This window comes from Streptomyces sp. NBC_01635 (genome assembly GCF_045209715.1).
GTDB classification, from domain to species: Bacteria; Actinomycetota; Actinomycetes; order Streptomycetales; family Streptomycetaceae; genus Streptomyces; species Streptomyces hirsutus.
In genome coordinates, this window is the sequence record NZ_CP109277.1 from 1,025,732 (window position 1) to 1,138,285 (window position 112,554).

The following is a 112,554-nucleotide window of genomic DNA, read 5'->3' on the forward strand; positions in this document are numbered from 1 at the left end:
CGATGACCGGGACGGGCAGCGCCGCCGCCAGCGCTCTGCGCAGGTGGCGGCGCGGGGGTCTGGTAACGGTCAACCACGGCTCTTCGGCAGCGGGTCTGTTCTCGGGCACCTGCGTTCTCCCCCTGATACCTGCGTTCTCCCCGTGTGGCCGGGCCAGGATCGTCGGTGACGGTGATGTACCCCAAATGGCCTCTCAGGGAACGCCGGTTGAAGGTTCAGGGCATGGGTAGCCGGTCCGGGTCACGTCCGGGGAGGTGGTGTACCGGTTCCCCCCTGATCCGGGCGTTTGCCCGTGCGCCGGAATGAGGGCCCGGATTCAGAACAGGGAGTCCCAGAGGGCCGCTTCCGGATCGGGTTCTTCTGGGTGAAGCATGCAGCGTCTGCAGCGCAGAAGTCCTGGTTCGTTGGTGCCGGAGGCGGCGTTCATCCATGGCAGGGCCTCCATGGCGTGTGCGCGCTCGTCGTCGGCGAGGGCGTCGACGGTCCGGCGGAGCTCCACGGGTGCTGATTGCTCGGTGAGGCAGAGCCAGCCGACCGCCGCCGCCAGGCGGGCTTCGGGGGCTTCCGTCCCGTCGTGCCACCGTTCACGCAGCCACGTGACGGTCGGCGGGTGCGGGTGGGCCCGGGTGATCTCGGCGGTGGCCAGGAGCAGGGCGGCGCGGACCATGGCGTCGCCTTCGGCGGCGAATCTGTTGGCCAAGGCGGTCCGGATGATGTGGCCGGGGTCGGCTGCGGTCGCCAGGACGTAGGCGGCGGCAACGCGGACGGTGGGGTCGGAGTCTCCGAGAAGGGGCAGGAGTGCGGAGGCGTCTGTGGTGATCGCAGCTCGGGCGGCAGCCACCGACCAGCCGGCCGGGTAGCCGGTCACCTCGTAGCCGTAGCCGTCGTGGGTGTCGGGGGCATGGCGTCGGGGGTCGTTGCGATGGAGGAGAAGTTCTTCGCGGGAGGCGACGCCGTGGTGCCGGGCACGGGCGGGGCCGGAGAGTACAGCGAGAACGGCGGCGCGGTGTGAGTGATGGACGTCGATGGCCAGGGGGATGAGGAACGGCACGGCGAGGGCGGCAGCGGCTCGGCTGTCATTGGCGCACAGGCCCGACAGCACACCCGTCGTGTCCACGCCCGGTTCGCCGTCAGCACGCAGGAGATGAAAGGCCTTTCGGGCGTCGTGCCCATGAGGGAAGTTCCCCCACGGGACGGAATCGAGGTCCAAGCCCTGCCGGAGTTCGGGCAGGATGCCGGCCACCACCGCCCGCACGTCGAACGGGCCGCCCGAGAACAAGGCCAGGTCTGCCCCGTCCGCCACTTCCCGGCACATCGCGAACGTCGGATCGGTCCGCCAGTCCTTCACACCACACCCCCACCTTTGAACCCCGGAACTCGATCATGACGGGACCCAGCGGCCCACCGGAAACCACTCCCCGGATGAACCAGCCGCTCACACGGGGCCAACCATCGTGTACAGGGACCAACCGGAATACTCAAGGGCCAACTTCGATGCTCAGCCTCAGGCGGGGAACGTCATGGGTACGGGGTGCGGTGGCGGGCCGTGTCACAGCAACGCAGCGATGCCCTCCCGGTTCTCTGGCAGCCCGGCCGCGCGGAACCACAACCAGTTGCCGCTGATGCTGCCCGTGGCCTCGTCGGTGTCCACGAACGCCCGCAGCAGGGCGCGTTGGGCGGAGGTGAGCGAGTGGGTCGGGTTGTAGCCGGCGGGGAAGGCCCTGAACAGGATCGGCCCGCGTTCGTTGTCGACGATGGACCTGTGGCCGGCGGCCACCATGGCGGTGGCCACCGGTGCCACCTCCTCGAACGATGCGGCCAGATCGAGCGCGGAACGCAGCACGGTGAACCGGAACCACCCGTCGACCCCACACAGCGGCTCGGGGAACCATCCGTCTGTCGTGCGGGGGTCCCGCAGCGCGTCGAGGAGCACGGCGAGAGCGCGGGGCCGATCGACTCGGACGGGACCGAGCGCAGCGCAGACCCGCACGGCCGGGTCGGAGTCGGCGAGCAGGTCGGAGGTGTCCATCCCCCAAAGACTCAGCGCCCGCGCCACGGCGGCTCGCTCCCGCCGGCCCGTCATGCTGCCCAGCCGGGCCCGCAGCAGCGCGGCGGCGCGCGGTACGCGGTCACCAAGGGCCGGGGCGGAAAGGAGCGGCATTGCGGCGCCGAGCGCGGTCTCACAGACGTGGGGGTCGGAGGAGGAGAGGAACGGCTCGACGGCGTCGTACAGGGCGGGCCGGATGTCCCGGCACGCTTGCAGTGCGGCAAGCTCGTCGGGGTCGCGCTCGCCTCGCGAGTCCTCGTGCCAGGGCTGCCACTCCCAGTTGGCTCGGTCCCGCGCCGGATCCTCCCCGTAGGCAGCTGACTCAGCCACCTGGCCCAGCCAGCCGAGCAGAGCGGCCCGCAAGCTGCGCGGCGGCCCGTCGTCCCACGGGAAGTGTCCCTCGTACTCGGCGAGGCCCATGGGATGGTCGAGGATCGCGGCGACGAACAGCGCCGCGGGCGCGGTGACCGTGTACAGCGAGCCCTGATGCAGCACACCCATGTCCAATGCGGCCAACGCCTCGGACCGCACCTCGGCATCCTCGTCCACGAGGGAGCACAGGGAGACTGGTATGTCCTCACCGGAGCCGTAGGCGTGCCGGTGAGAAGCCCAGTCCGTCTCCAACAGCAGTTCTTGAGCCACTGCCGACAACCCGCTCAGGATCCGCGCCATGCGGGCACTCTCGCTGTCCGTCATGCACGCACTCTGCCAGCACCCACCGACAACGCCCCCTCTCGGAAGCTCACTGGACAGAACCAGCGCTCTGCCACAGTGGGCCATCTATCGCTCCCAGGGGCCGACTGGCCCTTGAAGAAGAGTCCGCCGCTCAGATTCTGGCACTGCCCCGCTGGTGACCGAGTACGGCTGGTGGGTTTTGGAAGTCGTCAGCTCTACCTGGAACACGGTGGCCATGAAACTGAGCACCGCAGACATCTCGCGCCCGGGGGCTCGGCCTCGACCCTGCGGAGGCAGACCATCGTGCCCTCTACGTGGCACTCACGCGTGCGCGCCTCAACACGCCGGCCCTCACATGAAGCGCTCCCGAACAGCGCCGGAGCCCCGTGTCGGCTTGCCCGGCGGGGCGTCGTCGTATCAGATCCCCGTCCACGCAGGACTCCCACCGGAGCAAGCCGACGTGGGTCCTCACCTGTCACGAGCGATCACGGGCGGGTCACCAACCCCGCGGACGTACTCACGCCACAGGGCTCTGGCCTGGACTTACGCGCTCACCCTGGATCAACTGGGCACCCGTGGACAGCTTCTACGACATGTGCCATGTGGTACCGGCACGCGCCGTAGGCGCATCCCCTTGAGCGCCGTCCTTCCCGCCGCACCACAGGGCCCCAAGCACGCGAAGATGTCTCGCCGTCCCCCATCGGTTGTAGCCGGGCCCGGAGTTCTCGCCCTCGCCGGTGGATGCGAGAAGCCAAGATCCGGACCATTGATGGGCCAACGAAGCCACATCAGGAGCAACTTACGGCATCGACACAGGCCAGAGACACGCAAGCGCCGCGCTACCAGCAAACGAAGAACCTGCTGGGAGCACTCCGCCACGACACCCCCTCCCAGGAGCAGGGCCAAGAGCGCTCACCCCTACGGCCACTCACGCCTTGTCGAATTCCCACAAGCCGACAGGCCGAGTACTGAGTTCCCGCACCGGAGTGTGACTCAGCCACCCGCCAGGTCAGCATCCGTGCGGTGGTCACCCAAGCGGCGATGACCACTACACCGCCGCGAAGGTACGAGACGAACCTCCGCCGACATCTGATGACTCATCAGTAGGGTTAGCAAGAGTCCTGCCACAGCTCCCCACAGACGGACACACCGTGGAATCGCCTGGCCCCGCGCATAGGACCTGCAGCACGTCCAGCCGCCCTCTCGCACGCGTTGGAGGGACGGGAGACAAAACACGACGGCGAGTCGCCCGCCCGTCACCAACCAATCAGCCGTTTCCGCAGGTCAACGTACCCTTCCGCGCGGCTTCAGCGGCACCGGCGGCAGCTCGGGGGCCGGCAGCGGAGCCCCGTCGTACCCCTTCACCTCCCCGAACCGTGTGCCCTCCATCCAGTCCCGGCGGGCCTGTTCGATCTCCTCCTGGGTCCGGCCGATCCAGTTCCAGAACATGATCAGCTCTTCCTCGAACGGCTCGCCGCCCAGGAGCATCACGGACGCGTCGGACTCGGCGCGCAGCGGGAGTTCGTCGCGGCCGCAGCCGAGGTAGAGCATCGAGCCCGGGAGCACCGGCACGCCGTCCACGTGGACCTCGCCGGACATCGCGAGGACCGCGTACTCGAAGTCGCGCTCCAGGGGCAGGCGGACGTCCGCGCCGTCGGACAGGGACAGGTCGGCACCGACGATCGGGGTGTACGCCGTGCCGGGCGAGGTGGCGCCGTCGAGGCTGCCGAGGATGAGTGTGGCGTCGACGCCCTGCGCCGTGACGACCGGGAGGTCGGCGTGGTGCTCGAAGTGGGGGTCGGTGTGGCGGCGTCCGTCCGGGAGGGCGACCCAGAGCTGGGCGCCGTGCAGGAAGCGGGCGTGCGAGCGGGGGCTCTCCTCGGAGTGGCTGATCGCCCGGCCCGAGGTCATCAAGCCCAGTTCGCGCGGGCGGATCATCTGGAGGCTGCCCGTGGAGTCGCGGTGCAGGACCTCGCCCTGGTGCAGCCAGCTCACCGTCTGCAGACCCATGTGCGGGTGCGGTGCCACCTGCATGCCGGGCTCGTCGGCGATGTCGTCGGGACCGTAGTGGTCGACGAAGCACCAAGCGCCGACCATGCGCCGACCCAGGTTCGGCAGCAGCCGCCGGACCTCGCTGGACTCTCCGAGCTTGACCTTCCGGGGACTGAGAAGTTCACGTACCGGCTCTGCCACCACGAAGCCGCGCCCACCGCACAGGGACGGCACGGCCTCCCGCTCAAGATTGCTCATGCCGCACAACTTAGCCCCGCGGGGCAACGCGCCCATCAGGCGCCGCGCCACGCGGGAGGCGACGGGAGGTGACGGGAGGTGACGGGAGGCGTTGCAGCAGTAAGGAGGACGACGAATTCAGTAGCCATGGCTATAGTCGCCATGTACTGTATCGGCTCATGAGTTCGGTACATTCGGCGCCCGAAGGCGCGACGCCCGGGTTCCTGGTCTGGCGCCTGTCCATGAAGTGGTGCGTCGCGGTCGACCGCGCGGTGGCCCCGCTGGGGCTGACCCACGCGCAGTACTCGCTGGTCGCTTCGCTGTACGGGATGGGACGTGCCGGAGAACGGCCCAGCCAGCGCCAGCTCGCCGACCACACGGGACTCGAAGCACTCTACGTGTCGAAGCTCGCCCGCGCCCTGGAAGCCGCCGGCCTCCTCGAACGCACCCGGGACCCGCGCGACCCGCGCGCCATGCAACTGGCGCTCACGGAGCGGGGTACCGAGGTCGCCCGCCGGGCGATCGACGTCGTTCACGTGCTCCTTGAGCAGTTGCTGGAGCCCCTCGACGGCCCGCGCACCCGCGCGTTCACCCGCGACCTGACGACCCTCCTCGGCACGCCCCTCGCCGCGTCGGCGAACACCGCCGGCGACCATGCCGACGCTCACGAAACGGAGCAGTCATGACCACCACCGCACCCCCGGTCGACGGCCGCGCCATCGGCCTCGCCCACTACGCGAGCCGCGCCGTCCTGGAGAGCGTGCTGGCCCGCCACGGCATCTCCTTCCAGCAGTCGGTGACGCTCCGGCTCGTCGCCGTGGCCGAGGGTCCGGTCAACCGCGCCCGTCTGGCCGGGGACGTCGTCGGCGCCCTGAAGACCGGCCGCCCGGAGGCGGACGGCGTGGTCGACGGGCTGATCACCGCGGGGCTGCTGACCCCGGACGAGCATTCCCTGGTGCGGCTCACGGACGCCGGGAGGAAGCTGCACGACACGACGTCCGCCGAGACCAAGGCAATGGCCGCCAGGATCTACGCCGGCATTCCCTCCGATGAACTCGTGGTCGCCGGACGGGTACTGGCGCTCGTCACCGAGCGGGCCGATCGGGAGCTGGCCGCAGCGGCAGCCACCCCGAACCAGTAGTGGAATATTCAAGCAACCCCGTCCGTTGTCGGCATCGAAGGAGGTCACGAGTGGACACCACGTACTACTACGACCACGGAACCCCGGCCGAGCGCTGGGAGCGTGCCGGGCTGTTCTTCGACGCCAAGGACTACGCCGCCGCGGCGCGTGTCCTGGGCGGGCTGGTCGAGGAGGTGCCGGAGCAGACCGGGCCGCGGCTGCTGCTGGCGCGTTCCTACTACCACTCGGCCCAACTGCGTCGCGCCGAGGCAGAGTTGCGCGTCATCGTGGAACGCGACCCGGTGGAGCACTACGCCCGGCTGATGCTCGGCCGCACCCTGGAGCGGCAGGGGCGGAGCGAGGAGGCGAAGTCCCACCTGCGGATCGCCGCCGCGCTGGCGGGCGACTTCGACGGCGGCGTCGACCGCGAGCTCGACCCCGTGTAGGCGGCGAGCCTTGGCTTGGCCCGACCCTGCGCGGTGATGTCACGCGCGCCGGTGCCCGGTTCTCCCCGAGAGGGAGGCCGGGCACCGGCGCGCGTGCGGTTCGATCCCGTGCGGTTCGATCCCGTGCGGTTCGATCCGGGGGTGCGCTCCGGGGGTGCGCTCCGGCTACGGCGTCCGCACCGCCCCGGCCGGTTCGCCGCCCTCGGCTCCCCCGACTTCCCCGGTTCCCCCGCCTCCTCCGTTCTTCCGGCCCCGCCGGTGTGCGATCTCCCCGAGGACGATGTCGACGGCGAGGAAGGCGGCCAGCGGGATGCCGAGGAGCGGAACGAAGTAGCCGAGTACGGCGATCACCGCCAGCAGCGGGACGAGGATGTACGGCGGGACCTGCTGCCAGGCGCCGCGTGGGATCGGCCGGCCGAAGGACGAGCCCCGGCCGCGCTGCCACCACATGCGGTAGCCCCACAGGATCAGCAGGACCAGGGAGGCCGCGAGCAGCATCAGCGCGATCTGGTTGGGCAGGCCGAAGAGGCTGCCGGTGTGCAGGTCGATGCCCCAGCGGCTGAGTTTGGCGAGCACCGGGTAGTCGGCCCACCGCACGACGTCGGTGACCTGGCCGGTGGCCGGTTCGACGGCGACGGCGTCCTGCTTCTCGGGCCAGCTGCGCTGGATCTGCTTCACGACATACGCGGAGGCCGCGTCGGCGGGCGGGACGATCTCCACCGGGTTGTCGAGCCGCTCGGCCCGCGCCGCCGCGAGGACCCGGTCGAGACCGACCCCGTGCGCCGCGTCGCCCCCGGCGCCGCCGGCCGTCCCGTGCTCCGCGTGTTCGCCGCCCGCCGCGGCCGACACCGCGGGCGTCTCCTGGCCGAGCGAGGCGCGCAGGTCGGCGATGTTGGCGCCGGTGTACGTGGACCAGGTCAGCCCGGTCGCGGAGAGGAAGACAAAGCCGACCGCGGCCCAGGCGCCGATGCCGCCGTGCAGACCCAGGGTGCGCCGTCGGCCGCTGGTGCCGCGGATTTTCCGCAGGGCGCGGCGGCGGGAGAACCAGAGCACCAGGCCGCCGCCGGCGATCACCCACAGCCAGCTGGCCGCGAACTCGCTGTAGAGGCGGCCCGTCTCGCCGAGGTGCAGGTCGCGGTGGAACTCGTCGATCCAGGTGCGCAGCGGCAGCGCGCCGCTGGAACCGTACTGCTCCAGCGCACCGCGCACCTCCCCGGTGTACGGGTCGACGAACACGGCGAGGGTGTGGTTCGGGTCCACGTCCGCCACGCCGGACAGCATCACCCTGGTCGTCGCGCCCGCCTCGGGCGAGGGGCGTATCGCGGACACCGTGCCTTCGGGGTGGGCCTTGCGGGCGGCGGCGACCTGTTCGGAGAGGGGCAGTTCACGGTCGCCGACGGAGACGGTCAGCTCATGGTCGTAGACGATCTTCTCGGCCTGGAAGGAAGCGGCGTACAGCAGGCCGGTGAGGGCGGCGACGAGCAGGAACGGGGCCACCACCACGCCCGCGTAGAAGTGCAGGCGCAGGATCAGGGGGCGCAGGGTGCTCCAGCCGGATCTCTGCCGTGCGGGGGTGGGGGGTCGGGTGGCCTCGTCCGCGCTGGTCGAGGGGGCGGTGGTCATCGGTGGGCTTCTCCCGAGGGCGTCTTGGCGGCCGTGGTGCTGCTCCAGTGGTCGGGGCGGCGGGGCGCCGAGTTCCCGGGACGCCCGTGTGAGCTGCGTCACCCATGACGGCGGCGGTCCGCCGGGCGCATGGCATCCTGACGCGATGGGAACTCCGAACGATCGTGCACCCCTGGCCGAGCAGGTCGAGCAACTCCTCTCCGGTGACGGGCCGTTGCCCATCGTCGCGGCCGGGGACCCGGTGCTGCGGCAGGCGTCCGACCCCTTCGACGGCCAGTTGGAGCCCGCGCTGCTGGCCCGGTTCGTCGAGGCGCTGCGGGTCACCATGCACGCCGCGCCGGGGGTCGGGCTGGCAGCGCCGCAGGTCGGGGTGGGACTGCGGATCGCGGTGATCGAGGATCCGGCGCCCGTCACGGAGGAGGTGGCGGTGGCGCGCGGGCGGGTGCGGCAGCCGTTCCGGGTGCTGGTCAATCCGGTCTGCGCGCCGGTCGGCGGCGGGCGGGCGGCGTTCTTCGAGGGGTGCCTGAGCGTCCCCGGGTACCAGGCGGTGGTGGCGCGGCACGCCGAGGTGCGGCTGACCGGGCAGGACGAGCACGGGCGGGCGGTGGACGAGGTGTTCGGCGGCTGGCCCGCCCGGATCGTGCAGCACGAGACGGACCACCTCGACGGCACGCTCTACCTCGACCGGGCGGAACCTCGCTCGCTGTCGTCCCATCAGGCGGTGGCGGAGCACTGGGCACAGCCGACCCCGGAGGAGGCAGCGCGGGCGCTGGGCTTCGAACTGCCGTGACCGGGCACGGGCGGGGCGGAGGAAACCCCCGTCCCGCCCGCCCCTCCGGGCCCTCAGGCGTCCCGGTACGCCTCCAGCAGCCGGAGCCACACCTCGCTGATCGTCGGGTACGACGGGACCGCGTGCCACAGGCGGGCGACCGGCACCTGGGCGGCCACCGCGACGGTGGCCGAGTGGAGGAGTTCGCCCACGCCGGGGCCGACGAAGGTGACGCCGCGCAGGGTCTCGCTCTCGAGGTCGACGACCATACGGGCGCGGCCCGTGTAGCCCTCGCCGTACAGTCCGGCGCCGGCGACCGAGGCCAGGTCGACGTCGACGGCGCGGACGCGGTGCCCCGCTTCCTCCGCCTCGGCCAGGGAGAGGCCCACTGCGGCCGCCTCCGGATCGGTGAACACGACCTGGGGGACGGCGTCGTGGTCGGCGGTGGCGGCGTGCGCGCCCCAGGCCCGGTCGGCCACCGGCTCCCCCGCGGCCCTGGCGGCGATGGCCGCGCCGGCGATACGGGCCTGGTACTTGCCCTGATGGGTGAGCAGGGCACGCTTGTTGACGTCGCCGACCGCGTAGAGCCAGTCCTGGCCGGTCACCTGGAGGCTGTCGTTCACGGTGAGCCAGGAGCCGGGTTCCAGACCGACGGTCTCCAGGCCGATGTCGTCGGTGCGCGGGGCCCGGCCGGTGGCGAAGAGGATCTCGTCGGCCTCGATCCGCTCGCCCGTGTCGGTGACGACCACGACGACACCGTTCTCCCTGGTCACCGAGGTGGCGGAGGTGCCGGTACGGATGTCCGCGCCGGCCTCGGTGAGCGCCTCGGCGACCAGTTCCCCGGCGAAGGGCTCCATGCGTGCCAGCAGGCCCTTGCCCCGTACCAGCAGCGTGATCCGGGAGCCGAGTCCCTGCCACGCCGTGGCCATCTCGGTGGCGACGACACCGCCGCCGACCACGATCAGCCTGCCGGGCACGGCCTGAGCGCTGGTGGCCTCCCTGCTGGTCCACGGCGCGACCTCGTCGAGTCCGGGCAGGCCGGGCAGCAGTGCGCGGCTGCCGGTGCAGACGGCGACGGCGTGCCGGGCGGTGAGGACGCGCCGCGTTCCGTCGGGGGCGGTGACGGTCACCTCGCGCGGGCCGGTGAGCCGGCCGACGCCGCGGTGGAGGTCGACGCCGACGGACTCGAGCCACTGGACCTGGCCGTCGTCCTTCCACTGGGAGGTGTACTCGTTGCGGCGGGCCAGGACCGCGTCCGCGTCGAGCGGCCCCTGCACCGACGCGCTCAAGCCGGGGAGGCGGCGGGCGTCGGCCCGGGCGAGGACGGGCCGCAGCAGGGCTTTGCTGGGCATGCACGCCCAGTAGGAGCACTCGCCGCCCACGAGTTCGCTCTCCACGATCGCGGTGGAGAGTCCCGCCGCTCGGGTGCGGTCGGCGACGTTCTCCCCGACGGGCCCGGCGCCGAGTACGACGACGTCGTAGCCGAGGGCTTCCGATTCCGGCGATTCCGCTTGCGTCTGCGTCATGACGCCAGTCTGGTGGGTGGTGTGCGTGGTGGCCACATGGGTAGGGGCGCGGAATACGTGACCGGCCGGCCGTGGTTGTACCCACGGCTCGCCCCGCTATCAGGAAGAGAGACAGAGACGATGAGCAGCACTGTGGAGCTCACCAAGGAGAACTTCGACCAGTTGGTCACGGAGAACGAGTTCGTTCTGATCGACTTCTGGGCGTCCTGGTGCGGGCCGTGCCGTCAGTTCGCGCCGGTGTACGACAAGGCGGCGGCGGAGAACCCGGACCTGGTGTTCGGCAAGGTGGACACGGAGGCGCAGCCGGAGCTGGCCGCGGCCTTCAACATCCAGTCGATCCCGACGCTGATGATCGTCCGCGATCAGGTGGCCGTGTTCGCGCAGCCGGGCGCGCTGCCCGAGGCCGCGCTGGCGGACGTCATCGGGCAGGCCCGGAAGCTGGACATGGACGAGGTCCGCAAGTCCATCGCCGAGCAGCAGGCGGCGCAGGGCGACGGCAAGGCGGACGCCCAGAGCCGGGGTGAGTGATCGCCCCGGCTCCGGCTGTCCTTACGCGTACCAAATGGTTGACCACGCAACATCCTAGTCACGCAGCATAGAAGCGCGGGGCGTGCCGTACCGGTGCCTCGGCGCCCTCCCTCCGGCGTGATCCGGCTCCCCCGTCATCCGACGATGGGATCGCGTGCCGCATGTCCGCCCGCCCCGCACCACCCGGCGGCGACCCGCGTCGGCCCGCGTCAGCCGGATTCGCGCCGGATCACCGACGCGCCCAGCACCTTGTGCGCCTCGGGAGCGGCGGCCGGGTCGCGCACCGCGCGGTCGACGAGTGCGGCGAGCTCGGTGCCGGACGGCAGGTCGAGGTGGACAGTGGTCAGCCGGGGCCGTAGCAGCCGGCCCAGCATGAGGTTGTCGGCGCCGACCACGGCCGTCTCCTCGGGGACGCGGACGCCGGCGTCCTGCAGCGCCCGCATCAGCAGCATCGCGTACTCGTCGTTGTACGTGAACACGGCGTCGAGGCCGAGGTCGCGCCATCGGGCGGCGAGCCGCGCGGCGGCGCCCTCGTCGTGGGCGAGGGCCAGTTCGGTGACGGTGGCGCCGGTGCCGCGCAGGGCCGCACGCACTCCCGCGAGGCGGGGCGCGGAGAACGCCTCCAGACCGGACTCGCGCGGAACGACGACACCGATACGGCGCCGTCCCTGGTCGAACAGGTGCGCGCCGGCGCTGTGGCCGACGACGTCGTGGTCCATGAGCAGGGCGTGCGCGCCCTCGACGGTTTCCGGGCCGAGGGTGACCACGGCACGCGCGCCGGAGCGTTTGAGCACGGCGACGCCCCGGGGGCCGAGTCCCGAGCCGGGCACCAGCACGGCCACGGGACGCAGCTCGGCCCAGGCGCGGGCGGCCTCGTCGTCGTGCACGCCGACGGTGCCGTACTGCACGACGGTGTAGTCGAGGCGACCGAGAGCCACCTGGAGATCGTTGATGAACTGGCTGTAGACCGGGCCGACCGGGAAGGCGGGGGCGGGCATCAGCACCATGCGGCTGTGCCCGGCGCGTAAGCTGCGCGCCGCCGCGTGCGGCACGTACCCGAGTTCTCTGGCGGCCTCGCGGACACGGCGGCGGGTGGGCTCGCTGATCCGGACGGCGTCGGCATTGTTCAGGACGTAGGAGACGGTCGCGCGCGAGACGCCGGCCAGGCGGGCCACGTCGGCGCTCGTGGGCACCGCCCCCGCGGACAGGGGGTTCGTGGGCGCACGGGGCGGGGGCACGGATTGCGGGGGAACGGCACCTTGGGGCGCGGGGCGCGTCGGTGCGGTGGCTGCGGGGGCGGACGGGTTCGGTATCTGCACCATGACTGAGGCATCTTTGCAGAAGCACGAACGGGCCTGTTGTCCGGGGGAGTTGAGAGCGCGGGGTCCCGCTTCCGCCCCAGTTCAGGACGGTCCTGAGGGTCGCGGGCCGGGAGGGGAACCGTGTCCTCGGCGGTCAGGGTGCGGGAACCGCGGGTCCCGTCACGCGGTCGATGAGGTCCACCCACGCGGATTCGAGTCGCGACAGCGGCATTGCGCACTGCCGGGTCAGGTGGTGCACCAGCGCGGGGTCGAGCGGCGCCATCAGGGTGTGGGCGAGGAGCTCGCAGTCCGCCTCCGGGACGACCTCGCGCAGCAGCAGCGTCACGTGGTGGTGCCGTACCCGGCGGGGCGGGTTGGTGAAGCGGCGGTCGGCGCAGGGTTCGGCGGCGAGCTGGAGATCCAGTTCGTCGACGGTGCGGCGCAGCATGACGACGCCGAAGGCCCGCAGCCGCTCCACGGGCGGCGCGCCCGGTCCCAGCGGCGGGGGGCCGGAGAGGAAGGCGGCCTGGAACTTCTTCTCGGAGTGGTCGAGCAGTGCCGTCAGCAGTCCGGTGCGGTCGCCGAAGCGCCGGAAGACCGTCCCCTTGCCCACCTGGGCCGCCGCGGCGACCGCCTCCATGGTCAGACCGTCCGCGCCGCGCTCCGCCACCAGCAGGGCGGCCGCCTCCAGCAGGCGTGCGCGGTTGCGCGCGGCGTCGGCCCGCAGGCAGGGCTCATCGATCTCGACACCGAGTTGCGGCAACTCCAGCGGCTCGAGGGGCTGCTGGGGCGTCGGGGCGGGCGGCGGGACGGCGGACATGAAGCCAGCGTAAAGCATCGGGAAGAAACTGGACCGCGGTCCGGTTGGGATGCTAGAAACGTAACCGGACCCCGGTCCGGATTGTTGCGGCAATGTTTCGCCGCGCCGTCCCCTTGACTTTCCACCCCCCTCAGGAGTTCTCATGTCTGTTCGCGTTCTCGCCCTCGTCGGGAGCCTTCGCGCCGGTTCGCACAACCGTCAGCTCGCGGAAGCCGCGGTCAAGCTCGCTCCCGAGGGCTCCGAGGTCGTGGTCTACGAGGGCCTCGCGGAGATCCCGTTCTACAACGAGGACATCGACGTCGAGGGCACCGTGCCGGCCGCCGCCGGCCGGCTGCGCGAGGCCGTGTCCGGCGCCGACGCCCTGCTGCTCTTCTCGCCCGAGTACAACGGCACGACTCCGGCCGTGCTGAAGAACGCCATCGACTGGCTGTCCCGCCCGTTCGGCGCCGCCGCCCTCGGCGACAAGCCCGTCGCCGTGATCGGCACCGCTTACGGCCAGTACGGCGGCGTCTGGGCGCAGGACGAGGCCCGCAAGGCCCTCGGTATCGCGGGCGGCAAGGTGATCGAGGACATCAAGCTCTCCATCCCCGGCTCCGTGACCCGCTTCGCCGAGCTCCACCCCGCCGACGACACCGAGGTCGCGGAGCAGCTGACCGAGGTCATCGCCCGCCTGAAGGGCCACGCCGCCGCGCCGGCCGCTGCCTGACGCCTTCGGCGCCAGGAGCGCCCGATCCGTGGCCCGGGGGGCCGGAGCCGTACCGACGACGGCTCCGGCCCCTTGGCCGTGGGGGCGGGCGGGTGTGGTCCCGGGAGGGAGAGCCGGCCCGGCGGCTCTCCCTCCCGGCCTCGGCTCAGACCCCCGCCCCGGCCCGTTCCTCGTGGTGGATCGGCGTCCGTACGCCGGTCAGCGGCGCGCCCGTGCCGCCCCGCAGGGTCGCGACGATCTCCGCCGCGATGGACAGGGCGGTCTCCTCCGGCGTGCGCGCCCCGAGGTCCAGCCCGATCGGCGACCTGAGCCGGGCCAGCTCCCGCTCGCCCACGCCCGCCTCGCGCAGCCGCCGCTGCCGGTCGGCGTGGGTACGGCGTGATCCCATCGCCCCGACGAACGCCACCGGCATCGCCAGCGCCTCCGTCAGCAGGGGGACGTCGAACTTGGCGTCGTGGGTGAGGACGCACAGCACCGTGCGCCCGTCGGTGGCCGCGGTCCGCAGGTAGCGGTGCGGCCAGTCGACCACGATCTCGTCCGCCCCCGGGAACCGGGCCCGGGTGGCGAACACCGGCCGGGCGTCGCAGACGGTCACGTGGTAGCCGAGGAACTTGCCGGCCCGTACCAGAGCCGCGGCGAAGTCGACCGCGCCGAAGACGATCATGCGGGGCGGCGGCTGCGACGTCTCCACGAACAGGGTCACCCCGCCGGGGCAGCGCGATCCGTCCGCCGAGACGCCCACGGTGCCGGTGCGGCCGCCGTCCAGCAGGGCCCGTGCCTCGGCCGCCGCCGTCCGGTCCAGCTCGGGACGGCCGGCGAGGTGGCCCTCGTACGACCCGTCGGGGCGGACCAGGAGCGCCCCGCCGAGCGTCTCGGCCGGGCCCCGGACGATCCGGGCGAGCGCCACCGGCTCACCGCGGACCACCGCGGACAGGGCCGCCCGCAGCACCTCGCGGGCAGGGGCGTGCGCGCCGACCGGGGTGACCCTGATGTCGATGATCCCGCCGCAGGTCAGACCGACCGCGAAGGCGTCCTCGTCGCTGTATCCGAACCGCTGGACCCGCGTTCCGCCGTCGGCGAGCGCCTCGAGGCACAGTTCGTGGACCGCGCCCTCGACGCAGCCGCCCGAGACCGAGCCGATCACCGTGCCCTCGCGGTCGACGGCGAGGGCGGCGCCGGGACCGCGCGGCGCGCTGCCGCTGACGGACACCACGGTGGCGACGGCGAACTCCCGGCCCTCGGTGAGCCATTGGTGCAGCTCACCGGCGATGTCAAACACGCGGTCCGCCCGCGGTGAGGACCCGGTCCGGCCGGATGGGAAGGTTCCGGTGCCGCACACCGGTCGCGTGCCAGACCGCGTTGGCTATGGCCGCCGCGGCCCCCACGATGCCGACCTCGCCGATGCCCTTGATGCCGACCGGGTCGTCGGGGTCCGGGTCGTCGACCCAGTCCGCCTCGACGACCGGTACGTCGGCGTTCGTGGCGATGTGGTAGCCCGCGAGGTCGCCGCCGTAGTGGCCGCCCGAGACCCGGTCGCGGATCCCTTCCTCGTGCAGGGCCATGGAGATGCCCCAGACCATCCCGCCGACGAGCTGGCCGCGCGCGGTGAGCGGGTTGACGATCCGGCCCGCGGCGAACACGCCGAGCATGCGGCGCACCCGCACCTCGCCGGTGGCGACGTCCACGGCGACCTCCGCGAACTGCGCCCCGAAGGAGTGCCGTTCCTTCTGCGCCAGGGCTCCGAGGGCCGCGGTGGTGTCGGAGCGTACAGTGACGCCCTCGGCCGGAATGCCGGCCTCCCCCGCCAGGCGTTCGCGCAGTTCGTCGGCCGCGACGGTGATCGCCCAGGCCCAGGAGCGGGTGCCGGTGGAACCGCCGGCGATCATCGCGGGGCCGAAGTCGCTGTCGCCGATCCGCATCCGGATCCGCGCGGGCGCCACCCGGAGCGCGTCGGCGGCGACCAGGGTGAGCGCGGTACGGGCCCCGGTGCCGATGTCGGCCGCCGCGATCCGCACGGTGAAGGTGCCGTCCGCCTCCGCCGTCACCGCGGCCGTGGAGGGACCGGCTCCCGCGGGGAAGGACGCGGCGGCCGTGCCCGTGCCGATCAGCAGGTCGCCCTCCCGGCGCAGGCCGGGGCGCGGGTCGCGGCCGGCCCAGCCGAAGCGCCGGGCACCCTCCCGGAAGCAGGCGGCGAGCTGGTGTCCGCTGAACGGCATCCCGGAGACCGGGCCCCGTTCGGGTTCGTTGCGCAGGCGCAGTTCGATCGGGTCGACGCCGCACCGCTCGGCGAGTTCGTCGAGCGCCGCCTCCAGGGCGAACGCGCCCGGGGCCTCGCCCGGCGCGCGCATCCAGGTCGGCGACGGCACGTCGAGCCGCACCGCCTCGTTCGCGGTGCGGTGGGCGGGGGCGTCGTACATCACCCGGGCCACTCCGGCGCTGGGCTCGACGAAGTCCCAGACCGTCGAGGTCTGGCTGAGCGAGCGGTGTTCCAGGGCGCGCAGCCGCCCGTCGGCGTCGGCCCCGAGCCTGATGCGCTGGGCGGTGGGGCTGCGGTAGCCGGTGAGCGAGAACATCTGGCGGCGGGTCAGGACCACGCGGACCGGGCGCCGCAGCGCGGTCGCCGCCATGACGGCGGACACCTGGTGGGCGCGCAGGCCCTTGCTGCCGAAGCCGCCGCCGACGTGTTCGGAGCGCACCCGCACGGCGGACGCGTCGAGGGAGAACATCCGGGAGAGTTCGTCGGCGACCCAGGTGGTGCCCTGGTTGGAGTCGACGACGTCGAGCCGCCCGCCGTCCCACCGGGCGGTCGCCGCGTGCGGCTCCATCATGGCGTGGTGCTCTTCGGGGGTGGTGTACTCGACGTCCACGACGTGGGCGGAGGCGGCGAGTTCGGCGTCCAGGTCGCCCTTCTCGGTCACTGCGGGCATGTGCCCGTCCAGGGCGAACGCGTCGGGGCGGTCGCCCCTGAACTCGATGTCGTGCGGCTCCTGTTCGTAGGTCACGACAAGGGCTTCGGCCGCCTCGCGGGCCTGCTCGGAGCTCTCGGCGACGACGAGCGCGACGGGCCATCCCGCGTGCGGGACGCGGTCGTTCTGGAAAACGGCGGCGGTCGGGTCCGGCGGGGTGCCCAGCATGCCGATGTAGTCGAGGTGGAGGCGCGGGGCGTTCCCGTGGTGCAGCACGGTGAGGACGCCCGGCATGGCCAGGACGGGACCGGCCTCGACGGTGTCGATCCGGCCGCGGGCGACGGTGGACAGCACCAGCCAGCCGTGGGCGAGGTCGGCGAAGGGGATCTCCCCCGCGTACCGGGCGGCTCCGGTCACCTTGTCGCGGCCCTCCACGCGCGTGTGCGCGGTGCCGACGGCGCCGGTCACGGTCGTGGTGACGGCCGTGGTGGCATGGGCGGGGCCGGCCTCCGTGCCGGTCGTGGTGACGGTCATCGGGCGGCCTCCTCGGCGAGTTCGGACAGGACGGCCACCATGAGGTTGCGCATGAGGGTCACCTTGTACGCGTTGCCGGGCAGCGGCCGGGCGGCGGCCAGTTCGGCGTCGGCGGCCGCGGCGAAGTAGTCGGCGGATGCCGGGGCCCCGTTGAGGACGCGTTCGGCGGCGTGCGCCCGCCAGGGCCGGGACGCGACGGCGCCGAGGGCGAGCCGCGCCTCGCGTACGACGCCGTTGCTGACGTCGAGGGCGGCGGCGACCGAGCCGATCGCGAAGGCGTACGAGGCGCGTTCGCGCACCTTGCGGTAGCGGGAGCGGGCGGCCGACGGCACGGGGGGCAGCGTGATGCCGGTGACGAGCGCGCCCCGGGGCAGCACGGTCTCCCGGTGGGGGGTGTCACCGACGGGCAGATAGAAGTCGGCGAAGGCCGACTCGCCCGGACCTTCGGCTGTCTGATAGGAGACGACGGCGTCGAACGCGGTCAGTGCCACCCCCATGTCGGAGGGGTGGACGGCGACGCAGTGCTCAGTGGCTCCCAGGACGGCGTGGTTGTGGTGCTCGCCCTCGACGGCGGGGCAACCGCTGCCGGGGAGCCGCTTGTTGCAGGGCTTGGTCACGTCGGCGAAGTAGCCGCAGCGGGTGCGCTGGAGCAGGTTCCCGCCCACGGTGGCCATGTTGCGCAGCTGCCCGGAGGCTCCGGCGAGCACCGCCTCGGTCAGCGCCGGGTAGCGGCGGCGGACCTCGGGGTGGGCGGCGAGGTCGCTGTTGGTGACGGTGGCGCCGATGCGCAGCCCTCCGTCATCGGTCGGCTCGATCCGGTCCAGCGGGAGCCGGCGTACGTCGACGAGTCGCGCGGGGCGTTCGACGCCGGTCCTCATCAGGTCGACGAGGTTGGTTCCGCCGCCGAGGTAGCGGGCGTCGGGGTCGGCGTCGAGCAGGGCGACCGCGCCCGGGACGTCGTCGGCGCGCCGGTAGTCGAACTCCCTCATGCGGCGGCCTCCTCGGTGGCCTCGGTGCGTTCGGCGGCGGCGCGGGCGACGGCCTCGACGATCGAGACGTAGGCGCCACAGCGGCACAGGTTGCCGCTCATCCGTTCGCGGATTTCCCGCGGGGTCAGCGGAGGCGGTCCCGCTTCGGGCCGCACGTCGTCGGTGACCGCGCTGGGCCAGCCCGCGGCGTGCTCCTCGATGACGGCGACCGCGGAACAGATCTGACCGGGCGTGCAGTAGCCGCACTGGAAGCCGTCCAGGTCGAGGAAGGCCTGCTGCACGGGGTGCAGTCGCTCCCCCTCGGCGAGGCCTTCCACGGTGGTGATCTCCCGGTCCTCCGCCGCCACGGCCAGTTGCAGGCAGGACACGGTGCGGCGGCCGTCCACCAGGACGGTGCAGGCACCGCACTGCCCCTGGTCGCAGCCCTTCTTGGTGCCGGTCAGATCGAGGCGCTCGCGCAGGGCGTCGAGCAGGCTGGTGCGGTGATCGACGGACAGCGTGTGCTTCTCGCCGTTGATGTTCAGGGTGACGCTGCTGGACGTCGGGGGAACCATGAGCAGCCTTCCTTCGCGGATCCGTGCAGGCCGGACGGGCCCTCGGGGGCGGACGAATGGGAAACGGTCAGAGGGGCGACGGGTGGAAGCTCGTCAACGGGCCGGGGGCACCGGCGTCGGCCACTCGCGGGCACGGGCACGCCCGCCCCTCCCGCGCCGTCCGGGGCCACCGCTACGATGCACCGAAGCGGACGGTTGTCCGTTACCGGGGTAATTTAGTGGACAGCTGTCCGCTTAACAAGAACGGGTTTCGGCCATGCCCGGGAGGAGGACGGACGAGTGGGTCGGGACGTGGAGCGGGACACGGGCCGGGAGGCGGGCGGCGAGGACACGCCGCGGGGCAAGGACACGCCCCCGCGCACCCAGGCGCCCCTGCGGTCGGACGCGCAGCGCAACCGCGAGCGCATTCTGGAGGTCGCGCTGGCCGAGTTGACCCGGTCGGCCGACACTCCGCTGAGCGTGATCGCCAAGAAGGCGGGCGTCGGCCAGGGCACGCTCTACCGGAACTTCCCCTGCCGGGAGGACCTCGTCCTGGAGATCTACCGGCACGAGATGCGCCAGGTGGCCGACAGCGCGGCGCGGCTGCTGGAGACCCGGGAGCCCGACCGCGCCCTGCGTGAATGGATGGACCGGCTCGCTCTGTTCGCGATGACCAAGGCCGGACTGGCCGACGCCATCAGGCAGGCGACCGGCGCACCGGGCAGCCCGGCGAAGCCGGGGCCCAACCCCGTGATCGAGGCGGCCGAACTCCTGCTGCGTGCCTGCGAGGAGGCCGGAACCATCCGTCCCGGGGTGACCTCGGACGACATGATTCTCGCGATCGGCGGCCTGTGGCAGCTCGACCCCACCGGGGACTGGCGGACCAGGGCCACCCGACTGCTGGACATCGTCATGGACGGGCTGCGCGCGGGAGCGCCCGGACGGTAGCCGGGACCCGGCGGCGGGGCGCCCGAGCGGCGGCGGGGAACCTGGTGGCGCGGCGGGCGCGAGGCCCCCGCGAGGGGTGCCGCTCTCAGGCGACGGCCGTCGGCGCCAGCTCCCGCAGTTCCCGCAGCGCGGCCTCGACCGCCGGTCGGGCGTGGCCGCCCCCTCGGGTGCAGGTCAGCAGTTTGCGGTGCGGGTTGCCGGTGCAGCGTACGCGGGTGATCGGCAGGTGCGGGGTCAGCTGGGCCAGCCGCGGGATCAGGGCGACGCCGAGCCCGTGCGCGACGAGATGGGCGGTGACGTTCCAGTCGAGGGCGTGGTGGACGACGTCCGGGGTGAATCCGGCGGCGCCGCAGGCCGACATCACATGGGGCCGGCAGGGGCTCTCCGGCACCGGCGCGATCCACGATTCGCGCGCCGCCTCCTCCAGGCCGGCCCGCTCGCGGCCGGCCAGCGGATGCCCTTCGGGGACCACGAGGTCGAACGGGTCGTCCAGCAGCGGCTGTTGGTCGAAGCGTGCGTCGCTCAGCGGCGGGTTGAGCGGCGTCGCCTCGACGATCGCCAGATCGGTGGCCCCCTCGAAGAGCAGGTCGAAGCTCTTCGACACCTCCGTCTCCAGGATCCGCACCGTCAGCCTGGGATGACGGGCGCCCAGCCGGGCGGCCATGGGGGCCAGCAGGACCGAGATCGCCACCGGGAAGCCGGTGACCCGCAGCAGCCCGGTGGGGGCGCCGTGGTCGGCCCGCAGATCCAGTTCGGCCTGTTCCCAGCGGGTCTCGATGGCGTCGGCGTGCGCGAGCAGGCTCTCGGCGGCCGGGGAGAGCCGTACGCCGCGCCCCTGCGGTTCCAGCAGGTCGACGCCCAGGTCTCGGGCGAGCTGGCGGATCTGCTGGGAGGCGGCGGACGGGGTGAAGTGCAGGGCGCGGGCCGCCGCGGTGACCGTGCCGTAGTGGGCGACCGCCCTGAGGACGTGCAGCCGACGCAGGTCAATCATGTAGTCCACGCTTCACGGTGGGGTCCATAAAGCCAACCTGGACGTGTACGGAAGGTGCGACGCACCCTGGTCGTGTGACGACGGCCGCCCGTGCCATGGCGTACCGGGAGCCGAACTTCGAGGAGCCGAGGAGCCACCATGACCAGCGCGCACGCAATCACCGGCACGGCCGGCGCCGTCTGCCCGTACTGCGGATGGCCGGACGACGCCGAGCCGTTCCAGCTGGTGTCGCGGCACAGCACCGCCGCGGGCAGCACGGTGTGGACCCGTTGCGGGTGCGGCTCGCTCCAGGTCCGTGCCGTCGACGGCCGCGGCGCGCGCGTCGTCACCCGTAGCAGGCCGCCCGCCGGGGTTCCGCCCACCCGTGCGTGCGGGACACGCGGCTGAGCGGGCCGAACGGGCCGGGGGCGGCCGTTGACAGGCCGCTCGCACCGGCTGTACTGATCGAGCGGACGGGGCGGCAGGCGACCGGGGCGGTCCGGGAGAACGAGCGGAAGGCGAGCGGAGGACGTGGACGTGCAGAGACATCCCCTGTCCGGGGTCACGGTGGTCAGCCTGGAGCAGGCCGTGGCCGCGCCGTACGCCACCCGGCAGCTCGCCGACCTCGGAGCCCGTGTGATCAAGGTGGAGCGGCCGGGCGAGGGCGACTTCGCCCGCCGCTACGACACGACCGTCCACGGCCACTCCAGCTACTTCGTGTGGCTCAACCGGTCCAAGGAGTCCCTCACTCTGAACCTCAAGGATCCGCGGGGACGCGAGATCCTGCACCGACTCCTCGCCGGAGCCGATGTGTTCGTGCAGAACCTGGCACCGGGTGCGGCCGGCCGGCTCGGCCTGGGCACCGACGACCTCGCCCGGCGTCACCCCCGACTGATTCCGTGCACCGTCTCCGGCTACGGCACGAGCGGCCCCTGGGCCGACCGCAAGGCCTACGACCTGCTGGTGCAGTGCCAGACGGGCCTGGTCTCCCTGACCGGAACGCCGGAGGGGACCGCCCGCACCGGCGTCTCGGTGGCCGACATCGCCGCCGGGATGTACGCGTACAGCGGGGTCCTCACCGCTCTCTACACCCGGGCGACCGCCGGCACCGTCCACCCCGTGGAGGTGTCGCTGTTCGAGGCCCTGGCCGAGTGGATGGGCCAGCCCGCCTACTACACCCGTTACGGCGGCAGCCAGCCCCCGCGCCTGGGCACGCGGCACGCCACCATCGCCCCGTACGGCACGTACCGGACCGCGGACGGCCGCGAGGTGCTGTTCTCCATCCAGAACGAGCGCGAGTGGACGGCCCTGTGCACCGAGTTCCTGGGCCGCCCCGAGCTGACCGACGATCCGCGCTTCGCGACCGGTTCCGCGCGCGTGACGCACCGCGAGGAACTCGATGCCGTGATCGCCGAGCGCTTCGCCCGCTCCGACGCCGACGAGCTCCTCGAGGACCTGGAGGCGGCCGGCATCGCCTGCGCGGGGGTCAACGACGTCGCCGCCTTCCTCGGCCATCCGGTCCTCGCCGCCCGCGACCGCTGGCGCGAGGTGGCGGTCCCCGGCGCGACGGTGGAGGCCCTGCTCCCCCCGGCCGACCTCGCGGGCCTCCCGCCCCGCATGGACCCGGTGCCCGCCGTCGGCGAGCACACCGAGTCCATTCTCGGCGCCCTCGGCCACTCCCCCGCCGACATCGCGGCCCTGCGTGCGGACGCCGTCGTCTGAACGGACCTCGGAGCGACTGCCGGGGGCCGGTCCGGCCCCCGGCAGTCGCTCAAACGGATCAGACCGCGCCGGGGACTTCCTCGGTGACGCCGTTGAGCGGGGAGTCCGGGTCGGTTCCATAGGGGCGGGTGATGACTTCCAGACCGTGTCCGGCCGGATCGGTGAAGTACACGCCGTGGCCGCCGTCGTGGCGGTTGACGCGGCGCGGGTGGCGGCCGTGCGGATCGGCCTGAATGGGGATCCCGGCCTCCACGAGCCGGTCGAGGATGGGGGCGAACTCGTCCTCGGAGACGAGGAACGCGTAGTGCTGTACCGGGATGTCGGCGTCGATGGTCGCGAAGTCCAGGGTGACGCCGTTGGCCGTCGTCACGGGAAGGAAGAGTCCGGCCGGTTCGCCGGCCTCGAGCCCCAGGATCCGGGCGAGGAAACGGGCGGACTTCTCCCGGTCACGGGTGAGAACGATGGTGTGGTTGAACTCGACTGACACGGTTCAATGCCTCCACGGGCATCCGCGGCGCCTCCATGCCTCACCCAGCCGATGACCGGCACGCGATGCCGCACGGCGATGGTAGACAACCGCGTCGGTGGCCGTCGGGTCCAGGCGCAGCTTGGCGAAGGCCAGGTAGTCGATGTGGTAGTTCACCGCGAAGCGGGTCAGATCACGGCAGGACTCGAGCGGGCGCAGCCGCTCCACGATCTCCCCGACGCCGGGCAGTGCCGAGTCCGACGGGTCCCGCAGCAAGGGTTCGCACAGGGCGACGAGGACGAGGAAGTACTTCGATGTCGGGTCCAACGCGAAGGGATGGATGGTCTGTTCGCCGATGCCGTGCGCGGACCGCTCACCGAGGTAGGCGTGCTGAGGGGCGAACACCTTGAAGGCTGCCGTACCGGTGAGGGCGGGGAGCACCACACGGGAGAACTCGAAGGGCACGGGCGCTCCGAGCCGGCCCGGAGCCACGGTGATGTACTCCCCGGCGCCCTCCAGGTTCTCCACCACATAGGACACGCTGCGGCTGAAGTTGGACAGCCGCCAGTAGTCGCCCGCCGCCTCCAACTGCCCGGCGCGACGGGAGATTCCGGGATCGGCCAGCGTGATGGACGCTCCCCCGGCGACGGCCGGCCCGCGCCCGAAGTCGACGACGTCGCCCGGCCCCAGGTGCAGCAGCGCGGGCTTGCCCGCCCCTCCCCCTGTGCGCGTCCCGGTCTCCGCACGCGTACCGCTCTCCGGCGGCCGCACGGGATCCGGCAACTGGACGATGATCGTTTCCACGGTCGTTCCCCCGATCCGTCGCCAGAATTGTAGGGGTGGGTTCCGCTTACGAGCAGTCGGCGCGAGCGGTCAGAACCAGGTGTCCGGCCGTGTGTCCCGGCCGTCCTGCGGGGAGCACGGGTCCGACCCCTTCGCCGTGGCCGCCGAGCGGCAGGTCGGCGAGGAGGCCTCCGTTCGCCGAGCGGCCGTTCACTGTCGCCGGGGATGCCCACGCCCCGCCCCCGTGGGCTCCTCCGACCCGGTGCCGGGTTCCGCGTTCCTCGGGGACTCCGCCGTCGTCGTGGTCTCCCCGGCCGCCTCGGCCTCCCCGGTGGTTGCGGTCGCCTCCGCGGCCTCGTCGACACGGTCGGCCACCCGGCCCAGGAAGCCACGCACCTCGGCGGAGGGCAGGGTGAGCGCGGACCCGCGCGGGCGTTCGAAGCTGTGCACCGCTGCCTCGACGAGGGCCCGGAAGTCGGTTTCGGCGACGGCGACCGCCCGCGCCGCCCGCCGCTTGGGGAACCACCGGCCCGTGCGGCAGAACATCAGGGAGCGGCAGCCGTTGAGTACCCGGTTGTCCGCCAGATGGTCTTCGCCGTCGGCATGCTCGCGGACGGAGGCACGCAACGCGACGAGCAGTGCGGCGCGTTGCGGTTCGGCGATCACCGCCCGCGTCGGCCTGCCGAACAGTGAACGCCCCGCGTGGAAGGCGATGGAGCGGTCGATGACGTACCAGAAGGGCGCGGACTCCCCCGGGTCGAGACTCACCTTCTCCGGCAGCGCCGCACCGGTGTTGAGGTCCAGCAGATAGCCGGCCTCCCCCGACGGGCGAGCGGTGAAGTCGGCCCCGTAGACGACCAGTTCCAGACCGGCCGCCGGACACGGCAGCGCGGGATGGGCGAGCGCGTCGGCCAGCTCGTGCAGCGCCCGGCCGGGCAGTGCCGGGTCCACCACGACCGTGACGTCGACGTCGCTGCGCCCGTGCCGGTAGTCCCCCAGCGCGACGGATCCGACCGCGAGGACGCTCACCAGGTGAGGGCCGCAGACGGTGCGGGTGCGACGGAGCAGCTCGCGCAGATAGGGGCGCAGCTCTGCGGGCAGGGGCTGCGGGGCGGAGGGAGAGGAAGCAGCGGGAGGACCTGGGGTACGCGCCATACGGCCAGTGTCGCGCGGGGCGGCGCGTCCTGGCCCCGCGTCGACGAGACGACCGGCACCGTCACTCCGCCCACAGGTCGCCGCTGTCGCACACGTGTGCGTTCATGTTGCGTTCCATCATCCGCAGGGCGGCATCCGCCAGGTCGGCGTGCATATGGGCGACGGCGTCACGCGGGACCACCACGTCGAGGTGGCGGATGTGGGCGTCCAGCGCGGAGTACAGCACACACTGCTCCGTCACCTGGCCGCACAGGACGAGCCGGTCGAGGCCCTGCTCGTGGAGGAGGTAGTGCAGCGGTGTCTCGAAGAAGATCGAGTGGCGGGCCTTGACCACGAAGAGTGAGGAGTCGGTCGGCCGCAGTGGTTCGACGAGGTGCGCATGGGGCCCTGCGAGCGCCTTGTCGAGCAGCTCGCCGTGGTGCGACCGCCACTCTCCGAAGTTGTCGTTGACGTAGATCACCGGGACGTCCCGCTGCCGCGCCCGGTCCAGCAGGCCCGAGACGACCGGTACGACCGACTCCGCGGACGGCATCAGCAGCTCGGCGTCCGGGTGGTCGTAGGTGTTGATCATGTCGATGACGATCAGTGCGGTATCGCCCATGCCACCGGTTCTCCCTTGGCCACCCCCACTCGAACGGGATCCGACGGCAGGGCCCGGCCGTCCCTGCCGGACCCCACCGGCCCCCGGGGTACCCACCCGTGCCGTTTTCACGCACCGACACCCGTTCTCCGGGCGCCGGTGGCTCATCAGGGCCGTCCGGCCCTAGCCCCGCCGGGATCGGCCCCCGACCATGGACTGATGTTCCAGAGCGATGGTTTCCGTGCACTCGAGCGCCAGGAGTGCCTGCGCCTGCTGGCCAAGGCGCCGGTCGGTCGCGTCGTGTACACCCGGCAGGCGCTGCCCGCCGTCCTGCCCGTCAATTTCTCCCTGGACACCGACTCCTCCGTGCTGCTGTGCACCTCGCGGGACTCCGACCTGGTGCGTGCGATCGACGGGGTCGTGGTGGCCTTCGAGGCCGACGAATTCCATGCCGAGCACCGGGCCGGATGGAGCGTGGTGGTCACGGGCCGGGCCGCGGTGGTGACCGATCCCGCCGAGCACGAGCGGCTGCTGCGGACCGGCCCCGATTCCTGGATGCCGATGCGGGACGGGGTGTTCGTACGGATCGAGGCCGGGATGGTCTCGGGCAGGGAACTCGCGGGTGCGCGCGTGCACGGCACAGCGTGACCCTTCCACCGCACGGCCCTTCCACCGCGTGCGCCCGGTGCGCCACGACCGCCGTCCGCCGTCCGCCGTCCGCCGTCCGCCGGGAACCGTACGACGCCCTTGCCCGGCAAGGCAGTTGATCACGGTCCCGGTGGCATCCCGTACGGTACGGCCTGTGACCGAGTACAGCACTGATGAAGCCCCCGGCCGCCTCGGCCCCACCGCCACCACGGAGGCCGTACCCGGCGAGGTGGGCCGGGTACGCACGGAATACTCGCCCGAACACGACGGTGACCCCGACCCGGGGGAAATAGTCTGGACCTGGGTGCCCTACGAGGAGAACGACGGCCGGGGCAAGGACCGTCCGGTACTCGTGGTCGCGCGGGAGCCGGCCGGGACCTTCCTCGCGGTGCAGCTGTCGAGCAAGCAGCGCAACGGGGACCGGGACTGGGTGCCGATCGGGAGCGGGCCGTGGGACCGCTCGGGCCGCGATTCGTGGGTCGCCGTCGACCGGGTGCTGCGGCTGCACGAGGACGGCATGCGCCGCGAGGCGTGCGCCCTGGACCGGATGCGGTTCAATCTGGTGCGTCACCGGCTGCGCGAGCGGTACGGCTGGAACTGACCCTCACCCGATCGGCTGCCTGGTCCCTCAAGAGGCCGGCGCCAGGTCTGCGAAGGTCCGCTCGAACGCCGTGCGGACCTCGCTTCCGCGTGTCCGGTCCAGAATCCCGAACACCACGTGCTCGAACGCTCCGGCGAACCGTCCGCCCGGCTCCAGCAGCGCCCGGAACGCGGCCGCCACCTGTGTGGGGTCGTTCCGGAAGATCCCGCAGCCCCAGGCGCCCAGCACCAGCCGCCGGTAGCCGTGGGCGACGGCGGTCTCCAGCACCCGCTCCGCCCTGACCGCCAGGGCGCGGGGCAGCTCGGTCGCGCGCTCCGGTGCGGTCCGCGGGATCACGCCGGCGTTCGGCGCGGCCGAGGTGAGGAAGCCGACGGGGAACGGCGCGTCGAGGACGCCTGCCGCGATCATCGCGGAAGACGGGCACGGCGGGCGAGTGGATCGCACGATCGGTGTAGAACGGGTCGCGGTGCGTCCGGTCTCCCGCGCGATGCCGCGCAGACGCGCGCTCACGCCGCGACCCCCGTACGCGCCGTGACCGCGCGCCCCGCGATCGCCCCCGTGGTCTTCGCCGACAGGTCGCCCGATCTTTCCCCCGTCGTGCTCATGGAAGCATCGTGAGCGATGCTGAGGAAACGACGCAACGGAGTTTTCCCCCCGCGGAAGGCCCGGGAAGTGAGGGAAAAGCCCTCGGAAACGGGCGGGGAGGAGAGATCACCGGCCCGGAGCGCCCGCCAGGCGCCCTTGTGCCGGACGTCGTGAGGGTTTTGGCTGGACGAGTTGATGCCTGCCCGGCAAAAGACCCCGGGTCGGCGACATGGTGGTATCTCAGGAGGATTCCTACATGTCCGATTCGGCAAGTGGCTGTATCGAGCCACGCCCCGCCGTCACCGAAGCCGAGGCGGAGGCCCTCGTACGGGGCATCTGCTTCAAGACCGGACCACCGCGCCGCCTCGGTGTGGAGGTGGAATGGCTGGTCCACGAGCTGCGGGCCCCGCAGCTCCCCGTGACATCCGAACGACTCGAAGCGGCTTACGTCGCTCTGCGGACCGTGCCCCTGAACTCGGCGCTCACCGTCGAACCCGGAGGCCAGCTGGAGCTCAGCTCGCAGCCCGCCGCCTCCCTCATGGAGTGCGTCGGCACCGTCCGCGCCGACCTCGACGCCGTCCGCGCGGTACTCCGCGAAGACGGTCTCGGCCTCGTCGGCCTCGGCCACGACCCCTGGCACACGCCGCGCCGGTTCCTGCGCGAACCGCGCTACGACGCCATGGAGGCCTGTCTCGACCGCACCGGCCCCGCCGGCCGCGCCATGATGTGCACCTCGGCCTCCGTGCAGGTGTGCCTGGACGCCGGGTACGAGGAGCCCGGCACCCTCGGTCATGTGCGGCGCTGGTGGCTGGCGCACCAGCTGGGCGCGGTGCTGGTGGCCGCGTTCGCCAACTCCCCGCTGGCCGGGCACCGGCCCACCGGCTGGCTGTCCACCCGGCAGCTGCGCTGGGCCCAGATCGGCACCGGCCGCGCGGGCGGCCCCGTGCTGGACACCGATCCGCGCGGCGCCTGGACCCGGCACGTCCTGGACGCGCCGGTGATGTGCATACGGCAGGACAGCGGGCCGTGGGACGTGCCGGACGGGCTGACCTTCCGCGAGTGGGCCAGGTCCGGTGTGCCGAGGGCACCCACCCGGGAGGACCTCGACTACCACGTCACGACGCTGTTCCCACCGGTCAGGCCGCGCGGCCATCTGGAGCTGCGGATGATCGACGCGCAGCCCGGTGACCACGGCTGGATCGTGCCGCTGGCCGTGGCGACGGCACTGTTCGACGATCCGGAGGCCTCCGAGACGGCCTACCGCGCCGTGAAGCCGCTGGCCGAACGGACCCATGGCATGCCCGCGCCGCACAACCCGCTGTGGCGGGACGCGGCCCGTGGCGGCCTGGCCGACCCGGAGCTGCGCGAGGTGGCGGCCCTCTGCTTCTCGGCGGCGCTGCGGGCCCTGCCCGGACTCGGTGCCACGACCGAGGTCGTGGACGCGGTGGCGGCGTACCAGGACCGCTATGTCGCCCGCGGCCGCTGCCCGGCCGACGACCTGCTCGACGCCCGGCGCGCCGGAGCCGACGGCGCACCGGGCACCCGCCCCGCCGGCGCGTCCGGCACGCACCCCCACAGCGCTCCCGGCGCTCCCGGCACGCACGCGCGCGGAGCGCATCCGCACGGGAAGGACACCTCCTCATGACCGACCCCGCCCTCGACGCCGAAGCCCTGCGCGAGCGCGCGGTCGCCTCGCTGATCACCGCGCGCGACCGGACCACCCTGCTGACCAGCTGCGTCGACGGGCCCGATCTCACCGCGCAGCACTCGCCGCTGATGTCGCCGCTGGTGTGGGACCTCGCCCACATAGGCAACCAGGAGGAACAGTGGCTGCTGCGGGCCGTCGGCGGGCAGGAGGCGATACGGCCCGAGATCGACAGCGTCTACGACGCCTTCGAGCACCCGCGTGCCGAGCGGCCGAAGCTGCCGCTGCTGCCTCCCGAGGAGGCTCGCCGCTACGCCTCGGACGTGCGCGGCCGGGCACTGGAGGTGCTCGAGGGCACCGCGTTCCACGGCGAGCGGCTGACCGAGGCGGGGTTCGCCTTCGGGATGGTCGCGCAGCACGAACAGCAGCACGACGAGACGATGCTGATCACCCATCAGCTGCGCAGCGGCCCGCAGGCCCTGACGGCCCCGGACCCGCAGCCGGTGCCCTTGTTCACCGGCCCGTCCGAAGTGCTCGTCCCGGGCGGCCCGTTCACCATGGGTACCTCGGACGAGCCGTGGGCGCTGGACAACGAACGTCCGGCGCACCGGCGCGAGGTGGCGCCGTTCCACATCGACACGACACCGGTGACGAACGCGGCGTACCAGGCGTTCATCGAGGACGGCGGCTACGACGAGCCGCGCTGGTGGACCGCGGAGGGCTGGGCCCACATCCGCCGCAACTCCGTCACCGCCCCGCTCTTCTGGCGCCGGGACGGCGGGCGGTGGCTGCGGCGCCGCTTCGGCGCGACCGAGGCCGTGCCGCCCGACGAGCCGGTGCTGCACGTGTGCTGGTACGAGGCGGACGCGTACGCCCGCTGGGCCGGGCGCCGGCTGCCCACCGAGGCCGAGTGGGAGAAGGCCGCCCGGCACGACCCGGCCGGCGACCGCTCGGCGCGCTATCCCTGGGGCGACGCCGATCCCGGCCCGGAGCACGCCAACCTCGGCCAGCGCCACCTGCGGCCCGCGCCCGCGGGAAGCTATCCGGACGGCGAGTCGCCGCTCGGGGTGCGCCAGTTGATCGGCGACGTGTGGGAGTGGACGTCCAGCGACTTCCTGCCCTACCCGGGGTTCAGGGCGTTCCCGTACAAGGAGTACTCGGAGGTGTTCTTCGGGACCGGGTACAAGGTGCTGCGCGGCGGTTCGTTCGCGGTGGACGCGGTGGCCTGCCGGGGCACGTTCCGCAACTGGGACCATCCGGTCCGGCGGCAGATCTTCTCCGGGTTCCGCACGGCCCGCTCGGAGAGCCTCTGATGTGCCGTCACATCGCCTACGTGGGGCCCGAGGAGTCGCTCGGCCGGCTCCTCGTGGACCCGCCGCACGGGCTGTACCGCCAGTCGTGGGCGCCCCGGCACCAGCGCTACGGGACCGTCAACGCCGACGGTTTCGGGGTGGGCTGGTACGCGCCTGGGGACCCGGTGCCGGCCCGGTACCGCAGGGCGGGGCCGATCTGGGGAGATCCGTCGTTCGCCGATCTGGCCCGGGTCGTCCGCACCCCGGCGCTGCTCGCGGCCGTCCGGGACGCGACCCTGGCGGGGGCGGACGGCGAGGCCGCGGCGGCGCCGTTCGCCGCGGGAGCCTGGCTGTTCAGCCACAACGGGGCCGTGCGGGGCTGGCCGGGCACGCTCGCGCCGCTCGTGACGAGCCTGCCGCCCGAGGACGTGCTGTCGCTCGAGGCCCGCAGCGACTCGGCGTTCGTGTGGGCCCTGGTGCTCGCCAGACTGCGGGCCGGGGACGAGGAGGGGCAGGCGCTGGCCGACACCGTGCTGGAGGTCGCCGCGGCGGCCCCCGCGTCCCGGCTCAACCTGGTGCTCACCCAGGGCGACACGATCACCGCGACCGCGTGGGGCGACACGCTGTGGTACCTCGTCCGGCCGGGCGGCGGCACCGTCGTGGCCTCCGAGCCGTACGACGACGATCCGCACTGGCGCGAGGTCCCCGACCGCACCCTGCTGGCCGCGAGCCGCACGGACGTGCTGCTCACCCCGCTCAAGGAGCCGGGCGACGCCCTGGCGGGCACCGCCGCACCGGCACCGCACACACCGGAACCACCGAAGGAGCCCCGCACGTGAGTCCGTTCCGTCTCACCCGCACCCTGCCCGAGGACGCCACCGACTCCGCCCTGCGCGCCGATGTCCTCCAGGGCCTGACCGGCAACCCCAGGACGCTGCCGCCGAAGTGGTTCTACGACGCGCGGGGCAGTGAGCTGTTCGAGGAGATCACCGGGCTGCCCGAGTACTACCCGACGCGTGCCGAGCGCGAGATCCTGCTCGCCCGCTCCAGGGAGATCGCCGAGGCGTCCGGTGCCCGTACCCTCATCGAACTGGGCTCCGGCTCCTCGGAGAAGACCCGTCATCTGCTCGACGCCCTGACCGGGCTGCACACGTATGTCCCCGTCGACGTCAGCGAGAGCGCCCTGACCCTGGCGGGCCGGGCACTCGCCGCCGAGCGGCCGGGGCTGAACGTGCACGCCCTGGTCGACGACTTCACCGACCACATGACGCTGCCCGGCACCCCGGGACCGCGTCTGGTGGCGTTCCTCGGCGGCACGATCGGCAATCTGCTGCCCGCCGAGCGGACCGCCTTCCTGGCCTCCGTACGGGCGATGCTCGCCCCCGGGGACGCGCTGCTCCTCGGCACGGACCTGGTCAAGGACGAGAAGGTGCTGGTCCGGGCGTACGACGACGCGGCCGGGGTGACGGCCGCGTTCAACAAGAACGTCCTGACCGTCATCAACCGGGAGCTGGGCGCCGACTTCGATCCGGCCGCCTTCGACCATGTGGCCGTGTGGGACGCCGAACACGAGTGGATCGAGATGCGCCTGCGCTCGCGCGACCGGCAGACGGTGAAGATCCCGGCGCTCAATCTCGCCGTCGACTTCGGCGCGGGCGAGGACCTGCGCACCGAGGTCTCGGCGAAGTTCCGCAAGGAGCGCGTACGGGAGGAACTGGACGCCGCCGGGCTGGAGTCGGCCCGGTGGTGGACGGACGAGAAGGGACGGTTCGCGCTGTCGCTGAGCGTGGCGCGCTGACGGGACGGGCCGCGGCGAGGGCCCGGGGTCACCGGGTCCCTCGCCTCACCGGGGCCTTCCCGGACACGGTTCGCCGTCCCACGAGCAGGGCCGGGACCCGGCGCCACAACGGTGCCGGACCGCACGGCGGGCGGCGGCACCGGCCGGTTCAGCCGGCGCTGCCGCCCCGCGCCGCAGTCCTTCGGCGAGCGACGCCTTGTCGAAGTCGCCTGCCGCGAGCCGGGCCGTGAGGGCGGGTGCCGCGGTGCGCCGGTCCGCGAGGTCCCGTGCCACCCGACGGAGGCAGCGGTCCCCGTCGGCGCACGGGCCGCACGGACCCCGGAACGCTACGGACCCTGAACGGCCGGCCCGGACGGTGCGCGGGCCGTGGGCGCCGGACCCGGGCGCGGGGCCCGACATCTCGCGCTCGGCCACCACTTGGGGCACGGTGGAGTGACGTGCGACACAGGAGGCGGCCCTCGTACCGGTGGGAGCCGCCGGCGAGAGGAGCACCCTCATGTCCAACCACACCTACCGGGTCACGGAGATCGTCGGCACGTCACCCGACAGCGTGGAACAGGCCGTCCGCAACGGCGTCGAGCGCGCCTCGCAGACCCTGCGCAATCTGGACTGGTTCGAGGTGACCCAGGTGCGCGGCCAGCTCGAGGAGGGCCGCATCGCGCACTGGCAGGTGGGCCTGAAGGTCGGGTTCCGCCTGGACGAGCCGACCTGAGCCGTGTGGAAATCCACAACCCGTCCACAACGCCGCCAGGAGTTCACCCGCCCGCCCACGGAGGCGGCCGCGAGCGGCCGGGCGCGTTCACGGCACGGGAGCCGTGCACACCCGGAGGGGAGCGGGAGGGGCGGACGTCAGGTCCGCCCCTCCCGCTGCTGTGCCGCCTTCAGCTCCCCCGACGGGACCGCCCAGCGCGCGTGCACCACGGTGAACCCCGCCCGCCGGGCGTCCGCGCAGACCAGTTCGTCGTCGTCCACGAGTACCCGGATCTCCCGGGTGCGGGCGAGACGGCGCAGGATCGCGAGCTTGGTGTACCGGGCGGGCCTCCGGTCGGCGTCGCCCCGCATGTGCAACGGCCCTTCGGGCAGCCCCTGGGCGGCCAGCCAGTCCAGCGTGTCGCGCCGGCAGCGCTCGGGGCGTCCGGTGAGGTAGACGATCCCGCACTCCCGCGCACTCTCGTGCACCAGCGCGATGCCCTCCGCGAGGGGCCCGTCCGCGGGCGCGGCGGCGAAGAAGGCGTCCCAGTCGCGCGGCCTGCGCTCCAGGTACCGCTGCCGGTGCGCGGTGTCGGCGAGGGTGTTGTCCAGGTCGAACACGGCGAGCGGGCGCTTGTCACGGTTGGTCACGCCGCCCAGCCTAGGCCCGAGGTCGGTTCCATCGGTCACCGAGGAGAGCCTCCGCCGTCCCGTGCGGAAGACGTCCCGCGGCAACCCCCGGCACCGCCGCGCGGGGCGGACGGCCACCGCGCCCCCGCGGGTCCCGGTCACCGTCGACGGTGTGCGCCACCCGACTCCCGCAGCATCCGGTCGGATGCGTACGAGCCCGGGCTGCCACGCCCGGAGAGCCGGAGAACCGCGTGCGGACGGTGTACGAACGGCTGCCGGTCACCGGGTTCACGGGGACGCGGTCGGACACCGCGTCCCCGCACACCCCTCCCGTCCACTGCCCCGCGGCGCGCACTCCGCGCCTGGCCCAGGGCAGGGCCGAGGCCGCGGCCGGTTCCCTGAGGCCGGCCCTTGCCGGCCGGGAGGACGAGGGTCTCGAGCGGTGCCGGCTGCTCGGCGCCCACGTGGAGGTGGCCCTCGCCCTGGGACGGCTCGACGAGGCGCGCACGGCGGCCGGGGAGCTCACCGCCCTGGCCGGACAGTGGCAGCGCCGGTGCGGCTCGGAGTCCACCGACTGCACCCGGGGAACCTGTTCCGCCTCAACCACAACATCGCGCCGGGAGGAATCGCCGGGCCCGGCAGGTGTTGAACCTCGTATGAGCACTGTGATCGCCTCGGCCCGCTTCTCCGTCCTCGACCGCTCGCGGATTGAGACACTTGGACAACACATCCCCGTGACCAGCCATGATGACTGTCTGTGCATCTGGACATGAGGAAGGCCCCTGGTCATCAGAGACCAGGGGCCCATGTTGAGAGGGGAGAGCCGGCTACTCCAGAGCCTCCAGCCGCTCCCCTCGGCACTCTGCGACGTCTACCGCGGCCCGAGTGGACTGCACCATGTAGGCAAGAGCCCTGATGAGTTCATACCTACTGGCCCTTTCCTGAGTAACCAGAGCCAGGGCCTTGTCAGCATCCTTCCTGGCCACACTCAGCACGTGCTCTTCCCTGTCCTCTGCCAGAGCGGACATGAGCCCCCCTGGCTGGTAGTAGCCAGTCCTGCCCGACTCATCAGCCGGCATGCGTTGTAGCTGCACTGCCTCACCCCTGCCTGGTGACACCCGCCTTTGTAGCTCACTCTGTAGCAAGCTATTCGCGGATAGCGAGCATAGCGCGGGTGCGGCAGATAGTGCAGTAGCCGAGCATGATCCGCATGGATGCAGCACAACCACCGTGGCGACGCGTCGCCACTGCACTTGAGCAGCGGATAACAGACGGCACCTACGCCCCAGGGTCACGCCTCCCCGGTACCGTGCCCCTGAGTGTTGAGTTCGGGGTGGCACCTTCGACCGTGGCCAAGGCTGTGGCAGACCTCAAACGGCGTGGCCTGGTTACCGCCTCCCCAGGTTGGGGAACGTTTGTCGTCTGACGTTTACCCTTTAGGCTTGACGCCTTTGCCCCTTTGCCTTGGTGTCTGGCCGGCTATGTTTATGACAGTGCCAGGCACCAGTGCATTTGGTGCCTGTTATCCCTGTCTGTTTCATGTGCCATCTGTTTACATCATGCCGGCATTGTCTGTGCTCCTGCGCTTATTCCTGTGCGCACACCCCCGGGGTAATGGGTATAACGCCAACAAGGGAACCCGCCGGGAGGCCTGCTCTTCGATCGTGTACGGGTAATGAATGTTTGTGATCTTGTGGATTGAAACGCCAAAAAGGGCCCCCAGCGTTAGCCAGGGGCCCCATAAACGTCAGTGTTCCCAGTTGTTGCCGTAGCCGTCTGCCTTGGCAATGAAATACCGGGGCTTGGGATTGTCGTTGAACTCCTCCACAACAGGAGGATTGGGGTCCGACTCAATAAGGCCGGACACCTTAACCGGGATCTGTCCATAATCCAGTTCCTGGGAAGCCTCCCAAGTCAGTAGCCCATCCTCATTAAGCTCCCAGCATTCCAGCCGGTCACCCTGGGAATGACCATGCCGCGGGTGGACATCCATACCGCCGGCGGTCACGCAGTAACTGAACAGGCCGGCATGCTTCTCCAGAGTCTCCCTGGCAGCCATGGCAGCCTTATATGCCTTCTCCCACGCATCCCTAGCCTGTGCTGCCTTGGCCGCTTCCTTACGGCCCATGGGAACAAGCTCTTCCTTAACCCCATCATCAAACGCCTTACGGGCCCTGGCCACAAGGAACTCAAGAGCCGACACAGTGCGGTCATACTCTTCAGTCTTAGCCTTGACCGCGCCAAGGAACTTGCCCTTATCGGGAAGTGCCTTACCTTCCTTGACAGCCTGAATCTCAAGGGCCTTTAGGTCTGCCTTGGCATCTTCAAGGGCCGGCGTAGAATAACGGGCCTTGACCTCTCCCACCTGGGAGACGTCCCGAGTTCGGTACCGCGCATTCTCCTGCTTATACGTGGACAGCTTCGCCTTGGCATCCTCGTACTCCTTGCGGAGTGCCTTTACCTTGGTCGACAGAGGAAGGTCACGGGGAGGTTCAACAATGTAATCAGCCATTAGTGCTCCAATATGTCGTAATGTCGTTTCGTTCCCTCAAACAAAGGACCCCATCTGCCATAGTGCAGATGGGGAATACCAGATAACCAGCAAATGACAGGGGCTCCATTAATCGCCCCTGGCTTTGAATTGTCCAGCCTTACAGGCGTCATAGAACTCATGGGGTGTCATGTCATTGAGTTCTGCATGAGTGTCTGTCGTCTGGGTCCCATCGGAAGTAAGGGCGTCATTCATGGTGGATTCCTCCTAGGCAGTCAGCATCTTGATATAGCGAGCACCGGTCCTGTCAGAGACTCCTAGAGCCTTGGCAATGGCAGGGCCCGTAACGAGCTGTCCTGTCACATCGAGATTCTGGGCAGCCTCTCGAATGGCTGCCAGGGAAGGCTTGGAACGGCCCTTAGAAGGCTTGTCGGGGCGCAGCATGGGAGCAGGGGCCTTGGGCTCTTCCCTGGCATTCTCAGGCTCTTCTGTGGCTTCCGTTCCCGTTTCCTTATCTGTGACACCGACAGCAGGAGTCTTAGGTGTCACGGCCAGATGCAAAAGGTGTGCCGCACTGACAGCAGGTACGGCGGACACAGCGGCAATTAGCCATGGCCCCGAGGTGACATAGCCGGCCGCAAGGAGGTGGCTCACAATCTGAGCACCCATGGCAAACCCGAGTGCCATTCCTGCTCCCAGGATCGATGACAGCCAACCTCGGTCACCCTTCCTCCGAGAAGTGGCCACTGTGGCAGCGCATACGGCATACAAGGAGAGCACCAGAGGCGCAAGGTACTGGAATCCCTCCCCATAACCAGCCGTCTCGGCGAGAGAAACCTCGGACGGTGAACTCATCAGGAGAGCCCCTAGGAGTACCAGGGGCCTACCTGCCGAGGAAGCGAGACGTGCATACCAAGGTGCCTTTGAAGTCGTGTTCATATTGTCGTGTGTCCTAACGTCTAGTCGTTGTAGGCGGCCCTAATGACCGCTCTGAGGGCAGGGTCCTTGATCTCAGACAGCAGGGACCGGAGCGGGATGTTTAGCACCTTGGCCATAGTGATCTGGTGCTTCAGACCAGGATTACGGTTGCCCTTATTGGTGTTGAACCACTTCTCCGGGGTTCCTTCATAGACGTCACAAGCCTCTGCCAGTTGTCGGTAGGTAACGCCCTTGACTTCCCTCAGGAGGCCCCATGTCCGGCGGTCCCATACGGAGATCTTTGCCATTCCAGATCACTTCCTTAGTGAGTGTCGTGTAGGTAATTGTGGGGTTGGTAGGCATAAGAAAAGGCCCCGGTCTCTACGCCACACGACGAAACGAAGAGACCAGGGCCAGACTGCCCAGAGACCAGCACCGGGCAAGGGGGGAAGGAACCGAGACTACGAACCAGGGGGAGACCGAAGAGAGGAAGTGTATTTACTCGCTCACTTTTCCCTTCTACCTATGACGTCGGTGTCTCTCGGACTAGGTTTGTGACGTCACCAAAGGCAAAGAGAGTGTAAAGCCTACAAAGCCCCTGGTCAGAGCATTGGTTGACCCGTCCCACCATGACGGGTCAGGGCCGGCACAGAGGGCCTAGGAACCCCCACCACACCCCAGAGGACAGGGCGTAGCTCCCAGAGCTTCCTACGGCCATACAGAGACTTCCGCGGCCCCTACAGAACCAGGGCCGGACCACTCGACACAGAGACCAGAGAACATCCATAACCCATGGAAGCTCTGTACGGCCCCTGGAAGGCCGTACAGCCATAGCCCTAGGCAAGGAGTCCAGGAAGACTCTCAGAGGCCGCTACGGAGCCGTACAGGGGCTCTGCCGGGGGCGGGACAATGTATGTCGTCACTTCCGTTCCTCACAGCCATTAAATGGCTGGTCTCGTTGCTAGCCCCTTGAAGGGCTAGCTGACTCGACACTCCCTCTCTCCGTTCGGTCGTTGCCTTGGCTGTCTCAGATCCCAAAAGATCGAAGACAGACCTACTCAGTTAGATGATCTTGTAATGACTATGGCCAAGGAACCATCGAGACTCCTTGGCCAACTGATCATGCTCTTACTAACCCTGGTAAATACTCCTAGTCTCTTAAGGAGACTAGGAGGTAGTTAATAGAGTAGTTCGTCTATCATCAGTGATAGACCCCCCTATCATCAGTGATAGACCCTAGTCCTGGTTCGGGACGGCTCCGATGCGCCAGATGTCAGAGGTACCAGGGCGTGCCACGGCTTTACGGATAAGGTCCTTCTCCTTGAGTTCGGCCATGGCTCGGTTAGCCGTGGGAGTCGACATGCCAAGACGTTTGGCAGTGTTGCCTATGGCCTCAGAGTAGCCATGGGAGTTCTTCCCACACTTCTGAGATACGCCTACGGCAAAGTGGACTGTGGAGGCTTTCACGCCGGCCTCAGCAACAATGTAAAGCCATTCAGTGTATCTGTGGTTCGTCATGTCAACCCATGCCGCTTTACGGCGCTCTTCCTCCCTGACAGCCTTGGCCACCTTTTCCGCGGCCTCCCGCTTCTCTCGGTCGATATCCCAGGGGCTCTTTGAACCCCATACGTCATCTACTGCCGTGTCATTACTCATCTGCTTAGTGGTCATACTTCTCTCCCATCTTCACTGCCATCTTGTCCAATTCGCCTACCATTGCCTCTGCCATGGCGTCGTGAATCATGTCTTCAGCCTCGGAGTGGTCCACCTTGTAGAGACCAGCGACAAACCATGCAGCCGCGGTCATATCCATTGCGCCATGCCATACCATTGAGCCGACACGTTCAATGGCAAGTGCCTTCTCTGCCTTTGTCACTGTCCTGTCCTCTCCAGACATGAGAAAGGGCCCGCAACGTGTTGTCACGGGCCCTACTGGTGTTCTTATTCGGTTGTCAGTTGCCGAGTTCGGACAACATTCTCTCTGCCACTATGTCTGTCAGATACTGCGTGGCGTAGTCAACGCCGAAAGCCCCCGCTGAAGTCTGGGAGTAGATCTGTGCCGCAGTGTCCAGTGTCACCGTTCCACCCCTGACCTGTTCGGCCAAGGCGTAGATCAGCTCTGACAGCACCTCTGCCCAAGCATCCTGCCACTCCTCATTCCGCTCTGCGTCGTTCTCCCACTTGTCCCCGAATGCGTTGGCGTGGTCATCCATGTGCCCGGTGTCGAGGACGCAAGGGATCCGGTGTCTTCCGATGGCCGGCCCGGACTCCCAACCAGGCTGACGTGCACCACAGGCGTTCTTCGGCATAGACTGTCATCTCCTTCACAGGAGACAGAGGGGCGTTCTGTTTGGCGACGGGCGCCCCTCTGCCTGTTCAACAACGGTGGGTTGCTGGTTATTCCCTGATGGTCTCTCAGAGACCGAGGCGCTTCTTACGCTCGGGCCACGTCTCAGGTTCCGGGGTGATCTTGAACGTCCCCCGTCCGACGTGGACCTTGTAGCCAGACTTGATCAGTTGCTTCCTCTGGCCTTCTAGATCCAAGCTCCCCCACAGCTCTAGGAACGTCTGCCCTGTGTCCTTCTCAGACCAGTGACCCTCTACTGTCGGCTCTGCTGCCAACTCCGCTTCTCGTGTCCGCAGAGCATGCATGCGGTCCTTGTACTCCTTGGGGTTGTCATCGAACTCCCCCTCTACGTACAGGTTCCGCAGTCGAGAGATGCGCTTGCGCACTTCCTCAAGTTCCCTGGTGTTGTCCGTACCAGGGACCCACGCCTTCTCGGTCACCTTCTCGTGTCCGTACCGCTGTAGGAACTCAATCTCGATGAACTCTTCCACTTCCTCAGCACGCACAGAGCCGGTGCACTCCGCTTCCTTGGGCCAAGCACCACAGACGTAATACCGGTAGGTGGCGTTCTTCTTCTTGGCCACCTTGTGCCGGGCCTTACTGCCACAGGTGAGGCAGTACACCAGACCGTAGAGGGGTGCCGTGCCGTTGACACGTCGTTGTGTCGTCTGCTGCCTGGCCTCAATGGCAGTCTGTAGGGACTGCCACTCTTCCTCTGTGAAGATGGGGTCTGCCAACTGGATTGGCTGTTCCTGACTGTCATACAGAACCTTGCCCTGATACTTCTTGCGCCCGAGTAGGGCAGGGTCCATCAGGAGATCCTTGACAGAGGAGACACCCCACTTCTCGGGCACGCCCTCTACCGTGCCGCGGCGACTGGAGACAGGCTTACCCTTACGGACCCGTGCCCTGTCCCTGGCAGTCAACTCCCCATGGGCGTTGAGGTGCTTGGCCACGCCTAGGAAAGACTGGCCGGCAATGATCTGTCGCCGCATCTCATGCAAGACCTTGACCATGTCAGGGTCCTGCTCCAAGTACGTGGCTGTCTTGCCATCGACGTACCGCTTGACAGGAACATAGCCAAACGGGGGAACGCCACCGGGCCACCGTGTGGTGTACCTACGTCGTTCGTGACTGTCCTTTGTCCTGGCCTTGATCCGGTCCAACTCCATAGCCGGACCAAGTCCCTTGGCATGGAGCAGGAGCCGCCCGGTACGGGAGTACATCTGTTCGTTGAACCCTGGGTCATCCAAGACAAGAACACTCTTGTTGTGCTCGATAGCCCAGAAAACGAACCTGAGGAAGTGGATGTCATCACGGGACAGTCGGTCCTGTGTCGACACCCAAAGCTCATCCCACTTGGACAGGTTCTCGTCTACCAGCCAGGGCCCGAGGCTCTTCCTCTGGAAGGGGTCAACGTCACCGGACACTGACAGGTCGACCGCGGTACCAACAACCGTGACGCCTTCTGTCTTGGCTAGCCGGCTCAACTTCTCGTGCTGGCTCTCGATGGACTCTGAGCGCTCTCCCTTGTCATCTGAGATGCGCTCAACCAACAGCACCCGTCGCACCGTTCGTACCCCCCTGGTTCGGGGAGACCCCCTGTCTCCCTGGTTCCAAGGTACCGGATGGTTGTCAATCAGTCATCATCCGCTCCCGCACCCGTGAGGGGCACAGCGGTCCCGAGGCGCTGCGCGACACCGTGCGCCTGGCGCGGGAGCTGGAGGAGCTCGGCTACCACCGCTTCTGGGTCTCGGAGCACCACGGCGTGCCCGGAGTCGCCGGCTCCGCGCCGACCGTACTGGCCGCCGCCGTCGCCGCGGCGACCCGGACGATCCGCGTCGGCACCGGCGGGGTCATGCTGCCCAATCATCAACCGCTCGTCGTGGCCGAGCAGTTCGGGGTGCTGGAGTCGCTTTTCCCCGGGCGCGTCGATATGGGCCTGGGCCGCTCCGTCGGCTTCACCGACGGGGTGCGCAAGGCGCTGGGACACGGCAAGGACGACGCCGAGGACTTCGGCGCCCAGATCGACGAGCTGCTCGGCTGGTTCCGCGGCACCTCCCCCACCGGAGTGCACGCCCGGCCGGCCGAGGGCCTGGCCGTGCCGCCGTTCGTGCTGGCCATGGGCGAGGGGGCGACGATCGCCGCCCGCGCGGGCCTGCCCATGGTCATCGGCGACCTTCGCGGCCGGGACCGGATGCGGCGCGGCATCGACCGCTACCGGGAGCACTTCCGCCCATCCGTCTGGGCGAGCGAGCCGTACGTGGTGATCTCCGGGACGGTCGCTGTGGCGGACACGCCCGAAGAGGCCCGCCGGCTGCTGATCCCGGAGGCCTGGTCGATGGCGCATTCCCGGACCCGCGGCACCTTCCCGCCGCTGCCGCCCGCCGAGCGCGTCGAGTCGTTCACCATGACGGCCAGGGAACGCGACCTGTACGAGTCCGGGCTCGGCGGCCATATCGCCGGCACCGAGGAACAGGTGGCCGGCGAGCTGGAAAGGGTGCTGAAGGAGACGGACGCCCAGGAGGTCCTCGTCACCACCAGCACCCACGACCGTACGGCCCTGCTGGACTCCTACCGGCGGCTCGCCGCCCTGACCGGCCTCGCCGGGCCCACGGATCCCGCGGACACGGGGGACGACGGCGCGGCGCGCCGGTGAGCGGACCCACCGGCGCGCACGCTGCGCCCTCCGTTCATGTGCGGCCCCGGCGTGGAACGTCGCGGCCCCGTCCGGCGGCGTCGTCCCGCCGCAGGGTGGCGTCCGGAACGCCCTCGCTCTCGATGCGCTCCTTGCGGACGCGGCCCCGTACGGTCTCGTTCTCGGTGCGTTCCTCCATGGTCAGCCGCACCCGCTCGACGGGTACCGCCCTGGTCTCCACGACGGGCCGCTCCTCATGCAGGATGACCTCGTAGTCGGCCTCGCCTATCTCGGCGCCGGACAGGGCGGCCTCGCGTTCGGCCTCCGTGATCGGCTCACGCACCACGCGTACCTCCTCATGGCGCACGGGCACGGTCTGTTCGACGTCCTCCGTCACGACGTACTTGTGAAGCTTGGCCCGTCCGGTCTCGCGCCGCTCGACGCGAACATGCATCTCCTCCTCCATGCGCGTCATGGACTCGGCGCCCTGCCCTGCCCGCACGCCGGCCACGCCGGCGGTCCCGGCGACACCCGTGGGGCCGGTCCTGCCGGTCCGCTCGGAGGTCGCCGGCGTTCCCGTGGTGGCTGCCGACGCCGTCCCCGCGGTGGTGGTCGTCCTGGTCGCCGCCCGGTCCTTGCCCGAGGTACGGGCCGTACCGGCGGCGCCTGCCGCCCCGCCCCGACCCGTCGCGCCCACTGCGCCCGCCGCACCGGCGGCACCGGCGGCACCGGCTGTTCCGGCCTTACCCATGCCCGGGCGCTTGTCGGTCCGGCCCTCGCCCGTTTTCTTGGTGTCGTCGCGCAGCACGCCGCCCCAGTCGATGCCGTAGTAGTCGTACAGCCGGTGTTCCTCCGCCTCCGACAGGTGGCCCTGCGAGTCGACGTCGACGTCGGGTGCGCCCTTGATCTTGTCCTTGGGGTACGGGACTTCGAGGTGATCCTCCACCAGCTCGGCGTCGCGGATGGGAATGAACGACTCGCTGGTGCCGAACATGCCCGTCTTGACGCTCACCCACTCGGGGCGGCCGCTCATGTCGTCGAAGAAGACGTGCTTGGCCTCACCGATCTTGTTGCCCTCGCCGTCGTAGACGGGGTGATCCAGGAGGATCCTGACCTCATCGCGGGTGATCATCTGGCCTCACCCTCCTTTCAGGTATCACTCCCGTCCGGATGTCCTCCCCAGCGCGGTAAAAACTTCACATAAGGTACAAAGCGCGCTTAATTTTTGACAGCGCTCACTTCCGGTGATCGCGACTGGAGGTCCTCGACCGGGCAACGTGCCTGATGTCCGACCCCGCGCCCGGTCCGCCGACCCGCCTGCCGACCTGCCCGAGGGCCGGCCCCATGACCGGCTCGATGGTCCCGCCCCGGACCACTGTGCGGTTGCGCGGCGGCGGCCAGGGCGCGGCGGTCCGGGTGGCTGCCCGGCGGGATGGCGGCCCGCACCCCGACCTCGGCGACCAGGCCCCGGGCCGAGACCACCCGCCACAGGGACGCGAACAGGGTGTCGTCCCCGACGAAGGCCGGGGCGGTGGCGGGGGTTCCGCTCGCGTCGCGGTAGTGGATGCGGACCGGCTGCACCGGGACCCCGGCGTCGATCGCCGCCTGGAAGGCCGCCCGGCGGAAGGAGCCCTGTCCTCGGCCGCACCAGGTGCTGCCCTCGGGGAAGACCGCGACGGCCGAGCCCTCGTCGAGGGCCGCGGCGACTCGGGCGACCGTGCCCGGAAGAGCGCGCAGCCGGTCGCGGTCGATGAACAGAACCCCGCTGCGCGCGACCAGCGGCCCCGCCAGCGGCCACTGCCGTATCTCGGCCTTGGCCAGCATGCGGGCCGGACGGACCGCGCTCAGCAGCGGGATGTCCAGCCAGGAGATGTGGTTGGCGACGAGCAGCAGCCCGCCGGTGGGCGCGGCGGCCCCGGTGATACGGACCCGGACCCCGGCGGCCCGTACGATCCACCGGCACCACCGGCCCACAAGGCCCGCCGGGATCCGCCGCCCGACGGGCAGCAGCAGCACCCCGGCGAGCACCAGGCCGACGACCGCGGTCAGCCGCAGCACCGCCCCCGGTACGGCCCGCGTGGTTCCCGTCGGCACCACGCAGCCGCTCGGGGTACAGGGCGCGCCCGGCAGCCAGACGCTCATTTCGCCGGTACGAGGGAGAGGAAGTGCCGCAGATAACGCTGGTTGACCCGGCTCATCGGCAGCAGCACGTACAGGTCGGCGACCCCGAAGTCCGCGTCGTGCGCGGGCTCGCCGCAGACCCAGGCGCCGAGCCGGAGGTAGCCGCGCAGCAGGGCGGGCAGCTCGGTGCGGGCGGCGGGCGCCGCGGTCGTCGGCCGCCACGGGTGCAGGGGGCGTACGCGGTAATCCTCGGGGGCCAGGTGCTTGCCCTGGACCCGGTCCCAGGTGGCGGCGGCGAGCGCGCCCCCGTCGGCGAGCGGGACGGAGCAGCAGCCGGCCAGCCACTCGTGGCCCCGGTCGATCATGTAGCGGGCGATACCGGCCCAGATGAGACCTATGACCGCGCCGTCGCGGTGGCCGGGGTGCACGCAGGAGCGGCCGACCTCGACGAGACCCGGCCGGATCGGGTCGAGGGCGGCGATGTCGAACTCGCTCTCCGCGTACAGGCGGCCGGCGACCGCGGCGCGCTCGGGCGGCAGCAGCCGGTAGGTGCCGACGACCTGGCCGCTCACTTCCTCGCGCACGAGCAGGTGGTCGCAGTAGGCGTCGAAGGGGTCGACGTCCAGGCCCGGCTGGGGGGTGGTCAGCAGGGCGCCCAGCTCGCCGGCGAAGACGTCGTGCCGCAGCCGCTGGGCGGCACGCACGTCGTCCTCGTCGCGGGCGAGGGTGACGGTGTAGCGGGTGGGCGCCGCGGGCTTGGCGGGGTGGTCTGCGGTCAGGACGGTCATGGCTCTCTCCTGGTCACGTGCCGGAGCGGGGAAGGCGGGGACTCCCCTTGTTTCTGCCGATGCCGGTTGGCGTGTGCGTGACCTGAGCCGGGAGTGCGGATGTGGGGATGCTGAATGCCTGGCGTCGCCCGCGCGGCGGCGGGCGTGTCCCGGACAGCAGACGGGACCGGGGATGAGCACCACTCCCGGTCCCGCCCGTCCGCCCCCTGGCGAACGTTTCCCTGCTGCCTGCCCGGCGGTTACCGGCCGGCTCCCTTGGCCGTGGCGCGCAGCCACTCCTTGTTCATCGCGGTGATGGAGAACAGCGGGATGCCCTTGGGGCAGGCGGTGGCGCATTCTCCGGCGAGAGTGCAGCCGCCGAAGCCCTCGTCGTCCATCTGCGCCACCATGTCGAGCACCCGGGTCTCGCGCTCGGGCGCGCCCTGCGGCAGCACGTTGAGGTGGTTGATCTTCGCCGAGGTGAAGAGCATCGCGGCGCCGTTCGGGCAGGCCGCGACGCAGGCGCCGCAGCCGATGCACTCGGCGTGCTCGAAGGCGAGGTCCGCGTCCGGCTTCGGAACGGGCGTGGCGTGCGCCTCGGGCGCGGAGCCGGTGGGGACGCTGACGTAGCCGCCGGCCTGGATGATCCGGTCGAAGGCCGTCCGGTCGACGACGAGGTCCTTCACCACCGGGAAGGCCGCCGCCCGCCACGGTTCGACGTCGATGGTGTCGCCGTCCTCGAAGGACCGCATGTGCAGCTGGCAGGTGGTGGTGCGCTCGGGGCCGTGGGCGTCGCCGTTGATGACCAGCGAGCAGGCGCCGCAGATGCCCTCGCGGCAGTCGTGGTCGAAGGCGACCGGGTCCTCGCCCTCGAGGGTGAGTTCCTCGTTGAGGGTGTCGAGCATCTCCAGGAAGGACATGTCGGGTGAGATGCCGTCCACTTCGTACGTGGACATGGCGCCGTCGGCGTCGGCGTTCTTCTGCCGCCAGACGCGCAGGGTGAGCTTCATGCGTAGCTCCGCTGAGTGGGGTGGACGTACTCGAAGGCGAGGTCTTCCTTGTGCAGGACGGGAGCGTCGCCCGTGCCGGTGAACTCCCAGGCGGCGGCGTAGGTGAACTCCTCGTCCCGGCGGGCGGCCTCGCCGTCGGGGCTCTGGGACTCCTCGCGGAAGTGGCCGCCGCAGGATTCGGCGCGGTGCAGGGCGTCGAGGCACATCAACTCGGCGAGCTCGAGGTAGTCGACGATGCGGTTGGCCCGCTCCAGGGACTGGTTGAACTCCTCGCCGGTGCCGGGCACCTTGATCCTCCTCCAGAACTCCTCGCGGATCTGGGGGATGCGCTCCAGTGCCTTGCGCAGGCCCGATTCGGTGCGGGCCATGCCGCAGAACTCCCACATGAGTTCGCCGAGTTCGCGGTGGAAGGAGTCGGGGGTGCGGTCGCCGTCGACGGAGAGGAGCAGGTTCAGCCGGTCCTCGGTCTCGGCCAGGACCTCCTGCACCGCCGGGTGGTCGCCGTCCACCTCGTCCTTGTGCGGGTTGCGCGCCAGGTAGTCGTTGATGGTGGCCGGGAGGACGAAGTAGCCGTCGGCCAGGCCCTGCATCAGCGCGGAGGCGCCGAGCCGGTTGGCGCCGTGGTCGGAGAAGTTGGCCTCGCCGATGGCGAACAGGCCGGGGACAGTGGTCTGCAGGTCGTAGTCGACCCACAGGCCGCCCATCGTGTAGTGCACGGCGGGGTAGATCCGCATCGGCACCCGGTAGGGGTCCTCGTCGGTGATCCGCTGGTACATGTCGAAGAGGTTGCCGTACTTGGCCTCGACCGCCTTGCGTCCCAGGCGCTCGATGGCGTCGGCGAAGTCCAGGTAGACGCCCTGGCCGCCGGGGCCGACGCCCCTGCCCTCGTCGCAGACGTTCTTGGCTGCGCGGGAGGCGATGTCGCGGGGCACCAGGTTGCCGAAGGACGGGTAGATGCGCTCCAGGTAGTAGTCGCGCTCGTCCTCGGGGATCCTGTTCGGCGGGCGGTCGTCGCCCTTGGCCCTGGGCACCCAGATGCGGCCGTCGTTGCGCAGCGACTCGCTCATCAGCGTCAGCTTGGACTGGTGGTCGCCGGTGCGCGGGATGCAGGTGGGGTGGATCTGGGTGAAGCAGGGGTTGGCGAAGTACGCGCCGCGCCGGTGCGCCCGCCAGATCGCGGTCGCGTTGGAGTTCATGGCGTTGGTGGAGAGGTAGAAGACGTTGCCGTAGCCGCCGGTGGCGAGGACGACGGCGTCCGCGAAGTAGGTGTCGATCCTCCCGGTGATCAGGTCCCGGGCGACGATCCCGCGGGCCCGGCCGTCGACGATGATCAGGTCGAGCATCTCGGTGCGCGCGTGCATCTCGACGTTGCCGGCGGCGATCTGCCTCGAGAGCGCCTGGTAGGCGCCGAGGAGGAGCTGCTGGCCCGTCTGGCCTCGGGCGTAGAACGTGCGGGAGACCTGGACGCCGCCGAAGGAACGGGTGTCGAGCAGACCGCCGTACTCACGGGCGAACGGCACGCCCTGGGCGACGCACTGGTCGATGATCTCGACGGAGATCTGCGCGAGTCGGTGCACGTTGGACTCGCGGGCGCGGAAGTCGCCGCCCTTGACGGTGTCGTAGAAGAGGCGGTGCACGGAGTCGCCGTCGTTGCGGTAGTTCTTCGCCGCGTTGATGCCGCCCTGGGCGGCGATCGAATGGGCGCGGCGCGGGGAGTCCGTGTAGCAGAACTGGACGACCTTGTAGCCCTGTTCGGCGAGCGTGGCACCGGCGGAGCCACCGGCCAGACCGGTACCGACGACGATGACGGTCTGCTTGCGCCGGTTGGCGGGGTTGACCAGCTTGGCCTCGAAGCGGCGCTTGTCCCAGCGCTCCTCGATCGGCCCGGACGGGGCCTTGGCGTCGACGACCGGCTCACCGGTCGCGTACTCGGCAAAGGTACTCATATCAGCTCACCACTCCGGTCATGACGCCCACGGGGACGGCGAGGAAGCCGATCGTGAGCAGCAGCGCGAGGACGTTCGCCAGGCCCTTCAGGGCGCGGTCGCGGGTGCGGCTGCCGACGCCGAGGGTCTGGGCGGCGCTCCAGAAGCCGTGCCGGATGTGCAGGCCGACGGCGAGCACCGCGACGATGTAGATGACGTTGCCGTACCAGGTGGAGAAGGTGTCCACGACGTTCTGGTAGGGCTTGCCCTCCTCGAAGCCGCCGGAGTGCACGTGGCCGGTGGTCAGGTCGAGGATGTGCCAGACGATGAACAGGGCGAGGATGATCCCGCCCCAGCGCATGGTGCGTGTGGCGTAACTGGCCCGGGCCTTCTTGTGGACGTACTTGCTGGGGCGCGCCTTGATGTCGCGGCGGCTGAGCTGGTACGCGGAGACGGCGTGCGCGACGACCGCGACGACGAGCACGACGCGGACCACCCACAGGGCCCACTCGTAGTGCAGGAGGGGCTCGCCCATGGTGCGCAGCCAGTGCGCGTACTCGTTGAACTCGGGCGCGCCGAAGTAGATCTTCAGGTTGCCGAGCATGTGGGCGACCAGGTAGAGCAGCATGATCAGGCCGCTGACGGCCATCACTGTCTTCTTGCCGACGGTCGAGTCCCACACGGTGCGTGCCATGGACGGCCGTCGGTCCGTCCGCGTTGCCAGAGCCATGTCACAGAACGCTAGGGCCAAAGGTCCCCATCGGTCCAAGACATGGAATGCCTCGTTTCCATAGGCCCCACCTATGGCAGCACTATGCTGGGCCCATGCAGTTCCAGCAGCTCCAGTACTTCGTGGCGGTCGCCGAGACCCGGCACTTCACCCGGGCCGCGGAGCTGGTCCATGTCGCGCAGCCGTCCCTCTCCCAGCAGATCAAGGCGCTGGAGCGGGAACTGGGGGCGGATCTCTTCCTGCGGGCGCGCGGCAACATCACGCTGACCGACGCGGGCGAGGCACTGCTGCCGCTGGCCCGGCGCATCCTGGCCGACGCGGACACGGCCCGGCACGAGGTGCAGGAGCTGGCGCAGCTGCGCAGCGGCCGGATCAGGCTGGGGGCGACCCCGAGCCTGTGCACCGGACTGCTGCCGGACGTGCTGCGCGCCTTCCACGACCGCTATCCGGGCGTCCGGCTGCTGATCGAGGAGGGCGGTTCCCACGACCTGGTGCGCGAGCTGGCCCGCGGCGCCCTGGACCTGGCCCTGGTCGTGCTGCCCCTGCCGACCCCCTCCCCGGCGCTCACCACGGTGGAGCTGCTGCGCGAGGACCTGGTGGTGGTCTCCTCCCCTGATGCCCCCAGGCCCGGCCGGGGCCGGCGCACCGTGCGCGTCGCCGATCTCGAGGGCGAGCGCCTGGTGATGTTCCGGCACGGCTACGACCTGCGGGAGCTGACGGTGGCCGCGTGCCGTGCGGAGGGCTTCGAGCCGGACTTCGCGGTGGAGGGCGGGGAGATGGACGCCGTGCTGGGCTTCGTCCGGGCGGGCCTGGGCGTCGCCGTCGTACCCCGGATGGTCGCCGCGCGGTCCGGCCAGGGCCTGCGGGTCACCCCTTTGGCCCGCCCCGGCCTCGACCGCACCATCGCCCTGGCCCACCGCAGCGACGTGGCTCCGCCTCGGGCGGCCCGGGAGCTCCAGCGGATGCTCCTGGAGCGGTGACCGGGCGCCGGGCGGCCGACACCGCCCGGGCCGGCGGGCCGTCGCGGCGCCCGCGAGCCGGCCCCGCCCGGCCGACGGAGTCACCCCGTCGCGTCCACCAGAGCCAGTTCGTGCAGCCGCTCCGGGGGGCCGGGGCGGGCGTAGTACCAGCCCTGGGCGGTGTCGCAGCCGAGTATGCGCAGCTGTTCGGCCTGGGCCCCTGTCTCGACGCCCTCCACCGTCACGGCGAGGTCGAGGCTGTGGGCCAGGGAGACGATCCCCTCGACGATCTTGAGGTCGACCGGGTCCGCGGGGAACTGCTGCATGCTCTGAGTGAAGGAGCGGTCCAGCTTGAGGACGCTCACCGGGAGGCGGCGCAGGTTGGCGAGGTTGGAGTAGCCGGTGCCGAAGTCGTCCAGGGCGATGTCCACGCCCATCTCCGCGAGCCGGCGCAGCGGCTTCAGCAGGTCGTCGTCCGCGCCGATGAGCGCCGACTCGGTCACCTCCAGGCACAGCGCGTCCGGCTCGACGCCGGTGCGCTCCAGGATGTCGACGGTGTCCTGGACCAGGCCGGGGTGGGTGAGCTGACAGGGCGAGAGGTTCACGTTGATGCGCAGCGGGCCGGGCGCGTCCGCCCCGCCGCGCCGCTCCTGCCAGGTGCGGGCCTGGCGCACGGACTGCTCGAGCACCCAGCGGCCCAACGGGACGATCAGCCCGGTGTGCTCGGCGAGCGGGATGAACCGGTCCGGCGACAGCACCCCGTGCTGCGGGTGCAGCCAGCGCACCAGCGCCTCGGCACCCCGGACGCTGCCGTCGCCGAGGTGGACCAGCGGCTGGTACTCGATGAAGAACTCGCCCCGCTCCAGCGCCGCGGGCAGCGCCGTGGTGAGGCCGTGCCGGGTGATGGCGCGGGCATCGGCCTCCGGGTCGGCGAGCTCGAAACGGTTGCCGCCGGCCGACTTGGCCCGGTACATGGTGATGTCGGCGCTGCGCAGCACCTCTGCCGGGCTGCGCTCCCCGGCCGGTCCCTCGACCACTCCGATGCTGCCGCGCACGGTCAGGTCCCGGCCGTCGACGCCGATGGGGGCGAGCAGTGCGTTCATGATGCGGGTGGCGAGTTCGTCGACCGTGTGCTGGGTGTCCGGACCCGTGGTCAGCGCCACGAACTCGTCGCCGCCCAGCCGGGCGACCATCTCGCCGGGCGCCGTGGCGCAGGACTGGAGCCGGTCGGCCACCTCGACGAGCAGCCGGTCGCCGGCCGCGTGCCCGAGACTGTCGTTGACGGTCTTGAAGCCGTCCAGGTCGAGGTAGCACAGGCCGAAGCGCTGTCCCTCGCCGGCACTCAGCGCCTTCTCCAGCCGTTCGAAGAAGAACGCGCGGTTGGGCAGACCGGTCAGGGCGTCGTGGGTGGCCTCGTAGCGCAGCCGGAGGTTGAGCAGCCGCCGCTCGGTGGTGTCCTCCATGAGCGCGAGCTGGTACTGCGGTTCGCCGTCGGCGTCGCGCAGCAGGGACACCGTGAGATTGGTCCACAGGACCGTTCCGTCGGGCCGGTAGAAGGCCTTCTCGAGGTGGTAGTGCTCGCGTTCGCCGCGTACCAGCTCGTCGTAGAGAACCCAGGTCTGCGGGGCGTCGTCGGGATGCGTCCACTCCCGGACGCTGCGGCTGCGCAGGCTCTGCTCGGACAGGCCGAACATGCGCAGCAGGGCGGCGTTGACCTGGAGGACGTTTCCCTTGAGGTCGGCGATGCCGATGCCTATGGCGGCGCCCTCGAAGACCGCGCGGAACCTTGCCTCGGTGGCGTGCAGGGCCTGTGCCACCACGCCCTGGGCCCGGAGCGCGGCCTGGGCGATGGCCTCCTGCTCGGCCAGCGTCCGTTCGCGCAGCGCCTGCGCGTATCCGGCGGCCATGGCGTGCTGCAGCCTGGCGCTGCGTGCCCTCAGGTCCTCGCCGTCGCCGTCCCCGCCGCAGTACAGGACGAGGTAGGCGTCCACGCAGTCCAGGGTCCGGCTGAGCGCCTCCGGGTCGGTGCAGTGCGCCTCCACCAGGGCGGCGCCGACCGCCTTGCCGGTGCCCGGGTCGAACGCCCTCGTCCGCAGCGCCTCGCTCAACCTCCTGGCCAGCGGGACCAGTTGTTTCTCGAACTCCGGCCGCGTCGACGAGGTCGAGGTCACCGGGAAGACCGCCCGGCCCCAGATCGTCGCGAACCGGCGCAGTCTGTCCTCCGGCCCGTCCGGCTCCGCGCTCACGCTGTACGCCCCACGCCAGCGTAGGCGGAGAAGGCGTAGGGATCCTCGCCCTCCGGTGCGGTGTCCGGCCGCCACTTCGGCATCGGCACCAGTCCGGGTTCCACCATGTCGTACCCCTCGAAGAACCGCGCGATCTCGTCGCGCGAGCGCATGATCAACGGGTTGCGGATGTTCTTGTACACGTCCACCGCGCCACCGGCCCGCTCCGGCGGCAACGGAATTCCCTCGTACGAGGCATGGGTGAGGATCAGCATACTGCCGGGCGCGAGCGCGTCACGCAGCTCGGCCACCGCCGCGTACGGATCGTCCGCGTCCTCCACGAAGTGGAGGACGGCGACGAGCAGCAGCGCCACCGGCCGATCCAGGTCGATCAGGCGCCCCACCTCGTGACTTCCCAGAATTTCCCGGGGCTTTCGGAGATCGGCGGCGACAACGGCCGCGTCCTCGCTGCCCTCGAGGACGGCCTGGCTGTGCGCGACGGCCACCGGGTCGTGGTCGACGTAGACCACCCGCGCGCCGGGAACGGCCGCCTGCGCCACCTCGTGCACATTGCCGAACGTCGGAATGCCGGAGCCGACGTCCAGGAACTGGGTGACTCCCGCACCGGCCGCGAACCGCACCGCCCTGCGCAGGAACGCCCTGTTCGCCTGCATGATCTTGGGCAGTCCCGGCATGAACTCCATGGCCTTACGGGCCGCTTCCCGGTCGACCTCGAAGTTGTGCGAACCGCCCAGGTAGTAGTCGTACATCCGGGAAACGCTGGGCACCGTGATGTCGATGCTCCGGGGGGCCCAGGCGGGACGCTCCATCTATCTCTCCACAGCGTAGGCGATCCGGTGTCCGAGCCGAGGCTACTGATCGCTCGCCAAGGGAGCGACCCCAAACGGAAATTGACCGTCCGTTCCCGGTCACTGCCTACGGCATGTGCCGAATTGGCAACCCTGCGCACACCACGAAAGGCATGTGCGGCATTTCGGAGAGTTCCGGCACGCGGAGAGTTCCGGCACGCGGAGAAGCCGGGCGTACGAAATGGCGTGACGCACGGAGAAACGGGCGGGCGGCGCAGAAAAGGCGAAGAACGCCGGAAATTCACCGAGTTCCGGCGAATCACAGCAAAACGGTCCGCCTCTCCGCGGGAAGCGGAGAGGCGGACCGGGGTCGGCGGTGCCGGAGGGAAACGACACCCCGGGGAGGTTGCGCTACTTCTCCGGCGCGCCGACCGGCTCTCCGTTCGGCCGCATCGCGTACCACGTCCCGCCGACGCCCTGGCCGTTGGTGTCACCGGCGGCCTTGTCACCCGCGAAGGTGTAGATCGGCCAGCAGCCGATCGTCTGCTGCTCGGCCTTGTTGTCGGGGCGGGTGAAGGTCATGTAGTTCTTCTTCTTGATGCCCTTGGTGTCGTTGATGTCGACCGGCGCCACCGCCGGCCACTTCTCCAGGCAGGCACCGGTACAGGCGGAGACCGGCTTCGGCCAGGCCTCGTCCTTCATGAAGCGGTAGACCGTCCTGCCGTCCTTGTCGACGACGATCTCGCCGAGCTCGGGATCCTTGCGGGTGGACAGGCCGGGCTGCTCGCCGGCCTCCTGCGCCTTCTTGCCCTCGGGGGTCAGCGCGAACCACTTGCCGCCCACACCCTGACCCTTGACGTCCCCCGCGTTGACGTCCTTGACGTAGTGGTAGGCGGGCCAACCGTCGACGGTGAGCTGCTTGGTGCCGTCGGCCCGGGCGACCTCGCCGAGCAGGGACTCGTCGATGCCCTCGCCGGCCGCGGCGTCGTCGGCGAGTACCGGCGGCCAGGTCTCCGCACAGTCACCGTCGCAGTTGGACTTGGGAGGCTCGGCGGTGTCCTGGTCGAAGCGGTAGAGCGTGAGGCCGAGTTCGTCCGTCACCAGCTTGCCGAGTTTGGCGTTGGTGGCGGCGGTCAGCTTGCCCGCGCCGCCGGCCGGGCTCGTGGAGGCCCCCGCGCCGGCTCCGGTGTCGATGCCTCCGAGGTCTCCGGGCACGGCCGAGGCGCCCACGTTCTGACTGCTGGCCGGTGGCGGGGTGTCCTGACCGCACGCCGTCGTCAGCGTCAGCACCGCCGCGGCGCTCACCACCAGTGAGGCGGTCCGCCAGGAGGTCTTCATCTCAACTCCAGATCATCGCAAGGGGGTTGCAGCGCCCTGCTGCGCCGCCGCTCGACATGGAGTACGCACGAAGACACCTGCTGTGTTCAACGCGGGCCGATTTTTCTTCCGGAGTCCATGATTCCTCCCCTTCTCACCCCGTCCGCCCCGCCACATCGCACCTCCACTCGCACTCCCCCAACGGGTGATCAGCGCCGGATCAAACGGGAGTTGCCGGATTTACCTCCATCGGGGCATTCACCCGGCACTCGCACGCATTCCGGCGCAACGCGGCTCATGATCTTCGTCGTGCAAGGACTCGTACCGACCCGATCCGCCTTCGCCGCCCGTGTGTTGGCGACGGCGACGCTGGCCTGGGCGCTCGTCGGCGCGCCGGACGCGGCGCTGGCCGACGCCTGCGCCTACGCCTCGACCGGCCCGGGGGGAACGGAGGCGGTGGCGATCGTCGGAGGCATGACCTGGCCGCTCCCGCCGCCCTGTTCACCCCCCACGCCCACGCCTACACCCACGCCAACGCCCACACCGACCCCGCCACCTCCACCGCCTGCGCCCGAACCCACTCCGACCCCGCCACCCCCCGCTCCCCCAGCGCCGAAGCCCACCCCCACCACCGCAAAGCCCGAACCGCCCCCGCCCCCGCCTCCGCCCCCACGCCGGGCCCGCCCGGCACCACCTCCCCCCGCCCCGGCCCCCACGCCCCCTCCACCACCGCGCCCCACACCCACGCCCACACCGTCGGCCGCCCCCTCTCCCACCCCGCGCCCGTCCCTGACGCCCGTGCACTACCCCCGGTATCGCGCGGCGCCCCCGGTCAAGCGGCCGTCCGGCGGCGCCACGTCCCCGCTCACCTTCGTCCTGCTCATCGCCATGCCCGCGATCGTCGCCGTCGCCGCGCTCCGGCCCCGCTGAGCCCTGGCCCGTCCGTCCCCGCCGAACCCGACAACCCACCGTGGAGGCACCTCTTGCCGGAATGGCTTGTTCTCACGCTCGCGATGCTGGCCGTCTGCGTCGTGGTGGTCATCATCACCCTCGTACGTCACCGTGCGGCCCCCGACGACGAGGACCCCAGCGAGACCCCGGACGTCATCGAGTACATGACGATGTGGATCGGCGTGGTGTACGCCATCGTCCTGGGCCTGGCCATCGCCGGGGTCTGGGAGGGGCGCAGCGCCGCCCAGGACCATGTGCGGGCGGAAGCGGTCGCGCTGCACGAGGTCTCGGAGCGGGTACGGATCTATCCGACCGACATCCGTGAACGCATTCGGGACGATGTCAACGCCTATGTCGGACACGTCGTGACCACCGAGTGGCGCGCCATGGCCGACGACGGCCAGGTCACCGAGCGCGGCACGGAGTTGCTCGACCGGGTCCGCCGGGACGTCACCGACTACGAACCGGCGACGGATTTCGAGGCCCAGGCCTATCAGCCGCTCGTCGACCAGGTGTCCGCCGCCGACCAGGCACGCGCGGCCCGTGCGGAGTCGACCGGGGAGACCATGCCGGGCGTGGTGTGGTTCGGGCTGATCGGCGGCGCGGTCGTCACCATCGGGATGATCTTCGCGCTGCAGATCCGGCGTACCCGGCGTGAGCTGATCCTCGCCGGACTGTTCTCGGCGCTGATCGCCTTCCTGCTCTTCCTGATCTGGGATTTCGACGCGCCGTTCAGCCGTGGGCTCGCCGCGTCGGCCGATCCGTTCCGCCTCCTGTTCCCCGGCATCGGGAGCTGACCGGGCCCGCACCACGGTTCCGGTCCCGGGGACGTGCGCCACGCCGTGCGCGTCCCCCTCCCGCAGGACCGGAGTCCCCCGTACGGCCCACGGGAGTGACCCGTTCGCGCGACTGCGATCGCGCCGCCCGGTGCGACTTTCTAGCGTTTCGGACATCGGGAACGCATTCCTGACGCGAGCGGAACAGATCCGCCGCTGTTCCTCGGGACCGGAGGACTCGCCATGCACGCGATACGCGTCGCTTCCGCCGCGCTCCTGGGCGTCGGCGCCCTCGCCCTCGCCGCCGCACCGGGTGCCGTCGCCGTGGACGGCGATGTCACGCCGTTAGGTTTCGGTCTCCGGCCCGCCCTCGTCGAGCCCGGCGACCGGATCACTCTGCACGTGGACCGGACCGGCGGCGAGTGCGAGGGGCGCGCGACGGTCTCCTCACAGGTCCTCGACACGGTGACCATTCCGAAGAATCGCTCGGAGGCGACGGCGGAGGTGTACCGGGATGCCAGGCCCGGCGCCGTCCACCAGGTGGCCTTCACCTGTGACGGGGTCACCGGCACCACGAGTCTGACCATCGCCGGTGGCCGCCCCGCGCCGCTCCCCTCCCCGCTGCCCGCGGAATCCGGGAGTGCGGCCCGGCATCCGAGGGGTGTGCACGCCGGGGAGGGCGGCAGCCTGGCCGGCCTCGACCTCGGTGGGATCGGACTCGGCGCCGCACTCCTCACGGGTTCGGTGGGCGCCGCGTACCGCTTCACCCGCCGCGACGGTGCGCGGGACGGCGCATGACGGCATCGCGGAACGTCAGGGCGGCCCGTCGGTTCGTCGACAGGGCCGCGGGTCCGGAGGGCAGCAGGAGCACATGGCTGCACCCTGGGTCCGGTCGGGGATCCGGGGCGCGGCCTCCGGTCACACATGCGAAAAGGCCGCTGCGGAAAATGGCTTCAGAGCTGCTTCTCGGCACGACGGCGCATCCAGAAAACACTGCCCGCCACGACCGCGGAGGTCACCAGTCCGCCCCCGATGGCCATGTCGGTCGGGGTAGCCCCGTCGGTGCTGCTGCCGCCGAGGCCGCCGCGGACCCCGCCGAGAACGGTGAAGGCGGCCGGCCGGGTCAGGCTCCGGCCGGAGCAGTGCACCGTGATGTCGTACGAGCCGGCGCGGGCGTCGTTGTAGATGGGGGCGGTGCCCTTCGCGGTGTCGCCGGAGCCGTGGCCGGACGTCAGGTTGGTCCTGGGGAAGGCGTTGGACGTGGCGTGGCCACCGTTGGGGCAGCCGTTGGCGGTGATGGCCAGCTGGCCGCCGCGGGCGATGACGCTGGGCAGGGCGACGATGTTGGACGGGCTGGAGCCCTGGCCGCCGTCCGCGACGGCGGCCGGGGCGGCGAGCCCGAGGACGGCGACCGCGGCACCGGCGGACGCCAGGGCACGTGACTTGCGCATGTGATCCTCCGCGGAAGACGCCCCGGGTCCGGTCCCCGGTCGATCGGCGAGAAAGCGCCTCCCCAGCAAGACCCTCAGTTGCCGTGCCCCTGCGCGCATTTCGGCGATGGTCCGTCCCGGTGAGGCGGCGGCCCTCCCGGATCCGTGCTTTCGGATATCACCGCAGGTCACGAACCGTCAGAGGATCTTCGTTCGGCGGCACCCCGGATGGCTTACCGATCACCGCCCGGCCACCCGTTCGCCCTTGTCCCGTCGCCGGTTGCGTGCGCCGCGTTTAGCGTTTCTGCCATGCGCGAGTGACACGGCGACGGCCGTGTCGAGAGGGGAAGGCGAATGTCTGCTTTCGAACCGGACGAATTCGAAGAGGAGGCGCGGCGGAAGAGGCGTGCTCCGTGGGGCGTGATAGCGCTGGTTCTGCTCACCGGCCTCGCGCTCATCCGGAATGGTTCGGGGGAGTTCGACGAGGGGCCGCCGCAGCCCGCCGTGGCCGCCGCGGACAGCAGGGTGCCCGGTGCCGCGACGGTACGACCGCTGCCGTACTCGATTCCGGGCCGGGTCCGGATTCCGACGATCCAGGTAGACGCACCGGTGATGGCCGTGGGCCTGGACGCGGAGGGGTGGGTGGAGGCGCCGCCGCCCGAGGACCCCAATCTGGCGGGCTGGTTCACCGGCGGGGTCGCTCCCGGGGAGAAGGGTACGGCGGTCGTGGTCGGCCATGTCGACAACAGTCTGGGCCCGGCCATCTTCTACGGGCTCGGTTCTCTGGAAAAGGGCAATCGCATCGAGATCGAGCGCGAGGACGGAAAGACCGCGGTGTTCGAGATCTACGGCATCGAGGTCTTCGCGAAGAACGACTTTCCCGGCGACCGGGTCTACAACTCGAAGGGCTCCTCGGAGTTGCGGGTCATCACCTGCGGTGGCGGTTTCACCCAGCAGGACGGTTACGACGGGAACGTCGTCGTGTTCGCCCGCCTCGCCGAGGTCCGCTGAGCGGCCGGCTCCGTCCGGGCGGGCGGAGCCGGCCGGAGCGGCCCGGCTCAGACGTGGTGCCGACGGGGCACCACGACCCGGTAGCCGGAGTCCAGCAGTTCGGGCAGGTACTCGCGCAGCGCCCGCACGCTCTGGGAGCGGTCGCCTCCGGCGTCGTGCGAGAGCACCACGACCCCGGGTGCGGCGCCGTTCTCCACCCGGTCGACGATGGTGCGGGTGCCGGGGCTGGTCCAGTCGAGGGTGTCCACCGTCCAGGCGAGGGGTTCCATGCCCAGTTCGGCGCCGAACTGGAAGGCGGCACGGTTCCAGGCTCCGTAGGGCGCGCGGAACCACTGGGGGCGTTCGCCGTGCCCCTTCTCGATGATGTCGCAGGTGCGTTCCATCTCGGAGCGGATCCTGCCGCGGGACAGACGGGTGAGCAGGGGGTGGGACCAGGTGTGGTTGCCGACGACGTGTCCCTCGTCGGACATGCGGGCCAGCAGGTCCTTGTTGTAGGAGACCATTTCCCCGCACACGAAGAACATCGCGCGGACGTCGTACGCCGCGAGCGTGTCGAGGATGTCCGGGGTGTAGCGGGGGTCGGGTCCGTCGTCGAAGGTCAGCACCATGGTGCTCCCCCTCCCGGAGACCCGCAGCAGCGGTGCGCTCCGCACCGGGGTTCCGCCGGGGTCCGCCCTGGGCGGGCCGTAGCCGGTGAGGGGTCTGAGGCGGTACGCGGAGGGCTGGAGCGGGCGGCCGGCGGCCTGGGCTCCGGCGGCGGGTGCGGCGGGGCGTGCCGCCTCGGTGCCGGAGCCCTTCGCGAGGAGCCCGGCCGTGCCGGCCGCTCCCCCGACGGCGGCGCCGGTGAGCAGCGCCCGGCGCCGCGTGAGCAACTGATCCTTCTGCATGACTCATCAGTCGCCCGCCCGGCGACGGGTGACCTCGGCGACACCTGTGCGGCGGGACGTTTCCACCCGCTCGGCCCAGTGCCACCGCCGCACAGGCGTCCGACAACCTCGGCGCCGTGACGGAGGAGCGCTCGGCACCGTTCGAACGGGGCACGGACGGTCCGAAGGCGATCGTGGTCGGAGTGGACGGCTCCGACACCTCCCTGCGGGCGGGCGGCCTACGCCTCCGGTACGGCCCGGCGGCAGCACGCCCTGCTCGCCGTCGTGTACGTGCGGCCGGTGCCGGCGGCGGGCGCGGCGCTCGGGGCGCCAGTGGCGGAGACCACGGACGAGATCGCCGAGGACCTGGTGAGGCAGGTCAGGGAGGCGTCCGAGCAGGTCCGGGGGCTTCGACTTCCGCTGGGAGTTCCACACCTTCCGCGGCGCCCCGTACAACGGCATGGTGAAGGCCGCGGACGACCTCAAGGCGGACGCGGTGGTGGTGGGCGCCTCGGAGCAGGCGGGCCACCGGTTCGTGGGGTCGATGGCGGTCCGGCTGGTGAAGGCGGGACGCCGGCCGGTGACGGTGGTGCCGTGGACACCGCAGCGTCGGAAGGCGTGCGGGAGGACGAGCGGTGTCAGAGGGTGCGCAGAAAGCCGAGGAGGATCTCGTTGAAGACCTCGGGCTGTTCCCTGCACGCGTAGTGTCCCGCCCCCTCGATGGTGGCGGAGCGGCCGTCGCGTACGCCGCGGACGAGACGCTCGGCCGCCGCGGTCAGATCGGCGGGTTCGAGTGAGCCGTTGACCGCGAGCACGGGCACGTCGATCGTCGGCACACGGTCCCAGGTGCCGGTGACGGGGACGCGCCGGTCCTTCTCGTCCGGGGTGTGCTTGGAGATCGTGTGCAGTGCCATCTCCCGCAGCCGGCGCGGGATGTCCGGGTCGATGTCGTCGGTGCCGCGGTGCTCGCCCGCCGCGACCCGTACGAAGGCGTTCAGCCAGCCCTCGATGTCACCGGCGCCCAGCGTGCGGGCGAACTCGGCCTGGATCCGGCGGGTCCACGGATCGGTGTGCTCGAAGTCGCTGGTGGCCGCCCCGCAGACCACGACCGCGCGTACCAGATCCGGATGTTCGAGCACGGTGTCGGTCGCGATGGCGCCGCCCATCGAGACGCCGGCCAGGACCGCGGGCCCCGCGTCGAGGTGGCGCAGCAGGGCGGCGAGGTCGTCCGCCCAGCGGAAGGGTGCCGTGGCGTTGGCGGAGAAGCCGTGGCCCCGTACGTCGGGTGCGATCACCCGGTGGTGAGCGGCGAGGGCCGGGATCTGGTCCTCGAAGAGCCGGTGGTCGACGAAGCCGGAGTGGAGGAGGACGACCAGGTCGCCCGCGCCGCTGTCGTGGTAGGCGAGATCGCCGTCGGAGGAGGTGAAGTACCGGAGTTCCGAAACCGTAGTCATGACAACCAAGGTGTCATCTTCAATGGAGTTTGGCAACCAAGGTGTCATGATGAAGAAATGAGTGACACCGGGAACGACACCGACAAGCCCCTTCCGCCCGACGAACTCGGCCCGCGCCTGATGGAGGTGTTCGATCTGGTCGGCCCGCTGTACCGCCGGGTGCAGCGCAAGGTCGAGCAGGGCGAGGCCGTGGAGGGTCTGTCCGTCGGGGTACGGGCCGTCCTGGACCTGCTGCACAGGCACGGCCCGATGACCGTGCCCCAGATGGGCCGCGCGCAGGCGATCAGCCGCCAGTTCGTGCAGCGCATGGTCAACGACGCCGCCGCGCGGGGCCTGGTGGAGAGCACCCCCAACCCCGCCCACCGGCGGTCGTCGCTGATCCGGCTCACCGACGAGGGCCGGGCGGCGATCGCCGCGGCCGTCGCCCGCGAGCACGCCGTGCTGCGGGAGGTCGGCGGGGACCTCACCGACGCCGACCTGCGCTCCTGCGTACGCGTCCTCGCACAGATGCTGACGCTGTTCGACACCGTGGACGTGAACTGACCGCCGCCTCGACCGGTCCGGGCTACTCCCCCATGACCAGCCCGTCCATCGCCGCGCCCCGGCTCAGCACCACGGTCCGGATCCGGTCGCGGACGGACCGGACCTCGGCGCCCTCGGCGAGGGCCCGGTTGAGGTCGACCACACGGCCGGCGTCCACGTCGTAGAACTGCGGGACGAACTCGGCCTTCGTCACCTCCCAGCGTCCGTCCGGGTGCCCGGGCGGGGCGAAGGTGAAGCGTCCCAGGGTGGACTGGTTGCCGCGGGGGTCCGGGAGGCCCTGGCGGCCGGTCATCGCGCCGGCGATCTGGTCGCCCGTCCCGTAGACCACCCAGGTGCCGTTGACCTTCTCGTACGCCTGCGGGACGTGGGAGTGGGTACCGAGGATCAGGTCGATGTCGGGGCGATGGCCGGTGCGGGCCGCGGTGAGGGAGCGGGCGAGAGCGACCTGCCGCCCGTCGGGGGCCTCCTCCCATTCGGCGCCCCAGTGCAGGGAGACCACGACCACGTCGGCGCCCGCCTTCCGGGCCGTGCGCGCGTCGGCGAGGATCCGGGCCTCGTCGACGAGGCCGACGGCCCGGGGTTCGCCGGACGGGAGCGGGGCGACGCCGGTGCCGTAGGTGTAGGCGAGGTGGGCCACCTCGGCCCGGCCCGCGCGCAGGACGGTCGCCCTGCGGGCCTCGTGCTCGGACCGGGCGGCGCCGGCGTGCCGCAGGCCGGCCCGGTCGAGGGCGTCCAGGGTGCGGCGGATGCCGTCGGTGCCGTCGCCCGGAATGTGGCGGGAGGCGATGGAGCAGCCGTCGTAGCCGGTGGCGGCGAGGGCCTGGGCGATCTCCGGCGGGGACTCGAAGTCGGTGGAGTCGCCGCCGGCGCCGTACACGGTTCCCATGTGACACAGCGCCAGGTCGGCGCCCGCGACGACGGATCGGACGCCGGAGAGCATCGGCCCGAAGTCGTGGCCGCTGCCGCCCGCGTCGAAGCGGGCGCGGTCGATGGCCGAGCCGCGCGGCAGCACGTCCCCCGAGGCGACCAGGGTGAAGCCGCGGTCCCGCACGACCGGGGCCCCCGGATGGCCGGATTCCGGTGGTCGGCGGTCCCGGTCCTGCCAGGCTGCGCCCGCGGCGAGGACGACGGTGAGGGCCAGGGCCACCTGTCTACTGCGTGCGATCATCGCTTCACCCCGGTGTGCGGCGTTCCACTGTCGTATTTACTGACGAATAGATAAGAATCACTTTCTGCGTCCCTGGTGTTCCGACACGCGGTTTAGGCCGTCCGGCGTGCACGAACCGTCGTCCGGACCGTTCGTCGAACCGTTCGTCGACGCGATCGACCGTCCGCCGCACGTCTTTGCGCGCGCCCTGTCCCCGAAGAGCGCCGTACGTTGCCATACCGCCATGACGGCCGGAATGACACTCATGAACGGGACAACCGCCGAGCACGAACTCGCCGCCCTGCAACGCGAGCACGGCCGGCCTCTCTTCGCGCTGCTGCTCCGGCTCTGCGACGGGGACCGACAGCGCGCCGAGGACCTCGTCCAGGAGACGCTGGTACGGGCCTGGCAGCACCCCGAGGCGCTGCGCGCCGACGACTTCGCCTCCGTACGGCCCTGGCTGATGACCGTGGGCCGGCGGCTCGCCATCGACGCGCGGCGGGCCCGGCAGGCACGGCCGCCCGAGGTGGGCGGCGCGGTGCTGGAGAACGCGCGGGTGAGCTCCGACCACGCCGAACGGGCCGCGGCGGCGCTCGATGTCCGCCGGGCTGTGAAGACACTCACTCCGGAGCACCGTGAAGTCCTGGTGCTCGTGTACTTCCAGGGGGCGAGCGTGGCGGAGGCCGCGGCGGCACTGGGGATACCGCCCGGTACCGTGAAGTCCCGCGCGTACTACGCCCTGCGCGCCCTGCGCCGGGTGCTTCCGGGATACGCCGCCGACCTGCGGTGAAACCGACGGCCGGGTCAAACCTCCGTAAAGCGCCTTGCCGACGACCCCTGTGAGGTAATCGGCTGTCCTCATCCGTGCTGCGGACCGGGGCCCGAGTTCGGGCGACGCGCACGTACCGGAGGAAGGCTGGAAGGATGCCGCACAGAGGTCAAGAGAGCACCGACGGCACGGGCGACGGCGAACTGGCCGTCCCCATGGCCTGGTTGTATGCCGAGTACATCGCCGACGAACTGCTGCGCAGCGGCGACCTGATGCCGACGACGTCCTTCGAGTTCCGGGCCGGCCGGGACGCACTGGCCCTGACCGTCTTCCTGTCCGACACCGACGGCGAACTCTCCGGCATCCGGGTGATCACCCAGCTGGAGACCTGGCTCTCGCTGACCGCGTACGACCAGCCGTGGCAGGAGTGGGTGCAGAAACGCCTGGCGGACCTGACCGCGGACACCGCCACCGCCGCCATCTCCGCCACCGCCGCCGGCCGGACCACGGCGGATCCCGACCTGGCACTCGCCCGGTCGGCCTGGCGCTGGCTGCAGGAGACGGAGCTGCTCGCGCCCGATCTGAACGCGGTGCCGGGCGGCGCCGCGGGGGCCGGGGAGGACGAGGGGCCGAAGGTGTGGACACCCGCGTGGCAACTCGGGCTCCCGCTCGGACACCTCGCCATCCACCTCTTCTAGCCTTCCCGTGAATCGGACCAATCCGCGGGCCGGAGGGCTCCGAATCCTTTGGTTACGATTCGGCATGCGCCTTGAGTGAATCGACTGCCCGGTGCGTACCGGTGGGAGCAACGAGTAACCCCACCCACACCCAACGGTACGAGGATTCGGCATGAGGTCCCTGGAAAGGCATCGCGACGTCGGCGCGTACGCGCTCGGTGTGCTGGACGAGGCGGAGGCCTTCCGCTTCGAGGACCACCTCATGGAGTGCCCCAGCTGCGCTGCACAGGTGACCGAATTCGGGGTGACGACACGGCAGTTGATGCTGTACCGGCGCTCCACGCCGCCACTGACGCATCCGATGCCCAAGCCGGGCCCGAGGATGCTCGACCGGCTGCTGTCCGAGGCGGCGAACCGCAACCGGGCCGTGCGCCGTCGGCTGCTGTTCGCGCTGGCGGCCTCGGTGGTGCTCGCGGTGACCGCGCCGGCGCTCGCCCTGATGTCCTCGGACGGCGGTGAGCGGGCACCCGAGAGCATCGCGGCGGCCGACGAGCGGTCCGGGGTGTGGGCGGAGATCACGACGGCGGACGAGGCCTGGGGCAGCCGGCTGGAGCTGAAGGTCAAGGACGGGGCGGGACCCCGCGTCTGCCGGCTGGTGGTGGTCGGGCAGGACGGCTCCGAGGAGACCGTGACCAGCTGGCACGTGCCCCGTCACGACGCCCGCCCCAACACCATGACGAGCGGCTCCACCCTGCACAGCGGGCAGGTCGAGCGCTACGAGCTGCGCTCCTCGGACGGCGAGCACCTGGTGACGTTGAAGCCCCGGTGACAGCGGGGAGCCCCGCGCCCGTCCTCCGGGGTGGGGAACGCGGCCGGTTCGAAGGGGCGTCCCCGCCGCGTGCGGGGTCTCGTGGTCGCAGACGTTCCCGATGCCCGGCACCTGCCCCTGGTCCGTCACGACGTACACCGCGAGCGGCGGATCGCAGGCCACCGGGACGCTGATCGCCACGGGCCGTACGCGGACGATCCCGTGGCCCGCCGGCTGCTCGGTGGGGCACGTCCGCGGTCCCTCGGCCTCGGTGGGTTCCGGCACCCGTCCGGGGTGGCACTCCGCACCGGACCGGTCAGCGGAAGCCGCGCCCCGTGCCGTGGGCGCCGCCGGAACTGTGGTCCCGCTCCGCCGGCTCCGCGAAGGCGGAAGCCTTGGTCACCGAGAACTCGGACCACACGCATTTGCCGCCGCCGCGCGCCTCCACGCCCCACTCGTCCGTGAGTATCTCGACGAGAAGCAGACCTCGCCCCGAGACACACGACTCCCCCGCCTCGCGGCGGCGCGGCAGGGCGCTGGAGGAGTCCTCGACCTCCACGCGTAGCCGTCGCTCGCCGCCGGTGAGGACCCTGAGGGTGACGACGGCGGACCCCTCGGTGTGCATCAGGGCGTTGGTGATCAGCTCGTCGGCGACCAGTTCGATCTCGTCGGCGCGGTTCCCGGCCCCCCAGGCACCGGCCCCGGCGCGGATCATGCGCCGGGCCTCGGTGAGGGCCTCGGGGTCGCCGGGAACCACGTGCTGCTGGAGCCGGCCCCCCGCGCGCGGGCTGTCCGGCGGGCGGCGGCGCAGCAGGAGCAGGGCCACGTCGTCGTCCCCGCAGCGTTCCTCGGCCACGTCGATGAGCCGGTCGGCCAGTTCGCGTACGTCCTCGGGGCCGGTGGTGACGAGCGCGGAGAGGGTCTCGATGCCGTCGTCGAGGTCGGCGCCGGGCTGCTCGACCAGGCCGTCGGTGCACAGCAGCAGCACGTCGCCGGGACCGAGCTCCATCGTCCCGACCGGGCAGTCGAGCCGGTCGAACTCGGCGGACAGGCCGAGCGGCAGCCCGCCCGGCACGTGGACGCGGTGGCAGAGGCCGCCGGCACGCCGGACGAGTGGGTCGAGGTGGCCGGCCCGGACCATCTGGAGGACGCCGGTGGACAGGTCCGCCTCGGCGTACAGGCAGGTCGCGGAGCGGTCGGTGTCGAGTTCGTGCAGGAAGACGGAGGCACGGGCCATCACGGTGGCCGGCGGGTGCCCCTCGGCGGCGTAGGCGCGCAGCACGATGCGCAACTGACCCATGACGGCGGCGGCGTGGGTGTCGTGGCCCTGGACGTCTCCGATCACGGCGCCGACACGGCCCCCGGGCAGCGGGATCAGGTCGTACCAGTCGCCGCCGATGTCCCGGCTGAGGCCGCTCCCGACGCTGGCCGCGCGGTAACGGACGGCGATGTCGGCGCCGGGCACGCTGGGGATGGTGCGGGGCAGCATAGCCTGCTGGAGTCCCTGCGCGAGGTCCATCTCCTGCTCGTAGAACATGGCCCGCTGCATGCTCTGCGCGATGCTGCTGCCCAGGGCGACGAGGAGGTTGCGCTCCTCGGGGGTGAAGCCGCGCCGGTCGTTGTAGAGCAGGCCCATGGCGCCGATCGGGCGGGTCTGGACGACGAGCGGCAGGTAGGCCGCCGAGGTGATGTGCAGGTCGGTGAGGTGCGGCCACAGCACCGGGTAGCGTTCGGCGAACTCCTCCGGCGACTCGATGAAGCGCGGGCTCAGGGTCCGTACGGCCTCGCTCATCGGGTACTGCTCGTCGATCCGGGTGATCCGGGTGCCCGGGACGAAGCTGCCGGCGGGCCCCTCGGCGACCAGCCGGATCCGGCCGGCCTCGACCAGACCCATGACGAGACTGGTGGCGCCCAGAAGGGTGAGGCCGTGGGTGTTCTTGACGGCGTCGATGACGTCCTGCACGGTGCGGGCGTGGGCGAGGGCGGCCGTGGTGAGCTGGACGATGTTGGTCTGCTTGCGCAGGGCGTCCGCCTGGGCGGCCTGCACCCCTCTCACCTCGCTGTCGCTGAGTTCCTCCGTGGCGTCCCGGATGACGCCGAGGATGCGGTGGGGCAGTCCGGCCCCGTCCCGGCGGATGTGGCCGTGGCTGTGGGTCCAGCGCAGGGTGCCGTCGCGGCGGCGGACCCGGAAGTACGCACCGTAGGTCTCGCTGCCGTCCTTCAGTGCCTGCGAGACGGCGGTGTCCAGGCGCACGATATCGGCGGGCGGGATCCGGCTCACCAGCACGTCGGGATGGTCGGATTCGTCGGGGCGCAGGTCGAAGATGCCGCGGGCCTGGGCATCCATCCGCATCACCCGGGTGTCCAGGTTCCAGTCGAACCTGCCCATGTGGTTGAGCGCCAGGATCGGGTCCGGGTGGTCCGGCCAGTCGTCCGGGAGTGATGGGGCGCTCGCTCCCCGATCAGCCATGGACCCACCTTGTCAGGGTTCATCCGATTCTTCGACCGGTGACGTCCCCGGCGTCTTCGGGACGGCTTCGGCCGCTCCGGGTACACGGAGAGTCGCAGGAAGAACGGCCGGCGACGGCGGCCGAAGGACGGGGAGGACAAGAGGACGGGAGGACGGGAGGACGGGAGGACGGGAGGACGGGCAACCGGGTACGGACAAGGGGCGGGGAGGGAGCGCACGGCCGTGGAGTGGTTCACCGCATCCGACTACTGGCTGAGCCGGCTGGTCTTCCAGCGGGGGCTGGCCGGGCTCTACCTGATCGCGTTCCTGACGGCGGCGCTGCAGTTCCGTGCTCTGATCGGCGAGCGCGGAATGCTGCCGGTGCCCCGGTTCGTGGAGCGGACCCCGTTCGCGCGGGCGCCCGGCCTGTTCCAGCTGCGCTACTCGGACCGGTTCTTCGCGGGCTGCGCCTGGGCGGGCTGCGCGGTGTCGGCGGCGCTGCTCGCGGGAATGGACTCCTGGCTTCCACTGTGGGCCGCGATGCTGCTGTGGCTGGTGCCCTGGATGCTGTACCTGTCGATCGTCAACGTCGGACAGGTCTGGTACGCCTTCGGCTGGGAGTCGCTACTGCTCGAGGTCGGCTTCCTCGCGGTGTTCCTCGGCAACGACGAGGTGGCCCCGCCGGTCGTCGTGCTGTTCCTGCTGCGGTGGGTGCTGTTCCGGGTCGAGTTCGGCGCGGGGCTGATCAAGATGCGCGGCGACGCGTGCTGGCGGAATCTCACCTGCCTGGACCACCATCACGAGACCCAGCCGATGCCGGGGCCGCTGAGCTGGTTCTTCCACCATCTTCCGAAGCCGCTGCACCGGGTCGAGGTGGCCGCGAACCATGTCACCCAGTTGGTCGTTCCGTGCCTGCTGTTCGCTCCTCAGCCGGTAGCCACGATCGCCGCCGCACTGATGATCGCCACGCAGCTGTGGCTGGTGCTGTCGGGCAACTTCGCCTGGCTGAACTGGATCACGATCGTGCTGGCCCTGTCGGTGGTCGCGTTCCCCACCGCTCCCCCGGACACGGCCGGCGCCCCGCTGTGGTACGTGGTCGTCGTCCTCGCGGTGTCCGCGCTGCTGCTCGCTCTCAGCCACCACCCCGTGCGCAACATGCTCTCCCGCCGCCAGGTGATGAACCGGTCCTTCGACCCGCTGCACCTGGTCAACACCTACGGGGCGTTCGGCAGCGTCAGCCGGATCCGGTACGAGGTGGTGGTCGAGGGCACCGCGGACGGGACGCCCCGGAAGGACGCGGACTGGCGGGAGTACGAGTTCCGGGGCAAGCCGGGGGATCCCCGGCGCTGGCCGCGCCAGTTCGCGCCGTACCATCTGCGGCTCGACTGGCTGATGTGGTTCGCCGCACTGTCGCCGTCCTACGCCGGGCCGTGGTTCGGCGCGCTGGTGGAGCGGCTGCTGGAGGGCGACCGCGACACGCTGCGGCTGCTGCGCCGCTCCCCCTTCCCGCCGGACGCGCCGCCCCGGTACGTCCGCGCCCGGCTGTTCCGCTACCGGTACACGACCTGGCGCGAGCTGCGGGAGACGGGGGCGTGCTGGGATCGGACGTATGTGCGCGAGTATCTGCCGCCGACCCGGCTGGCGGGGGCGGTCGACAGGCCGTAGAAGCGGGGGCGGTGGCTCCGAGGACCTCCTGGTGTTCGGGCGGAGTCGAGGTCCGCCGGACGCAGGTGCCGGGCTTCGGCAGACCTCCGTCCTCCGAAGATCACCTCGTGGGACCGCCCGGATCCCGCAGGGTCTCCTCGCGGTCCGGTCCGCCCGGGTGTTGCGGTGGTCAGCGGCGTGCGCCTATCGTCGGCCGGGTGACTGCCGGGTCGGCCTTGGGCCACACACGAAAGACGCTCCCGGCCTCGGCGTGAGCCGGGCGGGGACTCCCCCGCTCAGGCCCGGCCCGGGGCAGGGCCTCGCCCGCGCCCCGCCTCCTCTCCGCGTTCCTTCCCGCTTCCGCCGCGCTCCGCGCGGCATGTTCCGACGGAAACCGACACCCGGAGACGAACCCGCCATGCCCGACGCACTCCTCTCGCCCGCTGTGCCCGAACCGCCCATCACGGCCGTCCAGTTGAATCACATCGCCGTCCTCGCCCGCGACCGCCGCCTGTCGGCCGAGTTCCTCGCCGTGCTCCTGGGGCTGGAGGTCGGCGCCCCCTTCGGCCCGTTCCTGCCCGTCGACCTGGGCAACGGCGTGACCCTCGACTACTACGAGCAGCGTGACGAGCCCATCCAGTCGCAGCACTACGCTTTCCTCGTCCCCGAGGATCGGTTCGACGCGACGATCGCCCGCCTGGAGGCGGTCGGAGTCACCTATTACGCGGACCCGAACCACACCGAACCCGGCAGGATCAACCGCCTCTTCGGCGGGCGCGGCGCTTACTTCGACGACCCCGACGGCCACAACCTGGAGATCATGACCCGGCCCTACGCCCGCCCCTGAGCGGGACTGCCGGCCCGGTCACGGCGCCCGGTGCATGACGCGCGGTCCGACCCGTCCGCGTCTCGCCGGGTTCGTCCACAGGCCCCGGACACCTCTCAGGAGGTGTCCGGGGCACGGGGGTATGCCTCACCCGCGGCGACGGCTCGGGGCGGCGATCACACGGGAGGGGACCGGTCTCAGTCGACGCTGGGCAGGATGTGGGGCTCGGCGAGATCGTCCTCGTAGCCCGCCAGGCGGATCGGGGCCGACCGGGCCCACACGTCGAGACTGCCGAGCTCGCCTGCCGGGCGGCCTGCGCGCTCGAAACGTTCCTTGACGGGCTGATCCACGTTGGTCTTCTCCGGTGTCACCGCGCACTCCTTATGTGTCGGTCACCCTCGGGACGTGCCGCGCCGGTCCTGCCGCGCCCGCGTCGTACGTCCGCTCGGGCATGATGCGAAAGCCGTTCGGACGCGGTGGCGCCGGTCGGTCGTAGGAGAGCAGGCCCTTGTGAAGCGACGTGTCCCATGACGGACCGGTGGGTGTGGGTAGGACCCTTTACTGCTGCCCGTCCGGCTCAGATTAACCAAATGAGCGGACCCCTGCTCGATGGGGCTGAAAACTCGCCGTAACGATCACGTGTCGGACCGTGCCTCTCACCCCCTTATATACCTCTAATTCACCATGGGGGATGTCATCACCGATCACTCGATCGGGCTACAAGGGGTTCGCGCTTTCGAGAAGACCGCATGGTCCCGGCGCAGTTCAAGTCCTGTTGGCCGACCCGCAAGCTCGTCATGGTGTGCTGCCGTACGGCAAACGGCTGTCTTCCAGGAGGACCGGCGCATGGAGCTGCGCAGTGTCGAGGAGTTGATGGACCTGCTGTACGCCTGCCGGGGCGCCCGGGACGTCCCGGTTCCCGGCGGGCCCCCGGTCGACGCGTACGACCATGCGTTGCGCACCGCCGCACTGCTGCGTCGGCAACGTCCCGCCGACAAGGAGCTTCAGGTGGCGGGCCTGGTCCGGCCGGTCGGCCGGCTGCTGTGGCCGGGCGAGCCCGCCACGCGGGCCGACCGGTCCGCGGACGCCGTGCGCGCGCTGCTCGGCGAGCGGGTGGCGGGGCTGGTCCGCCGCCGGCCCCGCCACGCTCTCCGGGGCGAGGAGGACGACCTCCTCGCCCTGCGCACGGCGGACGAGGAGGCCCTCGGCGCCTGCTTCGACGCGGGGGTCCTGGAGGACTGGCGCACCGTGCTGGAGCTGCTGGCGGCCCGCAACTCCCGGCTCGGCGCGGTGGAATGACTCCCCCGCCGCCGGCCGTCGGGCGCCCGCGTCACCACCTGCCGGGCGCGTAGTCCTTCAGGAAGACGCCGTACAGGTCCTCGCCCGCTTCGCCGCGCACGATGGGGTCGTAGACGCGGGCCGCGCCGTCGATCAGGTCCAGCGGGGCGTGGAAGCCGGCGTCCGCGAGGCGGATCTTGTCCGGGTGGGGACGCTCGTCGGTGATCCAGCCGGTGTCGACGGCCGTCATCAGGATGCGGTCGTTGTCGAACATCTCCTGGGCGCTGGTGCGGGTGAGCATGTTCAGCGCGGCCTTGGCCATGTTGGTGTGCGGGTGGCCCGCGCCCTTGTAGCCGCGGTCGAAGACGCCTTCCATGGCGGAGACGTTCACGATGTACGTCCGCTTCGCCGCCGCGGCCGCCATCGCCGGGCGCAGCCTGCTGATGAGCAGGAACGGCGCCGTCGAGTTGCAGAGCTGGACCTCGAGCAGTTCGACCGGGGTGACCTCCTCGACGGTCTGCACCCAGCTGTTGGTGTCGTGCAGGTCCGGGACCAGACCGCCGGCGTCGATCGCGGTGCCGGCCGCGATCCGCTCCAGGGAGGCCGAACCGGAGACCAGGGCCAGGCCGGTGACGTCGTGCGCGGTGAGCGCGCCGGATCCCGCGACCGGGAGCTCGGCCACCGCGCCGGAGCCAAAGCCGCCGATCACCTCGGCGGCGGGCAGCTCACCGGCGGGCAGCGGCGCGGACTCCGCGGCGACCAGCTCGCTGTAGGCCTGCGGGGAACGCCGTACGGTCTGTGCGGCGTTGTTGATCAGGATGTCCAGCGGACCGGCGGCGGACACCGAGTCGGCGAGCGCGACGACCTGGGCCGGGTCGCGCAGGTCGATCCCGACGATCTTCAGCCGGTCGATCCACTGGTCGCTGTCGGGCTGGGCCTTGAAACGGCGGACGGCGTCGTTCGGAAAGCGGGTCGTGATCGTGGTGTGGGCGCCGTCGCGCAGCAGCCGCAGCGCGATGTACATGCCGATCTTGGCCCGGCCGCCGGTGAGCAGCGCGCGCTTGCCGGTCAGGTCGGTGCGGGCGTCCCGGCGGCTGCGGTTCTCGTCGGCGCACTCCTGGCAGAGCTGGTGGTAGAAGTAGTCGACCTCGACGTACCGCTGCTTGCAGATGTAGCAGGAGCGGGGGCGCTGGAGTATCCCCGCGATCGTGCCCTCCTCGGTGCGGGACGAGGGCAGGATGCCTTCCGTCTCGTCGTCGATGCGCTCGGCGGATCCGGTGGCGGTGGCCTCGGTGACCGCTTTGTCGTGGGCGGTCTTGGCGGCCCGGCGCTCCTGGCGGCGGCGCTGCTTGACCGTGCGGTAGATGTGGGAGGTGGCGCGGCGGACCTTGATCGCGTCCGGGTGGTCGACGTCGAGTGTGTCGAGTTCCGCGAGCACGTCGAGGCACAGGGCCAACCGCTCCGGGTCGATGCCGGGCCCGTGTGCCACCACGTCCTCGTGCGCCCCGGTGTCCCCGTGGACCATCGTGTCCGTGGCCCGGGGGCCGTCCTCTGTCACCGTCATCGCCGTTGCCGTTCCTGGTCTGCCGTGGCGGCGCTCCGGTCGCGCCCGCTGTCGAACAGGCGATTTTACGGAGCGCCGGGCCGCAGCGCCAAACCCGTACCGGCCGGTGGTCGGGGGTGGCGCACGGTGGGGGCGCCGTGGCGGGCGGTCAGGGGTCGCAGACCGTGAGAAGTGTCTCCACCTCCTCGGTCACGGCGTCGGCGAGCCGGTCGAGATCGGGAACGGCGGCGCCGTCGGCGACCAGTCCGTAGTGGACGTGCCCGCGGTAGGTGGAGACGGCGACCGCCAGGGAGTGTCCGGGCGCGAGCGGCGCGAAGGGGAAGACGGCGCCGAGCGGGTCGCCGCCGAGCCGCAGCCCGAAGCCGGGCAGCGGCACGCTGGTGACCAGGACGTCGAACCAGAGCCGGGCCGCCTGGCCGACCAGGGGTCCGCCGAGCCGGTGGCCGAGCGGCGGTACGTGGTCGGCGAGCAGGGCGACGGCGCCCGCGCCCCGGTTCGGGCCGGCGTCCTTGTTGCGGTCCATGGCGGTGCGCACCAGGGCGAGGCGGGCGAGCGGTTCCACTTCGTCGACCGGAAGCCTTACCAGGTAACCGGAGAGCCGGTTGCCCTGAGGGTGCGCGGTGCGCGGGCGGCGCCGGGAGACGGGGACGAGGGCGCGCGGGGCGACGCCCTCGCTGCCGTCGCCCCGCTCGTCGAGCCAGTGGCGCAGGGCGCCGGCGACGACCGCGATCAGCACGTCGTTGACGGTGCCGCCGACGCTCTTGCGGATCCGGTGCACGTCGTCGAGGTCGAGGACCACCCCCGCGGTGCGGCGGGTGCCGCTGGGTTCGCAGGTGAGAGCCGGCGACGAGCGCACGTCGAGGGTGGAACGGGCGACGGAGGCACCGATGTCCAGGGCCCGGCCCGCGTCGGACAGGGCTCCGCGGACGAGTCCGGGCACCTCGCGCATGTCGGGGAGCAGTCCGCGCGCGGGCGCGGCGGGGCGCTGCCGGGGGGTGGGCAGGTCCATCGGGTCCATCAGGGCCGCGGCGAGGGTGAGGGCCCGCAGTCCGTCGGCGAGGGCGTGGTGGAACTTGAACAGGACGGCGAAGGAGACGCCGTCCTCCCCCGGCAGCACATGGGCCTCCCAGGGCGGCCGGGTGCGCTCCAGGGGACGTCCCATGAGCCGGCCCGCCGCCGCGTGGAAGTCGGTGGCAGGGGTGTGCAGCCGGACGTGGTTCAGGGGATCGAAGCCGGGGTCGGTCTCCCGTTCGGCTCCGCCGAAGGCGAGCGGGCGGCGCAGGGCCGAGGTGAGCGGTCCGCGCAGCGCGGAGCCGAACGGCCGGCCGAGCGCGGAGCCCAGCGCGGCGGCGAGCGGACGGCGCAGGGAGGACAGGGAAGGGCGCGCGGACAGGGGCTGCCACACGTCGCGGATACGCATGCGCAGTCCGGGAACGGCGGCGGCGCGGGCGGCGAGCAGATCCGCGGCGTGGGCGCCCGCGGCGGGCGAGCGGGCCGAGAAGACCCCGAGGGCGCCGAGATGCATGGGGTGATCGGCGGACTCGATGTTCCAGAACGCCAGGTCGAGAGGAGCGAGCAGGTCTGCGTTCACGGGCTTGCCTCGCGTGGGCGACGGGGTGGACCAGCAGTCAATCGTCCGCGACCGATTACGGTCAAGTACGATCCAGCCACATACAGTTAACAGCAGATTACGTCTCCGCCCCTCCCGCGGTTCGGCGGGAGGGGCGGGACTCAGGAGGCGGGCGGAGTCACCGCCGCACGGCCGGAACTTCCCCACGCACGGTCAGAAGTCCCTGCTGGAACGACACATGGGGCGAAATCCGGCGCGACACCCGGGGTGGGTTCCGGGGTGGGATCCGGGGTGACGAACACCACCCGGACGGGCGCGGGCCGCAGGAGGAACCTTTCACCGCGCGGCACCCCCGGCCGGACACCCCGCGGGCTGCGCCCGGGACGCGTCCCGGATCAGGGCGTCATGGGCGGCCTTCACCCGGGCGACGTCCGGCTTCAGTACGCGCCGGTCGTAGGTGAGCAGGCCGTTCAGCTCGCCCTCCACGTCCGAGATCTGCGTGTACACGGCGCCGTTGCTGCCCCGGCAGACCAGGGCCCGTACCTCGTCGAGCTTGGTGAGGTAGTCCTCGGTGTAGGTCTCCGGATCGACGTCGACGTACGACTGCTGGACCGCCCAGGCGTGACCGGGCACCGCGAGTCCGAGGCCGCCGTACTCGCCGGTGACCAGGGCGCGCCGTCCGTCCGGGCTCGGTGGGAGCGCGGGGCTGGGATAGCCGTGCTCGTCCATGATGTCGCCGGCGTTGCCGTCGGCACCGAGATTGAGCCCCGACTGGTTGTTGACCAGGCGCGACGGGTCCCAGGCCTTGGCCTGTTCGGCGATGCGGCCGACGTCGTACTGGCCCCAGCCCTCGTTGAAGGTGACCCACATGACGATGGACGGGCTGCTGACGTGCTCGTCGATCATCTGCTTCATCTCGCGCTCGTAGCGGGCGCGGGAGGAGGCGTCGGGGTTCACCCCGGCCCTCATGGAGGGCATGTCCTGCCAGACCATCAGACCCAGCCGGTCGGCCCAGTAGAACCAGCGGTCCGGCTCGACCTTGATGTGCTTGCGCACGGAGTTGAACCCGAGCTGCTTGTGCACGCGCAGGTCGTACGCGAGGGCCTCGTCGGTGGGCGCGGTGTGCAGACCGTCGGGCCAGAAGCCCTGGTCGAGGGTGGCCATCAGGAAGACCGGTTCGCCGTTGAGGACCGTGCGCGGCCCACCGTCGACCTCCTCGACGGCGATCGAGCGCATCCCGAAGTAGCTGCCGACGCGGTCGGTGCCGACGGTCACCTCGAGCCGGTACAGGAAAGGGTCGTCGGGCGACCACAGCCGCGGGTTCGCGATCCGCAGGTCCAGCGGCTCCCCGGTGCGGCCGGTCGCGGTGGCGACCTTGCGCCGTCCGTCGTACGCGGTCGCCCTGACGGGCACGCCGTCCCGGACGCCCTTCGCCTCCACGGTGAGCCGTTCGCCGGGCACGTCGGGCACCAGTTTCAGGGAGTCGACGTGGTCACGGGCGACCGGCTCCATCCAGACCGTCTGCCAGATCCCCGAGCTGGGCGTGTACCAGATGCCGCTGGGGTCCAGGCGCTGCTTGCCGAGCGGCGGGTTCTCACCGTCGGCGGCGTCGGTGGGGTCGTACACGCCGACGATGAGTTCCTGGGCGCGGCCGGGCTTCAGCGCGTCGGTGACGTCGGCGCTGAACTTGTCGTACCCGCCCTCGTGGGCGGCGACCTTCGTGCCGTTGACGTACACCTCGGACCGCCAGTCGACGGCGCCGAAGTTCAGCCGCAGCCGCTTGCCGGAGCCGATGCTCCAGTCCCGGGGGACGGTGAAGGTGCGGCGGTACCACATGCGGTCCTCGTGCCGCTGGATGCCGGAGAGCCGGGACTCCACCGGGTACGGGACCAGGATGCGTTCCTTGAGCGTCTTGCCCACGGGCGGCCGCTCCCCCTCCTCCGCGGCGGCGAACTGCCACTGCCCGTTGAGGTTGCGCCACTGGTCCCGAGTGAGCTGGGGGCGCGGGTACTCGGGGAGAGCGTTGTCCGGGCCCACCTCGTCGGTCCACCGGGTGGTCAGTTCGTGGGTGGAGCGGTTGGGTCCGCTGCTCATGAACGCGTCCACGGGGTCGCCGTCGGCGGTGGCCAGGCCGCCCTGTCCGTCGTAGCGGACGTCGGCGGTGCCGCGGGCGGTGCCGGTCTTGTTGCCCACGACCGGTTCGCCGAGGGTGACGAGCAGGGCCTTGGGGTCGGCCGGGTCCCGCTCGGCTCCGGTCAGCGGCCACTGCGCGCCGCCGATGACCGCGTTGACGTGGTCGGTGAGTCCGGCCGGGGGCGCGGCGAGCGGGCGCGGGAAGTCGAGCTTCAGGGTGCGTCCGGAGCCGAGGACGGTGGCGGCGAGGGCGCCGTCGTAGTCGAAGCCGTCCGGCAGGCGGAACGCGGACTGCGGCACGGCCTTCTTGGCGCCGCCGGGCTCGGTCCAGCGCAGGTGGAGGTTGGAGCCGCCGTAGTGCTCGAAGTACTCGACCTTGATGTCGTGGGCCCGGCCGGCGGTCAGCTCGATCGGCTCGGCGGTCTGCTCGCGGTCCCAGTCGTCGACCCAGTGGTCGATGGCGAGCCTGCCGTCGATCCACAGCCGGAAGCCGTTGTCGCCGGTGATCGAGAAGGTGTGCGCGCCGGTCCTCTCCGGCACGATCTTCCCGGTCCAGCGGACGCTGACGTCGTCCGACCGGCCGGTGGTGAAGTTCAGCCGCGGCTCCAGGTTGTCGAAGTCGAGGTGCGGGTCGAAGGCGGTGGCCTTGAGCTCGTGGAAGTCGAAGGCGCCGGGGGCGGACTGCGTGTAGTACTCGCCCTTCAGTCCGTGGATGTCCACCGGGTCGTCCTCGGCTGCGCTCGCGGTCTGGCCGGTCGCGGTGAGCCCCGCGACTCCCAGGGCGGCGGCCAGGAACAGGGCCAAACGGTCTCTGAGGCGTCTGATGCGCACGGATCCTCCGTCTGTGAGGAAGGTGACGGCTCTCTGCTCGGTGCTCGTGCTCAGTGCTCGTGCTCGGTCCCGCTGTCCGTATGCTCGGTCCCGCTGTTCTGCGCGCTGCTCCATGTTCTTTTCTGTGCGTTGTGTTCGGTTGTACAACGTTGTCACGAACAGCACTTGGCATAACAGCACGGATTCCGTCGCTCGTCCAGGGACATGACAAAGGCCCCGGTGGTCGCACCGACCGGGGCCCGTCCCTTCCGTCCCACCGCCTGCCCTGCGGGCAGGCGGGTGCTACGGCACCAGTTGTCCCTTGCCGAGGGCGATCACTCCGTCCTTGGACACGGTGTACAGCTCCGCGTCCCGCTCCGGGTTGACGCCGATGGTCGCGCCGGGCGGTACCTCCACGTTCTTGTCCAGGACGGCACCGCGCACCACCGCGTCCCGCCCGATGTGGACGTTGTCGTGCAGCACCGAGCCCTGGACCACGGCCCCCGGGTCGACCACCACACCCGGTGACAGCACGGACCGGGTGACCTGGCCGCGGATCAGGCAGCCGGCGCTGATGATGGACTCGCTCGCCATGCCGCCGGCGTTGAACCGGGCCGGCGAGAGCTGGCCGGAGTGCGTGTAGACCGGCCACTGGCGGTTGTAGAGGTTGAAGGCGGGGCGCTCGGCGATCAGGTCCATGTGCGCCTCGTAGTAGGCGTCCAGGGTGCCGACGTCCCGCCAGTAGCCCTGGTCGCGGCTGGTCTCGCCGGGCACGTGGTTGGAGCTGAAGTCGTAGAGACAGGCCTCGCCCCGCTCGGTGAGCTGGGGCAGGATCGAGCCGCCCATGTCGTGCACCGAGTTCTCGTCCTCGGCGTCCCGATGGAGGGCCTCGACGAGGGCCTTCGTGGTGAAGAAGTAGTTGCCCATGGAGGCGAACACGCGCTGGGGATCGCCGTCGAGGCCGGGAGGGTCGGTGGGCTTCTCCAGGAAGCGGTCCACGCTCCGGCCGTCCGACCCCGGAGTGATCACGCCGAAGGCGGAGGACTCCGAACGCGGCACCCTGATGCCCGCCACCGTGACCCCGGCGCCGCTCTCGATGTGCTGGGCGAGCATCTGGCGCGGGTCCATGCGGTAGACGTGGTCGGCGCCGAACACGGCCACGTAATCCGGCCGTTCGTCGTACACCAGGTTCAGCGACTGGAGGATGGCGTCCGCGCTGCCCAGGTACCAGTGCGGGCCGAGCCGCTGCTGGGCCGGGACGGGGGTGACGTAGTTGCCGAGCAGGCTGGACATGCGCCAGGTGGTGGTGATGTGCCGGTCCAGCGAGTGCGACTTGTACTGCGTCAGCACGCAGATCCGCTTGATGTCCCCGTTGACGAGGTTGGACAGGACGAAGTCGACCAGGCGGTACGTGCCGCCGAAGGTGACCGCCGGTTTGGCGCGGTCCGCCGTGAGGGGCATGAGGCGCTTGCCCTCGCCGCCCGCCAGCACGATTCCCAGGACCGAAGGACCACCACGACGCATGGCCGCTCCCCTCACGCCGAATTTCCCCATCCCTGCCCCTGGGCGGGGAGGGCTAAGCCTGTGTGCGGATCTCCTCGTAGAGCGCGACCGTGCGCCGGGCCACCATGTCCCAGCCGAACACGCCGACCGCCCGCTCCCGCCCTGCCTCGCCCATCCGCCGGGCGGCTTCCGGGTCGCCGAGGAGCGAGTCGAGAGCGCGCGCGAGGCCCTGCTCGAAGACGTCGTCCACCGGGACGAGTACCCCGGTCACGCCGTCCTCCACCACCTCGGGGACACCGCCGACCCGCGAGGCCACCACGGGGGTGCCGCAGGCCATCGCCTCCAGGTTGACGATGCCGAGCGGCTCGTACACCGACGGGCACACGAACGCGGCGGCGTGGGTGAGCAGCTGGATCACCTCCGGACGCGGCAGCATCTGCGGGACCCAGTGCACGCCCGCGCGCACCCGGCTCAGCTCCTCGTACAGCTCGCGGAACTCCCGCTCGATCTCCGGGGTGTCGGGGGCGCCCGCGCAGAGCACGACCTGCGCGGCCGGGTCGATGCCGCGCACCGCCCGCAGCAGTTGGGGCACGCCCTTCTGCCGGGTGATGCGGCCGACGAACAGGACGTACGGCCGGGACGGGTCGAGGCCGATCCGGTCCAGCGCTTCGGTGCCGGGGTCGGGCCGGTACAGCCGGGTGTCGATGCCGTTGTGCACGACGTGCACCCTGGCCGGGTCGAGAGCCGGGTAGCAGCCGAGGATGTCCTCGCGCATGGCCGCGGAGACGGCGATCACCGCGTCGGCGGCCTCGACGGCGGTGTGCTCCGCCCAGCCCGACAGGGCGTAACCGCCGCCCAGCTGCTCCGCCTTCCAGGGGCGCAGGGGCTCCAGGGAATGGGCGGTCATCACGTGCGGGATGCCGTACAGCTCCTTGGCGAGGTGTCCGGCGAGGTTGGCGTACCAGGTGTGGGAATGGACGATCTCGCGGCCCTCGAGCGCCGCGGCCATGGCGAGGTCCACGGAGAAGGTGCGCAGTGCGTCGTTGGCGCCGTCGAGGGCGGACCAGGGACGGTGGCGCCGCACGCCGTCGGTGCGGCCCTCTCCCCAGCAGTGCACCTCCAGGTCCACCAAGGTGCGAAGTTCCCTGGCCAGGAACTCGACATGGACGCCCGCGCCGCCGTACACGTCCGGGGGGTACTCCCGGGTCAGCAGTCCCACTCGCACCCACGGACCCCCTGTCTGAACGGGCAGTGTCCTCATGGTCACCCAGACGGAGCGCGCGGGGAAGAGCGCGAGGACCGGGACAACGGAACGGGGGCGCCGGGGAACGGCCCGGAGGACGCGGAAGTACGAGGACGCCCCCGTCATCCCCTAGGGGAAGCCGTCAGGGTCCGGGGGCCCCGGGGTGCCCACCCAGGGGATGACGGGGGCGTCCTCGTACTCCATCGGCAGTAGGACTCATTGAGTGCTCAGGGACGACGACGGGAACACCGGAACACGGCATCGTGTTGTTCATGAAAGCCGACCGTTCGCCGCACCGGGGCCGGCGCCCCAGTCTCCCGCAGAGGAGCCGCCGATGAGCGCCCTCGCGTTGTCCGTGCTGCTGTCGTTCGTCTCCGCCGTGGCGTACGCGGGCGGAGCGATCGTGCAGGAGCAGGTCGCGGTGTCCTCCCCGGGCGAGCAGTACGCGCCGCTGCGCCGGCCGGTCTGGTGGGCGGCGGTCGCGCTGAACGGCCTCGGCGGTCTGCTGCACGTGGTGGCGCTCGCCTACGGCCCGCTGAGTCTGGTCCAGCCGCTGGGCGCGCTGACGATCGTGTTCGCGCTGCCGATGGCGGCGCTGTTCGTCGGCCGCAGGGCGGGGGCGACGGCGTGGCGCGGCGCCCTCATGGCGACCGTCGGACTCGCCGGTCTGCTGTCCCTGGTCGGCGCGTCCGACGCGCAGTCCCTCGGTACCGGCCAGCGGGTGGCGGCGGCGCTGGCCACGGCCGTCGCGGTCGCCGCCCTGACGGTCGCGGCCCGGACCGTGCAGCGGCACCCGGCGGTGCGCAGCATCCTGCTCGCCGTCGCCTCCGGTATCGCCTTCGGCATGTCGTCCGTCTTCACGAAGACCGTGGCGGTGGACTGGACCGACGGCATCTCGGCGGGGGACGTGCCGTCCCTCGCGGTGATCGGTGTGCTGGCCACGGCCGGCCTGCTGCTCTCCCAGGCCTCCTACCGGGGCGCCGGACTCGCGGCTCCGCTGGCCACGCTGACGGTGGTGAACCCGGTGGTGGCGGCAGCGGTCGGCATCACGATGTTCGGCGAGACCTTCCGCTACGGCACGACCGGCACGGCGCTCGCGCTGAGCTGTGGCGTGGTGGCGGCCGGCGGTCTGATCCTGCTGACGACGGAGCGGCTGGCGCGCGAGCAGCCGCAGCGGGCGGAGGGCGTCGGTGCGGGCTCCCCGGACTTCCCGGTGACGCCGGTCGGTTCGGTGGTCACCCCGGTCACCCCGGCCGGAGCGGTGCCTGTCCGACGATCCGTGGAGGCAGTGGGGGTGGCGAGGGCCGGGAGCGCCCTGGAGTCTGCGGGATCCGCGGGGGCCGGCGCCGATGCGCTGTCCGATTCGGTCGAGCGACTGCTGCGCTCCGAGCTCGCCCGGGAGGACGTACGCGTGCGGGTGCCTGCCCCGGCATCCGCGGCCGGCTCGGCCCCGGATGCCGGGGCCGAGGGCGAGGCCGCGGAGCCGTCGCTGCCCGTGTTGGCGTACGCGCCCTTCTACGGCGGCCTGTACGTCCCGGTGCAGGTACCGGACCGGCACCGCATGCACGTCACATCCTGACGCCGCCCGCCCTCAGGTAGGCGACCGGGTCGACGTCCGATCCGAAACCGGGCCCCGTCCGCACCTCGAAGTGCAGATGCGGGCCCGAGCTGTTGCCCGTCGAACCGGACCGGCCGATGCGCTGGCCCGCGGTGACCGACTGGCCGCTCCTCACCGAGATCGCCGACAGGTGGGCGTACTGGCTGTAGCGGCCGTCGGCGTGCCGGACCACCACCTGGTAGCCGAACGAGCCCTCCCAGCCGGCGCTGACGACGGCGCCCGGCGCGATCGACTTCACGGACGTGCCGGTGGGCACGGGGAAGTCGACACCGGTGTGGTAGCCCTTCGACCAGGAGGAACCGGCCTTGTGGTACGGGGTACCCAGGGGGGCGGCGACCGGGGCCACGCGCGTGCCGCTCTTCTGGGTGGCGCGGTCCGCCCGTTCCTCGGTGCGCTGCGAGGGGGCTTTCTTTTCCGGCGCCTTCTTCTCGGGCGCCTTCTTCTCGGGCTTCTTGTTCTCGGGCTTCTTGTTCTTGTTGTTCTTGGAGGCCGTGTCCGCGGGCTTCGGGGCGGGGCGGGCCTGGGTGGCCTTCCCACCGGGCAGGGTGAGCCGCTGGCCGGGCAGGATCAGGTCGGGGTCGGTGCCGACGGTCGCGCTGTTCGCGTCGTACAGACCGCGCCAGCCGCCCCGTACCCGCTCCTCCTCCGCGATACCGGAGAGGGTGTCGCCGTGGAGCACGGTGTACATCTCGGTGCGGCCCGCGCGGGACTGGGGTGTCTTCTGCGGCTCGACGTCCTCGACGGTGGTGGCGCGGGTGCCGCTCCTGCCACCGGCCTTCACGGCCGGCTTGGCGTCCTTCTTCGTTCCGGTCCGGGCCTCGCTCTTGGCCTCCGAGCGGCCGGCGGCCGGGCGGATGTCGGGAGTGTCGCCGCCCCGGGTCAGTCCGGCCCGCTGCGAGCACGCCGGCCAGGCGCCGGGTCCCTGGCCGTCCAGGACCTTCTCGGCGATGGCGATCTGCTGGTCCTTGGTGGCCAGGTCCGCGCGCGGCGCGTACCGGGTGCCGCCGAAGGCCTCCCAGGTGGACTGGGTGAACTGAAGTCCGCCGTAGTAGCCGTTGCCCGTGTTGATGTCCCAGTTGTCGCTGGACTCGCAGGCGGCGACCTTGTCCCAGGTGTCCACGTCCGCCGCCTCGGCGACGCCGGTGCCCAGAAGGGGAAGCGCCATTCCGGCACCACCCGCGGTGACGGTGAGTGAGGCGCGGTTGATCCTGTTCGGCTGATACCGGCGGTGCCGGCCGCGCACGGCCATGGAGTCCCCCTCGACAATGCGTCAGAAGTGGCCAAAGTAAGCGTTGCGAACCGGCCGTGACAAGACGGCTATCAGCCGTGCGGATGCGCCAACTGGCCAGTAATTTTCGCCCGTTGCGCCCCGCTTGGCGCCGTCGCGCGGCATGCGCTCCCCTGGGCGCTTCGCGCACGCGGGGCGCGTACGCGTGCGCCGGACGGCCCGGATGAGTACGGAGGGGGTCCCCGCCCGTATGTCGCTGCGGGGTGTCGCACGACCCGCGCGTGCGGACGCGGTTGCGGCACGTCAGGATGGTCGTGATGGTCGTCGGCAGGGCCGGCGGGCAGCAACCGGCAGTACCGACAACCCCGGCAGTACCGATACCAAGGTCACTAGGAGCCAACCCAATGAGCAGTTCAGCGCAGATCGGCGTCACGGGTCTCGCGGTCATGGGCCGCAACCTCGCGCGCAACTTCGCCCGCAACGGCTACACGGTCGCGGTGCACAACCGGACGGCGGCGCGCACGCATGCGCTGGTGGAGGAGTTCGGGCACGAGGGCAGCTTCGTGGCGGCCGAGACGGCGAAGGAGTTCGTGGCGGCGCTCGAGCGTCCGCGGCGGCTGGTCATCATGGTGAAGGCCGGTGAGCCGACGGACGCGGTGATCGAGGAGTTCGCGCCGCTGCTGGAGCCCGGCGACATGATCATCGACGGTGGCAACGCCCACTTCGCCGACACCCGGCGCCGCGAGCGCGCGCTGCGGGAGCAGGGCATCCACTTCGTCGGCACCGGCGTCTCCGGTGGCGAGGAGGGCGCGCTCAACGGACCGAGCATCATGCCGGGTGGCTCGAAGGAGTCGTACGAGTCTCTGGGCCCGATGCTGGAGAAGATCTCGGCGAAGGCGGCCGACGGCGCACCCTGCGTGACCCACGTCGGCCCCGACGGCGCCGGGCACTTCGTGAAGATGGTGCACAACGGTATCGAGTACGCCGACATGCAGCTGATCGGTGAGGCGTACCAGTTGCTGCGCGACGTCGCCGGGTACGAGCCCGCGCAGATCGCGGACATCTTCCGCACCTGGAACACCGGCCGGCTGGACTCGTACCTGATCGAGATCACGGCCGAGGTGCTCTCGCACGTGGACGCGGCCACGGGCAAGCCGTTCGTCGACGTGGTGGTCGACCAGGCGGAGCAGAAGGGCACGGGGCGCTGGACCGTGCAGATCGCGCTCGACCTGGGTGTGCCGGTGTCGGGCATCGCGGAAGCGGTGTTCGCGCGTTCGCTGTCGGGGCACGCGGCACTGCGCGAGGCCTCGCGCGGTCTGGCGGGTCCGACGGCCGCGCCGCTCGGCGAGGCGGAGGCCGCGGCGTTCGCGGACCGGGTGGAGCAGGCGCTGTACGCGTCGAAGATCGTGTCGTACACGCAGGGCTTCCACGAGATCGCCGCGGGCAGTGACGAGTACGGCTGGGACATCGACCTCGGCGCGGTCTCCGCGATCTGGCGCGGCGGGTGCATCATCCGCGCGGCCTTCCTGGACCGTATCCGCGCCGCGTACGACGCCCGTGCCGACCTGCCGAGCCTGCTGTCGGACGAGACGTTCGCGCGGGAGATCGCCGACGCGCAGGACGACTGGCGCGAGGTGCTGATCGCCGCGACCCGCCAGGGCGTGCCGACCCCCGGTTTCGCCGCGGCCCTCGCCTACTACGACGCCCTGCGCGCGGAGCGCCTGCCGGCCGCCCTCACCCAGGGGCAGCGGGACTACTTCGGCGCGCACACCTACCGGCGCACGGACCGCGACGGGTCGTTCCACACGCTGTGGGGGGACGACCGCAGCGAGGTCTCGGCGTAGACGCGTAGACGCGTAGACGGAGAAAGCGTGAGGGGTGCCCGCCGGTCCTGACCGGCGGGCACCCCTCACGGCACGGCACTGGGCGGTGGACGACTTCACGGTCGTCCACCGCCCAGTGCTGTCGGCCCGAGTGCACTACTTCCCGGGCCGCCCGGTTCGGCCGCCGGGTCAGGTGAGCGGCGGGCCGGGTTCCGGGTTCGGGACCGGTTCGGGGCCCGGGGGAATCGGCGAGGGGGACGGTCCGGGCGGCCCCGGCGTGGGCGGCGGACCGGGAACGGGCGGCCCCGGGGCCGGCGGACCCGGCGTCGGCGGGGGCGTCGGTGCCGGACCCGGGGGCGAGACCGGGTCGGGGTGGGGCGGGGGAGGCTGAGGATCCGGGCCCGGAGCGGGTCCCGGGGGTACGGGGTCCGGGTGTACGGGGTCCGGGGGAGGTCCCGGGGGAACCGGGTCCGGTGCGGGCCCGGGTGGGACGGGGTCCGGATGTGGTTGCGTCATGGCGGTGCCCTCCGGCCAGTCGGTCGACGTCGGCTCTGGACTACTCCCCCGCCTACCCGACGACCGCGTCCCCCAGTCGCCCACGGTCACTCCCCCGCGTGACGACCGTGCCTCCCCAAGGCCCAGGTGGCGCTACCGGCCGCCCCGTACCGCCGCCGCGCCTGCCGCGAGCCCTGCCCGAGGGCTGGACAGCACCGGGACGGCGGTGGTCGTGAGGTGCTCCGCCGGGGCCATCGACGCCTGGGCGAGCACGATCACGTCGGCACCGGTGACGGCGTCGGCCGCGTCGGCGACCTGACGTGCGTAGGCCGCCGGGTCGCCCGCCTCGAAGCGGGCCCAGGCTCCCTCGGCCAGCAGAGTGCGCACCTCGACGGGGCGGCCGGCGCGGCGCGCCTCCTCCTCGACCAGGGCCGACGTCGGGCCGAGGGTGCTCGCCAGAGCGGCCAGGACGACCACGCGCGGCCCGGCGGCCACGGCCGCGCCCGCCATCGGCCGGTCGACCCGCAGCACCGGCACACCGATCCGGTCGGCCGACGCCTCCGCGACCGAGCCGATGGTCGAGCACGTGCACAGCACGGCCCGAGCACCATCGGCGACGGCCTCCCGCAGCCTCGCCCGTACGTCGTGGGCCACGGCCTCGGGGCCCGCCGCGCGGGCCCGGTCCAGCAGTTCCTCGTCGACGAGGTGCCGCAGCTTCAGCCGCGGATGGGCGTCGTCGCGCAGGGCGTCGAAGACGGGGACGTGGACGGGCGAGGTGTGCAGGAGGGCGAGCACGGGGGCGTCCGGCGACGTCAGAAGCGCCCGGGGTGCGCCGCCAGCCACTCCTTCGCCGCCCGGATCAGCTCCGGGGAGGCGGCCGGGGCCTGGTCGGGGTGGCGTTCGGCCCACTTGACGACGTACGGGCAGAGCGGGGCGACCACGACGCCTTCGCGTGCGGCGAGGGTGTACAGCTCTCGAGCCAGGGAGCCCGCGATGCCCTTGCCCTCGTGGGCGGGCTCGACGACGGTGTGCACCGGCACGATCGCGCGCTCGGGGGATTCGAGGACGAAGTACTCGATCCGGCCGACGACCTCGCCGTCGCCCGCCACCGCTTCCAGCCGGCCCGCCGCCCGGTCGTCGCGGATCTCGATGTCGCTCATGGACGCATCACGCTCCTGCCTCTGACTGCCGCCGTCCGCGCCGGTCAGGCCTTGACCGCCTGCGGGCTGCGCTGCTGGTCCGACCCCGGCACCGGCTCGGACGCGTCGGCACCCAGGGCGACGATGCGGTTGTCACCGTCCACATGCACCACCCGGGGCTCCAGCGCCCGCGCCTCGGCGTCGGTCACCTGAGCGTAACTGATGATGATCACCAGGTCCCCGGGGTGGACGAGATGCGCCGCGGCCCCGTTGATCCCGACGACACCCGAGCCCCGCTCCCCCTCGATGACGTACGTCTCCAGCCGGGCCCCGTTGGTGATGTCCACGATGTGCACGAGCTCACCGGGCAGCAGATCGGCGGCGTCGAGCAGATCGGCGTCGATCGTCACGGATCCCACGTAGTGCAGGTCGGCCTGGGTGACGGTGGCACGATGGATCTTGGACTTGATCAAAGTTCGCAGCACTTTGGACTCCTAGAAGACGGCTCCCCGCCAGCTTTCTGCAGGTCAGAGGCGTCCTTCACTGTACATCGGCATGTCTTCGGCTCGAAGACTTTCCAGAACATCGTGCGTCGTGGCGAGCAGTCTTCTCACCTGCGCGATCTGCGCGAAGCAGGCTGCCGCGAAGCCGCCACCCGAGAGCATGTACGGAAGACTTCCTCGGTCCAATGCTGATTGGATGCTGACTTACCTGATTAGCCATCAGGTAAGTTGAGAGGTCCAGAGCAAGTTGCGAACTGGGGTCAGCGGCGGTGAGGTAGAGGACCAGGGCCGAGTGCCTGAGTTACTCACTTCGATTGCGATGGCTGCGTCAGGGCACCGATTGTTCTGTGCGATGGCGGTGAAGATCGGACGCCCTCTGCTTACGGCTGCGGACTTGGTTGGTCGGGACGGCCGTCCGCATCGCCGTCGGTGTCAGAGGGAGGCGCAGGTGGTCGGTGCCCCTCGTGACCGTTGGCGAATCACCGCCGCATAGCGGTGATGAGGGCTGCGGCACCGGATGCGGCACTGCCCAGCGCCGCGATCAAATCGATCATCTCTTTCTCCGACACAGTACGGGCTCCTTGAAACAGGCCGGCGGTGACCGGCGGCTATTCGGCTCCGCCCATTGCAGCGATCTGTACCGCTACCCACCCGAGGAATGGTCCCGGGGTTCTATCGTGGCGGGATGCCACGGTCAGTCAGCCCAGCGGATGCGCGTCTCATGGGGGAGTCGGGGGCGACTCAGGAGCAGTTGGAGACGTGGCGAAGAGTGGGGTTGCTGCCGCGCAATTCGCGCGAGTGGCGGGGAAGGAAGGGATCTGCGTCCTCGGCACCCCAGGAGGCGTGTGTGGTGGCGACAGCCCTGCGTCGAGCGTGCCGCAGAGGACGGCCGTTGCGTGACGCCGCGGTCGAGCTGATCACGATGCGTCCAGAGGTTCCGTTGCCGGAAAGGGGAGTCCGGTGGGCACTGAGCGAGTTCGTCAAGCACCGCGATGACGGTGTGATCCGCAGAATCGAGGAGGCTGCGCGGGCCGCCACCACTAAGGAAAACGCCCTAATACTCCAGCAGTACTTCGCGTCTTGACCTGCGCGGTTGTCGAGCGGTGGGAGTGTAGCGGGCACCGCCCGGTCAGGGGCGGTTTCTGACCGGGCCCCCCTCGAAGGAGTGTCCCCGACGGCGATAGTGGCAGTGGCGGGCAACGGCTTGGCGTCGTCGACGCCAGTGCGACCAGTTCAGCGCGTGGGTGTGGGCACGGGGGTGGCGGGGAGCGCGAGCTGCCAGGAGCCGCCGCACTTCCGCCACGGTGAGCTCGATGACCTCGGCTTCCTCACCGGTGCAGCCCCCTTTTCGCGGGCCTGCGCGGTCATGGCTGCGAGGAAGGCGTGCGCGAGCATGGCGAGGGTGATGTGCCGGTACCAGCCGACGTAGCGGCGGACTTCGTACTGGTCTAGGCCGCACTCGTTTTTTGCCGCCTGGAAGCACTCCTCGATCGCCCACCTGGTGCCGGCGACCCGCACCAGGTCGTCCACCCCCGCGTCCAGAGGTGCGTAAGCGAGGTAGTAGGCGATCTCGTCCGGCTTGCTCACGCTGCGCCGTGCCAGCGCCCACCGTCGACACACCAACTCCCTTATCTGGTAGTCGAATTCGGCGACTGTGGGCAGCTGGATCGCGGCCCAGTCGTACATCCGCTGACCCTTGGCGCCCTGTCCGCACGAGCGGCGCTCCCACGCTTCCTCCGGGGCCTGGGCGAAGAGGTGATCGATGCGCGGGCATCCCACGGTGAACTGGGACTTCGGCACAGCCACGACGTAGCCGACACCGGCGTTCTCCAGCATGCGGCGGAAACGGCATTCCTGGCCGTAGGCGGAGTCCGCGGTGACCCAGGCGATCGGCAACGGCGAGGCCAGTGCGCGCAGCACGATCGCCTTGGCGAGGGCGCCCTTGGTCGCGAACTCCCGCTCGTCGGGGATCTTCGCGGCGTGGCAGCGGTCACGATCGGTGGTCCAGGACTTGGGCAGGTACAGCTCCCGGTCCACCAACGCGCGGCCGGTGGAGCTGGCGTAGGCGGCGAAGACGCCGATCTGGCAGTTCTCGGTGCGGCCGGCGGTGCCGGAGTACTGGCGTTGTACGCCGGCCGAGGTGGTGCCCTTTTTGATGAACCCGGTGTCGTCCACGATCAGTACCCCGTCGGGGTGGCCGATGCTCTTGGCGACGAAAGCCTGCAGGTCGTCGCGGATGTCGTCAGGGTTCCAGCGGGCGCGGGAGAGCAGGTGCTGCAGGCCGTCGGGGGTGGCGTGGCCAGCGTGCTCGGCCAACTGCCAGCTGTTTTTTCGGGCCACCGGCGCCAGCAGTCCGTGTACGTAGGCTCGCATGCGGCGGCGGGGTTCGACGCGGCCGAAGCGGTGTCCGATGTCGTTGAAGAGGTCGTCCAGGTCGTGGTCCCAGGTCTCGGCTGCCTGTTCAATTGCGATCACGACGGGAGGCTTCCCGGCCTCGAGACACCGCTTGCCGTCGGGGACACTCCTTCGAGGGGGGCCCGGTCAGAAACCGCCCCTGACCGGGCGGTGCCCGCTACACTCCCACCGCTCGACAACCGCGCAGGTCAAGACGCGAAGTACTGCTGGAGTACTAATACTCCAGCCGTAGATCGTGATCTTCACGTCTGATTCGCGGCTTGTCGGCTGTAATGGCTGGCTTGGGCTCGGGCCTGATGGCGACGTCGCCAGACGGACCAGCGGAGCCGGTGGGTCGCATCGCGCATGGGCCGGACTACGAGCGTCGTGAACAGGCGCTGAATCTCGTTGCAGGTGAGCGGGATCAGCCCGTCCGGGGCGGGACGGCGGGCGTGTTCGTCGGCGCGGACGACGGCGAGGAAGGCGTGAGCGAGCATGGCGAGGGTTACCCAGCGAGACCACGAGGTGAAACGGCGGACCTGGTGCTCGTCCAGTCCGGCCAGGCCCTTTCCGGACTGGAAGGTCTCTTCCACCCGCCATCTTGACCCGGCGACCCGCACCAGCGTGGCCAGGGGCACCGGAGCCGGCGACCAGCAGCGGTAGTAGGCGAGTTCACCGGTGGTGCGGTTGCGGCGGATCAGCAGCTGGTGGCTGCCGGTGCGGGGTTCGGCCAGGTCGATGACGGCCCAGTCGTAATAGCGGTGCCCTTTGGCGCCGGCCCCTGCCGACAGCTTCTGCCAGGCCCGCTTGGGCACCTTCGCGGCCAGCGCATCCGCGCGGAACCTCCCGGCATCGGTGGTGACTTCGTGGGAACAGGCGACGGCGAGCACGTAACCGACCCCGCACTCTTCCAGCGCGGCCCGCAGCTTCGGGTTGCCGCCGTAGACCTCGTCACCCGCGACCCAGCCGACGCGGTGCCCGGCGTTAAGGAACCGGCCGATCATGCGGGTGGCGAGCTCCGGCTTGGTCGCGAAGACGGCGTCCTCACCCAGGCCCGCTGCCCGGCAGCGGTCCGGGTCGCACGTCCACGAGCGCGGGATGTACAGCTCACGGTCCACCGCCGCGTGTCCACGGTTGCTTGCGTAGACGAGGTAGACGGCGACCTGGGCATTTTCGATCCTCCCCGCGGTGCCGGTGTACTGGCGCTGGACACCGACGGTGTGCGTGCCCTTCTTGACGTCTCCGGTCTCGTCGACCACCAGCACCACATCTTCGCCGTGCAGATGTTCCAGCACGTACTCCCGCACGTCATCGCGCACCGTGTCGGCATCCCACTTGGCCCGACCGAGCAGGTGCTGCATGCCGTCCGGACTGGCTTGCCCGGCCCACTCGGCGATGCTCCAGCAGTTCTTGCGCGGCAGGTCCGACAGCAGCCCCAGCACCAGTTCCCGTACCCGACGCCGGGGTTCAACCCGCGCGAACCGGCCCGCTATCCGAGACATCAGGCCCTCGAACCCCTCCTGCCAGCGCGCAGGGTCTACGCTGTGCCCCGCGGCCACCGTATGATCGTTTGTCTTCACACACCGATGATCACCGGTGGCCGCGCCCGTCTTCACCACCCCTCGGTCACGACGTGCGAAGACGGGGCCGCATCTCTTCCGCGTCCCGCTCGGGGCGCGCAGCGTTCGCCCGCCGGCTGATGCCAGGAGGACACATGCAACGCGGTGAAGTCTGGTGGGTCGACTTCGACGAGCGACGCCCGGTCGTGCTGCTATCGGACGAGGAGTCATCCGGGTTCCAGGCGATGCAGGTCGTCGCTCCAGCGGGCGTCGACATCAGCGGCCTCGGCGTTGAAGTGGCCGTAGGCATCCTGGAAGGACTGCCCTTCGAAGGCGTGCTGCGGTTCGCGTTCCCGCGTCCAGGCTTTACTCCTTGCACATGGCTGACCACCGTGGCCCGGGACGGCCTGATCGAGCGGGCAGGCGTGTTGTCCTCCGCGAAGCTCAGCGAGGTTGGAGAGGCCCTCCATGCCGCTGGACAGAGGAGGGAGTGGACCCCGATGACGGCTGCCAGACTCCACGAGATCAAAGATGCCCGCCGTTTCGGAGGACTCGACGAGTAGCGGATGCCTCTACAGCCCACCCCGATCTCGACGATGACCGACGACGGCCCCCTCTCCGCCCCGCTCCAGCAACAAGATCACGATCTACGGCTGGAGTATTAGTACTCCAGCCGGACTTCTGTATTTACCCTGGTCAACGGCCTGGCAGCGGGGAGTGTAGCGGGTGCGCTGTGGTCGTGGGACGGTCTTGCCGGGGCCGTCCCACCAACGGGTGCCCGCGCCGCATGTAATGACAGCGTCGGGCTCGTGCTTGGTGGCGGCGTCTCCAGCGGGACCAGTTCACCGCGTGGTCGCGGCCTGCAGGATAGCGGCGGGGTTCAGTTGCCAGCAGACGGCGGATTTCAGCCGGTGTGAGGTCCACGAGGTCGGGCGTGTCGGCCGTGTCACCCTTTTCGCGTTCCTGGGCGGCCATCGCCGCGAGGAACGCGTGGGCGAGCATGGCGAGCGTGATGTGCCGGTACCAGCCCACGTAGCGGCGGACCTCGTACTGGTCCAGGCCGCACTCGTTCTTCGCGCTCTGGAAACACTCCTCTATCTTCCAGCGGCAACCGGCGACGCGGACCAGGTCGGCGGCGGTGGCCTCGAGCGGGGCGCAGGCGAGGTAGTAGGCGATCTCGTCGGGTTTGCTGATGCTGCGGCGGGCCAGCATCCATCGCTGCCGGGTCGGCTCGCCGCCGTCGGGCTCGGCCACGGCGGGCAGACGGGCGGCGGCCCAGTCGTAGGAGCGCTCGCCCTTGGCTCCCTGCCCCGCCGACAGACGCTGCCACGCCTCGAGCGGGGCCTGCTCGATGAGATGGTCGATGCGCGGGCCGTTCACCTGCTGGGACTTGGGCACGGCCACGACGTAGAAGAGGCCGCGGTCTTCCAGGAAACGACGGAAGTGGGAGTCCTGGCCGTAGGCGGAATCGGCGGTGACCCAGGTGAAAGGGAGCGGAGAGGCCAGGGCGCGCTCGATCATGTCGCGGGCGAGGTCGCCCTTGGTGGCGAAGGTGCGGTCGTCGGGGACGCGGGCCGCTCGGCAGCGCTCGCGGTCACCGGTCCAGGACTTGGGCAGGTAGAGCTCGCGGTCGACCAGGGCGTGGCCGCGGGTGGTGGCATAGGCGGCAAACACCCCGATCTGGCAGTTTTCGGTGCGGCCGGCTGTGCCGGAATATTGGCGCTGCACTCCGGCAGAGGTGGTGCCCTTCTTCACGAATCCGGTGTCGTCGACAATCAACACACCGCCTGGCATGCCGAGTTGTTCGGCGACGTAGGTTTGCAGGTCGTCGCGCAGGCCGTCGGCGTCCCACCGGCTGTGGGAGAGCAGGTGCTGCAGGCCGTGTGGGGTGGCGTGGCCGGCGTACTCGGCGAGCTGCCAGCTGTTCTTGCGGCCGACCGGGCCGAGCAGCCCGCGGACGTAGTCCCGCATCCGCCGGCGTGGTTCCACACGGGAGAAGCGTCCACCGATCCGCAGGAAGAGTTCTTCGAGTTCCAGGTCCCAGGCGTTCGTCGGTACGTCGTGGATCACGACAACGGACTGCTCGTCGCGCTGTCATTACATGCGGCGCGGGCACACGTTGGTGGGACGGCCCCGGCAAGACCGTCCCACGACCACAGCGCACCCGCTACACTCCCCGCTGCCAGGCCGTTGACCAGGGTAAATACAGAAGTCCGGCTGGAGTATTAGGCTACGGTTCCACCTGCGCGGCCCAACCTCGGCGGACGCGATGGCATCCGTAGTGGCGGCGGTCAAAGGCCCTTCAGTGCAGCGGCGCTGGGGCTGCCGGCTTCTGCCGTGTACATCACCAAGGAGAAGTCTGAGCCGGGCAGGCTGAGGATGTGGCGGTCGATTTCTAGCTCGCCCACTGTGGGGTGATGCAGGTTTTTTCGCACGCTGGGCGTGGGGCGCACAGTGTGATTACGCCAGCTGCTCGCGAAATCTGGATCGTGGGCTGCGAACTCGTTGATTAGCTCTGCGAGCACGTTATCTGTGGGGTGTCGAACGCTGGCTGCGCGCAATTGAGCGGCTGCCTGCTGGGAGAAATCGGACTCCGAACCGGGTGCGCCGGTGCAGAGGGTGGCACGGAATCTCGTCGACATATGCGTGACGTTGCGCTCGTCAGGTGTGAGACGGGAGAAGTCTGTAATCAGAGCTGCGGCTGCTGCGTTCCAGGCGACGATGTCTTGCCGGTCGTTGACGATGTAAGCAGGGATGCCGTCAAGTCTGCCGAGTAGCTGCTGGGCATCCTCGGGTACGTGCTCCGGCGCGCCGCCGTTCTCTGATGGCAGCACTTGTCCGGCCAGGCGGGCCAGATGGTCACGCTCTGCTTCAGTGAGGTGGAGAGCCCTCGCCAGCGCAGCCAACACCTGCGGTGAGGGCCGGGGTGCCCGTGCCTGTTCCAGCCGTTCGTAGTAGCTCACCGAAACCTGTGCCAGGGCGGCTACCTCTTCGCGGCGCAGTCCAGGTGTGCGGCGGGCGCGCCGGCCTGGTGGAAGCGTCGCTTCGGCCGACACATCTTCCGGTCGCAGCTCCTCGCGGCGCCGGCGGAGAAAGGCTGCAAGTCCCTGGCTGCTCACTCTTTCATCCTGTCACAGGAGGGACAACTAAGTGGTCTGCGTCGCAAGTCCTTCGGGGGTTGATCAGGCTGCCAGGGCGACGGAGGATTCTTCGTGTCGGTCGGCGGTGTGCCGGTCGAGCCTGGCCAGCAGATCGTCCAGGTCGGAGGTGGTGAACTTCCACTGGAACGGCTGTGCCGTGGCGTTGTAGCGGTCTTCGAAGGATCGGAGCCGGTCTGCGACCTCGCTGAGGTCGGTGAAGTCGTTGGGCGTCACGACCTTGCGCTGCACGACGGAGAAGAAGATTTCCACCTGGTTCAGCCAGGAGGCGTGCACCGGGGTGTGGACCATGACCGCGTTCGGGAACGCGGCGGTCAGCCGGTCGACGGCCCTCTGCCCGCGGTGGGAGGAGCCGTTGTCCACGATCCAGAACACTCGCTTGGCGCTGGCGTAGGGTTCCTGGTTCATGACCTGGGTGACCAGGGCCATGAACGGGTCTATGCCGGTGGTGGGCTCGGTGCGGCCGAAGACCTGTGCGCGGTGGACGTCGTAGGCGGCCAGGTAGGCCACAGCTCCGCCACGGCCGTAGGTGTGGTTCACCCGCATCGAGCGGGCCTGGCCGGGGGCGAGGGTGGGGTGGCAGCGGCAGCGGGCCTGGATGGAGGTCTTCTCGTCTGCGCTGATCACGTACTCGTTGGCGCCGAGCGGTTCGCCTTCCCAGGTGCGGGCGTACAGGTCCAGCACGCGCTCGGCCTTGGGGCGGAAGTCGGGATCGGTGATGAAGATCCAGGACCGGTACTGCCAGGGCTTGAGCACGTCCTCGCGCAGCCAGCGGCGCACCGTGGACGCGGAGATGGTGTCGGTGATCCCGCGTGAGGTCAGCTCGGCGGCCAGCTCCGGGCAGGACCAGCGCGACAGCGGCACACCCGTCTCGGCTGGTAGCTGGCAGGCCAGCGCCTTGGTCCCGGCGATCTGCACGGGGGTGAAGCGGGCCGGGCGCCCTGAGCGTTTACGGTCGGCCAGGGCCGACAGGCCGCCGTGAGCGAACCGGCCGCGCCAAGCACGAACCGTATCCAGATGCAGGCCGGTCTCGTGTGCGATGCGCGCGTTGGAGCGTCCCCGTGCCGCGTGCAGGACGATCTGCGCACGGCACCGTAGCCGGTGCTGGGTCTTGTGGCCATAGGCCATCTTCTTCAGTCGCTCGCGCTCGGCGGCGGTCAGGACGATCGGGCAAGCCAGCGCAACGGGCATGACAGGCAGGCCGATCTGGAGAAGCGGAACACAACGGGTCGCAGCCCTCCGGGCCTGCGCCAATATCCAACAGGACTCAGCCTTCCGCGACCGCTGGCTCGATCAGGGACAGCGTCCGGTTGTCCGCGTCCACGTGTGCGCGGACGCCGATGGGCAACGGCAGGTTCGGCGAGGTGTGACCGAAGTCGACCTGTGCGAGAACCGGGATGTCACGTCGGCCCAGGACATCGAGTACCACGTCGCGTAGATCTGCGCGCTGTCCGCCACCCTCGTGAGGCGTGACCTCGGTCGGGATGCCGACCACCATGCCGGCGATCCGGTCCAGCACACCGGACAGCCGCAAGGTGTGCAGGTCGTTCCAGATCCGCGAGACCGGCCGCTGCAGCTCCTCCCAAAACAACACGGCGCCCTCGAACCGTTCGGCGGCCGGCGCGAACGGTGTCGCCTGCAGTAGGACCAGGCGGTTCAGCAAGCCGCCGAACAGTGGTCCCTGCGCGCTGCCCGGCCGCCAGGTCTCCCAAGCCTCCTTCGCCGGCAGCGCGCCCGGCGCCTCTGCCTTGGTGAGCACCCGGGTGTAGAGGTCGACGAGCTCGGAGCGATGGGCCTCGTCGCCCAGCGTGTACCAATCGCTGCCGAAACCGTGGGTGACGATGTCGGCGTGGAAGCCGACGAGGCCGGTTTGGGCGTACAACGCCATGTGCAGCAGCGAGATATCGCTGTAGCCGATGATCGGTTTCGGGTCGGCCCGGATCGCGTCCAGATCGATCAGATCGAGATAGCCGATGGTCGTCTGTCCACCGGTATGCGCGATGATGGCCCGCACCTCCGGGTCCCGGAGCAGAACATTGAGTTCGTCGGCCTGCTCCGCAGGAGTGCCCGACGCCCACCAGCGATTCTGCGCCGGGTTGACCATCGGGCTGACCCGCACGCGGAAACCCATCCGCTCGAGTATCGCCACACCGCGGGCAAGCAGTGGTTCCTCACCCGGCTCAAGCTGGCCCGAGGGCGCGGTAACGACCACGAGGTCGCCGGAACGTAGCGCGCGGGGCCGAAGGATCGCAGGCATGGGGCCTCCTTCTTGTTGATCAATAATGGCGACCAACAAGGCCCGTGCCGCCGATATTCCGCCTCACCGGCGTGATCACGCCCTGAAACCCCGGCTGGGCCCACCGGCCGCCTCCACGCGGACAACTCAGGAAGGCGGGTGCCGATGACGGGTTCATCGGCACCCCGAGGACTCCTTCGACTGTGCCTGGCAGCCCCACTTCGCCGCCCCAGACCACTAACGGACTGATGTGGAATCGGGTCCCGATGTCAACCCTCGAAGGACTTACGACGCTGACCACTAAGCCTCGCACTGCCGGTCCGGGGCTTAGCTGTCCGTTCCGCGCCCGCACGTCTGCTGTGCATGGTGGCATGGTCGGTTTGTTGACTACGAGGAGATGTGGTGTTCAGGACCCCTGAGGAAATTTTTCGCCGCATGATCGATCTGATGCTGGTCAAAGACATGAATGCCGTGGCAGATCTGTGGGCGTCTGACGGCATTGCGGAATTCCCTTTCGCAGCTGGGAGCTCCCCTCGTGTTCTCCGCGGACGTGAGGAGGTACGTGCCTACCTCGCCCACTATCCGGACCTGATGGACATGAAGGAGGTGACCGCACTTACCGTGCGACCCACGGATCAAACGGACACCGTCGTCGTGGAGTGGACGGCCACCGGCCGCACTGTGGCCACCTCCCAGCCTTACCGCTTGGACTACATCGTGGTTCTCACGGCCCGCGACGGGCTGATCGCTCTGTTCCGGGATTACTGGAGCCCGCTGTCGGCGGCCGCCGCTGCCGGGGGTCTCGCCGGGCTGATCGACTCGCTGGAAAGGAAGGACGTCTGATGTCCGGAGTGCTGGTGACCGGAGGCACCGGCAAGACCGGCAAGACGCTGGTGCAAGAGCTCCGCAACGCTGGTGTGCCAACTCGGGGAGCCAGCCGGAACCCGACCGCAGCCGATCCTGATGCGATCCGCTTCGACTGGAGTGACCCGACCACATATGGACCTGCGCTCGACGGGATGGACCGGGTCTTCCTGCTTCCGCCGGTGGAGAGTGTGGACCCGCTGCCGCTGGTCGAGCCCTTCCTGCGCCAAGCGCAGCGAGCCGGTGTCCGGCGACTCGTGATGCTCGGCTCCGCCATTGTGTTGCCGAATGCGCCCAGTGCTGTGCAGCTGGCCGCTCAGGTTCAGGCTCAGCCCGGAGGTGTCGTACTCCGCGCGTCTGGCTTCATGCAGAACTTCCTGCGCCCGCACCCCCTGGCCGAGCGCATCCATCGACTCAGTGAGATTCGCACCGCAGCCGGTGACGGCAAGCTGGGGTGGGTCGATGCGCGGGACATCGCGGCCAGTGCTGCTGCGCTGTTGGCTGACCTGGGGGTGGATGCTCGAAGCGACTACCTGATCACCGGACCGCACGGGATGAGCTACCCACAGGCCGCGCAGATCATCACCGCGCAGACCGGCAGACAGGTTCGGGTGGAGCGTATTACGGAGGAGGAGCAGGCTGCCGCCTACCGCGCCTCCGGAATGCCAACCGAGTTCGCTGCAGCGCTTGCCGCCGTCGAGCGTGGCATCAAAGAGGGACGCGAAGACCAGGTCAGCACCGCAGTGCTCGAACTGACCGGCCGTCCGCCGCGCGCCTTTGCCGAATTCGTCTCTGATCACGCGTACGAGTGGACGCAGTAGTGCCTGAACAGCAGCGATGTGCCGCCGAGTAGGAACCACGCAGAGAGTGCGGTTTGGCGCCACTTGATTTGACGCCCCATCGGATTGGGCGTGGCCCGCCTGCGCCTGCCGCAGTAAATGCCGGATTTACTGCGGCAGAGCCCCTACCGTGATCACCGCGACCTGCGGCGGACGATTCCGGCCGCCGGGGTGAGGTGTACGCAATTACTGCGGCAGCGCCGGAAGGGCGGTGCGGGCATGGCGATCGAACCAGTGACCGAACTCGAAAGCGGGGGCGCGCTTCGACTGCCGCGCGCCCGGGTCGTGCCCCTGTCCGCCCCGCCGCCGTCATACACCGCGGCAGTCGAGCGGTACCTCACTGGTGCGGGCATCGCGAAGTCCTCGGCGCGGATCTACCGGATCTCGCTGACGACGTGGGGGTGGATGCTCACTGGTGAACCCGCGCCGACCGGGCCCGCCCGCCGAGGCGCGAAGCCGCCCGTCTTCCCCGTCACCGCGATCGGCGACCCGGCGCTGCCCGAAGTGCTGGCCGAACTGGCGGCGGCACGGGCGGACGCGATGGACGCCGACACCGTCAACCGGGAACTTTCCATCGCGCGCAAGGCGATCGGCTGGTGGCAGCGCCAGGGCTGGATCGAAGGCGACCCGACGATCGGGATCGAGCGGCGGCCGGCCCCGCCGGACCGCACCAGGGCTCTGGCCGAGAACCAGATCGCCGCCCTGTGGCGCCTGGACGTCGGGCTCCGGGAGAAGACGCAGTGGAAGATGCTCTACGAGTCCGCCGCACGGGCCGACGAGGTGCTGTGCCTGAACGTGGAAGACCTGTACCCGCAGGACAAGCGCGGAAGGATCACCGCCAAGGGCGGGGCGACGGAGTGGATTCACTGGCAGTCCGGCACCGCCCAGCTCCTGCCCCGCCTCATCGCCCGCCGCACCCGCGGCCCGCTGTTCCTCACCGACCGCAAGGCCCCGGCCGGGACACCGACGCTCGACGTGTGCCCGGAGACCGGTCGGGCCCGGCTCTCCTACCGCAGGGCCGAGGAAATCTTCGAGGAGAACACCCGGCTGCTGGCCAACCCGCTCGCCTCACCCAAGGGCATCGAGGACCTGGACGGCTGGACCCTCCACCGGCTTCGGCACAGTGCGTTGACGCACGACGCCGAGGGCGGCACGTCCACGCCGATGCTGCTGGCCCGCTCCCGCCACGCCTCCGTACGGTCCCTGGAGCGGTACGCTCGCCCCGGCGTCGACGCGGTTGCCCGGCACGTCGCCGAGCGAGACCCCGCTGCTCGCCGCCGCAGGTGAGTCCGAGCGTTCAGGGTTTCAAGATCACCCTGTTGCCCCTTTGACGCGTATCTCGGTCAGACCCCTCACCCGGCCTCTGGTGCGCCGTAGGAGAACTTGTACCCGGCGAAGTCGGCGACGTGGACATACCCAATGCGCTGGTAGAGGGCATTGCTGGTGGGGTTGCCCGGGTCCGTGAACAGGACGACGTCCGTCGCCCCCGCGGCCAGCGCGGCACGGCTCGCCTCGACCGTGACGGCCCCGGCGTAGCCGCGGCCGCGGAGGTGGGCGGGGGTGTAGACGGGGTCGATCCGGACCATGCCGCCGATGACCGATGTCGCGGCCGCCATCGAGACGGGGGTGCCGTCCGGGGTCTCCCAGAAGGTGAAGTGCCGGTCGCCGAAACGCGAGTGGTCCCAGGAACCGGCGTCGATCAAGTCGATGGAGGACTGCTCCCCGACGTCGACGCAGAACTCACGGCACCAGCGCGCGACGTGTTCGCGGTCTGTCCCGCCCGTGAGACGGCCCCGGCCCTTGGGGCGCGGCTGCGGCGGGGTGAGTGTGCCGAGACGGTAGAGATGCGTCCGCCAGAAGAGTGCTGGCACCGCGCCCGTGTGCCGCTGCCAGGAGTCGGCGTATGCGGTGGCGGTGTCGTGGTCCGCGATGACGTTGGCGGGCGAGTGGCCAAGGACGGCCAGGTGGGCGGCGAGGGCATCGGTCTGCTCGACAGAGAGGGGGGTGAGGCCCAGGCGGCCGCGCGAAGTGAGATAGAAGACCGCGTGGATCTCGCCTCCGGACTCCAGTCGGCCGAAGACGGCGGTGACGGGGCCGTGTGCGTCCGGCCTGCGTATCCGCAGTTTCTCGATGTCCGTCAGCGGCGTGTTGTGCAGGGCAGGGAGCGAGCACAGGAAGTCCCCGGCTCGGGCGAGGAAGTCGTCAACGTCTTGGGTGAGGTGCCAGTCATCCGGAAGCATGCTTCATGATCCCGGACGACCTCCACCCTGGGACTGCTTGCTCAACATCTTTCAGCCACGTGACTGACTGCTCCCGATCAGTCGCCGCCCCTGTCGGCAAAGGAATGGCGAGCTCAAGCGGTCAGCGCATCACCGCGGCAGGCTTCGCCGGGGCCCTCGCCCTGTCCGCGCTCACGATTCCGGCGGCCGCCCAGGCGAATGACTTCTCGGGCGACATCAGGATCACGAAGGTGGTCGTCAACGGAGGGAAGGACATCGTTCTGGGGACCACGGACGTGAAGACGTTCACCATCGCGGTGACCGCCACGGACGACTCGGGCATCGAGGTCGGAAACACCTTCCCTGTCATGTGGCACACGCCCCTCCCGAACGGCGACTATTACGGTCTCGTGACCCCCGAGGACGTCGCGGGCAAGTGCGTGCGCCAGAGCTTCACCACGACCACCTGCACCCACACGCTGAAAATCAACCCGCGCATCCACCCTCAGGACAACAGCACGGCCGGGACCTGGACCGTGGGAGCCCACGTCCTGGCCAACGACGGTGACTACATCACCAAGGACTCCGCCGCCAAGGCGAAGGTCCTGCGCAACTCCAGGCTGACGGCCAACGCCTCGCCGGAACCGGTGAAGAAGAACAAGACGATCACCGTCACGGGCAAGCTGACCCGCGCCAACTGGGAGACCTACAAGTACGGGGGCTACACCAAGCAGCCGGTGAAGCTCCAGTTCAAGAAGAAGGGCACCAGCACCTACAAGACCCTCAAGACCGTCACGACGGACGGCAAGGGCAACCTGAGGACGACGACGAAGGCCACGGCGGACGGCTACTTCCGCTACTCCTTCGCAGGCACGGCCACCACCCCGGCGGTCGCCTCCGCGGCGGACTACGTCGACGTGAAGTAACCCTCGGGAGGGTCATCCGTCCTCCGGCAAGCGCAGAGGGCCCAGGCCGGAGACCCTTCGGTCCGGGCCTTCTCGAGCCCCGGCTGTTTCCCGGCCGGCGGGCCGGTCAGCCGCTGCATCCCTTCGCGCTCTTCAAGTTGATCGACGATCTCGGCGTCCCCCCTCCCCCCCACGGTCATTAAGAGGGCGGGTTCTACGGTGAATTGGCGACAGTTGAATACGCGAGCCCACCAGTACCGAGGGCCGGGTGGCTGCCTTGGGGAAAGCCTTCTGCCCAACCCGCTCTTGCGCAGCCGGCCATGCCGTCTGCTGAGCCCGAGCCGCAGGCGGTCCTGCTCGTACGAACTGACCAGCTGCTTCGGCCGAATTCGCACAGCCTCGAGCCGTGAAGTCGCAGTCCAGGAGCAGGACAGGGGAACTGCTCAGGCGATAAAGAAGCCATTTCATTTGGCACTCGCAGGCGGCCGAACCGTTTGCACCACTACGGCGCGCCGCCCTTTCGAGGGGGCGGCGCGCCATAGTGGTGGGGTGAGGGTGTGCTGGTGCCGGACCCTGGCTGCTGGCACGGCCCGTCTGGGGTCAGCGGCGACCGCCGCGGCGGCGGCCCCAGGACTCGGTGTCGACCGTGCGGCCGCGGTCGTTGCGCAGGGTGGCGGTGTCGGAGCGGTTGTCCCACACGTAGGCGCGGCGGTCCTGGTAGAGGTCGGTGCGGGTGTCGCGGCCGATGCCGGTGTGGACGCGGACGGTGGCGCGGCTGGCGAGACGGACGTGGTCGAAGCGGTAGCGGTGGCCGTCCTCGTCGCGCAGCGTCCAGCCGTCCAGGTTCACCGCGCGACGGCTGTTGTTGGTGATCTCCATCCACTCCTTGTTCAGGGAGCGGTTGGAGCGGTCGTCGCGTCCCGGGGAGTCGTACTGCACGTCGGTGATCTGCACGTCCGGCCGGTGCGGCCGGTGCTCAGCCGCCGAGGTCGGCACCGTCAGGACCGTGGTCAGGGCGCCGGCGCTCAAGGCGGCGGCGGTCAGACGGCGAGCGGTAATGGAGATGGGGTGTGACCGAGATACGGGTCGAAGGGGCAACGGAATGATCTTGAAGCCTCGGGAGAGCAGGACCTGACCGCCACCCGCCTCGGGCGGACACGATCGGCAAGGACGAGGCGAAGGGGCACGTCCTGCAGAGCGCCGACGGCGACAGGGATGTCGCCCTGCACGCGTGGCAGGAGGCCGAGCTGCCGGAGCGCGAGCCGGTCACCGCCGAACAGCTCGGGCAGGCCCTGCTGCGGCTCCCCGGCGATCGCCCGGCCGTAGCCCCGACTGGTGTCTCGCGGCCCGGGCGCGCTGCCCCTGCTGTCCGGGACACAACCTGGACGAGTCCCTGACCAGCCCGGACAGTCAGCGACTGTCCGGGACAGCCAGATGCCGTTGCTCCGGCTTGCCGACAGCAAGCAGTCTTCCGTAGTGCCCGGTTGGTGTGCTGTTTCCATGCCACACCAAGACGGCACCGACGATCAGGTATCCGCGCGGCTCGGCAGTACGAGCCCAACACCCAGACAAGGAGATACTCATGCGTATACGTCACGCTCTCGCGAGCGCGGCTCTCGGCACCGCGCTCGCATTCGGCGCCCTGGCCATGCCAGCACAGGCCGCTGCCGTACCCACCGCCACCGGGGCTGCTGTATCAACGAAGGCGACCGAGACTTCCTCGTCGTCCCCGGCCTCTGTCCCAGCATCGTGGCGTCCCTTCGAGCGGTACTACTGGAAGTTGGAGTGCCTCGCCGCTGGCGTGGCCAACACAGTGGGGCCTGGCGGTTGGGCAATCGACTACGACTGCAGGGTCGACACGGCAAACTCGAATTACTACCGGCTCTGGCTTTACTACTGAGCTTGACCCTGACGCGTAAATAACAGCAGATCAGCAGGACTGGGCGCCCGGCTTTCGCGGAGGACCGCCGGGTGTCCAGGCTGCGTCTTCCCTCGGGTTGAGGGTAACGATGAAGCCGAGCTGGTTGAGGCGTTCAGCGACCGTCTGGTCCTGATCACCGTCCGCCTCGCTCACCGCCGGGGTCTGCTCCAGGGCTGGCGCGGCAAGATGGGCGCCGGCACAACCCCGGCCTCCGAAGCTGCAGGCGTCAGGCTGGGCCTGACAAACTGGCGAGCCGGCGCGGACCCCGAAGGGCTCGCTCCCGTGGCGGACCTGTTTCATGGATGGCCGTCAAGCGGTTCAAGATCATCCCGTTGCCCCTTTGGCCTGTACCCCGATCACACCCCTCGCACAGCTGCGGCGACCGGTAGACGATCTCGCCGGGCGTCCCGTCGGGTACGTCCTCGCCGTCCTCGTCGACCACCCGCGCGTCCACGAACAGCACGGGCCGCCCGCAGGAGTCCATGCGCCCCTTGTGCTCGTCGGGTGCGAGGACGGTCGCCAGCGGTCCGATCTCGCTCTGCCCGAAGCAGTTGTAGACGGCCAGGTCCGGCAGCCGCTCCGTGAGCCGCTCCAGGACCGGCACGGGCATGATCGACGCCCCGTAGTACGCCTTGCGCAGTCCGCTCAGGTCGCGGGTCGCGAAGTCGGGGCGGTGGGACAGGCCGATCCAGACCGTGGGCGGGGCGAACAGGCTGTCCGCGCGGCCCGCCTCGATCAGGTCGAAGATCCGGTCGCCGTCGGGCGCGTCGAGGATGACGTTGGTCGCGCCGACCGCGAGGTGGGGCAGCAGGAAGACGTGCATCTGCGCCGAGTGGTAGAGCGGCAGCGCGTGCACGGGGAGGTCGCCCGCCTGCAGGTCCAAGGCGGTGATGGCGCTCAGGTACTCGTGCACCAGGGCGCGGTGGGTCATCATCGCGCCCTTGGGCCGGGCGGTGGTGCCCGAGGTGTAGAGCAGCTGCACCAGGTCCTCGGAGCGCGGCTCGGGACCGTCGTGGGCGGGTGCCTCGGCCAGGAGGTCGAGCAGCGAGTCGTCGGCGTCGCGCAGGGGCAGCGTCCGCACGCCGTCCGGGAGCCGCCCGGCGAGGTCGGGGTCGGCGAGGACCAGGCCGCTGCCGGACTGGCCGACGAGGTAGGCGAGGTCGTCGCCGGTCAGGTTCTGGTTGACCGGTACGTGCACGAGGCCCGCGCGGGCGCAGGCGAGGAAGCCGATCAGGTAGGCGTCGGAGTTGTGGCCGTAAGCGCCGACCCGGTCGCCGGACGACAGGCCCGCGCCGAGCAGGACGCTCGCCGCGCGGGAGACGGCGGTGTCGAGTGCGTCGTACGTCCAGGTGCGGTCGCCGTACTCGACGGCGACGCGCGCCGGGGTGCGGCGGGCGCTGCGTCGCAGGAGTCCGTCAACCGTGCCGGCGTGTCCGGGCGTCATGGAAGTCGATCCTCGGTTCACCGGCCGGGGAGGTCAAGGGACCGGGCCGGTCGGCACCAGGCCGCGCGGACGGTCCGACTCACGCCCCGGACCGGTGAGGATGTCCGCTGTTACCCTCAACCACCCCTTCCCCCAGTGATGTCGGGAGGCACGATGCGCTTACGTCCGAGACGGTCGGCCGTCGCGGCGGTGACCCTGTTGACCATGGGTGCCACGCTGCCGGCCGTTGCCGCCGAGCAACCGGACCGTCAGGAACATCCGTCCCACCGCGGTCTGTCCGCTGTGGTCCGCTACACCGAGCACGGCATTCCGCACATCGTCGCGAAGGACTACGCGAACCTGGGCTTCGGCAACGGCTGGGCTCAGGCCGCCGACCAGGTGTGCACCCTGGCCGACGGCTTCGTGACGGTCCGCGGCGACCGCTCGCGGTTCTTCGGGCCAGACGCCGCGCCCGACCACTCGCTCTCCTCGGCCGGCACGAACCTCTCCAGCGACCTGTACTTCCGGGGCGTGCGGGAGGCCGGCACGGTGGAGAAGCTGCTCGCGCGGCCCGCGCCGAGTGGTCCGAGCCGTTCGGTGAAGGAGCTGATGCGGGGCTTCGCGGCCGGGTACAACGCGTGGCTGAAGCAGAACCGGATCACCGATCCGGCCTGCCGGAACGCCGACTGGGTGCGGCCGGTGACCACGCTGGACGTGGCGGCGCGCGGATTCGCGATCGCCGTGCTGGGCGGGGAGGGCCGGACCGTGGACGCCATCACGGCCGCCCGGCCGCCGGCTTCGGCCGGGCCGGGCGCGGCGGAGGGTCCGGGATCCTCGGCATCACCGGGGTCCGCCGGGAGCTCGGAGGCCGGGGGCACGGCGGGGACGGCTCCGTCGCCCTCGCCCGAGGAGGCCGCGCGGGCCGCTCGTGAGCTGTTCGCCGCCGACAGGGCCGACATGGGCTCCAACGCGGTCGCCTTCAGCGGCAAGGCCACGGCGAACGGGCGCGGCCTGCTGCTCGGCAACCCGCACTATCCCTGGCAGGGCGGCCGCCGGTTCTGGCAGTCGCAGCAGACCATCCCCGGCGAGCTGAACGTGACGGGCGGTTCCCTCCTCGGCACGGTGACGGTGTCCATAGGACACAACGCGCACATGGCGTGGAGCCACACCGTCGCCACCGGTGTCACGCTCAACCTCCACCAGCTGACGCTCGACCCGGCCGATCCGACGGTCTATCTGGTCGACGGCCGGCGGGAACGGATGCGGAAACGTACCGTCACCGTGCCGGTGGCGAACGGCGCTCCGGTGACCCGCAGCCAGTGGTGGACCCGCTACGGCCCCGTCGTCACCTCGCTCGGCGCCTCGCTGCCCCTGCCCTGGACGGGCGGCACGGCCTACGCGCTGAACGATCCCAACGCCGCCAACCTGCGTGCCTCCGACACCGGGCTGGGTTTCGGCAAGGCCCGCAGCACCCGCGACGTCCTCGACACGCTGCGGCGCACCCAGGGACTGCCCTGGGTCAACACGGTCGCCGCCGACTCCCGGGGCCACAGCCTGTTCACCCAGTCGCAGGTGCTTCCCCGCATCACCGACGAACTCGCGCAGCGCTGTTCGACGGCGCTCGGCCAGGCCACCTACCCCTCGTCGGGGCTCGCGGTCCTGGACGGTTCCCGCGGGGACTGCGCCCTCGGCCGCGACCGTGACGCCGTGCAGCCGGGCATCTTCGGCCAGTCCCGGATGCCCACCCTGAAGGACGCGCCGTACGCGGAGAACTCCAACGACAGCGCGTGGCTGTCCAACGCCGACCGGCCGCTGGCCGGCTACGAGCGGGTCTTCGGCACGATCGGCACACAGCGGTCGATGCGCACCCGGGGTGCCATCGAGGACGTCGCGGCGATGGCGGACCGGGGCGGCCTGACCGTACGGGACCTCGAGCGGCAGCAGTTCGCCGACCGAGTGCCCGCGGCCGCTCTCGCCGGGGACGACGTGGCGAAGGCCTGCGCCGCGCTGCCGGGCGGCACCGCGCGGGGCACGGACGGCAGGGAGGTGGACGTTCGGGAGTCGTGTGCCGTGCTCGCCCGGTGGGACCGCACCATGGACACCGACAGCCGGGGCGCACTGCTCTTCGACCGGTTCTGGCGGAGGCTCACGGCGGCGGCGGGGACGCAGTTGTGGAAGGTGCCGTTCTCGGCCGCCGATCCGGTCCGCACCCCGCGCGGTCTCGACACCTCCGTTCCGGCCTTCGCCACGGCTCTCGCGGACACCGTCGCCGAGCTGCGGGCGGCGGGGATCGCGCTCGGCTCCCGGCTCGGCGAGCACCAGTTCGTGGAGCGGGGCGGCAAGCGGATCGCCGTGCCCGGCGGTACGGAGTCGCTGGGCGTCTGGAACAAGGTCGAGGCGTGGTGGGACCCGGCCCGCGGGTACACGGAGGTGTCGACCGGGTCCAGTTACGTCCAGGCCGTCGGCTGGGACGGCAGCGGGTGCCCGGTGGCCCGGACGCTGCTGACGTACTCCCAGTCGTCGAACCCGAACTCGCCGTACTTCAGCGACCAGACACGGCTGTTCTCCGGTGAGCGGTGGGTGACGTCCCGCTTCTGCGAGAAGGACATCCGGTCCTCGCCGGAGCTGAAGGTGGTCCGCGTGCGGGAGCGTTGAACGAGACCTCGTGCGTCGACGCGGGGTGAGAACCGCATGCGCATGCGACGAGTGAGGTCGCACGGGCCCGTCCGGTGGTGAGCGGTCGCCGCACCGGGCGGGTCCCGCCCTTCCCCTCGGCCGCCGAGGCCGAGCGCGGCGGCCGTCTGCCGCCCGCTGCCGGTGCCTTCGACGCGGAGCGCGGGCAGGGGCGTGACGGCGCCGGCGGCCCAGGATGAGCACCAGGGCGGCGGTCTCCCCGGTGCGGCCGCCGGCCCGGCCGATGACCCCGCACGCCCCATTGACACATCCCGCACCTGACAGGAAAGTTTCACCCCGCAAGGCGATTCCCGAAAGAATCTTTCAGGCCGCCGGCGCGGCCACGACACGGGAGGAACCCTCCATGGCGGACGAAGAGCCGAGTGGCATCACACGCCGTCAACTCGGCGGACGAGCACTGGCCTTGGGCGGCGCCCTGGCCTTCGCCTCCCTCCCGGCCGACCCGGTCTCGGCGGCCTCGCCGGCTGCGGCGGGATCGGCTGCGGCGGGTGGTGGACACCCGACCCTGCGGCGCGGGCCGGCCCGGCGGGCCGGACTGCTCGCCGGCCATCTGGACCGACTCGCCACCGATGCCGAGGCGTTCCTCGGCCCTTCGCCCGAACACCCCTGGTACGCGGGGGCCGTGCTGCTCGCCGGGCGCGGCGGCACCGTGGCCCTGCACCGGCCCATCGGCATGGCGGTGCGCTACCAGGCCTACGACGAGAGGACCGACACCGGCGTCGAGTTCCCGGCGGACCGGCAGATCCCCATGACCGAGGACACCGTCTTCGACCTGGCCTCGGTGTCGAAACTGTTCACCTCGGTCCTCGCGGTGCAGCAGATCGAGCGGGGCACGCTGGAACTGGAGGCGGCCGTCGCCTCGTACCTGCCGGACTTCGGCCGCGCCGGCAAGGCGGGTGTGACACTCCGTCATCTGCTCACGCACACCTCGGGTTTCCGCGCCTGGATCCCGCTCTACAAAGCGCCCACGCACGAGGAGCGCGTCCGGCTCGTCCTCGACGAGGCACCCGTCAGCGCGCCCGGAACGGCGTATCTGTACTCGGACCTGAACCTGATCTCGCTCCAGCTGGTGCTCGAGAAGGTCACCGGCCGCTCCCTGGACGTCCTCCTGCGGGAGGAGATCACCGGCCCCCTGGGCATGGACCGCACCCGCTACAACCCGCCCGCCTCCTGGAAACCGGGGATCGCCGCCACCGAGGACGCCCGCCCGCCCTGGTCCGGCCTCGACCGGGGGCTGGTGTGGGGCGAGGTGCACGACGAGAACGCCTACAGCCTGGGCGGGGTCGCGGGCCACGCGGGTGTGTTCTCCTGCGCCTGGGATCTGGCGGTCCTCGGCCGGACCCTGCTCAACGGCGGCGGCTACGGCCGGGCGCGCATCCTCAGACCGGAGTCGGTGGAGCTGATGTTCACCGACTTCAACACCGGCTTTCCCGGGGATGAGCACGGACTGGGCTTCGAGCTCTACCAGCACTGGTACATGGGTGCGATGGCCACCCCGCGCACGGCGGGCCACACCGGGTTCACCGGTACCTCGCTGGTGCTCGACCCGACGACCGACTCGTTCCTCGTCGTCCTGGGCAACTCGGTTCATCCGGTCCGCAGTTGGCGCTCCGGCTCGGCTCCCCGGGTCGCCGCCGCGAACCAGCTGGCCCGCGCGGTCCCGGTCCGGACGGCGCCGGGGCGGGGTGGGCGGACGTCCTGGTTCTCCGGGATGGCCGGTTCGACGACGGCGACGCTCACGCTGCCCGCGCTGGACACATCGTCCGGCGGGGCGCGGCTGCGCTGTGCCCTGTGGTGGGACACCGAGCCGCACGCCGACCTCCTCACCCTGGAGGCCACGACCGACGGTGGCACCGCCTGGCAGCCGGTGCCGTTCGTCACCGAGCGCCGGGACGGGGCACCGGAGCAGCATGCGGCGGGCACCGCGACGGGCTGGTCGGGCCGTGTGTGGCACGGGCTCACCGCCGGCCTGCCCGCCGCGCGGAGCCTCACCCTGCGCTGGCGGTACGCGACGGACCGGCTGTACGTGGGGCGCGGTGCCTACGTCGACGGGATGCGCGTCCGGGCGGACGGCCGCGTCCTGTTCGACGAGGCCCGTCCGGCGGACGCCGCCCGCGTCGAGGCGACGGGATGGACCCGGTCCGCCGACTGATCCGGCAGGTCCGGCCTCCCTCGGTCCGGCCTGCGTCAGTCCGCCTCCAGTACCGCCATCGCCGCGTTGTGGCCCGGCACCCCGCTCACCCCGCCGCCGCGCACCGCGCCCGCGCCGCACAGGAGGACGTTGGCGTGCCGGGTCTCCACGCCCCACCGCCCGGTGCCTTCCTGGGCGTGGGGCCAGGACAGTGCGCGGTGGAAGATGTTCCCGCCGGGCAGCCCGAGGTCGCGTTCCAGGTCCAGCGGGGACTTCGCCTCCAGGCAGGGGCGCCCGTCCGCGTCGGTCGCCAGGCAGTCGGCGAGCGGTTCGGCCAGATGGGCGTCGAGCTGGGCGAGCGTCGCGGTGAGGAGTTCCTCGCGTACGGCGTCGTTGTCGCGGGCGAACAGCCTGGCCGGGGTGTGCAGGCCGAAGAGGGTGAGGGTCTGGTAGCCCCGGGCGGCGAGCTCCGGACCGAGGATCGTCGGGTCGGTGAGCGAGTGGCAGTAGATCTCGGAGGGCGGCGCGGCGGGCGGTTCACCAGCGGCGGCCTGTGCGTGCGCGGCGGCCAGTTGCCCGTACCCCTCGGCGACGTGGAAGGTGCCGGCGAACGCCTCGCGCGGGTCGACGGAGCTGTCGCGCAGCCTCGGCAGCCGGGTGAGGAGCATGTTCACCTTGAGCTGGGCGCCCTCGGCCGGGGTGGGGGGAGTGTCGCCGGTGAGCGCCGCCAGTTCCCTCGGGGAGGCGTTCACCAGGACGTGCCGGGCGGCGGCGACGCCCTCGCCGTCGGCCGTACGGTGGGTGACCTCTGCCGTGCGGCCGTCCGTGTCGATGCGTACCGCTTCGTGACCGGTGGCGATGACGGCGCCCGCGGCGCGCGCGGCGGCGGCCAGCGCGTCGGTGAGGGCGCCCATGCCGCCGACCGGTACGTCCCAGTCGCCGGTGCCGCCGCCGATGACGTGGTAGAGGAAGCAGCGGTTCTGCTGGAGCGTGGGGTCGTGGGCGTCGGCGAACGTGCCGATGAGGGCGTCGGTGAGGACCACGCCCCGGACGAGGTCGTCGGTGAAGTTCTCCTCGACCGCGACACCGATCGGTTCCTCGAACAGGGTCCGCCAGGCCTCCTCGTCGTCGACGGTTCGGCGCAGTTCCTCGCGGGTGGGCAACGGCCCGGTGAGGGTGGGGAAGACGCGCTCGGCGACGCGGCCGGTCATGCCGTAGAAGCGCTGCCAGGCCCGGTACTCGCTCTCGGAGCCGGTGAGCCGGGCGAACGCCTCGCGGGTGCGCTGCTCACCACCGCCGACGAGCAGCCCGGTGGGCCGTCCGTCACGTTCGGCGGGGGTGTACGAGGAGACGGTGCGGGTGCGGACCCGGAAGTCGAGCCCCAGTTCCCGGACGATCTTTTGGGGCAGCAGGCTGACCAGGTACGAGTACCGGGACAGCCGTGCGTCGACGCCGGGGAACGGCCGGGTGGACACCGCTGCCCCGCCGGTGTGGTCCAGCCGTTCCAGCACCAGTACGGAGCGTCCGGCCCGGGCCAGGTAGGCCGCGGCGACGAGACCGTTGTGGCCTCCGCCGACGATGACGGCGTCGTACGTCCGGGTTCCCTCGTGTGCGGTCACGGTTCTTCGTAGCACGTGAAGATCCGGGTATGCCAGGTGACGGGCGAGGTTCGGGCAGGAGCACCACCGGGCGCACTCGTCACAGCGGCACACCTGTCGTACGTCATCCCCGTCACCGTGCCCGTCGTGCCCGGCACGCTCAGCCCGCCGCCCGCCGCTGCTTCGGTGCCGCCACCTCGCGGTACAGCCCGGCGGCCTTGTCCCCCTGCCCGAGCCGCTCCAGGCAGTGGGCCTCGTCGTCGCGGGCGGCGAGGGTGTCGCGGTGGTCCGCGCCGAGGAGGCGCTCACGGGCTTCGGCCACCCTGCGGTACTCGGTGAGCGCGTCCGCCCAGCGGCCCAGCCAGCCCAGGCCGACGGCGACCTCGCGGCGGCTGATCAGGGTGTCCGGATGGTCGGCGCCGAGAGCACTCTCACGCAGCGAGCACACGGCGCGGGACTCGGCGAGGGCCTCGACCCAGCGGCCGAGCCGGCCGAGGTTGACGCCCAGGCCGTGCCGGGCGCGCAAGGTCTCGGGGTGGGCGGGGCCCTGGACCCGGGTGCGGTCGCCGACCAGGCCCCGGTAGAGGTCGAGGGCCTGTGCGGTGCGGCCGAGCCGGCCGAGTCCGATGCCGACCTCGTAGCGGGCGGCGAGCGTGTCGGCGTGGTCCGGGCCGAGCGCCCGCGCACGGGCCTCGGCGACTTCGCGGTAGGTCTCCAGGGCCTCCGCCCACCGCCCCAGCTGTCCGAGGGTGTAAGCGACTTCGTAGCGGGTGACCAGGGTGTCCGGGTGTTCGGGGCCGAGCACCCGGGCACGGGCGGCAGCCACTTCGCACGCCGTGCTGTACGAGTCCTCCAGACGGCCGAGCCTGCTGAGGTTGAAGGCGAGGTTGTGCCGGCAGCGGAGGGTCTCGGGATGGTCGGCCCCCATGGTGCGCTCGCGGGCCGAGAGCACCGACAGATACACCTGGTGGGCGTCGAAGGGCCGGCCCAGCTGAGCGAGGACGTACGCCATTTCCTGACGGGCGGCGAGGGTGTCGGGGTGCTCGGAGCCGAGCGTGCGGATACGGGCCTCGGCCACGTGCTTGTACGCGCGCAGGGCGTCGGCGGCGCGGCCGGTGCGACTGAGGGCGAAGGCGACCTCGTAACGGCTGGCGAGTGTGTCGGCGTGGTGCGGGCCGAGGAGGTGCTCACGCTCCGCGGCGACCGCGCGGTGCGCCTCCCCCGCCTCCGTCCAGCGGCCCAGGCGCCCCAGGCTCAGGCCCGCGTTGTGCCGTCCGGCCAGGGCGGTCAGGGCCTCCGGGGACGGGGCGGGCCGCTCCTGTGCCGGGGCCGGCTCGCCCCGGCCGGTCGCGGGGCGGGCGACCCATTCGCCGGACAGGCCGGCCGCCGGGTCCGGCGGCGCGGTGTGCGGTCCGGCGAAGGCCGCCCTGCGGCCGGTGGTCATGCCCCGCGTCCAGGACGGCAGCCGGGGCACGCGCCCCACCGGTTGGGGCCGGGCGACCTGATGCGACGGGGCCCCGGGGCCGTTCTCGCCGGTCGTCCCCACGGGGCGGGGCCCGGCCGTCACCGCGGCCGGCAGCAGCACCGGCGCGGCCCGCAGTACGCCGATCCTGCGGGCCAGTTCGCGTGCGCTGTCGGGGCGCCCGCCGGGTTCCTTGGCCAGCAGGTCGAGGATGATCCGCTCCAGGCACTCGGGCAGTTCGGCCCGCAGGCTGCGCGGCGGCCGCGGCGGGGTGTCGCGGTGGCCGACGAGGACGGCCCACGCGTCGTCGAGGTCGAACGGCGGTACTCCGGTGGCGATCTCGTAGAGCACGCAGCCGAAGGAGTACAGGTCGCTGCGCCGGTCGACCTCGGTGCCGCTGATCTGCTCGGGCGACATGTAGTGCGGGGTGCCCATCGCCACCCCGGTGCCGGTCAGCCGGGAGGTGAACCCGATGTCGTGGCCGAGGCGGGCGATGCCGAAGTCGCAGATCTTCACCGTGCCGTCGGCGAGCCGCACGATGTTGGCGGGCTTCAGGTCCCGGTGCACGATGCCCTGGTCGTGGGTGTAGGCGAGGGCGACGGCCACCTGCTCGGCGATCTCCACCACCTCGTCGACCGGCAGCGGGTGCTGCTTGTTGTCCTCCAGGAGCCGGCTGAGGTCACGGCCCTGGAGCAGTTCCATCACCAGATACAGCACACCGTCGTACTCGCCGAAGTCGTGCACCACGGTGATCCCGCGGTGCTGCAGGGACGCCGCCACCCGGGCCTCCCGCCGGAACCGCTCGCGCAGCACCCGGCCGAACGCGTGGTCGTGCTGCGCGCCCACCGGCTTGAGGCACTTCACCGCGACCTCTCTGCCGAGCGACTCGTCGCGTGCCCGCCACACCTCCCCCATACCGCCCCGCCCGATCGGATCGACCAGCCGGTACCGGCCGTGGATCAGCTTGCTGTCCCCCATCTTCCGCCCCCGTCAGTGGTCAACGCGCCCTCCCCTGGCCCGTCCAGTATGGCGATGTGTCACCCGATTTTGTACGGTGCCGCGTCCGCTCCGCGCGTCCTCGGGCCGAGGGGCGGGTGTCCTGCCGCCGCGCCCGGGGCGTCCCCGGCCGATCCGCGGGACGCTCTCGCGCCGGATCCCGTGGTGGTCGCCGTCGAAGGTGCGGACGGCCGCGGAGCGGTGACCGCGTTCCGGTTCGCCGTGCGGGACCGCGCCCGCCGTACTCCTTCGGCCGCCCCGAACCGGCCCGGCGGTCGGCACCGCGCCGCCGGGCCGGTTCAGCGTGTCGCGGACGTCAGGGCGTCGAGGGCGCCAGTGTGTCGAGGAAGTCCGTGCAGGCCTGCGCACAGGTCC

Annotated in this window: 100 protein-coding genes and 3 pseudogenes (2 of these 103 only partly in view); 42 read left to right on the plus strand and 61 right to left on the minus strand. The window is 70.9% G+C overall.

Annotated features, from left to right (window positions below):
• The 4 genes from OHB56_RS05045 to OHB56_RS05060 form a co-directional block, all read right to left on the minus strand.
• Positions 1-73, minus strand: the 5' portion of a protein-coding gene (locus OHB56_RS05045; protein WP_406351842.1) for a hypothetical protein. Its footprint begins 1,133 nt before the window's first position; only the first 73 of its 1,206 coding nucleotides appear in the window; its start codon is at positions 71-73; its stop codon lies off the left edge, out of view.
• Positions 74-316: 243 nt separating this feature from the next.
• On the minus strand, positions 317-1,348 hold the full coding sequence (locus OHB56_RS05050) for a hypothetical protein (protein ID WP_326756338.1): 1,032 nt from the start codon (positions 1,346-1,348) through the stop codon (positions 317-319).
• Between the two features lie 201 nt (positions 1,349-1,549).
• Positions 1,550-2,743 carry a hypothetical protein gene (locus tag OHB56_RS05055; RefSeq protein WP_406351844.1) on the minus strand — a complete coding sequence of 398 codons (1,194 nt, stop codon included), beginning with the start codon at positions 2,741-2,743 and terminating at the stop codon, positions 1,550-1,552.
• 1,263 nt (positions 2,744-4,006) lie between these two features.
• Entirely contained in the window at positions 4,007-4,972 is a 966-nt protein-coding gene (locus OHB56_RS05060; protein WP_406351846.1) for a pirin family protein, read from the minus strand.
• A gap of 158 nt (positions 4,973-5,130) precedes the next feature.
• Between OHB56_RS05060 and OHB56_RS05065 the strand changes: the two genes are divergently transcribed.
• Genes OHB56_RS05065 through OHB56_RS05075 form a run of 3 tightly spaced genes read left to right on the plus strand, consistent with a single transcriptional unit; the run spans position 5,131 to position 6,517 of the window.
• Positions 5,131-5,637, plus strand: a complete 507-nt coding sequence (locus tag OHB56_RS05065; RefSeq protein WP_406351848.1) for a MarR family winged helix-turn-helix transcriptional regulator — start codon at positions 5,131-5,133, stop codon at positions 5,635-5,637.
• The gene (locus tag OHB56_RS05070; RefSeq protein WP_406351850.1) at positions 5,634-6,092 is read left to right on the plus strand and encodes a MarR family winged helix-turn-helix transcriptional regulator; all 459 of its coding nucleotides are present in this window, start codon (positions 5,634-5,636) and stop codon (positions 6,090-6,092) included. The genes OHB56_RS05065 and OHB56_RS05070 overlap by 4 nt, the downstream gene beginning before the upstream one ends.
• A 50-nt stretch (positions 6,093-6,142) precedes the next feature.
• Positions 6,143-6,517, plus strand: coding sequence for a tetratricopeptide repeat protein (locus OHB56_RS05075; RefSeq protein WP_326756333.1), 375 nt, complete (start codon positions 6,143-6,145; stop codon positions 6,515-6,517).
• A 165-nt stretch (positions 6,518-6,682) separates the two neighbouring features.
• Here the strand turns inward: OHB56_RS05075 and OHB56_RS05080 are convergent, their stop codons facing one another.
• On the minus strand, positions 6,683-8,140 hold the full coding sequence (locus OHB56_RS05080) for a PepSY-associated TM helix domain-containing protein (RefSeq protein WP_406351852.1): 1,458 nt from the start codon (positions 8,138-8,140) through the stop codon (positions 6,683-6,685).
• Between the two features lie 145 nt (positions 8,141-8,285).
• On the opposite strand from OHB56_RS05080, the gene OHB56_RS05085 reads away from it, so the two are divergent.
• Entirely contained in the window at positions 8,286-8,930 is a 645-nt protein-coding gene (locus OHB56_RS05085; protein WP_326756331.1) for a peptide deformylase, read from the plus strand.
• 53 nt (positions 8,931-8,983) lie between these two features.
• Here the strand turns inward: OHB56_RS05085 and OHB56_RS05090 are convergent, their stop codons facing one another.
• Positions 8,984-10,435: an NAD(P)/FAD-dependent oxidoreductase gene (locus OHB56_RS05090; RefSeq protein ID WP_326756330.1), complete on the minus strand. Its 1,452-nt coding sequence runs from the start codon at positions 10,433-10,435 to the stop codon at positions 8,984-8,986.
• 120 nt (positions 10,436-10,555) lie between these two features.
• Here OHB56_RS05090 and trxA point away from each other — a divergent pair, with 120 nt between their 5' ends.
• The gene (gene trxA / locus OHB56_RS05095; protein ID WP_326756329.1) at positions 10,556-10,963 is read left to right on the plus strand and encodes a thioredoxin; all 408 of its coding nucleotides are present in this window, start codon (positions 10,556-10,558) and stop codon (positions 10,961-10,963) included.
• 209 nt (positions 10,964-11,172) lie between these two features.
• Here trxA and OHB56_RS05100 read toward each other — a convergent pair whose 3' ends face one another.
• A complete protein-coding gene (locus OHB56_RS05100; RefSeq protein WP_406351855.1) occupies positions 11,173-12,285 on the minus strand; it encodes a LacI family DNA-binding transcriptional regulator in 1,113 nt (370 codons plus the stop codon).
• 133 nt (positions 12,286-12,418) lie between these two features.
• Positions 12,419-13,084 (minus strand): TetR/AcrR family transcriptional regulator, encoded by a 666-nt coding sequence (locus OHB56_RS05105; protein WP_406351857.1) that lies wholly within the window; start codon positions 13,082-13,084, stop codon positions 12,419-12,421.
• A gap of 142 nt (positions 13,085-13,226) precedes the next feature.
• Here OHB56_RS05105 and OHB56_RS05110 point away from each other — a divergent pair, with 142 nt between their 5' ends.
• Positions 13,227-13,790: an NADPH-dependent FMN reductase gene (locus tag OHB56_RS05110; protein WP_326756327.1), complete on the plus strand. Its 564-nt coding sequence runs from the start codon at positions 13,227-13,229 to the stop codon at positions 13,788-13,790.
• Positions 13,791-13,935: 145 nt separating this feature from the next.
• On the opposite strand, the gene OHB56_RS05115 is transcribed toward OHB56_RS05110, so the two are convergent.
• Genes OHB56_RS05115 through OHB56_RS05130 form a run of 4 tightly spaced genes read right to left on the minus strand, consistent with a single transcriptional unit; the run spans position 13,936 to position 18,773 of the window.
• The gene (locus tag OHB56_RS05115; protein ID WP_406351859.1) at positions 13,936-15,069 is read right to left on the minus strand and encodes an XdhC family protein; all 1,134 of its coding nucleotides are present in this window, start codon (positions 15,067-15,069) and stop codon (positions 13,936-13,938) included.
• On the minus strand, positions 15,062-17,230 hold the full coding sequence (locus tag OHB56_RS05120) for a xanthine dehydrogenase family protein molybdopterin-binding subunit (protein ID WP_406351861.1): 2,169 nt from the start codon (positions 17,228-17,230) through the stop codon (positions 15,062-15,064). The genes OHB56_RS05115 and OHB56_RS05120 overlap by 8 nt, the downstream gene beginning before the upstream one ends.
• Positions 17,227-18,219, minus strand: a complete 993-nt coding sequence (locus OHB56_RS05125; RefSeq protein ID WP_406351863.1) for an FAD binding domain-containing protein — start codon at positions 18,217-18,219, stop codon at positions 17,227-17,229. Before OHB56_RS05125 ends, OHB56_RS05120 begins: the two co-directional genes overlap by 4 nt.
• A complete protein-coding gene (locus OHB56_RS05130) occupies positions 18,216-18,773 on the minus strand; it encodes a 2Fe-2S iron-sulfur cluster-binding protein (protein ID WP_406351865.1) in 558 nt (185 codons plus the stop codon). The genes OHB56_RS05125 and OHB56_RS05130 overlap by 4 nt, the downstream gene beginning before the upstream one ends.
• A 372-nt stretch (positions 18,774-19,145) precedes the next feature.
• Between OHB56_RS05130 and OHB56_RS05135 the strand changes: the two genes are divergently transcribed.
• Entirely contained in the window at positions 19,146-19,700 is a 555-nt protein-coding gene (locus OHB56_RS05135; RefSeq protein ID WP_055597505.1) for a TetR/AcrR family transcriptional regulator, read from the plus strand.
• Positions 19,701-19,785: 85 nt separating this feature from the next.
• Here OHB56_RS05135 and OHB56_RS05140 read toward each other — a convergent pair whose 3' ends face one another.
• Entirely contained in the window at positions 19,786-20,691 is a 906-nt protein-coding gene (locus OHB56_RS05140) for a LysR family transcriptional regulator (protein WP_406351867.1), read from the minus strand.
• A gap of 138 nt (positions 20,692-20,829) precedes the next feature.
• Here OHB56_RS05140 and OHB56_RS05145 point away from each other — a divergent pair, with 138 nt between their 5' ends.
• A complete protein-coding gene (locus OHB56_RS05145; RefSeq protein ID WP_406351868.1) occupies positions 20,830-21,078 on the plus strand; it encodes a hypothetical protein in 249 nt (82 codons plus the stop codon).
• 123 nt (positions 21,079-21,201) lie between these two features.
• Positions 21,202-22,392, plus strand: a complete 1,191-nt coding sequence (locus tag OHB56_RS05150; RefSeq protein WP_326756320.1) for a CaiB/BaiF CoA-transferase family protein — start codon at positions 21,202-21,204, stop codon at positions 22,390-22,392.
• A 58-nt stretch (positions 22,393-22,450) separates the two neighbouring features.
• On the opposite strand, the gene OHB56_RS05155 is transcribed toward OHB56_RS05150, so the two are convergent.
• The 4 genes from OHB56_RS05155 to OHB56_RS05170 form a co-directional block, all read right to left on the minus strand.
• Positions 22,451-22,879: a VOC family protein gene (locus tag OHB56_RS05155; protein WP_406351870.1), complete on the minus strand. Its 429-nt coding sequence runs from the start codon at positions 22,877-22,879 to the stop codon at positions 22,451-22,453.
• Between the two features lie 3 nt (positions 22,880-22,882).
• The gene (locus tag OHB56_RS05160) at positions 22,883-23,662 is read right to left on the minus strand and encodes a serine/threonine protein kinase (RefSeq protein WP_406351872.1); all 780 of its coding nucleotides are present in this window, start codon (positions 23,660-23,662) and stop codon (positions 22,883-22,885) included.
• A 189-nt stretch (positions 23,663-23,851) separates the two neighbouring features.
• Complete coding sequence (locus OHB56_RS05165; RefSeq protein ID WP_406351873.1) at positions 23,852-24,796, minus strand: aminoglycoside adenylyltransferase domain-containing protein; 945 nt, start codon at positions 24,794-24,796, stop codon at positions 23,852-23,854.
• Positions 24,797-24,857: 61 nt separating this feature from the next.
• Positions 24,858-25,397 (minus strand): isochorismatase family cysteine hydrolase, encoded by a 540-nt coding sequence (locus OHB56_RS05170; protein ID WP_406351875.1) that lies wholly within the window; start codon positions 25,395-25,397, stop codon positions 24,858-24,860.
• Between the two features lie 198 nt (positions 25,398-25,595).
• Here OHB56_RS05170 and OHB56_RS05175 point away from each other — a divergent pair, with 198 nt between their 5' ends.
• On the plus strand, positions 25,596-26,024 hold the full coding sequence (locus OHB56_RS05175; protein WP_055597609.1) for a pyridoxamine 5'-phosphate oxidase family protein: 429 nt from the start codon (positions 25,596-25,598) through the stop codon (positions 26,022-26,024).
• Between the two features lie 154 nt (positions 26,025-26,178).
• Positions 26,179-26,625 carry a type II toxin-antitoxin system PemK/MazF family toxin gene (locus OHB56_RS05180; RefSeq protein ID WP_326756315.1) on the plus strand — a complete coding sequence of 149 codons (447 nt, stop codon included), beginning with the start codon at positions 26,179-26,181 and terminating at the stop codon, positions 26,623-26,625.
• A gap of 27 nt (positions 26,626-26,652) precedes the next feature.
• Here the strand turns inward: OHB56_RS05180 and OHB56_RS05185 are convergent.
• Positions 26,653-27,100, minus strand: a pseudogene (locus OHB56_RS05185) (TIGR02452 family protein); the annotation flags it as partial.
• Positions 27,101-27,466: 366 nt separating this feature from the next.
• Between OHB56_RS05185 and egtA the strand changes: the two are divergent.
• The 5 genes from egtA (at position 27,467) to OHB56_RS05210 (ending at position 32,657) form a co-directional block, all read left to right on the plus strand.
• Positions 27,467-28,855 carry an ergothioneine biosynthesis glutamate--cysteine ligase EgtA gene (gene egtA, locus OHB56_RS05190; protein ID WP_326756314.1) on the plus strand — a complete coding sequence of 463 codons (1,389 nt, stop codon included), beginning with the start codon at positions 27,467-27,469 and terminating at the stop codon, positions 28,853-28,855.
• Entirely contained in the window at positions 28,852-30,168 is a 1,317-nt protein-coding gene (gene egtB / locus OHB56_RS05195; RefSeq protein ID WP_406351877.1) for an ergothioneine biosynthesis protein EgtB, read from the plus strand. Before egtA ends, egtB begins: the two co-directional genes overlap by 4 nt.
• Complete coding sequence (gene egtC, locus OHB56_RS05200; protein WP_406351879.1) at positions 30,168-30,986, plus strand: ergothioneine biosynthesis protein EgtC; 819 nt, start codon at positions 30,168-30,170, stop codon at positions 30,984-30,986. Before egtB ends, egtC begins: the two co-directional genes overlap by 1 nt.
• A complete protein-coding gene (gene egtD / locus OHB56_RS05205; protein WP_406351881.1) occupies positions 30,983-31,945 on the plus strand; it encodes an L-histidine N(alpha)-methyltransferase in 963 nt (320 codons plus the stop codon). Before egtC ends, egtD begins: the two co-directional genes overlap by 4 nt.
• A gap of 496 nt (positions 31,946-32,441) precedes the next feature.
• Positions 32,442-32,657, plus strand: coding sequence for a dodecin (locus OHB56_RS05210; protein WP_055597615.1), 216 nt, complete (start codon positions 32,442-32,444; stop codon positions 32,655-32,657).
• Between the two features lie 137 nt (positions 32,658-32,794).
• Here the strand turns inward: OHB56_RS05210 and OHB56_RS05215 are convergent, their stop codons facing one another.
• Complete coding sequence (locus OHB56_RS05215) at positions 32,795-33,286, minus strand: hypothetical protein (RefSeq protein WP_406351884.1); 492 nt, start codon at positions 33,284-33,286, stop codon at positions 32,795-32,797.
• A gap of 230 nt (positions 33,287-33,516) precedes the next feature.
• Here OHB56_RS05215 and OHB56_RS05220 point away from each other — a divergent pair, with 230 nt between their 5' ends.
• Both OHB56_RS05220 and OHB56_RS05225 read left to right on the plus strand, forming a co-directional pair.
• Positions 33,517-34,038 carry a hypothetical protein gene (locus tag OHB56_RS05220; RefSeq protein WP_406351886.1) on the plus strand — a complete coding sequence of 174 codons (522 nt, stop codon included), beginning with the start codon at positions 33,517-33,519 and terminating at the stop codon, positions 34,036-34,038.
• 437 nt (positions 34,039-34,475) lie between these two features.
• A complete protein-coding gene (locus tag OHB56_RS05225; protein WP_406358929.1) occupies positions 34,476-34,691 on the plus strand; it encodes a winged helix-turn-helix domain-containing protein in 216 nt (71 codons plus the stop codon).
• Positions 34,692-35,012: 321 nt separating this feature from the next.
• On the opposite strand, the gene OHB56_RS05230 is transcribed toward OHB56_RS05225, so the two are convergent.
• From OHB56_RS05230 to OHB56_RS05255, 6 genes are all read right to left on the minus strand, one after another.
• The gene (locus tag OHB56_RS05230) at positions 35,013-35,777 is read right to left on the minus strand and encodes a hypothetical protein (RefSeq protein WP_406351888.1); all 765 of its coding nucleotides are present in this window, start codon (positions 35,775-35,777) and stop codon (positions 35,013-35,015) included.
• Positions 35,778-36,715: 938 nt separating this feature from the next.
• Complete coding sequence (locus OHB56_RS05235; protein WP_406351890.1) at positions 36,716-36,982, minus strand: helix-turn-helix domain-containing protein; 267 nt, start codon at positions 36,980-36,982, stop codon at positions 36,716-36,718.
• Positions 36,983-37,910: 928 nt separating this feature from the next.
• Positions 37,911-38,345, minus strand: coding sequence for a helix-turn-helix domain-containing protein (locus OHB56_RS05240; RefSeq protein ID WP_406351892.1), 435 nt, complete (start codon positions 38,343-38,345; stop codon positions 37,911-37,913).
• Positions 38,335-38,550, minus strand: coding sequence for a hypothetical protein (locus OHB56_RS05245; protein ID WP_406351894.1), 216 nt, complete (start codon positions 38,548-38,550; stop codon positions 38,335-38,337). The genes OHB56_RS05240 and OHB56_RS05245 overlap by 11 nt, the downstream gene beginning before the upstream one ends.
• Positions 38,551-38,626: 76 nt before the next feature.
• Positions 38,627-38,887 carry a hypothetical protein gene (locus OHB56_RS05250; protein ID WP_406351895.1) on the minus strand — a complete coding sequence of 87 codons (261 nt, stop codon included), beginning with the start codon at positions 38,885-38,887 and terminating at the stop codon, positions 38,627-38,629.
• 202 nt (positions 38,888-39,089) lie between these two features.
• Positions 39,090-40,583, minus strand: a complete 1,494-nt coding sequence (locus tag OHB56_RS05255) for a recombinase family protein (RefSeq protein WP_406351897.1) — start codon at positions 40,581-40,583, stop codon at positions 39,090-39,092.
• Between the two features lie 83 nt (positions 40,584-40,666).
• Between OHB56_RS05255 and OHB56_RS05260 the strand changes: the two genes are divergently transcribed.
• A complete protein-coding gene (locus OHB56_RS05260) occupies positions 40,667-41,680 on the plus strand; it encodes an LLM class flavin-dependent oxidoreductase (protein ID WP_406358930.1) in 1,014 nt (337 codons plus the stop codon).
• Between the two features lie 34 nt (positions 41,681-41,714).
• Here OHB56_RS05260 and OHB56_RS05265 read toward each other — a convergent pair whose 3' ends face one another.
• The 6 genes from OHB56_RS05265 to OHB56_RS05290 form a co-directional block, all read right to left on the minus strand.
• Positions 41,715-42,791: a DUF2382 domain-containing protein gene (locus OHB56_RS05265; RefSeq protein WP_406351899.1), complete on the minus strand. Its 1,077-nt coding sequence runs from the start codon at positions 42,789-42,791 to the stop codon at positions 41,715-41,717.
• Positions 42,792-42,877: 86 nt separating this feature from the next.
• The gene (locus tag OHB56_RS05270; protein ID WP_326756308.1) at positions 42,878-43,801 is read right to left on the minus strand and encodes a lysophospholipid acyltransferase family protein; all 924 of its coding nucleotides are present in this window, start codon (positions 43,799-43,801) and stop codon (positions 42,878-42,880) included.
• Positions 43,798-44,568, minus strand: a complete 771-nt coding sequence (locus OHB56_RS05275; RefSeq protein ID WP_326756307.1) for a GNAT family N-acyltransferase — start codon at positions 44,566-44,568, stop codon at positions 43,798-43,800. The genes OHB56_RS05270 and OHB56_RS05275 overlap by 4 nt, the downstream gene beginning before the upstream one ends.
• A 239-nt stretch (positions 44,569-44,807) precedes the next feature.
• Entirely contained in the window at positions 44,808-45,557 is a 750-nt protein-coding gene (locus tag OHB56_RS05280) for a succinate dehydrogenase/fumarate reductase iron-sulfur subunit (protein ID WP_326756306.1), read from the minus strand.
• Positions 45,554-47,503 carry a fumarate reductase/succinate dehydrogenase flavoprotein subunit gene (locus tag OHB56_RS05285; RefSeq protein ID WP_406351902.1) on the minus strand — a complete coding sequence of 650 codons (1,950 nt, stop codon included), beginning with the start codon at positions 47,501-47,503 and terminating at the stop codon, positions 45,554-45,556. The genes OHB56_RS05280 and OHB56_RS05285 overlap by 4 nt, the downstream gene beginning before the upstream one ends.
• A gap of 1 nt (position 47,504) precedes the next feature.
• Positions 47,505-48,176: a succinate dehydrogenase gene (locus OHB56_RS05290; RefSeq protein WP_326756304.1), complete on the minus strand. Its 672-nt coding sequence runs from the start codon at positions 48,174-48,176 to the stop codon at positions 47,505-47,507.
• A 131-nt stretch (positions 48,177-48,307) separates the two neighbouring features.
• Here OHB56_RS05290 and OHB56_RS05295 point away from each other — a divergent pair, with 131 nt between their 5' ends.
• Complete coding sequence (locus tag OHB56_RS05295) at positions 48,308-49,192, plus strand: LysR family transcriptional regulator (protein WP_055628836.1); 885 nt, start codon at positions 48,308-48,310, stop codon at positions 49,190-49,192.
• A gap of 80 nt (positions 49,193-49,272) precedes the next feature.
• On the opposite strand, the gene OHB56_RS05300 is transcribed toward OHB56_RS05295, so the two are convergent.
• The 3 genes from OHB56_RS05300 to OHB56_RS05310 all read right to left on the minus strand — a co-directional run bounded on the left by OHB56_RS05300 (position 49,273) and on the right by OHB56_RS05310 (position 53,543).
• Positions 49,273-51,417 (minus strand): EAL domain-containing protein, encoded by a 2,145-nt coding sequence (locus OHB56_RS05300; protein ID WP_326756302.1) that lies wholly within the window; start codon positions 51,415-51,417, stop codon positions 49,273-49,275.
• Complete coding sequence (locus OHB56_RS05305) at positions 51,414-52,226, minus strand: SAM-dependent methyltransferase (RefSeq protein ID WP_326756301.1); 813 nt, start codon at positions 52,224-52,226, stop codon at positions 51,414-51,416. Before OHB56_RS05305 ends, OHB56_RS05300 begins: the two co-directional genes overlap by 4 nt.
• Positions 52,227-52,616: 390 nt before the next feature.
• Positions 52,617-53,543: an SCO0930 family lipoprotein gene (locus OHB56_RS05310; protein ID WP_326756300.1), complete on the minus strand. Its 927-nt coding sequence runs from the start codon at positions 53,541-53,543 to the stop codon at positions 52,617-52,619.
• 777 nt (positions 53,544-54,320) lie between these two features.
• On the opposite strand from OHB56_RS05310, the gene OHB56_RS05315 reads away from it, so the two are divergent.
• From OHB56_RS05315 to OHB56_RS05325, 3 genes are all read left to right on the plus strand, one after another.
• Entirely contained in the window at positions 54,321-54,452 is a 132-nt protein-coding gene (locus OHB56_RS05315) for a hypothetical protein (RefSeq protein WP_326756299.1), read from the plus strand.
• Positions 54,453-54,505: 53 nt separating this feature from the next.
• Entirely contained in the window at positions 54,506-55,270 is a 765-nt protein-coding gene (locus OHB56_RS05320) for a hypothetical protein (protein ID WP_326756298.1), read from the plus strand.
• Positions 55,271-55,492: 222 nt separating this feature from the next.
• A complete protein-coding gene (locus OHB56_RS05325; protein ID WP_326756297.1) occupies positions 55,493-56,047 on the plus strand; it encodes a hypothetical protein in 555 nt (184 codons plus the stop codon).
• Between the two features lie 155 nt (positions 56,048-56,202).
• Here OHB56_RS05325 and OHB56_RS05330 read toward each other — a convergent pair whose 3' ends face one another.
• Complete coding sequence (locus OHB56_RS05330) at positions 56,203-56,700, minus strand: hypothetical protein (protein ID WP_326756296.1); 498 nt, start codon at positions 56,698-56,700, stop codon at positions 56,203-56,205.
• Positions 56,701-57,033: 333 nt separating this feature from the next.
• Between OHB56_RS05330 and OHB56_RS05335 the strand changes: the two genes are divergently transcribed.
• Complete coding sequence (locus tag OHB56_RS05335; RefSeq protein ID WP_326756295.1) at positions 57,034-57,690, plus strand: class F sortase; 657 nt, start codon at positions 57,034-57,036, stop codon at positions 57,688-57,690.
• Between the two features lie 47 nt (positions 57,691-57,737).
• On the opposite strand, the gene OHB56_RS05340 is transcribed toward OHB56_RS05335, so the two are convergent.
• Entirely contained in the window at positions 57,738-58,577 is an 840-nt protein-coding gene (locus tag OHB56_RS05340; protein ID WP_406351904.1) for a polysaccharide deacetylase family protein, read from the minus strand.
• A gap of 116 nt (positions 58,578-58,693) precedes the next feature.
• On the opposite strand from OHB56_RS05340, the pseudogene OHB56_RS05345 reads away from it, so the two are divergent.
• Positions 58,694-59,151 (plus strand): annotated as a pseudogene (locus OHB56_RS05345) (universal stress protein); the annotation flags it as partial.
• A 43-nt stretch (positions 59,152-59,194) separates the two neighbouring features.
• Here OHB56_RS05345 and OHB56_RS05350 read toward each other — a convergent pair.
• Positions 59,195-60,010 (minus strand): alpha/beta fold hydrolase, encoded by an 816-nt coding sequence (locus OHB56_RS05350; protein WP_326756293.1) that lies wholly within the window; start codon positions 60,008-60,010, stop codon positions 59,195-59,197.
• Positions 60,011-60,067: 57 nt separating this feature from the next.
• Between OHB56_RS05350 and OHB56_RS05355 the strand changes: the two genes are divergently transcribed.
• Complete coding sequence (locus tag OHB56_RS05355) at positions 60,068-60,553, plus strand: MarR family transcriptional regulator (protein ID WP_326756292.1); 486 nt, start codon at positions 60,068-60,070, stop codon at positions 60,551-60,553.
• Positions 60,554-60,575: 22 nt separating this feature from the next.
• On the opposite strand, the gene OHB56_RS05360 is transcribed toward OHB56_RS05355, so the two are convergent.
• Positions 60,576-61,721, minus strand: a complete 1,146-nt coding sequence (locus OHB56_RS05360) for a CapA family protein (protein ID WP_406351906.1) — start codon at positions 61,719-61,721, stop codon at positions 60,576-60,578.
• A gap of 223 nt (positions 61,722-61,944) precedes the next feature.
• Between OHB56_RS05360 and OHB56_RS05365 the strand changes: the two genes are divergently transcribed.
• The 3 genes from OHB56_RS05365 to OHB56_RS05375 all read left to right on the plus strand — a co-directional run bounded on the left by OHB56_RS05365 (position 61,945) and on the right by OHB56_RS05375 (position 63,975).
• A complete protein-coding gene (locus tag OHB56_RS05365) occupies positions 61,945-62,490 on the plus strand; it encodes a sigma-70 family RNA polymerase sigma factor (RefSeq protein ID WP_326756290.1) in 546 nt (181 codons plus the stop codon).
• Between the two features lie 134 nt (positions 62,491-62,624).
• Positions 62,625-63,167, plus strand: coding sequence for a hypothetical protein (locus tag OHB56_RS05370; protein WP_406351908.1), 543 nt, complete (start codon positions 62,625-62,627; stop codon positions 63,165-63,167).
• Positions 63,168-63,318: 151 nt separating this feature from the next.
• Entirely contained in the window at positions 63,319-63,975 is a 657-nt protein-coding gene (locus OHB56_RS05375; RefSeq protein ID WP_326756288.1) for a zf-HC2 domain-containing protein, read from the plus strand.
• Positions 63,976-64,270: 295 nt separating this feature from the next.
• Here OHB56_RS05375 and OHB56_RS05380 read toward each other — a convergent pair whose 3' ends face one another.
• Positions 64,271-66,424: a SpoIIE family protein phosphatase gene (locus tag OHB56_RS05380; protein WP_406351910.1), complete on the minus strand. Its 2,154-nt coding sequence runs from the start codon at positions 66,422-66,424 to the stop codon at positions 64,271-64,273.
• Positions 66,425-66,646: 222 nt separating this feature from the next.
• Between OHB56_RS05380 and OHB56_RS05385 the strand changes: the two genes are divergently transcribed.
• Complete coding sequence (locus tag OHB56_RS05385; RefSeq protein ID WP_406351912.1) at positions 66,647-68,068, plus strand: lipase maturation factor family protein; 1,422 nt, start codon at positions 66,647-66,649, stop codon at positions 68,066-68,068.
• A 397-nt stretch (positions 68,069-68,465) separates the two neighbouring features.
• Positions 68,466-68,894: a VOC family protein gene (locus tag OHB56_RS05390; protein WP_406351913.1), complete on the plus strand. Its 429-nt coding sequence runs from the start codon at positions 68,466-68,468 to the stop codon at positions 68,892-68,894.
• A gap of 176 nt (positions 68,895-69,070) precedes the next feature.
• Here OHB56_RS05390 and OHB56_RS05395 read toward each other — a convergent pair whose 3' ends face one another.
• Positions 69,071-69,244 (minus strand): hypothetical protein, encoded by a 174-nt coding sequence (locus OHB56_RS05395; protein ID WP_107098629.1) that lies wholly within the window; start codon positions 69,242-69,244, stop codon positions 69,071-69,073.
• 475 nt (positions 69,245-69,719) lie between these two features.
• Between OHB56_RS05395 and OHB56_RS05400 the strand changes: the two genes are divergently transcribed.
• Positions 69,720-70,172, plus strand: coding sequence for a hypothetical protein (locus OHB56_RS05400; RefSeq protein WP_326756283.1), 453 nt, complete (start codon positions 69,720-69,722; stop codon positions 70,170-70,172).
• Positions 70,173-70,203: 31 nt separating this feature from the next.
• Here the strand turns inward: OHB56_RS05400 and OHB56_RS05405 are convergent, their stop codons facing one another.
• From OHB56_RS05405 to glgA, 5 genes are all read right to left on the minus strand, one after another.
• On the minus strand, positions 70,204-71,715 hold the full coding sequence (locus OHB56_RS05405; RefSeq protein WP_406351915.1) for an SDR family NAD(P)-dependent oxidoreductase: 1,512 nt from the start codon (positions 71,713-71,715) through the stop codon (positions 70,204-70,206).
• Positions 71,716-71,863: 148 nt separating this feature from the next.
• Positions 71,864-73,306, minus strand: coding sequence for a wax ester/triacylglycerol synthase family O-acyltransferase (locus OHB56_RS05410; protein WP_326756282.1), 1,443 nt, complete (start codon positions 73,304-73,306; stop codon positions 71,864-71,866).
• Positions 73,307-73,621: 315 nt separating this feature from the next.
• Positions 73,622-76,249, minus strand: a complete 2,628-nt coding sequence (locus OHB56_RS05415; RefSeq protein WP_406351917.1) for a PA14 domain-containing protein — start codon at positions 76,247-76,249, stop codon at positions 73,622-73,624.
• A 282-nt stretch (positions 76,250-76,531) separates the two neighbouring features.
• Positions 76,532-77,752 carry a glucose-1-phosphate adenylyltransferase gene (gene glgC, locus OHB56_RS05420; RefSeq protein WP_406351919.1) on the minus strand — a complete coding sequence of 407 codons (1,221 nt, stop codon included), beginning with the start codon at positions 77,750-77,752 and terminating at the stop codon, positions 76,532-76,534.
• Between the two features lie 52 nt (positions 77,753-77,804).
• Entirely contained in the window at positions 77,805-78,956 is a 1,152-nt protein-coding gene (gene glgA / locus OHB56_RS05425) for a glycogen synthase (RefSeq protein ID WP_406351921.1), read from the minus strand.
• Between the two features lie 352 nt (positions 78,957-79,308).
• On the opposite strand from glgA, the gene OHB56_RS05430 reads away from it, so the two are divergent.
• The gene (locus OHB56_RS05430) at positions 79,309-80,553 is read left to right on the plus strand and encodes a DMT family transporter (protein ID WP_406351923.1); all 1,245 of its coding nucleotides are present in this window, start codon (positions 79,309-79,311) and stop codon (positions 80,551-80,553) included.
• Here the strand turns inward: OHB56_RS05430 and OHB56_RS05435 are convergent.
• On the minus strand, positions 80,543-81,841 hold the full coding sequence (locus tag OHB56_RS05435) for a transglycosylase family protein (RefSeq protein WP_406351925.1): 1,299 nt from the start codon (positions 81,839-81,841) through the stop codon (positions 80,543-80,545). The two genes, OHB56_RS05430 and OHB56_RS05435, sit on opposite strands and share 11 nt — an antisense overlap.
• A 383-nt stretch (positions 81,842-82,224) precedes the next feature.
• Here OHB56_RS05435 and gndA point away from each other — a divergent pair, with 383 nt between their 5' ends.
• Positions 82,225-83,664 (plus strand): NADP-dependent phosphogluconate dehydrogenase, encoded by a 1,440-nt coding sequence (gene gndA, locus OHB56_RS05440; protein WP_326756276.1) that lies wholly within the window; start codon positions 82,225-82,227, stop codon positions 83,662-83,664.
• Between the two features lie 627 nt (positions 83,665-84,291).
• Here gndA and OHB56_RS05445 read toward each other — a convergent pair.
• The 3 genes from OHB56_RS05445 to panD are packed head-to-tail and all read right to left on the minus strand — an operon-like array spanning position 84,292 to position 85,762.
• On the minus strand, positions 84,292-84,933 hold the full coding sequence (locus OHB56_RS05445; protein ID WP_406351928.1) for an aspartate/glutamate racemase family protein: 642 nt from the start codon (positions 84,931-84,933) through the stop codon (positions 84,292-84,294).
• Between the two features lie 17 nt (positions 84,934-84,950).
• Complete coding sequence (locus OHB56_RS05450; protein ID WP_326756274.1) at positions 84,951-85,298, minus strand: GNAT family N-acetyltransferase; 348 nt, start codon at positions 85,296-85,298, stop codon at positions 84,951-84,953.
• 44 nt (positions 85,299-85,342) lie between these two features.
• Complete coding sequence (gene panD / locus OHB56_RS05455; protein ID WP_406351930.1) at positions 85,343-85,762, minus strand: aspartate 1-decarboxylase; 420 nt, start codon at positions 85,760-85,762, stop codon at positions 85,343-85,345.
• A 910-nt stretch (positions 85,763-86,672) separates the two neighbouring features.
• Between panD and OHB56_RS05460 the strand changes: the two genes are divergently transcribed.
• Entirely contained in the window at positions 86,673-86,864 is a 192-nt protein-coding gene (locus OHB56_RS05460; protein WP_406351932.1) for a hypothetical protein, read from the plus strand.
• Positions 86,865-87,013: 149 nt separating this feature from the next.
• Here the strand turns inward: OHB56_RS05460 and OHB56_RS05465 are convergent, their stop codons facing one another.
• Both OHB56_RS05465 and OHB56_RS05470 read right to left on the minus strand, forming a co-directional pair.
• Positions 87,014-88,246: an IS701 family transposase gene (locus tag OHB56_RS05465; RefSeq protein ID WP_406358933.1), complete on the minus strand. Its 1,233-nt coding sequence runs from the start codon at positions 88,244-88,246 to the stop codon at positions 87,014-87,016.
• A 191-nt stretch (positions 88,247-88,437) separates the two neighbouring features.
• Positions 88,438-89,676, minus strand: a complete 1,239-nt coding sequence (locus OHB56_RS05470) for an IS701 family transposase (protein ID WP_406351934.1) — start codon at positions 89,674-89,676, stop codon at positions 88,438-88,440.
• Positions 89,677-89,888: 212 nt separating this feature from the next.
• Here OHB56_RS05470 and OHB56_RS05475 point away from each other — a divergent pair, with 212 nt between their 5' ends.
• Positions 89,889-90,296, plus strand: coding sequence for a type II toxin-antitoxin system PemK/MazF family toxin (locus OHB56_RS05475; RefSeq protein ID WP_406351938.1), 408 nt, complete (start codon positions 89,889-89,891; stop codon positions 90,294-90,296).
• Positions 90,297-90,429: 133 nt separating this feature from the next.
• On the opposite strand, the gene OHB56_RS05480 is transcribed toward OHB56_RS05475, so the two are convergent.
• The 4 genes from OHB56_RS05480 to OHB56_RS05495 all read right to left on the minus strand — a co-directional run bounded on the left by OHB56_RS05480 (position 90,430) and on the right by OHB56_RS05495 (position 95,148).
• Complete coding sequence (locus OHB56_RS05480; RefSeq protein ID WP_406358935.1) at positions 90,430-91,704, minus strand: IS701 family transposase; 1,275 nt, start codon at positions 91,702-91,704, stop codon at positions 90,430-90,432.
• A gap of 320 nt (positions 91,705-92,024) precedes the next feature.
• Entirely contained in the window at positions 92,025-92,852 is an 828-nt protein-coding gene (locus OHB56_RS05485) for a helix-turn-helix transcriptional regulator (RefSeq protein ID WP_406351940.1), read from the minus strand.
• 63 nt (positions 92,853-92,915) lie between these two features.
• A complete protein-coding gene (locus OHB56_RS05490; RefSeq protein WP_326756838.1) occupies positions 92,916-94,082 on the minus strand; it encodes an IS630 family transposase in 1,167 nt (388 codons plus the stop codon).
• A 76-nt stretch (positions 94,083-94,158) separates the two neighbouring features.
• Positions 94,159-95,148, minus strand: coding sequence for a S66 peptidase family protein (locus tag OHB56_RS05495; RefSeq protein WP_326756837.1), 990 nt, complete (start codon positions 95,146-95,148; stop codon positions 94,159-94,161).
• A 414-nt stretch (positions 95,149-95,562) separates the two neighbouring features.
• Here OHB56_RS05495 and OHB56_RS05500 point away from each other — a divergent pair, with 414 nt between their 5' ends.
• The 3 genes from OHB56_RS05500 (at position 95,563) to OHB56_RS05510 (ending at position 98,117) form a co-directional block, all read left to right on the plus strand.
• A complete protein-coding gene (locus OHB56_RS05500) occupies positions 95,563-95,970 on the plus strand; it encodes a nuclear transport factor 2 family protein (protein WP_406351942.1) in 408 nt (135 codons plus the stop codon).
• Positions 95,970-96,812 (plus strand): NAD(P)H-binding protein, encoded by an 843-nt coding sequence (locus tag OHB56_RS05505; RefSeq protein WP_406351943.1) that lies wholly within the window; start codon positions 95,970-95,972, stop codon positions 96,810-96,812. The genes OHB56_RS05500 and OHB56_RS05505 overlap by 1 nt, the downstream gene beginning before the upstream one ends.
• Positions 96,813-97,049: 237 nt before the next feature.
• Positions 97,050-98,117, plus strand: coding sequence for a site-specific integrase (locus OHB56_RS05510; RefSeq protein WP_326751140.1), 1,068 nt, complete (start codon positions 97,050-97,052; stop codon positions 98,115-98,117).
• A 65-nt stretch (positions 98,118-98,182) separates the two neighbouring features.
• Here the strand turns inward: OHB56_RS05510 and OHB56_RS05515 are convergent, their stop codons facing one another.
• Positions 98,183-99,070: a GNAT family N-acetyltransferase gene (locus OHB56_RS05515; RefSeq protein ID WP_406351945.1), complete on the minus strand. Its 888-nt coding sequence runs from the start codon at positions 99,068-99,070 to the stop codon at positions 98,183-98,185.
• Positions 99,071-99,174: 104 nt separating this feature from the next.
• On the opposite strand from OHB56_RS05515, the gene OHB56_RS05520 reads away from it, so the two are divergent.
• Positions 99,175-99,975, plus strand: coding sequence for a calcium-binding protein (locus OHB56_RS05520; protein ID WP_406351947.1), 801 nt, complete (start codon positions 99,175-99,177; stop codon positions 99,973-99,975).
• Between the two features lie 579 nt (positions 99,976-100,554).
• On the opposite strand, the gene OHB56_RS05525 is transcribed toward OHB56_RS05520, so the two are convergent.
• On the minus strand, positions 100,555-100,983 hold the full coding sequence (locus OHB56_RS05525; protein ID WP_326751143.1) for a lamin tail domain-containing protein: 429 nt from the start codon (positions 100,981-100,983) through the stop codon (positions 100,555-100,557).
• 1,253 nt (positions 100,984-102,236) lie between these two features.
• Positions 102,237-103,319: pseudogene (locus tag OHB56_RS05530) on the minus strand (AMP-binding protein); the annotation flags it as partial.
• 153 nt (positions 103,320-103,472) lie between these two features.
• On the opposite strand from OHB56_RS05530, the gene OHB56_RS05535 reads away from it, so the two are divergent.
• Positions 103,473-105,953, plus strand: a complete 2,481-nt coding sequence (locus tag OHB56_RS05535; protein WP_406351949.1) for a penicillin acylase family protein — start codon at positions 103,473-103,475, stop codon at positions 105,951-105,953.
• 382 nt (positions 105,954-106,335) lie between these two features.
• The gene (locus OHB56_RS05540; RefSeq protein WP_406351951.1) at positions 106,336-108,144 is read left to right on the plus strand and encodes a serine hydrolase; all 1,809 of its coding nucleotides are present in this window, start codon (positions 106,336-106,338) and stop codon (positions 108,142-108,144) included.
• Positions 108,145-108,179: 35 nt separating this feature from the next.
• On the opposite strand, the gene OHB56_RS05545 is transcribed toward OHB56_RS05540, so the two are convergent.
• From OHB56_RS05545 to OHB56_RS05555, 3 genes are all read right to left on the minus strand, one after another.
• Positions 108,180-109,742: an NAD(P)/FAD-dependent oxidoreductase gene (locus tag OHB56_RS05545; RefSeq protein ID WP_326751146.1), complete on the minus strand. Its 1,563-nt coding sequence runs from the start codon at positions 109,740-109,742 to the stop codon at positions 108,180-108,182.
• A gap of 139 nt (positions 109,743-109,881) precedes the next feature.
• Positions 109,882-112,161 carry a protein kinase domain-containing protein gene (locus OHB56_RS05550; RefSeq protein ID WP_406351953.1) on the minus strand — a complete coding sequence of 760 codons (2,280 nt, stop codon included), beginning with the start codon at positions 112,159-112,161 and terminating at the stop codon, positions 109,882-109,884.
• Between the two features lie 334 nt (positions 112,162-112,495).
• Positions 112,496-112,554 carry the final stretch of a ferredoxin gene (locus OHB56_RS05555; protein WP_326751148.1) on the minus strand. It continues 343 nt past the right edge of the window, so only the last 59 of its 402 coding nucleotides appear in the window; its start codon lies off the right edge, out of view; its stop codon occupies positions 112,496-112,498.

Coding starts and splice junctions, on each gene's coding strand:
- OHB56_RS05055 (WP_406351844.1), bottom strand. CDS start 2,743: ATGACGGACAGCGAGAGTGCCCGCATGGCGCGGATCCTGAGCGGGTTG.
- OHB56_RS05060 (WP_406351846.1), bottom strand. CDS start 4,972: ATGAGCAATCTTGAGCGGGAGGCCGTGCCGTCCCTGTGCGGTGGGCGC.
- OHB56_RS05065 (WP_406351848.1), top strand. CDS start 5,131: ATGAGTTCGGTACATTCGGCGCCCGAAGGCGCGACGCCCGGGTTCCTG.
- OHB56_RS05070 (WP_406351850.1), top strand. CDS start 5,634: ATGACCACCACCGCACCCCCGGTCGACGGCCGCGCCATCGGCCTCGCC.
- OHB56_RS05080 (WP_406351852.1), bottom strand. CDS start 8,140: ATGACCACCGCCCCCTCGACCAGCGCGGACGAGGCCACCCGACCCCCC.
- OHB56_RS05085 (WP_326756331.1), top strand. CDS start 8,286: ATGGGAACTCCGAACGATCGTGCACCCCTGGCCGAGCAGGTCGAGCAA.
- OHB56_RS05090 (WP_326756330.1), bottom strand. CDS start 10,435: ATGACGCAGACGCAAGCGGAATCGCCGGAATCGGAAGCCCTCGGCTAC.
- trxA (WP_326756329.1), top strand. CDS start 10,556: ATGAGCAGCACTGTGGAGCTCACCAAGGAGAACTTCGACCAGTTGGTC.
- OHB56_RS05100 (WP_406351855.1), bottom strand. CDS start 12,285: ATGGTGCAGATACCGAACCCGTCCGCCCCCGCAGCCACCGCACCGACG.
- OHB56_RS05105 (WP_406351857.1), bottom strand. CDS start 13,084: ATGTCCGCCGTCCCGCCGCCCGCCCCGACGCCCCAGCAGCCCCTCGAG.
- OHB56_RS05110 (WP_326756327.1), top strand. CDS start 13,227: ATGTCTGTTCGCGTTCTCGCCCTCGTCGGGAGCCTTCGCGCCGGTTCG.
- OHB56_RS05120 (WP_406351861.1), bottom strand. CDS start 17,230: ATGACCGTCACCACGACCGGCACGGAGGCCGGCCCCGCCCATGCCACC.
- OHB56_RS05125 (WP_406351863.1), bottom strand. CDS start 18,219: ATGAGGGAGTTCGACTACCGGCGCGCCGACGACGTCCCGGGCGCGGTC.
- OHB56_RS05130 (WP_406351865.1), bottom strand. CDS start 18,773: ATGGTTCCCCCGACGTCCAGCAGCGTCACCCTGAACATCAACGGCGAG.
- OHB56_RS05140 (WP_406351867.1), bottom strand. CDS start 20,691: ATGATTGACCTGCGTCGGCTGCACGTCCTCAGGGCGGTCGCCCACTAC.
- OHB56_RS05145 (WP_406351868.1), top strand. CDS start 20,830: ATGACCAGCGCGCACGCAATCACCGGCACGGCCGGCGCCGTCTGCCCG.
- OHB56_RS05165 (WP_406351873.1), bottom strand. CDS start 24,796: ATGGCGCGTACCCCAGGTCCTCCCGCTGCTTCCTCTCCCTCCGCCCCG.
- OHB56_RS05170 (WP_406351875.1), bottom strand. CDS start 25,397: ATGGGCGATACCGCACTGATCGTCATCGACATGATCAACACCTACGAC.
- OHB56_RS05175 (WP_055597609.1), top strand. CDS start 25,596: ATGTTCCAGAGCGATGGTTTCCGTGCACTCGAGCGCCAGGAGTGCCTG.
- egtA (WP_326756314.1), top strand. CDS start 27,467: ATGTCCGATTCGGCAAGTGGCTGTATCGAGCCACGCCCCGCCGTCACC.
- egtB (WP_406351877.1), top strand. CDS start 28,852: ATGACCGACCCCGCCCTCGACGCCGAAGCCCTGCGCGAGCGCGCGGTC.
- egtC (WP_406351879.1), top strand. CDS start 30,168: ATGTGCCGTCACATCGCCTACGTGGGGCCCGAGGAGTCGCTCGGCCGG.
- OHB56_RS05210 (WP_055597615.1), top strand. CDS start 32,442: ATGTCCAACCACACCTACCGGGTCACGGAGATCGTCGGCACGTCACCC.
- OHB56_RS05225 (WP_406358929.1), top strand. CDS start 34,476: ATGGATGCAGCACAACCACCGTGGCGACGCGTCGCCACTGCACTTGAG.
- OHB56_RS05230 (WP_406351888.1), bottom strand. CDS start 35,777: ATGGCTGATTACATTGTTGAACCTCCCCGTGACCTTCCTCTGTCGACC.
- OHB56_RS05235 (WP_406351890.1), bottom strand. CDS start 36,982: ATGGCAAAGATCTCCGTATGGGACCGCCGGACATGGGGCCTCCTGAGG.
- OHB56_RS05240 (WP_406351892.1), bottom strand. CDS start 38,345: ATGACCACTAAGCAGATGAGTAATGACACGGCAGTAGATGACGTATGG.
- OHB56_RS05250 (WP_406351895.1), bottom strand. CDS start 38,887: ATGGATGACCACGCCAACGCATTCGGGGACAAGTGGGAGAACGACGCA.
- OHB56_RS05265 (WP_406351899.1), bottom strand. CDS start 42,791: ATGATCACCCGCGATGAGGTCAGGATCCTCCTGGATCACCCCGTCTAC.
- OHB56_RS05270 (WP_326756308.1), bottom strand. CDS start 43,801: ATGAGCGTCTGGCTGCCGGGCGCGCCCTGTACCCCGAGCGGCTGCGTG.
- OHB56_RS05275 (WP_326756307.1), bottom strand. CDS start 44,568: ATGACCGTCCTGACCGCAGACCACCCCGCCAAGCCCGCGGCGCCCACC.
- OHB56_RS05280 (WP_326756306.1), bottom strand. CDS start 45,557: ATGAAGCTCACCCTGCGCGTCTGGCGGCAGAAGAACGCCGACGCCGAC.
- OHB56_RS05285 (WP_406351902.1), bottom strand. CDS start 47,503: ATGAGTACCTTTGCCGAGTACGCGACCGGTGAGCCGGTCGTCGACGCC.
- OHB56_RS05290 (WP_326756304.1), bottom strand. CDS start 48,176: ATGGCACGCACCGTGTGGGACTCGACCGTCGGCAAGAAGACAGTGATG.
- OHB56_RS05295 (WP_055628836.1), top strand. CDS start 48,308: ATGCAGTTCCAGCAGCTCCAGTACTTCGTGGCGGTCGCCGAGACCCGG.
- OHB56_RS05305 (WP_326756301.1), bottom strand. CDS start 52,226: ATGGAGCGTCCCGCCTGGGCCCCCCGGAGCATCGACATCACGGTGCCC.
- OHB56_RS05310 (WP_326756300.1), bottom strand. CDS start 53,543: ATGAAGACCTCCTGGCGGACCGCCTCACTGGTGGTGAGCGCCGCGGCG.
- OHB56_RS05325 (WP_326756297.1), top strand. CDS start 55,493: ATGCACGCGATACGCGTCGCTTCCGCCGCGCTCCTGGGCGTCGGCGCC.
- OHB56_RS05330 (WP_326756296.1), bottom strand. CDS start 56,700: ATGCGCAAGTCACGTGCCCTGGCGTCCGCCGGTGCCGCGGTCGCCGTC.
- OHB56_RS05335 (WP_326756295.1), top strand. CDS start 57,034: ATGTCTGCTTTCGAACCGGACGAATTCGAAGAGGAGGCGCGGCGGAAG.
- OHB56_RS05340 (WP_406351904.1), bottom strand. CDS start 58,577: ATGCAGAAGGATCAGTTGCTCACGCGGCGCCGGGCGCTGCTCACCGGC.
- OHB56_RS05350 (WP_326756293.1), bottom strand. CDS start 60,010: ATGACTACGGTTTCGGAACTCCGGTACTTCACCTCCTCCGACGGCGAT.
- OHB56_RS05355 (WP_326756292.1), top strand. CDS start 60,068: ATGAGTGACACCGGGAACGACACCGACAAGCCCCTTCCGCCCGACGAA.
- OHB56_RS05360 (WP_406351906.1), bottom strand. CDS start 61,721: ATGATCGCACGCAGTAGACAGGTGGCCCTGGCCCTCACCGTCGTCCTC.
- OHB56_RS05365 (WP_326756290.1), top strand. CDS start 61,945: ATGACGGCCGGAATGACACTCATGAACGGGACAACCGCCGAGCACGAA.
- OHB56_RS05370 (WP_406351908.1), top strand. CDS start 62,625: ATGCCGCACAGAGGTCAAGAGAGCACCGACGGCACGGGCGACGGCGAA.
- OHB56_RS05375 (WP_326756288.1), top strand. CDS start 63,319: ATGAGGTCCCTGGAAAGGCATCGCGACGTCGGCGCGTACGCGCTCGGT.
- OHB56_RS05380 (WP_406351910.1), bottom strand. CDS start 66,424: ATGGCTGATCGGGGAGCGAGCGCCCCATCACTCCCGGACGACTGGCCG.
- OHB56_RS05390 (WP_406351913.1), top strand. CDS start 68,466: ATGCCCGACGCACTCCTCTCGCCCGCTGTGCCCGAACCGCCCATCACG.
- OHB56_RS05400 (WP_326756283.1), top strand. CDS start 69,720: ATGGAGCTGCGCAGTGTCGAGGAGTTGATGGACCTGCTGTACGCCTGC.
- OHB56_RS05405 (WP_406351915.1), bottom strand. CDS start 71,715: ATGACGGTGACAGAGGACGGCCCCCGGGCCACGGACACGATGGTCCAC.
- glgC (WP_406351919.1), bottom strand. CDS start 77,752: ATGCGTCGTGGTGGTCCTTCGGTCCTGGGAATCGTGCTGGCGGGCGGC.
- OHB56_RS05430 (WP_406351923.1), top strand. CDS start 79,309: ATGAGCGCCCTCGCGTTGTCCGTGCTGCTGTCGTTCGTCTCCGCCGTG.
- OHB56_RS05435 (WP_406351925.1), bottom strand. CDS start 81,841: ATGGCCGTGCGCGGCCGGCACCGCCGGTATCAGCCGAACAGGATCAAC.
- gndA (WP_326756276.1), top strand. CDS start 82,225: ATGAGCAGTTCAGCGCAGATCGGCGTCACGGGTCTCGCGGTCATGGGC.
- OHB56_RS05450 (WP_326756274.1), bottom strand. CDS start 85,298: ATGAGCGACATCGAGATCCGCGACGACCGGGCGGCGGGCCGGCTGGAA.
- OHB56_RS05470 (WP_406351934.1), bottom strand. CDS start 89,676: ATGTCTCGGATAGCGGGCCGGTTCGCGCGGGTTGAACCCCGGCGTCGG.
- OHB56_RS05475 (WP_406351938.1), top strand. CDS start 89,889: ATGCAACGCGGTGAAGTCTGGTGGGTCGACTTCGACGAGCGACGCCCG.
- OHB56_RS05480 (WP_406358935.1), bottom strand. CDS start 91,704: ATGCGGGACTACGTCCGCGGGCTGCTCGGCCCGGTCGGCCGCAAGAAC.
- OHB56_RS05490 (WP_326756838.1), bottom strand. CDS start 94,082: ATGCCCGTTGCGCTGGCTTGCCCGATCGTCCTGACCGCCGCCGAGCGC.
- OHB56_RS05495 (WP_326756837.1), bottom strand. CDS start 95,148: ATGCCTGCGATCCTTCGGCCCCGCGCGCTACGTTCCGGCGACCTCGTG.
- OHB56_RS05500 (WP_406351942.1), top strand. CDS start 95,563: ATGATCGATCTGATGCTGGTCAAAGACATGAATGCCGTGGCAGATCTG.
- OHB56_RS05505 (WP_406351943.1), top strand. CDS start 95,970: ATGTCCGGAGTGCTGGTGACCGGAGGCACCGGCAAGACCGGCAAGACG.
- OHB56_RS05510 (WP_326751140.1), top strand. CDS start 97,050: ATGGCGATCGAACCAGTGACCGAACTCGAAAGCGGGGGCGCGCTTCGA.
- OHB56_RS05515 (WP_406351945.1), bottom strand. CDS start 99,070: ATGCTTCCGGATGACTGGCACCTCACCCAAGACGTTGACGACTTCCTC.
- OHB56_RS05520 (WP_406351947.1), top strand. CDS start 99,175: ATGGCGAGCTCAAGCGGTCAGCGCATCACCGCGGCAGGCTTCGCCGGG.
- OHB56_RS05535 (WP_406351949.1), top strand. CDS start 103,473: ATGCGCTTACGTCCGAGACGGTCGGCCGTCGCGGCGGTGACCCTGTTG.
- OHB56_RS05540 (WP_406351951.1), top strand. CDS start 106,336: ATGGCGGACGAAGAGCCGAGTGGCATCACACGCCGTCAACTCGGCGGA.
- OHB56_RS05550 (WP_406351953.1), bottom strand. CDS start 112,161: ATGGGGGACAGCAAGCTGATCCACGGCCGGTACCGGCTGGTCGATCCG.